We start from the raw sequence: 113112 nt of genomic DNA, 5'->3' as shown, positions 1-113112 counted from the left end.
CCAGCACGGCGGGGTGCGGGTTGGCATAGTAGGTGGGCATGTCCATGGCGGCCACGGCGGCGAAGTCGCGCACGCCGCCGTCGGTGATGATGGCTGCGGCGCCGCGGACCTGGGCGCGGAGGGCCAGGATGTCGCCGATGGTGCCGGTGCCCTTTTCGCCGCGGGCCTCCATCACCAGGATCTCGCCCTCGTTCACCGAATCGATGGCCTTCTTTTGGGCGTTGAAGCCCCCGCCGTGGGTCTTGAAAAGGTCCTCGCGGTTGGGCACGTAGCGCAGCGTCCGGGCCAGGCCCACGATCCGCTTCTCCGGCCGGGTGGAGGTCAGGCCGTCGATGCTGACGTTGTTCAGGCCGCGCTTGCGCAGCTGGGAGGACAGGGTTGCCGTGCAGACGCTTTCCAGTTTGGTCTTCAGTGCCGGGGTCAGGACCGGACCGACGGCGGCCGCCACCGCGGTGAGTCCGGCGGCTTCGCGGGAGCCGTACGCTTCCTCCCGCTGGAGGTCATCGGTCCTGGGCCGGGCGCCGAAGTCCGCGAACGGCGTCGTGCCTTCCGCCACCCGGGTGACCAGCCGACCGGTGGTGACGCCAGCAGCGCTGACTTCGACCTCGACGACGTCGCCCGGCTTGGCGACGGAGGCGCCGGCCGGGGTGCCGGTCAGGATGATGTCGCCCTCTTCGAGCGTGAGCAGCTGGGACAGGTCCGCGATTAGCCGAGCGAACGGGAACAGCAGGTCTTCGGTGGTGTCGTCCTGGACCATCTCGCCGTTGTGCCAGGTGCGGATCCGGAGTTTCGAGGGGTCCACGGCGTCCGCGGCGATGAGTCCCGGGCCCACGGGGGTGAAGCCGTCGCCGCCCTTGGACCGGAGGTTGGAGCCTTTGTCTGCGTAGCGGAGGTCGTAGACGCCGAGGTCGTTGCTGGCGGTGACCCACTCGACGTGGCTCCACGCGTCCTCCACTCCGACGCGCCGGGCGGGCTTGCCGATGATCAGGGCGATCTCGCCCTCGTAGCCGAGGAGTTCGCAACCGGCGGGGCGTTCCACCGTTGAAGGGGCTTCTGCCGAGCCGAACGCCAGGGAGGACGATGGCTTCAGGAAGTACGAGGGCTGTTCCGGGGTGCGGCCGCGCTGGGCTGCCCGGCTGGGGTAGTTGATGTGCACCGCGATGACCTTGCGGGCCGCGGCCAGGATGTGGTCGGTGACCTGTTCCAAGTGTTACTCCTCATCGAGTACGAAATCGTATACGATAACTATTACCTACGAGCTTCCGGACGTCAACCCCTGATTTTTCGGGAGTTTTGAGGGGCGCTTGTAACGCAGGTCATACCTGCGTACAGTTTTGAATCAGCAACCGAATTTCTATTATCGAACGATTAGTTCCGATATCGAACACAAGACGGCCCTAGTCAGCCACACAACGAAGTGAGGAATCCCGTGCATTTCCACCACCACGGCTACGTATCAGGTGACCCGCGAGTCCAGCCGGCCGCCGGCGTCGGCATTGACCGGCCCACCCAGCTTCCCGACGAAATGGACGTGCTCATTGTGGGCACCGGCCCTGCAGGCATGCTCACCGCTGCCCAGCTGTCCCAGTTCCCGGGCATTACCACCCGCATCGTGGAGCGCCGCGACGGCAGGCTTGCCATCGGCCAGGCAGACGGCATTCAGGCCCGCAGCGTCGAAACCTTCCAGGCCTTCGGCTTCGCCGAGCGGATCATCGCCGAGGCCTACCGGATCACCGAAATGGCGTTCTGGAAGCCGGACCCCCGGAACCCTGCGAACATTGTCCGCGCCGCGCGCACCCTCGACGACGCGCACGGGATCAGCGAATTCCCGCACCTTATCGTCAACCAGGCCCGCGTGCTGGACTATTTCGCCGAGGTTATGGCCAACGCCCCCACGCGCATGTCGCCGGACTATGGCTATGAGTTCCGCAGCCTCGAAGTCGGGGAGGGGGAGTACCCGGTTACCGTAACGCTCGTCCACACCAGCGGCCCCGATGAAGGCCGGGAACGTGTTGTCCGGGCGAAGTACGTGGTGGGCGCCGATGGTGCCCGCAGCAAGGTCCGGGAGTCGATCGGCTGCACCATGGCCGGCGACCAGGCCAATCACGCCTGGGGCGTTATGGACGTGCTCGCCAACACCGATTTCCCGGACATCCGCCTCAAGTGCGCCATCCAGTCCCACGACGGCGGCAGCATCCTGCTGATCCCGCGGGAAGGCGGGCACCTCTTCCGCATGTACGTGGACCTCGGTGAAGTGCCCGCGGACGATCACGGCGCGGTCCGCAAAACCACCATCGAGCAGATCATCGCCAAGGCCAACGCGATCGTCCACCCCTACACCGTGGACGTGCGCAATGTGGCCTGGCACAGCGTTTATGAGGTGGGCCACCGCCTTACCGACAGGTTCGACGACGTCCGCCCGGAAGACATGGGCACCCGCACGCCGCGTGTATTCATCACCGGCGACGCCTGCCACACGCACAGCGCCAAGGCCGGCCAAGGCATGAACGTGTCCATGCAGGACGGCTTTAATATCGGCTGGAAACTCGGCCACGTCCTCGAAGGACGCAGCCCGGAGAGCCTCCTGTCCACCTACTCGGCCGAACGCCAGGTCATCGCGAAGAACCTCATCGACTTTGACAAGGAATGGTCAACGCTGATGGCGAAGAAGCCCGAGGAGTTCGCCTCCCCCTCGGAGCTCGAGGACTTCTACGTGAGCACCGCCGAATTCCCGGCCGGCTTCATGACCCAGTACGCCCCGTCGATGCTCGTCGGCAGCCCGGCCCACCAGGGGCTTGCCACCGGCTTCACCATCGGCAAGCGCTTCAAGTCCGCGCCCGTCGTGCGGGTCTGCGACACGAACCCGCTGCACCTCGGCCATCAGGCCAAGGCTGACGGCCGCTGGCGCATCTACGTTTTCGCGGACGCGGCAACCCCCGTCATGGGAAAGGAGGGTACTGCGTCACCGGCCGCCGACCTGGCCGGCTGGCTCGCCGACGCGCCGGACTCGCCGCTCGCCGCCACACCATCGGGGGCTGATGCTGACGCCTGGTTCGACGTGAAGGTCATCTACCAGCAGGACCACACCAGCATCGACATCAACGCAGTGCCGGCCGTGTTCAAGCCGGAGGTGGGACCGTTCAAACTCACCTACCTGGAAAACGTCTACGGCACCGATCCGGCGGCTGACATCTTCGAACTGCGCGGCATCGACCGCGGCGGAGCCGTTGTGGTGGTACGCCCGGACCAGTACGTGGCGAACGTCCTGCCCCTGACGGCGACGGCGGAGCTGGCCGCGTTCTTCGCGCCGATCCTGCGCGGGCGTCAGACGGCTGTCAGCCGCTGACGGCCTGAGCTGTCCGGTACTCCGCGGCTGCATAAACACCCAGGATCCGCACCTCGGCGGTGAAGAAGTCCAGTTCCTCGAGGGCAAGCTTCAGCGGCAGGTCCTCGGGGTGGCCCTCCACATCGGCCATGAACATGGTGGCGGCAAACTCGTCGCCCACCATGTAGCTCTCCAGCCGGGTCATGTTTACGCCATTGGTGGCAAAACCGCCAAGCGCCTTGTACAGCGCGGACGGGACGTTACGGACGCGGAACACGAAACTGGTCACTGCCGGCCCGGGCAACTCGTCCCGGGTCGGCAGTTCCTTTTCCCGCGCCAGGACCACAAAGCGTGTGGTGTTCGACGGATCGTCCTCCACCCGCGACGCCAGTACTTCGAGGCCGTAGATCTGGGCCGCGAGCGGGGGAGCGAGGGAGAGCTTGGCGGGATCGTTCCATTCCCGCACTTCGCGGGCAGACCCCGCTGTGTCTCCGGCGATGACGGGGCGTAACCCTGCTTCACGGATCAGGCGCCGGCACTGGCCCAGCGCGTGGATGTGGCTGTGAACCTCCGTGGCCCCTTCGATGGTGCTGCCGGGGATGCCCAGCAGGTCGAAGTGGATGGGCAGGAAAAACTCGCCCACGATCTGCAGGTGCGACTGGGGGAGCAGGATGTGGATGTCCGCCACCCGTCCGGCAATCGAGTTCTCGATCGGAATCATGGCCAGGTCGGCCTCGCCGCTGGACACCAGTTCAAAGACGTCTTCGAAGCTGGCGCACGGGACGCTTTCCAGCTCGGGGAACATCTGCTGGCACGCGATATTGGAGTTGGCGCCGGGCTCGCCCTGGTACGCAATTTTCTGGGTCACGATCCGTATGGTTTCACGCCTGTCACCCATCCGCCCAAGTGACTCGCATTTAACGTCGCCATCCGGGGGTTTCGCGACGTTAAATGCGAGTCAGTTGGGGTGAGGCGCGAACAGTCCTGGCTCAGCCAAGCGCCAGCCGCATCGACACCTGGTACCGGTCCGAGCGGTACGTCGAGATGGAGTATTCGATGGGCGTGCCGGGATCGGCCTCTCCGGTAAACGACCGGCGCCGGAAGAGCAGTACGGGCGCGCCCGGTTCGATGTCCAGCAGGGCTGCGGTTTCCTCTGGTGCGGCTGCGGCCTCCACGGTCTGTTCCACGTGCTGCACCGGATGCCCTGAGGTGGAGAGGACGCGGTAGAGGGATCCCGTCAGGTCCTCCGAGAGCAGGTCCGGCAGGAGCCGGGGCGGCAGCCAGGATTCGTCCACGCTGACGGGAGCCCCGTTCGCCAGGCGCAGCCTGCGGACCTGGTAGGCGGCCTGCCCCGCGGCGAGCCCCAGGTGCTCGGCCGCCGCGGCGGGCGGCTCCGACGTGGCGGCAGTGATCACCCGGGTGCTGGGCTCAAAGCCGGCCTGCCGCATGTCCTCATTGAAGGAGGCCAGGTGCAGGGTGGAACGCACCAGTCCGTGCGAGACGAAGGTCCCCTTGCCCTTGATCCGCACCAGCGCTCCGTCCTGGACGAGGTCCGAGATCGCCCGGCGCACCGTAATGCGGGAGACCCCGAACTTCTCCTCCAGCTGGCGTTCGCCCAGCAGCGCGTCCCCGGGCCGCAGCGTCGAAGCCACCAGGTCCTGGAGCTGCCTTCGCACCCAGACGTGTTTCAGTTCCCCTGCCGTATCCATAGGTCTATTGTCCGGGCAGGTCGAACAGACGCCCGCCGGCTTCCACCCGCGCTCCACTTTCCGGTGATTCGATGGCGTCCGGTGCGCTGTCCAGGATCACCACGGGGCTGCACATGCTGAGGTTTTTCGAGCGGACCAGTGTGACGTCAACGCTGATCATGGGATCCCCGGCGCGGACCTGGTCGCCTTTCTGCGCCAGCACGCTGAAGCCTTCGCCCTTCAGGCCGACCGTATCGATTCCCACGTGGACCAGCACTGCGGGCCCGGAGGCGTGCTGGACGATGTAGGCGTGCGGCATGACCTTGATGACCTTGCCGTCCAAGGGTGCGACGGCGGTCAGCACACCCGCGTCGTCGTCCGGGATGACGGCGGCGCCACCGCCGACCAGCCCTTTGGCGAACACGGGGTCCGGCACTTCGCTCAACGGGATGAGCCGGCCGGGTAGGGGAGAGGCCACGCTGATGGCTGCCGCGGGTGCTGCAGGTTTCACGTCAGGCGTGCTTACGCCAGGCGCGCTCACATCAGGTCCTGGATGTCTTCGGCCAGGCTCTCGGCTTCGGGGCCCACAACCACCTGGACCACCGTGCCGGCCACCATGACGCCGTGGGCGCCCGCGGCCTTCAGGGCGGCCTCGTCAACGCGCGAGGCATCCAGCACTTCGGTGCGCAGGCGGGTGATGCACCCTTCGATCTCTTCGACGTTATCGGCGCCGCCCAGGGCGGCGAGGATGATTTCTGCTTTGGACATGTCCACTCCTGTTGGTGTTTCGCGGTGAAGGCCTGCCGGCTCTTGAGGTCTTTTTTTCCTGCCTGAGGTTGACAACTGAGCCCGGTGCACTTCACAGTGATGATTGTCACTGGTTATAACCAGTTAGCAAAACAATACTGAATCCCGCATCCCCGCACAAGCACCCCCTTTCGAAACGAGGAACAACATGTCCACGGAAAACCCGTCCGCATCCGCCGGGGCCGGCCCGTTGGCCGCGCCGGCCCCCGGAAAGGCCAAGGGCAGCGGCAAAGCGCTGCAGAACATGCAGCGCTTCGGGCGCAGCCTCATGCTCCCCATCGCCGCCCTTCCCGCAGCAGCGCTTCTCCTGCGGCTCGGCCAGGACGACCTGCTGGGCAGGTTCGAAGGCCTGACCACCGTTGCCCAGGTGATCGGCGCGGCCGGCGGCGCCCTGTTTGAGAACCTCCCGCTGCTGTTCGCCGTCGGTATTTCCTTTGGCTTCGCCAAGAAGGGCGACGGGTCCACGGCGCTGGCCGCCGTCGTCGGGTTCCTGGTCCTGACCAACGTTTTCAAGGTCATGGCACCCCTGGTGCTCGGCGCCGCCCCCGAAGGCGGCAAGGACCCCGTCATCAACTACGGTGTGCTCGCAGGCATCGTGATGGGCCTGACGACGGCGTGGCTGTGGCAGAAATTCCACCGGACCACCCTGCCGGACTGGCTCGGCTTCTTCGCCGGCCGCCGGCTGGTGCCCATCCTGACCTCCTTCGCCGCGATCGTAATCGGCGTGGTCATGGCCCTCATCTACCCCTTCTTCAACACCGGCCTGACCGCGGTGGGCAACGCCGTCGCGGACAACACCGTGGTGGGCAGCGAGGTCTACGGCACCCTCAACCGGTTGCTCATCCCGCTCGGCCTGCACCACATCCTGAACTCCATCGTCTGGTTCATCATCGGCGACTACAACGGCGCCCACGGCGACCTGAACCGGTTCTTCGCCGGCGACCCCTCTGCGGGTGTGTTCATGACCGGGTTCTTCCCCATCATGATGTTCGCCCTGCCCGCGGCCGCCCTGGCCATCTGGCACGAAGCCAAGCCATCCCAGAAGAAGATCGTCGGCGGCGTGATGCTCTCCACCGGCCTCACCGCCTTCCTCACCGGCATCACCGAACCGCTGGAATTCTCGTTCATGTTCGTGGCCTGGCCGCTCTACGTCGTTCACGCCGTCCTGACCGGCACGTCTATGATGCTGGTCAACTTTCTGGGCATCCACCACGGGTTCGGTTTCTCCGCGGGTGCCATCGACTACGTCCTCAACTTCGGCATCGCCCAAAATCCGCTTTGGCTGATCCCCATCGGGCTGGGCTACGCGGCGGTGTACTACGTGGTGTTCCGCTTCGTGATCCGCCGCTGGAACCTGCGGACCATGGGACGTGAAGACGAGACTGACGAGAACGGTTCGATGGTCAAAGCCGATGCGAGCTGACGGGCTGCCGGCCGGAGCCGGCGGCGGGCTGGGGCTGCGGGGGCGCCTCGTCACCGGCCGGACCGGCGACGGAGTGATCGACGACGGCACCGTGGTGATCGCCGGGGGCCGCATCCTTTGGTGCGGCCCGACGGCGGAACTGCCCGCCGGCGTCGACGTCGAAACAACCCGGGTTCCGCTCATCCTGCCCGGGCTGGTGGACGTGCACTGCCACGGCGCCGTTGGGCACACCTTCTCCGCGGATGCGGAGGGCGCCCGCCGGGCCGCGGGCTACCACGCCGCGCAGGGGACGACGTCGGTACTCGCCTCGCTCGTTTCGGCGCCGTCGGATGTGCTGCTGGAGCAGATCGCGGTGCTGCGGGAGCTGGTGCAGGACGGCACGCTGGCCGGCCTGCACCTGGAAGGACCGTTCATCACCAGGAGCATGTGCGGGGCGCAGGACCCGGCGGCCATCATCGATGGCAGCCCGGAATTCCTGAAGGAGTGGCTCGAGGCGGGACAGGGCACGGTCCGGTCCATCACGCTGGCACCGGAAACCGCGCACTTCGCGGAACTCGTTTCCCTGTGCAGGGCCTACCGCGTGGTCCCGTCGCTCGGCCACACCGACGCCACGGCGGCCGGGACACGGGAAGCCCTCGGCGGATCGTCCGGCGGTGCGGCCGGCCTGGGTGCCGACGGCGGCCCGTGGTCGGCCACGCACCTGTTCAACAGGATGCCGGCGCTGGGACACCGCACGCCCGGCCCCATCCCCGTCCTGCTGCAGGCGGCCCGGCAGTCACCGGACCGGATGGTCCTGGAGCTGATTGCCGACGGGGTGCACCTTGACCCGGAGATCGTCCGCATGGTGTTCGACCTGGTGGGCCCGGACTCGATTGCCCTGATCACGGACGCCATGGCCGCGGCAGGGATGTCCGACGGCCACTACACGCTCGGCAGCCTGGACGTGCTGGTCCAGGACCGCGTGGCGCGGCTGGTTCCCGACGGGCATGATGCCCATCCCGGGGCGATCGCCGGGGCAACCAGCCTGCTGCTGGAGAACGTCCGCCGCTGCGTGGATTGGGGGATCCCCCTGGCCGACGCCGTCACCGCGGCCTCGGCCACCCCGGCCCGGCTCATGGGCCTGGACCGGCCGGGTTCCGACCAGCCAGGCTCCGACCAGCCAGGCTCCGACCAAGTCGGTGTGCTGGCCGCGGGGTACCGCGCCGACGTGCTGGTCACCACCGAAGAACTTGAACTGTTGCAGGCCTACCGGGCCGGCACACCACTAACTCAGGAAAGGAATGCGCGTGCAGATTATTCTGTGTGAGTCCGCCGAACACGTAGGGGGCAGGGCCGCCGACGTCATCGATGCCCGGGTCCGGCAGGGACCGGCCGTACTGGGACTGGCCACGGGAGGTTCACCGAAATCCACGTACCAGGAACTCATCCGGCGGCACCGCGAAGAGCAGCTCAGCTTCAGCCAGGTCACGGCCTTCACCCTGGACGAATATGCGGGGCTGCCGCCGGAGCATGAACAGAGCTATTACTCCACCATCCGGCGGGAGTTTGCCGATCACGTGGACCTGCCGCTGGAGCAGCTCATCACCCCGCACGGGGATGCCCCGGACCTCGTGGCCGAGGCCGAACGCTACGACGCAGCCATCACGGCGGCCGGCGGAGTGGACATCCAGATCCTCGGCATCGGCGCCAACGGCCACATCGGGTTCAATGAGCCCACCTCGTCCCTGGTCTCGCGCACCAGGGTGAAGACCCTGGCCGGAGCCACCCGGGCGGACAACGCGCGGTTCTTCCCGGAGGGTGACGTCCCGCGGCTGTGCCTGACCCAGGGATTGGGGACCATCCGTGAAGCCAAGCTGGCGGTACTCGTGGCCATGGGCGAGAACAAAGCTGAGGCCGTCCAGGCCATGGTGGAAGGACCGGTCAGCGCACACTGCCCCGCCTCGGTGCTGCAGATGCACCGCCGGGCCGTGGTCATCCTGGACCCCGCAGCCGCGTCCCGCCTGAGCCTGCTGGACTACTACCGGGACGCCCAGGAGTTCAACGACCAGCTGGGCCAGACGCCCACCCGGCCCTGGCTGCAGCAGCCGCTGGTCCAGCAGGGCTGAGCACGAATCCGAGGCTTGTCCGCGATTCCGAACCTACAAAGTGAGGTTCAGCGGACAAGCCTCGGATTTTGTGCGTGACGGCCGGGACACCGCCGGCCAACTCCACGCGCCCAACCGTAATGCCTAGCCGTTGATCACCTGCGGAACACCGACGGCCTTCAGGCCTTCGACGCCGAATTCCAGGCCGTAGCCGGACTGCTTGGCCCCGCCGAAGGGGACGCGGGGGTCCACGGCGCCGTGCTTGTTGATCCAGACGGTGCCGGCCTCGATCCGGGCAGCGACCTTGCGGGCTGCGGCGAGGTCGGGGGACCAGACGGAGGCGCCGAGTCCGACGTCGAGCGCGTTGGCCATGGCGACCGCCTCATCAACCGTGCTGTAGCGGATGATCGGCAGGGCGGGGCCGAACTGTTCCTCGGCCACCAGCGGGTTGTTGTTGTCGATGTCGGCCACGAGGGTGGCGGGGTAGAAGTACCCGGGCTGGTCCGCGTCCGGGTTGCCGCCGATGAGGATCCGGGCGCCGGAGTCCCGGGCGGCTTCGACGAGCCCGGCCACGATGTCGTACTGCGCCCTGTTCTGCAGCGGGCCCAGGACGTTGTTCTCATCCAGCCCCACGCCCATCGGCATGGCCTTCGCCACGGCAGTGAGTTCCTCACAGACGGCGTCGTAGATGTCGTCGTGGACATAGAGGCGCTTCAGCGCCGCGCAGGTCTGGCCGGTGTTGATGAAGGCGCCCCAGAAGAGGCCTTCGGCGATGGCTTTCGGGTCGGCGTCGGGCAGGACGATGCCGGCGTCGTTGCCGCCGAGTTCCAGGGTGAGGCGTTTGACGGTGTCTGCGGAGGATTTGATGATGGAGCGGCCAGCCGACGTGGAGCCGGTGAACATGATCTTGCCGACGGCGGGGTGTTCGGCCAGGCGGGCGCCGACCTCGCGGTCCCCGGAGACGACGGTCAGGAGGCCTTCGGGGAGTTCCTCGTTGAGGACTTTGGCGAGGGCCAGGACGGACAACGGGGTCATCTTGGAGGGCTTGACCACCACGGCGTTGCCCATCCGGAGGGCGGGAGCGATCTGCCAGATGGTGATCATCATCGGCCAGTTCCACGGGCCGATGGCACCGACGACGCCGATGGGCTTGTAGTGCAGTTCGGCGTAGGTTTCGCCGTCGTCCACCACGACTTCCGGGTCCAGCGGCGTAGTGGCCGCGGCACGGAGCCAGGCGGCGCAGGCGCCGACTTCGAAGCGGGCGTTGGGGCCGTTCAGGGGTTTGCCCTGCTCGCGGGAGAGCAGGCGCGCGAGTTCCTCGGAGGAGCGTTCGACGGCGTCTGCGGCCTTGAGCAGCGCGGCGCTCCGGGCGCCGTGGCCCAGCGCGGCCCACGCAGGCTGGGCGGCCGCGGCGGCGGCGATGGCCGCCTCCAGGTCCGCAACGGTGTGCACGGGAGCTTCGCCTACGGCGGTGCCGGTGGCGGGGTCCAGAATGGTCCGGGTGTCGCCGGTGACCGGGGTGATCGAGGCCAGCAGGGCGTCGTAAGTTTCCATGGGGATACTCCACTTCGAGTAGGTCAGGGACCGCAGGCCGGTGCGGCCTAACAGCGCTGCTTCAAGCGTGCTCCGGCAGGCGTTGCGGGTCTTGTCTTTCCGTGAAGAGCTGTTGTGCGGGAGCGAACGGAACGGGACCATGAGGGTGTGACTGCGCTCAGGAACAACAACTGATCGCTGCAAGACAAGCCGCATCCGGAAGCCGCTGCCATGCTGGATTTCACGAGGCCCCTTGTTCACCGGGCACCTTTGCCCGGCCAAGGCATCCATATCCAAGAACCCCCAGCACATTCCCCAGCACTCATGACCGTTAAGAAGGATCCAATGAGTATTTCGAATCCCGAATCCCGGACCGCGGAACCCGGTTCCCGCCAGGAACACTCCACTGCACTGCGCGCAGGCAGCATCGGCGTCCTGGGCATTCTGTTCTTTGTCCTGTCCGCGCAGGCGCCGCTGACCGGAATCGTCGGAGCAGCACCTTTGGCGGCCGCGCTCGGCAACGGTGCCGGCGCCCCGGGCGCCTACCTCGTCGTCGGCATCGTCATTGTGATCTTTGCGGTCGGCTTTGTGGCGATGAGCCGCAAGGTACAAACCAACGGCGCCTTCTACGCCTATGTCACGGCAGCGTTCGGACGCAAGGTCGGCGCCGGAGCGGCGTGGCTGGCCCTGCTTGCCTACAGCACGGTGCAGGCGGCAATGTACGGGCTGTACGGCGCCGCGTTCTCCGGCCTGCTGGCATCCGCGGGGCTAACGGTTCCGTGGTGGCTGCTGGCACTGGTCACCATGGCCGGTGTCCAGGTCCTGGGATCCATGAACATCGAGCTGGGCGCCCGCGTACTTGCGGTCCTGGTGGGCCTTGAAGTGGCCATTCTCCTGATGTTCGGATTCTCCGTCCTGTTCAAGGGCGGCGGCCCGGAGGGGCTGGACTTGGCCGCCTCGTTCGCGCCGGAAGCCATCGCCAGCGGAGCTCCGGGGGTTGCCATCATGTTCGCGGTGGCCTCCATGTTCGGCTTCGAGTCGACGGCCATCTACTCCGCCGAGGCCAAGGACCCGCACCGGACCGTTGCGCGGGCCACCTATCTCTCCGTGGGCATCATCGCCGTCTTCTTTTCCTTCATCACCTGGATGCTGGTCAGCTTCTACGGTCCGTCCCACGTCGTCGGCGCGGCAGGGGCAGCGCTCGAATCCGGCGACGCGACCTCGTTCGTGATCGGCCCGATCGTTGAGATGTTCGGACCGTGGGCAGGAGTCACCACCGGCGTCCTGCTGGTGACGTCCCTGCTGGCCGGCATCATCGCGTTCCACAACGGCATCAACCGCTACCTTCACTCGCTGGCGCTGCGCGGCTCCATGCCCGCCGTCATCGCCAGGACCAACAAGCACCGTGCCCCGGCGACCGCAGCCTGGATCCAGACGGCGGTCGCCGCCCTGCTCGTGGCCCCGTTCGCGCTCCTGGGCCTGGACCCGGTGCTGACGCTTTTCTCCTGGTTCAGCGGCCTTGCCGTCGCGGCACTGCTGGTGCTGTACATGCTGTCCTCCCTCGCCGTCGTCGGCTATTTCCGCCGGGAACGGGTGCCCGGACAGCGGTGGCAGACCCTCATCGCCCCGATGCTCGCCTCTGTGCTGCTGGCGTGGGTGCTCTACCTGGTGGTCAGCAACTTCACGTCCCTCATCGGCGGAAGCGCCGAAACGGCCGTGGGGCTGCTGGTGGCCGTCCCCGTGATTTTCCTGGCCGGTGTGCTGGTGGAGATCCGGGTGGAGAAGCGGGCCCGGATCCTAGACCCGGACTTCGCCGGGTAACGGACTTTCGACGACGGCGGCGGCGGGGCGGGCGGCGGTTTGGTGCCGCCCGCGCCAGGCGAGTCCGCCGGCAATCAGCAACAGCGCCAGCAGCGACACGGCCGCTCCCGCGGCAATCTCCGGTTCGCCGGGCCACCGGCCGGTCAGTCCCATAAACGCAGGCACCGTGGCAGAGGCCTGGCTGGTGAGGACGAGGGACCAGCCGATCAGCGGCGCCAGGCGCTCAAACCCCAGGGCCAGTTGCAGGAAGAACAGCATCCACAGGTACGTCCAGCAGAGCCACAGGACGGCCAGCAGAGGATCCTCCCCGGACCAGGCAGCAGCGAGCAGAAGGCCGCACAGGCCCACCATCCCGCAGAACCAGCCGAGCCCCCTGGACCCGAGCCCCAGCAGGAAATCCAGGCCGACGTACACGTAGGTCAGTCCAAACAGGAACATCCCGGACGCCCCGAGGAGCAAATGCAGGCCGCCGTCGCCGGTAATCCCCAGGTACGTGACGCCGAGGACCAACTGGGTGCCGCCGATGACCAGGCTGAACACGGCAGCCTCCCGGCGGGGGAGGAGATCCAGCGCCGCAAGGCCGTTGATCAGGAGCGCGGCCCCGGAGAGAAGCAGGCAAATATGGGCCATCAGAAGTCCCCCGCCGGGCCCCGATCCGAGGCCATTGTTTTCGTTTCGTGGAAATTAAATGTCACAATACGGAGGTTAGCGGAAGGCTGATTGGCCATGCGTGGCCCGTGCAGTCACAATTGGATATGTTGAAGTTTCAATAAAAGGGTGCCGGTCCGGCGTATGCCGGAGACTTCCCGCGCCCGGTTCGACGTAAGGAATCATCATGGATGCACGGCTCGAGGCCATCAGGGATACCGTCCTGGCCAGGAATCCGGGAGAAGCCGAGTTCCACCAGGCTGTGACCGAGGTATTCGAAAGCCTCGGCCCGGTCCACGACCGCCACCCTGAGTTCCTCGAAGCCGCCATCCTGGAGCGGCTGTGCGAGCCCGAACGCCAGATCATCTTCCGGGTGCCGTGGACGGACGATTCCGGCCGGGTGCAGATCAACCGCGGCTTCCGGGTGGAGTTCAACTCAGCCCTGGGCCCCTACAAGGGCGGCCTGCGGTTCCACCCGTCCGTGTACCTGGGCATCGTGAAATTCCTCGGCTTCGAGCAGATCTTCAAGAACGCCCTCACCGGCATGCCGATTGGCGGCGGCAAGGGCGGCTCCGACTTCGATCCCCGCGGCCGCAGCGACGCCGAGGTGATGCGCTTCTGCCAGTCGTTCATGACCGAGCTGTACCGCCACATCGGCGAATACACTGACGTGCCGGCGGGCGACATCGGCGTGGGCGGCCGCGAAATCGGCTACCTCTTCGGCCAGTACAAGCGCATCACCAACCGCTACGAATCCGGCGTCCTGACCGGCAAGGGCATCTCCTGGGGCGGCTCGCTGGTGCGTCCCGAAGCCACCGGCTTCGGCACGGTGATCTTCACCGGGGAGATGCTGAAGACCAGGGGCTCGTCCTTCGACGGGCAGCGCGTGGTGGTCTCCGGCTCCGGCAACGTGGCCATCAATGCCATTGCGAAGGCCCAGGCTCTCGGCGCCACCGTAGTGGCCTGCTCCGATTCCTCCGGCTACATCGTGGACGAGGCGGGAATCGACGTCGGCCTGCTTCGCCGGATCAAGGAAGTGGAACGCGGACGCCTCAAGGACTATGAGGTCCGCCGCCCCGGAGTCTCCTATGTCGACGGCGGCTCGGTGTGGGACGTCGACGCCACGGTGGTGCTGCCGTGCGCCACGCAGAACGAGCTCGACGGCGACGCTGCCGCCCGGCTGGTCCGCAACGGACTGCTCGCCGTCGGTGAAGGTGCGAACATGCCGTCCACCCGGGAAGCCGTGGCGGTGTTCCAGGAGGCCGGTGTGCTGTTCGCCCCGGGCAAGGCCGCCAACGCGGGCGGGGTGGCCACATCAGCCCTCGAGATGCAGCAGAACGCGAGCCGCGACTCGTGGTCCTTCGAGCACACCGAACAGCGCCTCACGGACATCATGGTGGGCATCCACGACCTCTGCGCCCAGACCGCCGACGAATACGGCGAGCCCGGCAACTATGTGCTGGGCGCCAACATCGGTGGCTTCGTCAAGGTTGCCGACGCCATGCTCGCGCAGGGCCTGATCTAGGCGCCCTGGCGCAGGGCCTGGTCTAGGCGCCGCGCCGCCAGTCGCTGGGGGATTCGCCGAAAGCGTCCCGGAAGGAGCGGCTGAAATGCGCCGCGTCCAGGAATCCCCAGCGGGCGGCGACGGCACCGACGGACGTACCGGTGTGCAGCGGGTCCCTCAGGTCGCGCCGGATGCGTTCGAGCCGCTGGCTCCGGATCCAGCTGGCCACGGTGGAGCCGGACTCATGGAAGACATTGTGCAGATGCCGTGTGGAGATGAAGTGTGCCGCCGCAATGCTGGCCGGTGACAGCTGCGGATCGGCCAGGTTGGCCTCGATGTATTCGCGGACCGACGTGGCCAGCAGCACCTGGGGCTTCATGCTGTCCGCCGCCATGTCCAGCTCCGAGTGAAGCATCGTTGAGACAAGATCAAGGGCGTTGGCGGCAAGCCGGGACCCGCTGGGGCCGCTGAGCAGCTCGGGGTTGGCCGCGAGCTGGGCAATGAACGGGCCAACGATGCCGGTCACGCCACTGCCGCCGGCCAGGCAGACCGCGGAAAGCTGGCCCACGTAGTCCGGCGGGAGCGTCAGTGCGTCGTGGGGGAACATCACCACCATCATTCGTGCCTGCTCTTCGAAGGCGAGCGTGTACGGCCGGTTCGTGTCGTAGATGGCGAGGTCGCCGGGGCGCAGCACAGCCTCGCGGTTGTCCTGGATGAGGAGGCCGGTGCCTTCCAGCTGGAGATTGAGCTTGAAATAGCGCTGGTCGGACTGCGCCAGCAGGGCCGGTGTGCGGTGGACGCTGTGGGACGTGGCCGAGACCTCCACGATGGCCATGCGGTCCAGCACGCGGGACCGCATCCGGCCGCGGAAGGTGTCCGGGTGGTCCGTCTCCGCCGCCAGCGGCACAAAGGACTCCGCCACGAGGTGCCGCCAGTGGTCAAACGACGTGGCCACGCTGGAGGTGAGGTCCTGGCCCGCGGGGCGGGCGGTAGTTGCAGACATGGATGTTCCTGACGCCGGTCGGCCATCTGTATGTTGTCCCCCAAGGCTGTGTCCTGCGACACAGTCATTTCAGGTTAGCGCCGAACTTCCGCCATGTCATTCTTTTTTCGACACTCGTCGAAAAAAGATCACGCGCCGGCCGCAAGCAGGGTCAGGAAGGCGTCCAGTTGGTCAGCCAGGCCCGGATCCGCCTGGCCTTCGGGGGCGAGGGCGGCGGCAATCTGCGCGCCGAGCAGCATGTTCAGCAGGTGGCCGGCGACGGCGGAGTCGTCGACGGCGGCGCTGACCGTTCCGTGCTCCCTGGCCTCGGCCAGGTACCCCAGGATGGAGGCGTGCCACTGCTCCATGGACTCGCGGTGGATGGCGGCCTTCCCGGGATCGTTGATGGCCTTTTGCCAGAACGGAACAACGATCCGCGCTTCATTGACGCGCTCGGAATCCAGCGGCAGCACTTCAACGCAAAACGCCTTCAGTGCCGGAATCCCGGCCTTGCCCGCGGTCACTTCCCTGATCCGCTCGTTGGTCCGGTTGAAGACGTGCCCGAACGCGAAAGTCAGCAAGGTGTCCTTGGTGGGGAAGTACGGCTTCAGGGCGCCGTTGGCGAAGCCGGCCTCAAGGGCGATCTCCCGCATAGTGGCGCCTTCTATGCCCAGCCTGGCGATGATCCGCCAGGTTGCATCCACCAGTTCCAGGCGACGCTCGTCATGGTCAACAATCTTTGGCACGCTGGCGCTCCCCCGGAACTTTTTTGTGTCGAACCCTTGTGATCCATCTTACGGACGGTTTATTCTCTACAACTATAGAAAATAAAAATCCGACCTGCCAAGGTCCCGGACAAAAGGCCGTCATGACACCCTCCATAACTGACACGCTTACGCCGTACCGCCTTGCAACGGGCGCTGAAATCACCGAGGTCCAGGGCATTCTTCGTGTCGGGGGACTGCTTGGCCCGGAGAAGCGGATCGCCTACCTCGGCCTGCTGGACCCGGCCCGGGGCGCGGCGCCGGATGCGGAGGACAGGCGCTTCCGCGTCTTCATCCACGATGTTTCCGGCGGCCGCCCCCTCGACGTGACGGTCTCTGTGACGCGCGGCGAGGTGACCTCCGCCGTCGAACTCGACACCGCAGTAACGGGCGAACTGCCCGTCCTGGAAGAGGAATTTGAAGTCGTCGAGGAACTCCTGGCGTCCGACGAACGATGGCTCACGGCCCTCGCGGACCGCGGGCTGGACGTCGGCACGGTCCGCGTCGCACCGCTGTCCGCCGGCGTCTTCGAATACCCCGGGGAGAAGGGCCGCCGCATCCTCCGCGGACTGGCCTTTGTGCAGGAGTTTCCCGAGGACAGCGCCTGGGCGCATCCGGTGGACGGCCTCGTGGCGTACATCGACGTCGTCAGCAAGGAAGTCACGCAGGTTCTGGACCTCGGCGCCGTCCCGATTCCCGCAGAGCACGGCAACTACACCGATCCGGAACTCACCGGCCCGCTGCGCACCACCCAGAAGCCCATCAGCATCACCCAGCCCGAAGGACCCAGCTTCACGGTCACCGGCGGCAACCACGTGGAGTGGGAAAAGTGGAGCGTCGACGTCGGCTTCGACGTCCGCGAGGGCGTGGTGCTGCACAACCTCGCCTTCCAGGACGGCGAGCGGAAGCGTCCCATCATCAACCGGGCTTCCATTGCCGAGATGGTGGTTCCCTACGGCGACCCGTCCCCGATCCGGTCCTGGCAGAACTACTTCGACACCGGCGAATACCTGGTGGGCCAGTACGCCAACTCGCTCGAACTGGGCTGCGACTGCCTCGGCGAGATCACCTACCTCAGCCCGGTGATCAGCGACGCGTTCGGCAACCCGCGCGAGATCCGCAACGGCATCTGCATGCACGAGGAGGACTGGGGCATCCTGGCCAAGCACAGCGACCTCTGGTCCGGCATCACCTACACCCGCCGCAACCGCCGGCTGGTGATCTCCTTCTTCACCACCATCGGCAACTACGACTACGGCTTCTACTGGTACCTCTACCTCGACGGCACCATTGAATTCGAGGCCAAAGCCACCGGCGTCGTGTTCACCAGTGCCTTCCCCGAAAGCGGCTCGGCCAACATTTCCCAGCTCGCCCCGGGGCTGGGCGCGCCGTTCCACCAGCACCTCTTCAGCGCCCGGCTGGACATGGCCGTCGACGGCTTCACCAACAGGGTTGAGGAGGAGGATGTGGTCCGGCAGGCCATGGGCGAAGGAAACGAGCGCGGCAACGCGTTCTCCCGGAAGCGGACTGTCCTGGCCCGCGAGTCCGACGGCGTCCGCGAGGCCGATGCCCGCACTGGCCGGACCTGGATCATTTCCAACCCGGACTCCCGCAACCGGCTGGGCGAACCCGTGGGCTACAAACTGCATGCCCAGAACCAGCCCACGCTGCTCGCAGATCCGGAGTCCTCGATTGCCCGCCGGGCGGCGTTCGCCACCAAGGACCTGTGGGTCACCCGGTTCGCCGAGGACGAGCGCTACCCCACAGGGGATTTCGTGAACCAGCATTCCGGCGGGGCCGGACTGCCGGCGTACATCTCCCAGGACCGCGAGATTGACGGCCAGGACATCGTGGTCTGGCACACCTTCGGGCTGACCCACTTTCCCCGGATCGAGGACTGGCCCATCATGCCGGTGGACACTGTCGGCTTCAAGCTCCGCCCGGAAGGCTTCTTCGACCGCAGCCCCGTGCTGGATGTGCCGGCGGGTTCACAGCCTGCCGCCGGCGGACACTGCCACGGCTAGGCCCACGCCATGACAGCCCTGCGGGGATGGGACCGCGCCGGCGGCCCCGTCCCCGGGCCGCCCCTCCGGCCAAAACCGGCCCTCCAACCGCGCCCAGCCTTCCATCCGCGCATGGTTGCCGCGGCCACGGCGGCATCCTGCCTGGTGCACCTCTGGCTCGTGGCGGGCAACCACCACGGGCCCTGGCTGAACGTGCTGATGCTCGCCATGGTGGGAGTCGGCATGCCGTGTGCGGTGCACATCTGGCGCGACGGTCGCGTGGGTTCCCTGCGGCAGGTGATGGCGTGCGGGCTCGCAATGACGGTGCTGCACGCCGCCCTGCTGATGGCCGGCGCCGGTTCCGGTTACGGCGCATCCGTCCACAGCCACGGGGCTGCTGCCCTACCGGCGGCAGCGGCTGCCGGATCCGCGGCAGGTTCTGCCGCTGGCGGGCTGCTGGCCGTCATCGCCCTGGAAATCACGACGGCGCTGCTCGCCGCCACGCTGCTGGCACGGCTCCGCCGCCGGTGATCGGGCTTGTCGGGATCCGGGGTTTCGACAGGCTCAACCACCGATGCTTTAGCGGACGGGGTTGCCCAGCTCGCGCAGCGGTGTCTTGTGGGTTTCGCGGGCCCAGAGTGCACCGGCGACTGCCAGCAGCGACGACGCCGCCACAATCCACGCCGCCGGTCCCCAGTTGGCCTTGGTGGCACCGACCAGGGCGGTTCCCAGCAGCGGAGTGAAGCCGGCGCACAGGATGCCCACCTGCAGCCCGATGGCCATGCCGGAGTAGCGGACCTTGACGTTGAAGAGCTCCGAGAACCAGGCAGGGTAGATCGCGTTGGACATGGCATAGGTGCCGGCGGTGATCAGCGTGCTGGCGACGAAGATCATGGGGATGTTGCCGGTGGAGATGACCGAGAAGTACACAAAGATCATGATGCCCGAGCCCACCACACCGGTGATGAAGACGGGGCGCCGGCCGAACCTATCCGACAGTGCAGCCATGAGGGGCTGCGTGGCGATGGCGATCACGTTACCGAGGATGCTGACCCAGAGCATGGTGGAGGCAGGGACGCCGACGGAGACGGCGTAGGCCAGGCCGAAGGATTGCATAAAGGTGTTGGTGACGGTTTCGAAGGACATCAGGGCCACCTGGAAGAACTGGGCCGGGTGGGTCTTGAACATCTTGGCGAACGGCAGCTTCACCAGCTCGCCGTGATCGTGCTTCTCCTCGAAGACCTCGGGTTCCTCGAGCGAACGCCGGACCATGTACGCCACGAAGAGCACGATGACGGAGAGCCAGAACGGGATGCGCCAGCCCCATGCGAGCCGGTCCGCCTCATTCATGGCGGCCACCGGCAGGAAGGCCAGGGAGGCCAGCACGATGCCGAAGGAAATGCCGCTCATGGCGAAGCTGGCAAAGAAACCGCGCCGGCCGGTGGGGGCTTCCTCCGTGGTCAGGGCCGAGGCTCCCGCGGTTTCAGCGCCCGCCGAGAGGCCCTGCATGAGGCGGAGCAGCACCAGCAGGGCAGGCGCCCAGTAGCCGGCGGTGTTGAAGTCAGGAAGGACACCGATCAGGAACGTGGCAGCACCCATCAGAACGAGGGTGAGGACCAGGGTCGCCTTGCGGCCGATCTTGTCGCCGAGGTGGCCAAAGAAGACTGCGCCAAAGGGGCGGGCCACATAGGCCACGCCGAAAGTCGCGAAGGAGGCGAGGAGAGCGACGGTGGCGTCACCCGAGGGAAAGAAGATCTTCGAAAAGATCAGCGATGCTGCCGTGGCGTAGATGAAGAAGTCGTAGTACTCAAGGGCGCCGCCGAGGAATGCTGCCAGCGCGGCCTTCTTGGCCCTCTTGAGCTTGCGCTGCGCCTCTGCGGTCTCGGCTGTGGTTGCAAGATTGGTCATTCTGATGGTCCTTCCACACTGAAAGACAGTTGCTCCGGTGCACGGATGCGATCTGATTTGTGCGCATTACGAACAGCTGTGCGATATGCGACTATGGATAGCGTACCGCAGAGTGGGGTGCCTCACAACGCCTCCCGGCTGCGTCTCCCAACTGAGAGGTGCCACCATGGAAAACGAAACGCCCGGACACCGGCTGTTCCTCATCGGCTCGGAAGCCTCGAAGGCGATGTCCCCCGGATTGTGGAGCCCTGTGTTCGAACAGCTCGGCAGCAGCTGGACGTATGAGGCGTGGGACGTTCCGGCCGGCCGGGACATGTCCGGTGTCCGCGGCGCCCTGCTGGAGGCCGACGTCGTGGCCGCCAACGTCACCATGCCCCACAAGCAATGGGCCGCCCGGGCTGCGGACACCGTCACCGCACAGGTCCGGCTCAGCGGAGCCTCGAACATGCTGGTCCGGCACGGCCGGAAGCTGAGCGCGCACAATACGGACATCACCGCCGTTGCCGGACTCCTTAGTGGTCGGCGCCAGCGGCACGTCCTGATGCTCGGGGCCGGCGGAGCCGCACGCGCCGCCCTGGTGGCACTGACGGGGCTGGCTGACCGGGTCACCGTAACGGACAAGGACCCGCGTGCGTCGCAACAGCTGCTGGACCTCGCAACCACCCTGGGTATGGAGGCCAAGGCGGTTTCGTGGCCGGAAGCCCGGGGCCAGGCTTGTATGGCATCGCTGATCGTGAACGCCACGCCGATAGGCAAGGGAAGCGACGACGAACCGGCCTGGGGCCCGGCCGAACTTTCCCCCGACGCCTTCGTCTATGACTTCGTCTACGCCGGCCACGTGACGGCCACGATCGCCAGCGCGAGGGCGCAGGGCCTGCAGTGCGCCGACGGCTGGGACCATCTGCGCGCACAGGCGGCTGCCATGATCCCCATCCTTGGACTGGGGCCGGAGACCGGCGCCCTGCTGGACTGCACGCTCACGGGCATCCAGGCGAAGAACTGACCCCCGCCGGTTCCGCTGATTCCGCAGCGGGTTATCCGGATATGATCGGAATAAGCCTGCGGCCAAGCGCCCGCTGGTGCCGGACATGAGCTTCAGGGAGGGCAAGCGATTCCATGGCGGAGCAACCCGCGTACTTCGTGAAGTCGGTGGAGAAGACCTTTGACGTACTGCGGGCCTTCACCCCGGACGAACCCCGCCTGACCGTCACCCGGGTCGCCGCGAAGTCGGACATGACCAGGGCCTCCGCCCGGAGGTTCCTGCTGACACTGACGGACCTGGGCTACCTTCGCGCCGACGGCACCAACTTCGAACTGACGCCCAGGTCGCTGGACATCGGGCAGTCCTTCCTGGCAAACCTGGCGCTCCCCAGGATCGCGGAGCCGCACCTTAAGTCCCTTGCCGCCGACCTCAACGAGACGACGTCGCTGTGCATCCTCGACGGCACCGACGTCGTCTATGTCGCGTGCGTCCCGTCACCACGGCTCCTGAGTGTCTCCATCAGCGTGGGCACCAGGTTCCCGGCCTGGGCCACGTCCATGGGACGGGTGCTGCTGGGTGCGCTGTCCGACGCCGAGCTGAGAACGTACTTCGATTCCGTCCAGCTGCAGCGGTTCACCGAGCGCTCGATCGGAACCCTCGACCAGCTGCAGGCCGAAGTGGAGCAGGCCCGGGACAAGGGATGGTCCATGGTTTCACAGGAACTGGAGGAAGGCCTCCGCGGCGTCGCCGTCCCGGTCTGGCGCGGCCACGACGTCGTCGCCGCCGTCAACGTGTCCCTGCAGACCCACAGGGCCCCCGCGGACGCGATCGAAAAAACAGTCGTTCCGCTCCTGCAGGACGCCGCGCGGCAGATCGGCCACGATTACGGCGGCCGCGCCACCGAACCGCACAACACTTCTACCCGGGGATGAAATGATCACACGCACTGACGTCGATGAAGCCGCTGCCAGGATTGCGGGGCTGGTGCGCCGCACGCCCGTCATCGAGGCGGACCGTGGGAGCTTTCCGGGGGACGTCTGGCTGAAGTGCGAGTTCATGCAGCACACCGGAACATTCAAGGCCCGGGGCGCCTTCAACCGCGTGCTTGCCTGCCGCGAGCGGGGCGAGCTGAAGGAGGACGTGGGGATCGTGGTGGCCTCCGGCGGCAACGCGGGCCTCGCCAACGCCTATGCCGCGGCCCGGGCCGGAGTGCCGGCCGTTGTTTTTGTCCCCGAGACCGCTCCCGCGATGAAGGTGAAGAAGCTCCGGGAATCCGGGGCGTCCGTCATCCAGCGGGGCGCTGAATATGCCGTCGCCTACGACGCCGCCATCGCGTATGCGGCCGAAACCGGCGCCGTGTACTGCCACGCCTACGACCAGCCGGAGATCGCCGCAGGTGCCGGCACCGTCGGTTCGGAACTCCTGGAACAGCTGGGCGGCGTGGACACCGTGCTGGTGGCTGTGGGCGGCGGGGGACTGATGGCCGGGATCGCGGCCGCCGTCGAAGGCCTGGCCAATGTGGTGGGCGTGGAGCCCGCCGCGGCTCCCACGCTCCACGCCGCGCTGAAGGCGGGGGAGCCGGTGGATGTTGCCGTCGCCGGCGTCGCCGCCGACTCACTCGGGGCACGGCGGATCGGACAGATCGGCTTTGACGTCGCGGTCAGGACCGGCGTGAAGAGCGTGCTGGTGTCCGACGACGAGATTGTCGCCGCGCGCTCGCAGCTGTGGGCCGACTACCGGATGGTCGTGGAGCACGGCGCGGCGGCCGCCTTTGCCGCCCTGACCTCGGGGGCCTACGTCCCGGCGGACGGTGAACGCGTTGCCGTGATCCTGTGCGGCGCCAATACGGACCCGTCCACCGTCTGATTTTCCAAGCCAAACCTCAGCGATCAGATCGCTGCGCGGCCTCCGGGCCGGGCCGCGATCCGCTTTGGTTCCTTGCGGTCCCGGCGGGCATAGACGCGGGACCGCTGGCTGGACAGGGCGAGGATGAGCAGGATGTCCAGTGTGAGGCCGGGGAGGTTGGTCTGCAGCGTGATGCCGGGACCTCCGTTGGCCACATCGATGACCTGCAGGCCGATCGCGACGGTGCTCACGGCCATGGTGAGCGTGCGCGCCCAGTTCCGTCCCAGGAAAACGAGCCAGGCCAGCAGCAGTTCGGCGAGCGCAAAGAGCACCACGACGGCCAGGCCGGCGTAGAGCACCAGCTGCGCCTGGTCCGCGGTCAGCCCGGCACCGGAGCCATTGCCGGAGCCTCCAGCGGGCTGAAGGAGCGGTTCCATGTGCTCTTCGGGGAACAGCACGAAGGACATGGCGAGGGCGGCCGCCGCCAGTGCGCGGCCGGCGACGAGGGCGGCGCCGATGATGGTGGGGGCGGGGCGCCTGTTCCGGCTGTCGCTCGGGAGCCGGGGAGCGGCCACGCCGGGCACCGGTGTTCCGCGCAGGTCAACGATGGGAAGGTCGCCATCGGTGGCGATTTCATCGCCGCCGCCGTTGCGCGTGTGGTAGCCGGTGGAGAAGTCCTGGATCACCCGAACGGCAGCCGACGGGTCGGCGTCGGAAATGGACCTGACGATATGGTCGCGCTCATCGTCAGTGTGTTCGTCGATCTTGTGCGTGATCTGGAGCGTGAACAGCGAGAAGCCGACGCTGCGGTCGTACGTGCCGGCGGCCAGCCAGTCCACGGCCACGCCGCCGGGGAGCAGCCAGCCGGGCGGGCAGTGCCAGAAGCGGACGTGGTGCCGCTTGCCGGGGCTTCCGTCCACTTCCTGCTGGTACGCGAAGTCCTGCTGGCGGCCGAACAGGAAGAGGGGGCTGACCGGAGCCTCGAGGTAGCTGCGGCGCAGGACCGTGGACGTGATGATCCGCCAGCTGCTGGCCAGGGTCACGTCATCGGCGACGGTCCAGCCCGCCAAGCGCATGACCCGGTGGAGCTGTCCTTCGGAACCGAGCAGGGCAACGTTGACGGGATCCCCGAGCAGGCCGTCGCTGGTGCGGGCGCGTCCGATGAAGTAATCGGGCACGTACACGCGGGTCAGGATCGAGTGGAGCCGGGGTAGTACGAGGTAGGCGAGCATCGCCCAGAAGATGAACGTGAACCAGATCTGGCCCCAGCCCCACTGGAAGCTGAGCTCAACGAGAAGATAGGTCAACCAGACGGCGGCGACACCACCGACCAGGAAGAAGATCCTGTCCCATACGGTATCCAGTGCGGTGCGCGATACGCCCGCGACAGGGACCTTCACCGCAGGCCTGGTCATGAGCAAAATGATACTGGAGCCGGTAGTTGGTTCCGTGGGCGCAGCGGCCCGGGCTGAGATGCATGGTGATCCCCCCAGAGAATCGTGTGGTTAGTCCAGCGGAAGCGTGACCGTGACGCAGGTGCCCTTGCCGGGGGCTGTGTCGACGGTTACGGTGCCGCCGGCTTCGTGGACCGCGACGGACATCAGGAGCAGTCCGAAGCCCTGCGGCCGGTTGCCGGTGTGGTCGGTGCGGTCAAACCCGGCGCCGTTGTCGGCCACTATCAGCCTGATGCCGTGGTGCACTGCAGCGAGCCGGACGGTCAGTTCGGTGGCGCCCGCGTATTTGAGTGCGTTGCTGAGGGCTTCCTGGGCAACGTGGTAGAGCAGCGCGGCACTGCCGGCCGGTATCTCGATGCCGTGGTGCGGGGTCTCCCACCGGACCGAGGTCCCCTGCTCCCGGAGCGGGGCGGCGAGCCGGTCTATGCAGCCGGCGAGCCCGAGGGCGTGGAAATCCACCGGACTCTGATCGGTGATGACACCGTGGATCGCGGTGACCTCGTTATCAGCTGGAGCCTTTTTCATGGCTAGTCCTGCTTCCTTGCAGCCTGCGATGCTTTCTTCTCACGGGTGCTGGGTTCCCGCCTGGATGTTATGACTCAAGGGTGGAACGAAAGAATCAGGGACTCCGCGAGGTTGACGCAATTTTGGCTCAAGTTCCAGGATCACTGGCCCGAAGGATGAATCTGCTGGCTTTGAGGTTGAGCTCAGGCGGAAATGGCAGCCATTGACACCGGTGCGCCGCGGCGCGTGGATAGGGTGACAGGCATGGAACCACTTCTGAGATCAATGCGGCATTGGGGCGCCCCTGTGGCGGCCGTTCTTTTCTTCGCACTGTGGTGCGTTGGCGAAGCAGGAAGGATGGGGCCGTGGCCCGGACTCAACGTCTGGCCGGGAACAGTGCCGCTGGCGCTGATGACGTTGGCCATCGCCGTGTCGGTGTGGCAACCTCTCGCCTCCCTCGCCCTGACGGCGCTCCTGCTGACCGGCCAGTTCCTCTACGTCATCCCGGCGATGTATCCGAACCACTGGGCCATTTACATCGGATCGTTCATCGCCCTGGCATTCATCCTGTGGACCGCGGGCAAACGGACGGTCATCATTGCCGTTTCGGCCAACGCGGTCTTTATCGTGGCCATGACGTTCCTGATGATCTCCTGGCGGTACAGCTACGGCGTGGGCTGGTTCTACCCCCTGTACGGCGGTGACCGCGTGGCCCTCCAGGTCCACGGCTGGCAGCTCTTCTCCGTCCTGACACTCATCGCCGCGGGGTGCTCCGCCGTCGGACTTGCGTTGGCGCTGTACCAGGAACGCGGCAGCCTGTTCCACGCCCGGAACATTGCCCAGGCGGGCCTGAAGGAAGCGGAAATCGACCTCATCGTGGAGCAGGAACGGACGCGCATTGGCCGGGACCTTCATGATGTCCTGGCCCACTCCCTGGCAGTCATCGCGGCGCAGGCCGACGGCACGCGCTACCTGAGTTCGGACCAGCCCAGGGCCGTGCTCAGCGCCCTCGAAAATATCGCCAGCTCTGCGCGCGGTGCCCTCGTGGACGCCCAACGCGTCATCGAAGGGGTCCGTGACGACGGCATGGTCACGCCGCAGCCGCGGCTCAGTGATGTGGCCCCGCTGGTCGACAGGATGCGGCAGGGTAGCCTGGCGATCCACCGCAGCGAATCGGGCACTCCGGTGGAGCTGACCGCCGGCCAGGAGCTGGCCGTGTTCCGGATCGTCCAGGAGTGCCTCACCAACGCACTGAAGCACGGCGGCCGCGGCACTGCGGTGCGGCTGCACTTTGACTGGACCGGCCCCGGGCTGGCGCTGCACGTGGCGTCCGCCCTGGCCGCCGCCGGGTCGGGAGACGCAGGAGAGACAGGCGGCACCGAACGGGTGGGGCGGGGTATACCCGGTATGCGTGAACGGGCGCACCTGGCCGGAGGCTGGGTCACCGCGGGCCCGGACGGTGAGCAGTTCCGGGTCACCGCATTCGTGCCGTACGGGCTGCACGCCGCTGGCGCCGGCGGCGCGGACGACCGGGAGGCCACAGGACCGGAAGCGGCGGAGCTGGAAGCGGCGCCACTCGGCGACGCCCGGCCGGAAGTGGCCGTCCGTGGCTGATACCGCAGGGCGCATCTCGGTGGCGCTCGTGGACGACCAGCCCCTCTTCCGTGCCGGAATCCGGATGCTCATCGAGAGCCAGACGGACATGGAGCTTTCGGGGGAGGCGGGCGACGGCGAACAGGCAGTGGTGCTCGCGATGGAACGGAACCCTGACGTGATGCTGATGGACCTGCGGATGCCGGTGCTCGACGGGGTCAGCGCCACGCAGCGCATCCTGCAGCAGGCGGGTTCCGAGGGCGCGAACAAGCCAAAGATCATCGCCCTGACCACCTTCAACCGCGACCAGGCGGTGGTGGAGGCCGTCCAGGCCGGGGCTAGCGGATACCTGCTCAAGAGCGCGGAACCTGAATTCCTCCTGGCGGCCATCCGCACTGTCCACTCCGGCTACTCCGTCATCGCGCCAGGCTCCGTCCATGAGCTTTTTCAGCATGCAGCCCGCACGTTGCCTTCCGCGGGGCCGGACCTCTCCGTCCTCGAGGTGCTGTCAGCGCGGGAACGCGATGTGTTCCTGCTGGCGGCCAAGGGGCTGGCCAACGCCGAGATGGCCGACAGCCTGTTCGTCTCCGAGGCCACCATCAAGACGCACCTGCGAAGCGTGCTGGACAAGCTGGGACTTCGCACCAGGCTCCAGCTGGTTGCCTTCGCCTACGAACGGCGGCTGCTGGGGTAGCAATCCGGCTATGGCCCGCCGCCGGGCGAAGTGGGATTCTTAAGCTTGGCGGAGGGAAGCACCGTGACTCCCAAGCAACTGGTACTTGTAGTGGCTGCCACCGTGGGCGTCCTGGCCCTGGTGCTGCTCTCGATCGACTGGCGGCCGGCGGCCCTGCAGGATCCCGCCCGCACGCTGGGGGTCCTCAACGCCCAGGGAGTGATCCGCTGGGGCGAGAACCCGGACCGGGCGCCCTTCTCCGTTTTCGAGCTTTCGCTGTTCATCGCGGTGGGGCTGGCCTTTGTCCTGGCGGGAGTGACGGCGTGGCAGACCCGGCCCAACCGGAACCCGGGACTGCTCCTGGTGGTCGCCGGGCTGCTGTGGCTGGCTGCCGGCGTGCGGCGGTCCAGCGATCCGGTCCTGTTTACGGTGGGCGTGGGGCTGACGCTGATGTACCAGCCGCCGCTGCTGCAGCTGGCCCTGAGCTTCCCGTCGGGAGTCCTGCGCTCGCGGGCGGAACGCGGTGCTGTGATTTTCTTCTTTGCGGCGTGGGCGGTCATCGCGGCCGCCAGCTGGGCGTTCTTTGATCCGCGGCTGCACATCGCCGCCGGGCAGTCGACGTCCCGGAACCTGCTGCTCCTGTGGGACAGCCCGCAGCTCACCAACACCATCGGGGACGCTTCCAGGATTGTCCAGGTGGGCGTCGGCCTGGCCATTGTGGCTGTCCTGGTGTCCCGCTGGCGGTCCGGTTCGCCGGCGTACCGGGCGGCGTTCCTGCCACTGTGGCTGGCCGTGATCATCAAGACGGCATCCACCGTCTGGGTGTCCCTGGCTGTGGTCCAGCTGACCGGCTCACTCTCCAACGAGGCCCTGCTCTGGCAGTACCCGGCGACCGCCATCGTCCCGCTCGCCGTCCTGCTGGGCCTGTGGCGTTACCGGTTCGCCCGCGGTGCCCTGAGCGAGCTCATGGTGGAGATCGGGATGGCGCCGGTCAGCGACCGGCTCATCCGCGCCCTGCGCAGATCGGTCCGGGATCCCACCCTCAGCCTGTGGCGGTGGTCGCCGGCGTTGTCCGGATTCGTGGACGACGACGGCGTGCCCCGCGCGGTCCCGGAGGATGGGTCCGGGCGGGCGGCCATGGTGCTGGAACGCAACGGCACGCCCGTCGGGGCGCTGGTCTTCGACGAAGCCCTGAGGGACCAGCCGCAGCTGCTGGCCGCCGTGCGGAGCGCCACGTCACTGGCCCTGGACAACCAGAACATGGAGCAGCAGCTGCGGGACCAGCTGGTCGAGGTCCGCCGCTCCCGGGAACGGATCGTCACCGCCGGGGACGCCCGGCGCCGTGAGCTGGAACGGGACCTGCACGACGGCGCGCAGCAGCGTTTGGTCGCCGTGTCCATGGACCTGGCCAGGGCGCGGCGTGCCGCGAGCCCCGTGGAGATGAAGGACCTGGTGGACCACGCCAGTGACGAGCTTGCCGTTGCCCTGGCCGAACTGCGTGAACTGGCCAGGGGCGTCTATCCGCCGTCGCTGCGGGAAAGGGGCCTGGCCGGCTCGCTTACGGCGCTCGCGGAGCGCTCCGCGCTGCCCATCCAGCTGGAGGTCGACCTGCCGCAGAGGCCTCCGCCGCAGGTGGAACTCGCGGCGTATTTCATCTGCGCCGAGGCCGTGACCAATGCGGCCAAGCACGCCCGTGCCTCCACCCTGTTCATCGGCGTCGAAGGCACGGAAACCGAAATCGGCCTCCGCGTCACGGACAACGGGATCGGCGGGGCCAGCGCAGGCGCCGACGGTGGCCTGCTGGGACTGGCCGACCGGGCCGCGGCACTGGGCGGCTCCCTCGCTGTCACCAGCCCGGAAGGTCGCGGAACCACCGTGGCTGCAACGCTGCCGTTCTCGGCAGATCCAACGGAGGACATGCCATGAAACTGCGCGTCGCCATTGCGGACGACTCGGCGCTGCTCCGCCGGGGACTTGCAGCCCTGCTCAGTTCCGAAGGGCTGGAGGTGGTCTGTGAGGCCGCGGATGCCCAGGAACTCCTGGAGTGCGTTGCCGCCCTGCGGCCGGATGTCGCCGTCGTCGACATCCGAATGCCTCCAACCTTCACCACTGAAGGCATCCAGGCCGCCACGGCCATCCGGCGCGACCAGCCCGGAACGGGGGTCCTGCTGCTGTCCCAATACGTGGAGACCGAAAATGCCATGTCGCTCTTCGGGAACGGAGCGAAAGGGCTGGGCTACCTCCTGAAGGAGCGCGTCTCCGACATCGACGACTTCATCGATGCCCTGCACCGGGTGGCGGCCGGCGGCGCCGCTGTCGATCCCGAACTGGTGGCCCGCATGGTGGCCCGGCCGCACAACGGCCAGCAGCGGGAGGACGAGCTCAGCGGCCGGGAGCGGGACGTCCTCGAACTGATGGCCGAAGGGCGCACCAACCAGGCAATCGGGAAGACCCTGTTCCTGGGGGAGCGGACGGTGGAAGCCCACATCCGGAGCATCTTCCTGAAGCTCGGGCTGCGGCCGGAACCCGAGGACCACCGCAGGGTCCTTGCCGTGCTCACCTACCTGCGCCAGCAATAGCCAACCGGCGGCAGCCCCTTTCGGGGGCTGCCGCCGGTTGGTTGGCCAGGACCTGGCTAGCTGGACATCCTGCTAGCTGGACACCTTGCTGGTTCGACGGAGCTAGTTGGACATCGAGGTCGTGCCGCTGCCGGTCCAGCCGGTGAACGGCGACCAGACACCGCTGGCACCTTCCTGGTGGCGGACCTTGTGGTAAACCTCCTCGTTGCCGATCTCAGTGTTGGTCAGGGTGCGGACATTGTGGATGGTGTGCCAGCCGTTGGTGGGGCCGAGATAGCGGCTGAAGGACGAGTTGCCGAGATGGTCGTCACCGTTGGGCCAGTCGTCGCTCTCCCAGCGCTGCTGCTCGATGTAGACGGAACGGTTGGCTGCGCAGTAGACGTTGATCCGGTAGTCCACCAGTTTGGTGCCGGACGAGTTGAAGCCGGCAAAGATGGGCTTCAGCGGCACCACGGTGCAGGCATAGTTGGTGGCGGCGGCCTGGGCCGGTGCGGCCAGGGCGACGCCACCCGCGGCAAGTCCCAGCGTCATTGCTGAGACGAGCGCGATCTTCGCGCGGGAAGGACGGGACTTCTTTGTTCCGGCGGTCATGGACATGGCTTCTTGCTCCTATTGGGGTGGGTGGGTTCCGGTTCCGGAGTGCTCTCCTGGTCCGGTGTTTCCATGGTGCGCGCGGGGTCGTGCCCGTGGCTTCCGTGCTAGCACGGTTTGTCCGGGGCAGCAGGATTATCAGCTTGCTTATTATTTCCAGGGTTCCTAGTGTTAAACCCGTAAGGCACCCGGCAAGAGGAGGACATATGTCAGCGCACAATATTGCGGGCAAGAAGGTGGCGTTCCTGCTGACCGACGGCGTGGAGCAGGTGGAGCTGACCAGCCCCTGGAACGCCGTGAAGGAAGCCGGCGGCGAGCCCACCCTGGTGGCGCCCAAGGCCGGTAAGCTGCAGGGCTACGACGGCACCGAAAAGGGCGAGAAGTTCGACGTCGACATCACGGTGGCGGAGGCCAACGCCTCCGATTTCCATGCACTGGTGATCCCCGGTGGTGTGGTCAACGCCGACCACCTGCGCGTGGACAAGGATGCCCAGGCCTTCGCCCGCAGCTTCTTTGAGCAGCACAAGCCGGTGGCCTCGATCTGCCACGGGCCATGGATCCTCATCGACGCCGGTGTGGTCCGCGGCCGTAAGCTGACCTCGTACCACACGCTCCAGACCGACCTGAAGAACGCGGGCGCGGACTGGCGTGACGAGGAAGTGGTGGTGGACCAGGGCTTCGTGACCAGCAGGCACCCCGGCGACCTCAGGGCCTTCAACGACAAGCTGCTCGAAGAGATCGAAGAAGGCGAGCACGCGGGCCAGACGGCCTAAGCCGCGCCGCGTACAACGCGGAGCGCACAAAAGGAGAGGGTCCCGACGGCGGCACTTGCCGCCGTCGGGACCCTCTCCTTTGCTTAAGTTCCTGGGTTCCTGTTCAGTCGCTGGAGCTGGGTTCCGTGGTGAGGCCTCGGTCGTCTCCGGTTTCGCTGTTCTGCTCCTCGGCCGGTCCCGGGGGTTTGGTGCCTCCCGACCCGGCCGGGCCGCTATCGGCGGGGCCGGAGGCGGCGTGGCGGCCGGGGGCCCGGTCCGCCGGTTTGTCCTTCGGCAGCGGGCTTGTGTTGTCCTCGACTCCGTCGCTCACGATGTCTTCGGGCTCGTTGTGTTCCGTGCTCATGGACTGCTCCTGATCTTGCGGTGTCGGATCTGTCCGGCCTGCTCCAAGCGCCGGACCGTACTAGGCGGCCTTACCGCTCCACGCTACAGCCGGGCCGCAGGTGCGTACAGGTGCGGGCCCGCGGCGTGTCCCTACGCCATGGACGCCCATTGCCGCATTTCCCGGGTTTCGCCGTAGGGGACGTCGCGGCTCACGGCCACGGTATAGGTGCTGAAGCCGGTCTGGGTGACCAGTACGCCGTGACGGCGCTCCTGCATGGCGTGCCGGAGGGCGATGTCCACGGCACTGTTGAGGTCGTTTTCGATGGTGGCGGGATCGTGGGCAATGATCTCGAGGAGGATGTCGGAGTGGTGCTTGATCATGGGGTGCTCTCTCTCGCGGTGAAGGGGCAGGGGCGTCTGGGGGTGGTTTTGGTGAGGGCTGTTTCCGGAAGGGAAATCGGGTAGGGCAAAGAAATGCCGGCTAAGGCTGGAAGTGATTCGAGGGTGCCCGGCATTCTGTGATGGGGCGGGGCCAGCGCGATGCGTCCGGCGGAGGGACCGGGAACGTTTGCCGTTCCTGCGGATCCACCCTTAGTGTGGCGGACCGCCTGGCCGCATTGCAATCATTTCGGTGGAATTTGTTTTGTGTGCTGCCTCACACTGCCGAGCCGGTCTGGAGCAAAAAGCAAGGGGCCGACGGCGGTCTTTCCCGCCGTCGGCCCCTTGCCGTGGTGTTGTCCGGTGCGCTTAGCGCTTCGCCAGGTGCTCGCCCACGGCGAAGGCGCGGGTGATGGCCGAGCCCAGGGTGGCGCCGCCGCCGGGGTAGTTGTTACGGAACACGCTGGCCGCGACGTTACCCGCGGCGTACAGCCCGGGAATCGGCCGCCGGTGGCGGTCCAGGACCCGTCCGTCGAAGTCGGTTTCCAGGCCACCTGAGGTGCCAAGGACCCCTGCCGAAACCGGCGCTGCGTAGAACGGCCCGGTGGCGAGGGGAGCCAAGCAGGGGTTTGGGGTGTTGCCCGAATCGCCCAGGAAGCGGTCCTGCGGAGTTGCCCCGCGGTGGAACTCCGTGTCGACGCCGGCCGCGGCATCGGCGTTGAACGTCGCCACGGTGTCCCTGAGCCCGGCCGGGCTGATCCCGAGCTTCCCGGCAAGTTCCTCCACGGTCCCGGCGGAGGTCATCCATTCCGCCGGTGACCCGGGAGTTGAGCCGGCCACGGGGTACTTGGACAGGTAGGCGGCGTCGAACACCAGCCATGCCGGGTTGTTCTGCTGCCGCCCCGTGTGCGGGTCCACCGACGCGAACACGCGGCAGGCGTCGTGGTAATTCAGTGCCTCGTTGACGAACCGCTTGCCGGCGGCGTTCACCAGGATGGAACCCGGCAGTGTCATCTCCACGTTGCCCATCCGGCCGGACTGCCGTCCGTCGTACTGATGCCCGGGCGCGGAGATCACCGGGACGCCCCAGATGGCCGTCATGTCCGCCACCGCCGCCCCGTTCTTGAGGCCCAGTTCCAGGCCGTCGCCCTCGTTTGACGGGGCACTGATGGGCGTCACGGGAAACGCAAGGAAGGCCTTGCGCAAGCGGGGATTCCATTCGAACCCGCCGGAGGCCAGTACGACGGCGCCCGCCTCCACTTTCCTGCCGGCGTGGGTTGGGCGTCTGGTTCCCTCGCCGTCCTGCGCACCTCCCGGCGTCGGCTCGCCTCCCAGAATCACCGTCCAGCCGCTATCGGTGCGGACCAGGTCCTCCGCAGGTGCTTCGGCAGCGATGTGGACGCCCCGGTCCAGGGCGCTCGCGAGCAGCCGGCCCACCAGGGCCCCGCCCATCGTCCGGACGCCGGTGGCCGCCCTGCGGGCGAGCAGTTCAGTATCGGCGGCACGGCCGTTGAGCCCGTCCCGTTCGGTCATGGTCAGGAGCGGAAAGTACGACGACGGCCGGATGGCCTCCGCCAGGCCCAGGTAGTCCGACGGATCGAAGGCGTTGTTGTCCAGGCCGCGTCCGCCGTCGGCTGCTCCGTGCCACTCCAGGTGGTAATCCGGGCGGGCGATCGGGGTCATGGACACCCGGGTTTTGCCGGTCAGGTATTCGACGGCGCGCGGCGCGGTGCGGACGTACCAGTCGATTTCCTCTGCTGACAGGACGTGCCCGGCTGCCTCCGTGAGGTATGCGACGGCGCGGTCGTGGCTGTCGCGGAAACCGGCACCACCGGCCAGATGGTTGTTCGGAGCCCACATCACCCCGCCGCCGGCGGCGGTGGTGCCGCCCAGCTGGGCGGCCTTCTCGGCCACCAGGACGCTCAGCCCGGCGTCCGCCGCGCGGACTGCCGCCACCAGGCCGGCGGCGCCGCTTCCCACCACCACCACGTCATATGCGGCGGCCAGCTGCGCGACCGGCGTGAGGACTCTGTGCGCGTTCAGGCCGTTGCTCATGCCGAGGCTCCGGAAAGCGCTGATCCGACGGCAGATTCGCTGATTGATCCCTGGCGGGCGCGGGCCCGGGCAGCCGGCATTTCGATGAGGATCTTGCCCACCTTCTCCGTGCGGTTGCGCATCAGCCCGTACGCCTGCTGCAGCTCCCCGAAGGCGAAGCGGTGGGTCAGGAGGGCGCGGGCCTGGTCCGGATGGCGGGCCAGGAGTGCCAGCCCGTCCGGGATGAGGTTGAGGCTGTTGCGGCTGCCCATCAGGTCCAGTTCCTTGAACGGAATGTCCTTCATGGACACGGTGGCCGAGCGTGCCGAGATGCCCACCTGGACGATGCGGCCCGCGCTGGCCACGAGCCGGATGGCGTTCTCAAACGAGGACGGTGCGCCGGTGGCCTCGAGCACAAGGCCGGGGCCGTAACCCTCGGTGAGCTGATCCAGCCGCGCTGCCTGTTCAGCATCCGGGAAGCCGGCGGCAGGTTCAACCAGCAGCGTGTCCACTGCGCCGAAAGCCGTTGCCAGTTCGAGCCGGTCAGCTTCGGTGTCTGCGCAGACCACGTTCAGGCCCAGATCGGTCAGGTAGAGCGTTGCGAGCAGTCCGATAGGGCCGCTGCCCAGGACCAGGGCGGTTTCACCTGCCGCAGGGCGGCCCCGGTTGACGGCCTGCATGGCGATCGATGCCGGTTCGGCCATGGCGGCGAGGTCCAGGGCCAGGCCATCGGGAACCAGGCACAGTTTGTCCACCGGGACGCTGAGCAGTTCCACCAGGGCGCCGTCGGAATAGCAGCCAATGCAGCCGATGTTCCGGCAGACGTTGAACCGGCCAGAGCGGCACGGCTGGCACGCCCCGCAATAGGTCATGGGGCTGACGGCAACCCTGTCCCCGGCGCGGACGCCGGACGCGTTGTTGCCGATGGCTTCGACCACGCCGGAGAACTCGTGGCCCTGGACCACCGGGAGTCCGGCCGGGTAGTCGTCCTCCCAGATGTGCAGGTCGGTGCCGCAAAGGGTGACGTTGTGGACGCGGACCAGGGCGCGCCCCGCGTCCAGGCCGGGTTCGGCCACCTCCTCGTAGCGGATGGTTTCCTTGGCGACGGTCCGTGCGGTCAGCATGGTGCGGCCGCCTTAGTTCCGGACGGCGTTGGCCGCGTCCGCGCCGGCTGGTTCCGCGCCAAAGACGATGTTCCATTGCCGGATGTTCCGCACTGCGACGAGGTTGTTGATGAAGAACGGGTCCTGGTTCATCAGGGCCTCGACGTCGGTTTTGGAATCGCCCTTGACGATCAGCAGGGCGCCGGGGGTTTCGCCGGGGCCGAACGGACCGCTCGTGACCAGCCGACCGCCGTCGTAGTGGGACTTCAGGAACTCAACGTGCCGCGGACGGTGCTCGTCGCGGCCGGCGGCGGTGGCGTCGGCGTAAGCGTAGGTGACGGCGAAAGTTGCCATGGGGAACGTTTCCTCTTCATTGAGCGGTGATGCGGCGGCCCTCTTGCAGGCCGGTCACACGTTTGATGTCACTCCCATGGTGGAATTTGAATTGAGACAAGTCCAATACTTACTTGGTCAATGACTATGTGCCAATGGCACATAGTCCGCGGTGGTGCGCCGTCAGCGCGCGGGCGTTGGGAGAACGGTGTCGGCGAGCTCCAGGGCCAGCTTCAAGGCCGGCGAGATGAGGGCGGGGTTCCACGCGATGCCCGAATCCAGCAGCGGTGCCGCACCCGAGAGCGGCAGGAACACCGTGCCGCCCGGCATGATGCCGGCAACTGAGTCGGGCATGAGGCTGACCCCCACGCCGCCGGCCACGAGGGACAGTGCGGTGTAGGGGTCGGAGACTTCCTGGACCACGCGGGGCCGGAAGCCGGCCGCCGTGCAGGCCGAAAAGATGGCCTCCCGCAGGGTGGATCCCTGCGCGGCCGGCATGGTGATGAATCTGTCCACTGCCAGTTCGGCAAGGCTGATGGCGGCCCGGCCTGCGAGCGGGTGGTCTTCCGGCAAGATGGCACCCAGCGGCTCCACTGCGATGCTCCGGGTCGCCAGTGAGGGCGCGTCCACCGGAAGCCCGATGAAGGACAGGTCCAGGGAGCCGTTGCGCAACTGGTCGAGGGCGTCCTGGGTGAGCAGTCCGCCGGTGAGGGTCAGCTCCAGGCGGGGGTAGCGGTTGCGCAATGCCCTGGTCAGCGGCGGAAGGGTCTTGTGGTTCAGGGCCCCGGAGAAACCGATGCTGAGCCGGCCGTAGACCTCCCCGCTGTCCGCCGTGGCAGCCCGCCGTGCCAGGTCGAACTCCTCGAGGATCTTCCGGGCGTGCGGCAGGAAGGCGAATCCGGCGGTGGTCAGCGAGACGGCCCTGGTGTTGCGTTCGAAGAGCGCGGTGCCGAGGCTCTTCTCCAGCTTCTTGATGGTCTGGCTCAGCGGCGACTGAGCCATGCGGAGCCGGTGGGCGGCGCGGCCAAAGTGCAATTCCTCGGCCACTGCCAGGAATGCCTCGATCTGCCGCAGCTCCACGCCGTTCCTCCCGCTGGGGTTCCTGGTTGCCCGCGCCCTTGGTGGCATCCGGACGCCGGTGTTGTCACCCCTAGGCTACTTCCCGATCGCGCGCCGTCCGGCCGGCACCGGGCTATATTGGCAGGAGAATCGGTGCCAACGCAGGCCGCACGAACGCAGACGGCAACCCGGGAGGAACCATGGCGAACTCCGCATCGGGGGAGTCCGTCATCCAGCGCGTCGTGAAGATCCTGGACGCCTTCTCCAAGGGCCATCCAAGGCTGACGCTCCGCGAGTTGGTGCACATTACCGGGATGTCCAGCAGCACGGCCCACCGCCTGGCCAACGATCTCGTGGACAGCGGGCTCCTGAACCGCGGCGAGGCCGGGGATTACGGCGTGGGCGTGAAGATGTGGGAGCTCGCCTCCCGCAGCAACCCCTTGGAGGAGTTCCGGCGCCGGGGCCTTCCCTTCCTGGAAGGCGTCCACGCTGCCGTCCGGGAACAGGTGTCCCTGTCCATCCCGGATGTCGAGTCCCGGAGCGTGCTGTACCTGGAACAGCTGGACCAGCACGGCACGGCAACCAACCTGGCAGCGGTGGCGGGCAGGCTGGACATCCACAACACGACATCCGGCATGGCCATGCTGGCGCACATGCCCCGCCACGTGCAGGAGCGCTTCCTCGCCGGCCCGCTGGAGAAGACCACGCCGAATACGGAAACGGACCCCGCCAAGGTCCGGGCGCATCTGGCGCTGATCAGGGAGCGGGGCTACGTCCGGATGGCCGGGGTCCTGGTACCGGAGAACACTGCCTACGCGGTGCCGGTCTTCGGTGAGGGAAACCGCGTCATCGGTGCCATCGCCGTCGTGCTTCCCACGGCACATGAGAACCCCCATGTCATCCTTCCCGTCCTGGTAGCGGCCGGCCGCGGCCTGTCCCGCACCATGGGCGCCGAACGCCGCCCCTACGGCACCCGGCCGTGGCTGGAGTCGGACCGCCAGGACATCAAAACCCGGGACGCGGCGAACTAGTCGCATCCCGTTGAATGGGATTCCGCGCCGCAGTTCGTGACGCCGCTCATACAGTTTTTCTTCAGAGCCGCGGCTTCGAAACTTCCCACCGGAACGCCATTCCAAGCTGGCGCCGGCCACCACCATTCAACCCCGTGACACTCAATGAGGAGACACTATGGGACACCTAATGCAGCCCCCGACGGCAGCTACCCAGCAAGCCGCCGTCCTGGACGGGACGGAAACCCATCCCGCCAAAATGCCCAAGAAGGCAGCCCTGGCCTCCTTCCTGGGCTCCACCCTGGAGTACTACGACTTCTTCATCTACGGAACAGCCGCGGCCCTGGTCTTCCCCAAGATCTTCTTCCCCGGCGGTGACCCGGTCGTGGCCCTGCTCGGTGCCATGGCCACGTTCGGCGTCGGCTACCTGGCCCGGCCGCTTGGCGGCATCGTGATGAGCCACTTCGGCGACAAGATCGGACGCAAACAGGCCCTGATGATCACCCTGGTGATCATGGGCGTCGCCTCCATTGGCATCGGCTTCCTGCCCACGTACGGCCAGATCGGCTACTGGGCCACGGCGCTGCTGCTCGTTGGCCGCCTGGCGCAGGGCTTCTCCGCCGGCGCCGAGGCCGCCGGCGCGTCCACCCTGACCATGGAGCACTCCCCTGAAGGCCGCCGCGGGTTCTTCACCAGCTTCGTGATGACCGGCTACGCCTCCGGCATGGTGCTCTCCACGGTGGTCTTCATCCCGCTGGCCGCCCTCCCGGAAGACCAGCTCCTCAGCTGGGGCTGGCGCATACCGTTCTGGCTCTCCGTGGTGGTCCTCGGCGTCGCCTACTGGATCCGCACCCGCCTGGAGGAACCGCCGGTCTTCGAAGAGGCCGTGGAATCGAAAACGCCCAAGGGCATCCCGGCGGCCGAGGTACTGAAAACCCAGTGGCGCGACGTGCTGCGCGTCGCCCTCGTCATGCTGTTCTCCGTCATGCAGACCACCTTCACCGTCTACGCCCTGGCCTATGCCACGGGCCCCTCCATCGGGTTGGACCGGACCCTGATGCTCAGCGTCAACGCCATCACCATCGGCCTGTCCATGTTCACCATCCCGCTGGCCGGCATCATCTCGGACAAGCTCGGCCGTAAGAAGGTGCTCCTGGTGGGTGCCCTAGGCTGCGCTGTCACGTCCTTCGGCTACTTCTGGGCCATCAGCGAGCACAACGTCGCCATGATCTTCGTCTTCGGGTTCCTGAACATGAGCGTGTTCTACTCCTGCTGGAACGGCGTCTGGACGGTCTTCTTCCCCGAGATGTTCCCCGCGGCGGTCCGCTACTCAGGGATGGCCATCGGCAGCCAGGTGGGCCTGATCCTCACCGGGTTCGCCCCGGTCATCGCCACGATGCTGGCACAGCCGGGCCCCGGCGGCTGGATCCCCGTGGCCAGTTTCACGGTGGTCTGCCTGGCAGTCTCAGCCATCGCCATCGCGACGGCGCGGGAAACCCACAAGACCCCGCTCGAGGAGCTCGGCCTGCCCCGCAAGCGCGGCATGTCCGCGTAGCGCCTTCCGGCCCCGTACCCGCCGCCCGGCGTCCCGCCCTCCCACCCACTCACGCACCAGAAAGTTGATCCTCCCGTGACTTCATCAGCATTCGCCAGCACCCGCACCTTCCGCGTCGGCATCGTCGGCTGCGGCGCCATCTCCCGCAACCACCTCGAGGCCTTCGGCGCCCTGGACAACGTCCGGATCGTCGGGGTCTGCGACATCGACCTGGACCGGGCCCGTGCCACCGCCGAATCCTGGGATGTTCCGAACGCTGTGAACACCGTGGCCGGGCTGCTGGACCTCGGCGTGGACATCATTTCGGTCTGCACGCCGCACCCAACGCACGAGGAAGTGGTGCTGCAGGCGGCTGCCGCCGGAGTCCACGTGCTGTGCGAAAAGCCGATCGCCACCAAGCTGGACGCGGCGGAACGCATGGTCGCTGCGTGCGAGGAAGCGGGAGTCCGGCTGGGCGTCCTCTTCCAGCGCCGCTTCTGGCCCGCGGCCCAGCGGATCCGTTCCGCCATCGACGACGGAACACTGGGCCAGGCCATCATGGCCCAGTGTTCCGTGATGCTGCACCGCGCACCGGAGTACTATTCCCGCGACGCGTGGCGGGGCACCTGGGACAACGACGGCGGCGGCGTGCTGATGACGCAGGCCATCCACCAGATCGATCTGCTGCAGTGGTACCTCGGCGATGTCGCCGAGGTCTACGGGAAGGTCAACACCTACCGGCACGGGGACTACATAGAGGTGGAAGATTCGGCCACGGCCGTCATCACCTTCACCTCGGGAGCGATGGCAACCCTGGAAGCATCAACGGCAGTCTCACCCAACCTGGGAATCCAGCTTCGGGTCACGGGTGAAACCGGCGCCTCGGCCTCACTGACGGAGTTCCCGGAAGGAAGCGACGGGCGGCTTGACCTGTGGGCAGTCGGCGAAAAGATCGTCGTGGACCCCGTTCATCCTGACGGCGTGGAGCCCAATGTTGATCTCTCAACGATCAACAGGCAGCTGATTCCCCACCACACCAGCCAGGTACGGGATTTTGTGCAGGCCCTGGAAACCGACGGCGAACCGGCCATCACCGGTAGGGACGCCCTCAAGTCGCTTCGGATCCTTCTGGCGGTCTACGAATCCTCACGTACCGGGCTGCCCGTCCGCTTCGCCGAGGCTCAGGTCCCTGCCGGGGTCTCCGCGAAAGTCGCAGGCTAAGGCATGGCTGAGGACAGCATTCAGGAACGCCGCTACGCCGCCCGCCCCCTCACCCTGGGCCGCAACGGCCGCCCCCCGCGGACCCTGCGCAACCGGCTGGCCTCCGCACCGATGGAGCGAAACTACGGCACCACCGACGGGCACATCACCGAGCAGTACATCGACTACCTCGTCACGCGGGCCAGGGCCGGCCTGGGCATGGTGACCACCGAGGCCACCTACGTCCGCGCCGACGGCAAGGGCCGCACCCACCAGCTGGGACTGCACACCGATGCCATGATCCCGGGCCTGCGCAAACTCACCGATTCGCTGCACGCCGAAGGCGCCCTGGCTGCCGTCGAGCTCAACCACGGCGGCCGCACCGCCCAAGCCGCGGTGTCCGGGTTCAAGAATCTGGCGCCGTCGCCGGTGCCGTGTGAAGTGGCCGGCGGCGAGGTGCCGCGCGAACTGACCGCCGCGGAGTGCCAGGACCTTGCGGCGGCGTACGGCCATGCTGCCCGCCGCGCCGTGGACGCCGGCTTCGATGCCATCAACATCCACGGCGCCCACGGCTACCTCATCCATCAGTTCATGTCTCCGCTGTCCAACCACCGCGAGGACGAGTTCGCCGCCCCGGAGCGCTTCATGAACCTGGTGATCGACGAAGTCCGCCGGGCAGCTCCGAATGCCATCATCGGCATGCGTGTTTCCGTGGTGGAAGGCCCGGCGGACGGCATCACGGCGGAGCAGCAGCTGGAGATCATTGCCAAGGCGCACCTGGAACACCTCGACTTCCTGGACATCTCCGCCGGCAGCTACGAGGCCGGTGAATGGATTGTCCAGTCCGGCGAATGGAAGCCGGGCATCCTGGCCGGCTATGCCAAGGCCTACCGCCGGTTCGGGCTCCCGCTGGGTATGGCCGGCCGGCTGAACTCCCCGGCCATCATCGAAGAGGTCCTCGGCGACGGCACTTGTGACTTCGTCAGCCTGGCCCGCGCCATCCACGCCGACCCCGCCTTCATCGGAGGCGTGCTGCACGGCGAGCGCTACCGCCCGTGCATCGCCTGCAACGTCTGCATCGACAACCTGGGGCTCGGCCAGGTCACGTGCACCGTCAACCCGGCCGTCGGCCGCTCCCGGGTTCCCGTGCCGACGCCCGCCGTCCGTGACGGCTCCCGCGTGGTGGTGGTAGGGGCGGGTCCCGCCGGCCTCACCGCCGCCCGCGAACTCGCCGAAGCCGGCGCGAAAGTGACCGTGCTCGACGATGGCGCCCGCCCCGGCGGCCAGTTCGCCCTGGCCGAGCGGATGAAGTCCACCCCGGACTTCCACCGCTTCGCTGAATGGTCGGCGGAGGAGAACGCACGGCTCGGCATTGACGTCCGGCTGGGCACGCACGTGGACACCGGCGACGTCGGTGCGCTGGTCCGTGCAACCGGCGCCGACGCCGTCGTGCTCGCCACCGGAGGTCTCCGCCCCGCCGCCGGCTTCCCGGGCGATGAGTCCCCGAATGTCCTGGACGTGCGTGACTGGCTGGCTGCCCACCCCGGGGTTCTGGACGGCCGGGACATCCCCGGGGCCGTGACCATCTGGGGCGCGGATTCCGTGGCGATGACAGTGGCGGACACACTGGCGGACCGCGGCACCGCCGTGCTGCTGGTGGGCCCGCAGGAAGCCATCGCACCCGAATCCGGGCGCCGCGCCAAGATCCTGGCCGTGCCCCGGCTCCAAGCCAATCCGCGCGTCCGGATCCGCCTCGGCGCCACCATCGAGGAGTACGACGGCGCCCGGGTCCGCGTCAGCTCGGCCGGCGGCCCCGACGGACGGGACGGAGGTGAGTGGCTGGACGCCCCCGGTGAGCTGCTGGTCGCCCGTTCCGTCGCTCCGCTGGACGGCTCCGTGCCGGCCCGGGAACGCGACGCCGGGCTCAGCCTCGCGGCCGGGGTTCCCGTGACCCTCGCCGGAACGGTGGTGGACCAGAGCGCGGCCATAGCCTCCAACGCCGTGAAGAGCGGCTACGACGCCGCCCAGCGCGTGGCCGCCGCCCTGGCTCAACATGCGCCCGCCGACGCGCCCGCCGGCAGCCACTCCAGCCGCATCGCAAACCGCGAACTCACCATGAACGGAGCAGCCTCATGACACCCTCCCCACGCCGCCAGGTGGGCCTGGCCCAGCTTTCCCTCGTGGGGACGGCACCGCCGGACCTCGTGGCCATTGCCGCTGAAGCGGGCTTCGACTTCATCGGCGCCCGTGTCCGGCCGGTCACCGGCACCGAACGCGCCCACAACCTGCAGCCGGGGTCGCCCATGCTGAAGGAAACCCTGGCGCGGATGAGGGACACCGGGGTGACGGTGAAGGACATCGAGTTCCTGCTCCTGGACGGCAGCGAGCAGCGCGAGGCCTGGCTGCGGATGATGGCAGCAGGCCAGGCCCTGGGCGCCGGTTCGCTGACAGTCGCCGGAGCCGACGCGGACGCCTCCCGATTGGCGGACACCCTCGCCCGGATGACGGAAGACGGTCGGGGGTTCGGCATTGTTCCCACGCTGGAACCGATCTCCTACCAACCGGTACAGTCCCTCCGCGCCGCGGCGGAGCTCGCACGCCAGGCAGGCTGCCAGGTGGTGGTGGACGCGCTGCACTTCAACCGCTTCGGCGGCACCCAGGACCAGCTGGCCGACAGCTTGGACCTCGTCCCGCTGGTGCAGCTGTGCGACGGCCCGGCCCTGCGGCCCGTAGGCCGCGACGGCCTCGTGGCCGAGTCCCGCTCAGAGCGCGGCGTCCCCGGCGAGGGCGAGTTCGATCTCGCCGCACTGGTGGCGGCCTTCCCTGCCGGAACCCCCGTGAGCGTGGAGACGCCGTCGGACCGGCGCGTTGCCCAACTCGGCGGCGTGGGCTGGGCCCGGACCCTCAAGGCCGCTTCCGACGCCGTGCTGCAGGCGGCGGACAGCCTTCAGAAAGCAGGAGCCAAATGAGCAAAGTACTGGAAAGCACGACGGCGGAACTCACCGCCGGAGTCCGCGTCCCGCTGATCGGGCTGGGCACCTGGCCGATGGTGGGCGAGGAAGCCGCGGACGCCGTGGAGCGCGCCATCGCCAACGGCTACCGCCACATCGACACCGCCGAAAACTACGGCAACGAAGACGCCGTCGGCGAGGGCATCCGGCGCAGCGGGATTGCCCGGGGGGACCTCTTCATCACCACCAAGTTCAACAAGGACTGGCACAGCCGGGACGGGGTCAGCGCCGCCTTTGAGCGCTCCGCGGGGAGGCTGGGCGTCGACTACCTGGACCTGTTCCTGGTCCACTGGCCCAACCCCGCGCTGGGCCGCTTCGTCGAAGCCTGCGAAGGTCTCCAGCAACTGGCGGATGACGGGTCCATCCGTGCCTGGGGTGTCTCAAACTTCAAGCCTTCCCACCTGCGCCAAGTCCTGGCTGCCGGGCTGACGGTGCCGGTGAACCAGGTGCAGGTGGACCCCGCCCACGGCCAGCCCGAACAGCTGGCGTTCCACCGGGAGCACGGCATCACCACAGGTGCGTACAGCCCGCTGGGCCGCAACGGAGACTTCATGGCGAGCCCGGCCATCACCGGGCCGGCAAGGGAACTGGGCAGGACGCCCGGGCAGATCGTGCTCCGCTGGCATGTGCAGCAGGGCCGCATCGCCACGCCGAAATCCGCCAGCGACGCCCGGCAGCGGCAGAACCTGGACGTCTTCGGCTTCGAGCTGACACCGGCCCAGCTGGCGGCCATCAGTGCACTGGAGACCGGCGCCCCGCCGCGGCTCGATTCAGACAACTACGGACACTAGAGACACCGAAAGAACCCCAATGGAGAACCCCATGAACGCGAACACCGACTACACCACGGCGCCGGCCTCCACACCGGAACAGGACCGCCGGATTCCCGCCCTGGACTGCGATGTCCTGGTGGTCGGATCCGGCGCCGGTGGGCTGTCCGCGGCCGTCACCGCTGCCTACCACGGCCTCCGGGTCATCGTGGTGGAGAAGGCGGATGTCTGCGGCGGCGCCACCTCCTGGTCCGGCGGCTGGGCCTGGACCCCCGGCAACCCGCTGGCCCGGGCGGCCGGTGTGAACGAGGACAAGGAAACCTTCCGCACCTATCTGCGCCACACCCTGGGGGAGCAGTACCAGGCGGACAAGGTGGATGCCTTCCTCGAAGCCGTGCCGCACATGGTCGGCTTCTTCCAGGACAAGACGTCCCTGCAGTTCGTCCCGGGGGCCAGGATCAATGACATCTACGGCAAGGTACCGGGCGCAGGCACCGGCAACCGGTCGGTGGGGCCCAAACCGATCAACGCCCGCCGGATCCGTCCGGAACTCCGGAGCAAGATGCGCCACCAGCTCTACGAGACGTCCTTCCTGGGCATGGGCATCATGGCCGGTCCGGACCTCACCAACTTCCTCTCCGCCTCGCAGGGAAATCCCAAAGGCATCCTTCACGCCGGCTGGCGCCTGGGCCGCCACATCCTGGACCTGCTGACGCACCGGCGGAACATGCAGCTGGTCAACGGCACGGCCCTGACCGGGCGCCTGATGAAGTCCGCCGACGACCTGGGCGTGGACATCCGCGTTTCCACGCCTGCGCGGCGGCTGCTTACCGACGACACCGGCAAGGTGACCGGCGCCGTCGTCGGCTCCCCGGACGGTGAGGTGCAGATCAACGCAGCACACGGCGTCGTGCTCGCCGCTGGCGGCTTCCCCAACGACATCCAGCGCCGGAAGGAGCTCTTCCCCCACACGCCCACGGGACGTGAGCACTGGACGCTGGCCCCCGAGGAAACCAGCGGGGACGGCATCAGCCTGGCCCAGGCCGTGGGTGCACGGTTCAAGACCGATGTTAAGTCCGCTGCTGCGTGGTGCCCCGTATCGCTGGTGCCGTACCGCAGGGGCCGGACCGGGACCTTCCCGCACATCATGGACCGCGCCAAGCCGGGCAGCATCGGCGTCCTGGCGAACGGCAAACGCTTCGTCAACGAGGCCAACGGCTACTACGACTACGTGGCCGCGCTGATGGAAGCCACCCCCGAGGGCGGCACCGCCGAGTCATGGCAGATCGCGGACAGCCGGTTCGTCCGCAGGTTCCCGCTGGGCATGGCCAAGCCGCTGCCGGTCCCGCTGTTCCCGTACCTGCGCTCCGGTTACCTCAAGACGGGCCGAACCATCGAGGAGCTCGCGGCGAAGTGCGGCATCGACCCGGCCGGCCTCAAAGCCACTGTCGAGGAGTTCAACCGCAACGCCCGTGATGGCGTGGACCCTGACTTCGGCCGAGGCGAGACGGCCTTCAACCGCTATGGCGGGGATGCCGGGACCCGGCCCAACTCCGCACTCGGCCCGCTCGAGAAAGGACCGTTCTACGCGGTCCGTGTGGTGCCCGGCAGTTTCGGGACCTTCGCCGGGCTGGAAGCCGACGGCCGCTCACGCGTGCTGAATACCGGCGGCCAGCCGATCGGTGGCCTGTACGTGGCAGGCAACGACCAGGCGAACGTGATGGGCGGAAACTACCCCGCCGGCGGCATCAACCTGGGACCCGCCCTCACGTTCGGGTACATCGCCGGACGGGACCTCGCCGGAGCCACCACCTACGAGGACGACGGGTCGGAGCCGGAGGCGAGGCCTGCTGCGGTGCCGGTGTTCCACGCGCCGTTGACCGCCTAGGGTGCCGAGCGTATGCTGACGCTCACCTTCCGGGGCCGTCGCTCGGCGGGGGCCCGGGTCTCCTTCTAGAGCAAAACCGGCCGCCGGGTGCCGAGGCAGTTGCCGACGGCTGGCAGGGGGCACAACTCCATGTCTGAAATCACCATCAACGGCATCACCATTGATCCGATCAAACAGAACCGTGCCCTGCGTGACGCCGGGCTGGTCGCCGAGGACGCGTCGGAGTCGGACCACATCCTCATCCAGACCGCCGAGCCGCTGACCGCGGAACAGCGTGCTGAACTTGCGGGCATCGACGTCGAGATGCAGGAATACGTCTCGGACAACACCTACCTCGCCGCGTTCCCGCCGGAAGACCTGAACCGCGTGCGGGCTTTGCCGTTCGTGAGCTGGGCGGACGTCTACTCCCGCGTCTTCAAGATCCCGCCGCCCCTGCTGCCGCGCAGCGCGGACACGGGCAGCGTCCGGTCGCTGGCGGACCACGAACCGCATCCGGACCGCCGGCTGGAACGCGTGGACCTGCTGCTGCACCCGGGTCTCGAGGCCACCCCGGACCTGATCGCGCGGGTTGCCGCGGCAGCCCGGGTGGAGCCGGACGCGGTGGCGGTGACACCGGGCAAGCTGCGGATCACCACCTCGGTGGGCCAGCTCCCGGACCTCGCGAGAATCGATGAGATCCGCGAGATCCACCCGGTGCGCGACCGCCAGCTCTTCAACAACGTGGCACGGGAAATCCTGAATGCCGAGGTCCAGCTCAACGGGACAGACTACCGAGGGGGCGGCGAGGTGGTGGCGGTGGCGGACACCGGATTCGATACCGGCGACGCCGCCAATCCGCATCCGGCGTTCACCGGGCGGGTCCAGGTGCTCTACGCGCTGGGCCGGACAGCGCCGGACAAGACGGACGATCCGCACGGCCACGGCACCCACGTCGCAGGCTCCGTACTGGGCCGTGGAAACTCGGCCACCATGGGCGGGGACATTGAGGGAACCGCACCCGAGGCACAGCTGATCCTCCAGAGCGTCCTCGACTCCAACGGCGGCCTCGGCGGCATCCCGGTCAACCTCAACGACCTCTTCCAAAAGACGTACGACGACGGCGCCCGCGTGCACACGAACTCCTGGGGCGTCCCCGGACTCAACCTTCCGTATGACGCCAGCTCGCGGGAGATCGACGAGTTCGTCTGGAACCACCAGGACCAGGTGATCTGCTTTGCGGCCGGGAACGACGGCGTGGACGGCAACAGCGACGGAGTGGTGGACTCGAACTCCATCGGTTCCCAGTCCGCCGCGAAGAACTGCATCACCGTGGGCGCCAGCGAAAGCCTCCGCAAGGAGTTCGCGCCGTCCTACGGCACCTACTGGCCTGGAGACTTCCCCGCGAATCCGGTCAAGCGGGACAAACAGGCGAACAACCCGGACGGGATGGTGGCCTTCTCCAGCCGGGGGCCCACCATGGAGGGCCGCATCAAGCCCGACGTGGTGGCGCCGGGAACCAGCATCCTGTCCGCGCTCTCACGGAACGCCCCGATGGGCAACACCTTCGGCACGTCCACGGACCCGCTGTTCTTTTTCGATTCCGGCACCTCCATGGCAACCCCGCTGGTTGCCGGCTGCGCCGCGGTGCTGCGTGAAACCCTGGTGAAGAACGGACTCGGCGAGCCCAGCGCGGCCCTGGTCAAAGCCCTCCTGATAAACGGCGCCGACGAGCTGCCGGGACAGTACAACCCCAGCGAGGCCGGGGAATCACCGAACGGGAACTCCGGCTGGGGCAGGGTCAACCTGGCCCGGTCCGTGGTCCTTCCCGGGCAGCCCGGTAATGCGGGCCTGGGCGAAGGGGGCCCGCTGGAGCAGGGGGAGGAGGACTCCTTCACCATCGACATCCCCGAGGAGGTCCCCAAGGTAGCCGCCAAAGGGAGACGGAACCGGGGACCGGCCGGGGCCCCGGAACTCACGGCCGCCGGGGTGACGCTGAAGATCACCCTCGTGTGGTCTGATCCGCCCGGACCCCAGTTGCAGAACGACCTGGACCTCATTGTGCTCGCGGCCGACGGCAGTGAACGCCACGGCAACTCCGGCATCACCGCCGGCTTCGACCACCGGAACAACGTGGAACAGGTCCTCTGGACGGGCATGCCGCCGGGGGAGGCCAAGATCGTGGTCCGGGCCTTCCGGATCACCCAGTTCCCGCAGCCCTACGCCTACGTGTGGCGGCTGTCCTAACATTGATATAGAGCCTGAACGGAGGCACCCATGAGCGTTGAATCCACTGCACCCGCACCCGCCGGAAGCATCCGTTCCCGGATCGCGGCGCACCCCGTCGCCGCGTTCCTGTTGCTTGCCATCCCGGCAGCATGGCTCGCGCAGTGCCTCGCCATCCTGTTGCTGCAGGACGTCACTCCCGGGCTCCTGGTGGAACTGCTCGTCCTGCTCGGGGCCGCGGTCCTCGTCACGGCGGCAACGGACAGCCGCCCCGGGGTTCGCCGCCTGTTCAGCGGCGTGGTCCGCTGGCGCGTGGGCGCCGGCTGGTATGTCATGGCGTTGCTGGCCCTGCCGGTCCTGACGTTGCTGACCGCCGTCGTGACCGGTACGCTCCGGGAGCCGGGCAGCGGGTGGGCCGCCACCGCCGGCCTCTACCTGTTGAAGGCCGTGGTCATCGGCGCCGTGCTGGGCAACATCTGGGAGGAACTGGCGTGGGCGGGGGTGGTCCAGCGGCGGCTGATGGAACGGAAGGGCGTCCTCGCAGGCTCGCTCCTGACCGCCATTCCCTTCGCCCTGATCCATTTGCCCCAGGCCTTCGCGGAGCGCGGATTCGCGGCCACGCCGTGGGCGGACGTTGCCCTCTCGTGGGGAGTCCTCTTCGGCTTCGCCCTCGTGGCGCGCTACCTGCTGGGCCTGGCCTATATCTCAACAGGCGGTAGCATCCTGATTTTGGGCCTCCTGCATGGGTCGATGAATGCGTCCCAAAGCATGGACACAGTGGACTGGTGGCAGTTCATCCCGGCGGTGGTGGTGCTGACCGCGGCGGTCGCGGCCTACCTCGCCGTCAGGTCCCCGACCACCGGCCAGGGCAGCAGCGGACATGCCCTGCGCCGGCGGCGTATCCGGCCGGTCAGGCCCGCAAACCCCTAGCTGCCTGATGGCGGGGAGGAAGCGATGGCCATGGAAGATTCCCGGGACAGCAGCAGGCTTCGCCGGCCGGACCTGCGGCTGTCCGCAGCGCTGATCCTCGCCGGTGTGCTGGCTACGCCCTCAGTGTGCGGCACGGGCCCTCGGCCTGGGCCGGCGCTGCCGACGGGGCGAAGGCCCTGCGGTTCGCCGCTGCGGAGGATGTCCGATGGCTGGAGTGGGGGTCCGGAGCTACCAGTGCTTCGTCCTGGGAGCGGCACTCCTGCTGTTCGGCGCCGCCATCGCCGCCACGCTGGGCGGAATTGTGCTGATGCTTGCCTGGGCCGGCTGGCTGCTCGTGGTGGCATGGCGCGGGAAGGCCGGCGCCGGGGCTTCCGCCGGCTAGGCTGCCGCTCGCCGGGCTTCCGCCCACTGGCAGGTGCGGATAATCTGGGGAAGTCAGGATGCTGCCACAGCAGCACCCCAGTTCCTGGCCAAGAGAGGCCCCACATGTCAGAGAAGCTGCATCTCACTCCGGAAGACGACTTCCCGGAGGATCTCACCACGGTCGAGGACACGGAACTTCAGGTCCTCGACAGCCAGATCCAGCGCCAACTCGATTACGAATATGTGGCCGAGGGCGAACCGAACCCGGAGACCGAATTCCGGCACTACGACCTCGACGAGGAATTCAGCGAGCGGGACAAACGGGACTAGCTGCTTACCGGTATTTCCAGCACGTTCGTTTCGGCTGACCACGCACTCCGTGTTCCCAGCCCGGCGCAAAGCCCCTGCATCCGTGTTGCGATCCGTTGCGCGCTTTTTCCGGCCAGCCGCGCCTGGAAACCGGTGATGACGGTCGGATGGAGGTGCAGCCGGACGGGCACGCCGCCGGCGGTTTCCACGCAGAAAATGAAGGACAGGTCGTTGCGCTCCCCGGCATCCACGGCATAGTCGTCAATGAAGTCGCCGGCGCTGTAGATGATGGGCCGGCCGCGGTGGATCTCCACGCCGCGGAAGATATGGGCGGAGTGCCCGAACACCACGTCCGCCCCGGCGTCGACCAGGGATTTGCCCAGGCGCCGGTGCCCGGGCGGCACATCGGCTCCCCAGTTGCCGCCCCAGTGCGCCGAAACCACCAGCAGGTCCGTGCGGGCCTTGGTGCGGCGGACCAGCGCCAGCAGCTCCCGGACCCGGGCGTCGTCCCGGACAGGTTCGTCCACCGGCACGTAGTAGACCCCGGGCCGCCCCGGCCCGGCCTCCCAGTCCGGCTGGTTGTCCGTGAAGGCAATGAACCCGACGGCGGTTTGGCCCACCCGCCTGATCGCGGGCAGGCGGGCGGTGGCCTGGTCTGTCCCGGCCCCGGCGTGGAGGATTCCGCTGCGGTCCAGCGCTGGCAGGGTCTCCCGCAACGCCTCCGCCCCGTAGTCCAGCACGTGGTTGTTGGCGAGGGATACGACGTTGATGCCGGCCGCCGTCAGGACGGCCACGTTCCGGGCGTCCGAGCGGAAATGGAACACTTTTCCTGGCTGCGGCGTCCCGCCGTCGGCCAGGACGCATTCGAGGTTGGCGAACCTGATATCCGCCCGCGCCAGGACGGGAAGCGTGTTGCCCCAGGGGAAGGCAGGCGTGGCTGATGTGAGCCGCTGGTTCACCAGCCGGCCCAGCATCACGTCACCCAGCAATACCAAGCGCATTGCGCCTCCGGTCCTCCGAAAGTACGCCTACTGCTCCGCCGGGCCGGCCACGGCGTGCCGGGACCCCGCTTTGAGGGCGGTCCTGATGCGGACCTTTGAGGTGTAAGAGATCGAGCCGTACTGGAAGAGTCGCACGGCCACACGGAGCATCACTGCGGCCCCGACGTAGAGGATGGCAATCACCACCACTGCCTCAAAGATGCCAAGTGAGCCGAAGGCGTTCCGCAGCAGCGCCGTGACCGGCGCGGAGAACGGAAAGTAGGTGAACACCTGCACGATGGGCGAGTGCGGCTCGGAGACCACCAGGCTGACTGAATAGAAGGGAATGAAGATCAGGGCGATCATGACGCCCATGAAATTACCGGCCTCCTTGGCTGTGGGCATCACGGCGCCGATGGCCACCAGGGTGGTGGTGAACAGGGCAAAGCCGCCCACGAGGATCAGGAAGCCAACGCCCATCCGGGCGGGGTCGAAGACCAGCTGGGACGCCTCGAACTCGGGGATGTTCAGGGCGTCACGGTAGAAGAGCGCGCCGATCAGGACGGGGGACGCGAAAACGGCCACCTGCACAACGCCCACCATGAACAGGGCCAGCACCTTGCCGGTGATGAGGGTGGTGGGCTTCAGCGTGGTCAGGATCATCTCGGTGACCCTGTTCTCCTTTTCCTCCAGCGTGGAATTCAGCATCTGTCCGGCGAGGAGCACCACAAGTCCGTAAAAGACCACCAGGAAGGCAAGTGGCGGAATCACGGAGTTCATGCCCCCGGCCACTTCGGAGCCCTGGTACGTGACGGTTTCCACCTGCACAGTCCCGGCCGCCAGGTTGGACAGCTGCGGTGAGCCGATCCGCATGGCGACGGCGCGGGCGAGCATGGCCTGGGCGACGGCGGCGTACTTGCCGTTCTCGAACACCCCCTTGTCCGCCCCAAACACCTTCACTGCGGTGTTCTCGGGATGTGCCGGAAACTCGTAGAAGGCCTCGACCGCACCGGACCGGACGTCGCGGATCCCGGCTTCGGACGACGCCGCCGCAGTGGCGCCGAACGCGGCGGCGTCGGCGGGAGTGATCAGGCCGGAGGCATCCACGTAGGAGATGCTGAACTGGGCGTTCCGCTGGGCCTCGGCGGCGGTGCTGCTGCTGGTGTTGCTGAGGAAAATCAGCCCGAACACGATGGCCATGATGACGGGTACGGACAGTGTGCCGATCCAGAAGCGCGGCTTGGTGACAGTACGGACGAACTCGAACCTGATCACGGTGCCCAGATTGTGCTGTGCCACGGCTAAGCCCCCGCCCTCATGCCCACGCCGGTGGCGACTGGCGACGACGGGGTGTTCTGCTCGCCGTAGACGCGGATGAAGATGTCCTCCAGCGAGATCTTGGTGGTGGTGAAACTGCGGACCACCACGCCGGCGTCCATGAGTTCCCGCAGGATGGCTGCTTCATCGGTGTTGTCCGAGACGGACAGTTCCGCATAGTTGGTTTCGTCCAGCGTCACCGCATAGTGGGGCGAGGCCGGAATGCGCCCTGAGTGCCGGATTCGGACAACCCTGCCGCCGTACCTGTTCTGGACCTCATCGATGGTGCCGTAGGCCTCGGACGTGCCGTCCTTCAGGAGGACGATGCGGTCACAGAGCCGCTCCACTTCCTCCATCTGGTGCGTCACCATGACCACCGTGGCGCCGTCGGCCTTCTGCTCCGCGATGATGTCCATCAGCAGCCGGCGGTTCACCGGGTCGAAGCCCTTGGTTGGTTCGTCGAGGATGAGGAGCTCGGGACGGTTCATGATGGTTACGCCGAGCTGGACCTTCTGCTGCTCGCCGCTGGAGAGCTTGTCCACCTGGGTGGCGGCCTTGCCGGACAGGTCCACGCGGTCCAGGTACGCCAGGGACCACTGCCGCGCGGCGTGCCGGTCCATTCCCTTGAGCCGGCCGAAGTAGGTCATGACGTCCATGACCTTTTCCTTCTTGTAGAGCCCGCGTTCCTCCGGAAGGTAGCCCAGCCGGCTGCCGTGTTCCGGTTTGAAGGGCCGCCCGTTGACGTGCAGGACCCCTGCCGTGGGCTCGTAGAGGCCCAGGAGCGCGCGGATGGTGGTGGTCTTTCCTGAGCCGTTGCTGCCGAGGAATCCGAAGGTCTCGCCGGCCCGGACGTCGAAGGAGAGGTCGCGGACCACGGTGGTGCCCGCGAAGTCCATCCGGAAGCCGCTGATGTGGACCACTGCCTCGTCCATGGCTGTCGCCGCCTGTGCCGATCATTGCCCGCCGGTGTCTGTTCCCCCGGGGCAGGCTGCCATGTGACCAGACTGGCTGCGGATGCTCCCCAACGGAAGGGGCGAAGGTCCCGGCCGTGTGTCCAGAAGCTGGAACGGAACCCGGAAAGGCAACTCGAGCCGTTCCCTCCGGCGGGGCATAAAAAATGGCCGGGACGCGGAAGTCTCCGCGGCCCGGCCATCAGGTAACGACTACTTGTCGTTGATGGTGTCCTTGACGTCCTCGGCGGCGTGCTTCGCGTCGGCCGTGCCCTGATCAATCTTGCCTTCGGTCTCGAGCTTGCTGTTGTTGGTCAGCTTGCCGAATGCCTCCTTGGCCTCGCCGATTGCTTTCTCGGTCGCGTTCTTGATCTTGTCGCCCAAACCCATGTTTGTATCCTCAATCAGTTGATCAGTCGCAGGCGGGCGGATGCCGACCGTTGCCCCTCCACCCTAGGTGCAACCGGCTTCCAGCAGTGCCATACGCAGTTGTGCGTCCATGGCGTCGCGGTCCGCACCGCGTCATATGTTGAGGCGGCGGCGTAACCGGAACACGATCTCGACGGCGGCGCACCCGCCAAGCGCCGCCAGCAGGGCGGCGTTGCGGAGCTCGTCCGGGGGCCACGAGATGCCGAAGAAGTCTGCGATGACGGGGACGGTGAGCAGCGCGAGGAGGCCAGCATACATTGAGGCGACGATGAGGAGACGCCAGCGGTTCAGTGGCCGGGAAAGCACCACGAGCACCCAGAGTGCCACCAGAGCGAGCACCATGACCGACCCGGTCCGCACGGAGTCCTCCCCGTACACGCCTGCGATCGCCGCATAGGTATTCAGTGTAAGGACGGCCGCAGTGATGATGAGGCCGGCGGGGACGGCAAACGTCAGGGAGCGTTTGAGGAAGCCGGGCCTGTAGAGCCGGGCGTTGGGCATGAGGGCGAGGAAGAAAGCGGGGATGCCGATGGTGAGCCCGTCGGTGGCGGAGAGCTGTCGCGGCAGGAATGGAAAGCCCCACAGCAAACCGCCGAAGACCACCGAAAGGGCAATGGCATACGCTGTCTTGGCCAGGAACAGCATGGAGACGCGCTCGATGTTGGCGATGACCCGCCTTCCCTCAGCCACGACGCCGGGAAGCCTGTCGAATCGGCCGTCCAAGAGCACCAGCCGGGAGACGGCCTTGGTGGCCGCGGCGGCGGTGCCCATGGCAATCCCGACGTCCGCCTCCTTCAGCGCCAGGGCATCATTGACGCCGTCACCGGTCATGGCCACCACGTGGCCCCGGCTGCGCAGTGCAGCGACCATGGCCTTCTTTTGCGCGGGGGTGACCCGGCCGAATACCTTGTGGTCCTGCAGGACGTCCGCCATGAGTTCGGGATCTTCTGGCAGTTCGCGGGCATCGTAGCCGTCAGTGGAGTCCAGGCCTACGTCGCGGGCGACTGCCGCCACGGTCCGCGGATCGTCACCGGAGATAATGCGGAGGTCGACGCCCTGTTTCCGGAAGTAGGCGAGGGTCGTGGCGGCGTCGGGCCGTATCTTTTCGCGGAATGTCAGTAACGCGGCAGGCACCAGCACGGACGGCAGGGCTGCCTCCTCCGCTTCCCGGGCTGCCATGGGCTGCCCGGCATGGGCCAAAACCAGGGTCCGGAGGCCGGACGATGCCAGCCCGGCCGCCGAGGCCAGGGCCTGGACGTGTCCCGGGGTCGTGGACTCCAGGACGAGTTCCGGGGCGCCCAGCACCCAGGTGCCGGGCGCGGACCCGTCGTTGAAGCTGACCGCGCTCCATTTCCGGGACGACGCGAAGGGGACGGAGGATACCGGGCGGGGGACGCCGTCGTCCTTGTAGACGGCGGCGAGGCAGCGGGCGGTGGCGTTTGCATCGGGGTCGGCCCCGAACCAGCCCAGCGCCTCCTTCCACCCTTGCACCGGCGCGGCGCCGGCGTCGTGCATGCCGTCGAAAATGATTCGTCCTTCAGTGAGGGTGCCGGTCTTGTCCAGGCAAAGCATGTCCACCCGGGCCAGCCCTTCCACGGCTGCCAGTTCCTGGATGAGGACCTTGTCGCGCGCGAGCCGCAGCCCGCCCAGGGCGAAAGCGACGCTGGCCATGAGCACCAGGCCCAGCGGGACCATGGCGATGACACTGGCCACGGCGCCCACCGCCGCGGTCTTCCAGGCCCCCGTGGCCAGCGCTTGGCTCCAGCCTCCCTGGGCGTGCATCTCCCCGTTGACAACGACGGCCATGACAGGGAGGAGGCCCCATGTGATCCAGCGCAGGACCCGGTTGAGGCCGGTGCGGATTTCCGAGTTCACCAGGGAAAAACGCTTGGCCGCCGTCGTGAGCTTGCCGGCGAAGGAGTCGTCCCCCACGCGGACAACCTGCGCCCGGCCCTGGCCGCCTACAACACTGGACCCGGCCAGGGCCTCGGACCCCGCTTCTTTGTCCACGGGGTTGGATTCGCCGGTGAGCAGGGACTCGTCGATTTCCAGCCCGTTGGCGTCGAACACGGTGGCGTCCGCGGGCACCTGGTCCCCGGCGAAGAGCAGGATGACGTCGTCAAGGACCACCTCGGCCGTCGGAATGTCCTGGATGGCGCCGTCCCTCAGGACCCGTGCGTGCGGGGAGTTCAGCACCGCAAGCCGGTCCAGCGACTTCTTGGCCCGGTACTCCTGGACCACCCCGATGACGGCGTTGCCGACGGCGGCGAAGCCGAAGAGGGCGTCCTGCCACTGCCCCAAGGCCAGGAGCAGCACGAAGCTCCCAGCCACAATGGCATTGAACAGGGTCAGGACGTTCGCGCGGAAGATGTCCCACAGGCTGCGGCTTGATGCGTTGGAGACCAGATTGGTCAAACCTCCGCGGACACGTTCGGAGACGTCCGCACTGGACAGGCCGTTGCCGCGCCACCTGGCTTTGCCAAACCGGTGGGTGCGTTGCCCCGTCACCATGTGTGTTGCTCCCTTAGGCATGTGCCGCTCGTAGTCCATAGTGTGGCACGTCGGCCGGCCCGTGGCCCGCTTTGGAGGGCCCGGCGGATGTGGCCCGCATCAGGCGCACGGGAACGGTACCATCATGATCATGCCCGGAGTTCTCGACATTGCAGGTCCCATCCTGGAAGTGCTGACCTGGATTTGCCTGCCTGCCGGCCTGATCCTCCTCGTGGTCGTGGGGACGATGAGGCGGTTCGAGGATCAGTGGACCCACTCGGAGGGAGTGGTCTACTCCGACGAGAGCGGCGTCGGTTTCCGCTGGTACGACCACCATTACCAGGTTCACAACGCGCCCATGTCCCCGCATGACATCCGGCATATGGCCCCGGGTGACGCCGTCACCATTCATTACGCGGTGAAGACCCCCACCAGCTGGCGGACCACCGCCCCGGAGGTCCGCGGAGAGGCAGCCGGTGTCCTTGGCTGGATCCTGACCGGCATCGGGGCGGCGGCCATGGTTGCCGGCTTCCTGCTGCCGATGTTCTAGGGCGCGGACAGCCTAGGGCGCGGACAGGGCCGCCCGGGCTGAAGGCCAGGACTTGAGGACCTCCAGTGCGCCGGGATCGCGCTCTTCCAGGATGGCCTGCCGATGGGACTCCTCCAACAGGGCATCGACGGAAACCCTGGTTCCGGTGGAGGCGCTGAGCACGGCGGCCTCCACCATCGCCAGGCTCATGATGTTGCGGTGGACCCGTCCCATCGGGGTGCTCCCGGTGCGGAGCGCCGCCACAAAGTCCCGCAGCGAGCCGGCGATTTCCTGGCCGGGGTCGTGGCTGGTTGCCGGACCTGTGGCTTCGGCGGATTCCACCGTGGGCTCGTTGTCTCCGTCCCACAGCACGGTGCCGTGTTCGCCGCTGATCCGCCATGAAGCATTCCACGACGTCTCCTGTCCGGGGCTGCACCAGCTGCCGGTGAAAACGAAGCGTTCGCCGCCGGTCATCTCGAAGATGGCGCTGGCCCCGGCATCTCCGCGGTACCAGCTCCACGATGGGTTGTATTCCTCGCAGAAAACGGAGACCGGGTCGGCGTCGAGCAGGAACCGGGCCATGTCGAACTGGTGGATGGCCATGTCCAGCAGGAGCGGGTGGTCCATGGCATCGCGGAAGCCGCCGAAGTGCGGGGCCTTGAAGAACTCGGCCGAAACTATCCCGACGCTGCCCAGCGAGGCGGCCAGGCGCTTCGCCTCGAAAAGCTGCCGGTTGTAGCGGCGGGACTGGCTGACCATGAAGAGCTGGCCGGACACTTCGGCGGCGGCGGCAAGGGACAGGCCCTGCGCCACAGTGGAGGCAACCGGCTTTTCGCCCAGGACCGGCAGGCCGGCGGACAGCGCCTCGGTGGTCACCGGGTGGTGCGCGGCCGGGACGGTGACGTTGATGACGGCCCGCGCTCCGACGTCGGCCGCCAGTGCGGCGGTGCCCGTCCCGACCGGAAGGTCCGGGCGTCCGACGGCGGCGGCCGCCGCGCGGGCGGCACCAAGGTCAAGGTCCGCGATGGCGGCCAGTTCCACCAACGGTGACTCTTCCACGGTCCGAAGCCAGGTGCGGCCCATGCCGCCGGCGCCGACGACGACGACGCGCAGGGGAGTTCCGTCCTCGGAAATGGTGGCGAACGGGGTGCTCACGCGGTGGCCCCCTGGTAGCTCTTGCCGTTGAAGAAGTCGTTCGTCTCGTAGCGCAGCAGCTCGGGGTAGGCGCGCTCGGGGCGGTCGGTGACGGCCCACTCGACGGCGTTCGCGATGACGCGGCGGACGTCCTTGTGGTGGTACACCGGGTAGTCCTGGTCGCCCGGGCTGAAGAAGAAGATCTTGCCGTGGCCGCGGCGGAACGTGCAGCCGGAACGGAACACTTCGCCGCCGCTGAAGGAGCTGATGAACACGAGCTCTTCGGGGGTGGGGATGTCGAAGAACTCGCCGTACATTTCCTGCTGGTCGATCACGATGGGGTGCGGCACGCCCTTGGCGATGGGGTGCGTGGGGTCCACGGTCCAGACAAGTTCGCGGTCCTGCTCGGAACGCCAGCGCAGCGTGCAGGACGTGCCCATGAGCTTTGTGAAGATCTTGGACCAGTGCCCGGAGTGCAGCACGATCAGGCCCATGCCGGCCAGTACGTGGCGGTGGACGCGTTCGACGATCTCGTCCTCCACGTCGCCGTGGGACATGTGCCCCCACCAGGTCAGGACGTCAGTGTTGGCCAGGACCTCCTCGGTGAGGCCGTGCTCGGGTTCGTCCAGCGTGGCGGTGCGGACGCTGGCCTTGGCGCCAAGGTTTTCCTCGATGCCGGCCTTGACGGCGCCGTGCATCCCGGCGGGGTAGAGGCGGGCGACCAGCTCGTCGCGCTTTTCGTGCCGGTTCTCGCTCCAGACGGTGACGCGGACGGTGCCGTCCTGCGGGGTTGCTTGCGGGTTCATGGTTTCTCCTTGGAAAGTAGTGAAGGGTTCAGGGACTGCGTTATTTGACGGCGCTTTTATTTGACGGCTCCGCCGGTTGTGCCCGCCGCGATGTACTTCTGGGCCGCGACCAGCAGGATGATGGCCGGAATGGAGGCGAGCACCGCCGTCGCCATGACCGAACTCCAGTCGTTCACGTAGGCGCCGATGTACTGGAAGATGCCCAGCGTCACCGGCCGGACGGCTTCGGTAGTGGTCAGGGTCAGGGCGAACAGGAAGTCGCTCCAGGCGAACAGGAAGGTGAACAGCCCGGCAGTGATCAGCGAGTTCCGGCTCAGCGGCAGCACGATGGACCAGAACGCGCGGATATGGCCGGCGCCGTCCACCCTGGCCGCCTCGATCACCGAGGCCGGCATGCCGTTCATGAACGCCCGGATGATCAGGATGGCGAACGGAATGCCGTGCGCCGAGTCCGCCAGGATCAGGCCGGGGATGGAGTTGAGCAGGCCCAGGTCGTTGTAGGCGGTGTACAGGGCGTTGGCCACCACGATGCCGGGGATCATCTGGCTGATCAGGATCGCGAACAGCACGATGCCGGCGCCGCGGACCTTGAAGTAGGCCAGGGCGTACGCTGCCGGAGCGGCGATGGCCAGGCTCAGCGCCACGCTGCCCAGCGAAATGACCAGGCTGGTGCCCAGGTTGCCGCCCTGCTCGCTGATGGCGGTGGCGTAGCCGGTGAAGTCCGGTTTCAGCGGCAGCCAGGATGTTTCCAGGGTGGTGCCGTTGGGCTGCAGCGAGGCGTTGACCATCCAGTAGACCGGGAACAGCATGATGGCCAGGAAGAAGATAGCCAGCGCCGTGGACCCCCAGTTCTTGCGGTCCGCAGCGGGGCCGGAACTACGGGCGGGGCCCGGGCGGGAGGCGGCTGTCGTCGTCATCGTTTCCTCACTCATCTACGGCTCGCCGGCTGGCGCGGAGGTACAGGACCGCGAACACCAGTGAAATGATCACCAGGATGTTGCCCAGTGCGGCGCCCTCGCCGAACTTGAACTCCTGGAAGGAGAGCCCGTAGGACTGCGTTGCGATGGTCTGTGTGGAGTTGGCGGGGCCGCCGTTGGTCAGGCCCAGGATGATGTCCAGGACCTTGAGCGTGTACACGACGCCGAGCACCAGGACCACGCTTACCACCGGCCGGAGCATGGGCCATGTGATGTGCCGGAATGCCTTCCAGCCCGTGGCGCCGTCCAGCGAGCCAGCCTCATACAGCTCGTCGGGGATTTCCTGCAGGCCGCCGTAGAGGATGGTCAGGTTGAACGGAATGCCGATCCAGATGTTCACGCCGACGACGGCGATCAGCGCCAGCGACGTGCTGGTCAGCCACGGCACCCCGGTGTCCACGATGTTGAGGTCGCCCAGAAACCGGTTCAGCGCACCGCTGTCCTTGTCCAGGATCCAGCGCCACACGGCGCTCGAAACAATCAGCGGCAGCAGCCACGGCAGCAGAAGCAGGCTCCGGAGGATGCCGTTGAGCGGGAACTTCCGCTGGAAGAAGATGGCCAGCGCCAGCCCGATCACGAACTGGCCCAGGATGGACCCCACCGTGAACAATGCCGTGTTGAGCAGGGACGTGGAGAACAACGACGACGACAGGACCGCTACGTAGTTGGCCAGCCCCACCCACGGAGCTTCGCCGGTGAAGAACGTGGCGGTGGTGTAGTCCTGGAAGCTCATGACGACGTTCTTGACCACGGGGTAGCCGAAGAACAGCGCCATGTAGACGACGGCGGGGACCAGGAACAGCCACTGGAAGAGGCGTTCGCGGCGCTGGCGGCTGCGTCGCCGCGGCGCCGGAGCACTTCCGTCCGGCTCGTCCCGGGATCCGGCCCGGCCGGAGCCAGGTCTGCGGGCTCCGGCCTTCCCCACGCCCGGCTTGCCGTTCGGGGGAGTGGCCTGCGACAAATCAGTTGTCAGTGACATGGCCGCCGCCTACTGTCCCTGCGCTTGCTTCAGGGCTTCCGACGGGGACGCCTTGCCGGTGAGCGCGGTCTGGATGGCGGTGTAGATCTTGGTGGCCTGCGCGGGCCATTCCTCGCCGAGCTGGCCGGTGCGGGCGCGGGCCGTCTTCACGAGTTCGGTGAAGGTGGCGAGTTTGGGGTTCTCCTCGGCGAATTTGGCGGCCAGGGTGGTCTTGGAAGGGATGGTGTTCCGGACCTTGGCCATGGCCAGCTGGTTTTCGTCGCTGTTGAGGCAGGAAACCACCTCTGCGGCCTTGGCCTGGCGGGCCTTGTTGCCGGTCTGGGGAACGGTCCAGACTTCGCCGCCGAGCGGGGCGACCACGGTCTGGCCGGCTTCCCGGACCGGGATCTTCACCACGCCGTACTGCAGCGAGGCCTGCTTGTCGAGGGAAGGGATCTGCCAGGGTCCGTTGACCATCATGGCGGCCTTGCCGGCCAGGAACTGGTCCTTGACGTCGGCCTGGGTCCAGTTCAGGGCGGAGGAGGACACGGAACCGTCCTTCACCAGGTCGGTCCAGAGCTGCAGGGCCTGCGCCGTTTCCTCGGTGTCAATGTTCTTCTCGTTGCCGCCGTTGGACCACATGACCGGCAGGAACTGCCAGGTGCCTTCATAGGTGGGGTTGGCGTTGAACGCCAGCCCGTACTGGTCGCCCGACGTCAGCTTCGCGGCAGCCGCCTCCAGCTCGTCCCACGTGGCGGGCGGGGTGACGCCGGCCTTTGCCAGGATGTCCTTGTTGTAGAACAGCGCGATGGTGTTGACGGTGGGGGCCAGTCCGTAGACCTTGTCCTTGTAGGTGCCGGCGCTGAGGACACCGGGCGCGAAGTCGGCGGTGCTCATGTCGAAGTCAGCCAGGGGAGCCAAGGCACCCGTGGCCGCAATCTGCTGCAGGTCCGGGTTGTCCAGCATCAGGACGTCAGGCAGGGTCTTGGATGAGGACTGCTGGAGGACCTTGGAGATCAGGGATTTGCCCGGAACCGTTTCGCGCTTGATGGTGACGCCGGCCTTGGTGCCGCAGGCAGTCAGGGCATCGCCGATGAAGGTTTTGTCCGGCTCGTTGTTGTAGTAGTCCATGACGGAGATCTCCGATACCGGCTCCGTCGAGGAGGACGAAGCGGCGGTGCCGCAGCCTGAGAGCAGGATGGGCAGGCCCACGAGGGCGGTCACGGCCACGGCCAGCGGCCGGCTGTTCCGAAGTGCTGACTTCATTGTCTGTTTCCTTGTGTTGTTGGGTTTGGCGAATTGTCGGAAGAGCAGATCATCGATGCGTATCGACGATGGTCAAATAAAAAGTTTGGGCAGGGAGGGCGTAGCTAGGCGCCGTGGGGTGGACGGAGCGTGCTGGAGCGGTGCGTTATGACCGTGGGTACCAACTCCAGGGATTCGTGTGGTCCCTGGGAGTCGGCTTCGAGAAGTTGACAGATGATTTTCACGGCCCGGCGCGAGACTTCCGCGGGGCGCAGGTCGATGGTGGAGAGCGGGATGGGCTGGAGTTCGGCCAGCGTGGGGGTGGCGCTTCCGATGATGGAGACGTTCACCCCCGGCGTGAGGCCCCTGGAGGCCAGGGCCCGGCGGAGGATGTCCTGGACGGTGCGGTCGGGCGCGATGAACGCCGGCACGCCTTCAGTCGCGGCCAGGGCCCTGTCCACGGAATCGGCAATAGTAGCCTGGTCCGGGCCGCCCGGCAGGTGCTGCACGGTAACGCCCAGGGCCTCGGCGGCGGCGTCCGCGCCGCCCATGAACCGGTCCACATAATTCACATGGCGGTTCACCACGGCAGGTTGCCAGTCGATGATTGAGATGACGGAGTGTCCGGCGGCGGCGAGGTCCCGGACGCAGTGCTCGCCGGCCATTTCGAAGTCCGCATCGATGCAGACGAGTCCGGACGGATCGCGGGGGATTCCGATCAGCAGCACCGGGACGTTGAGCGTCCGGGCCACCGGCAGCCGTTCGTCCTCGTCTTCCACCTGCATGAGGATCAGGCCGTCGCAGATCTGCTGGCCGACCACGCGGCGGAGCCCGGCGGCCCCTTCGTCCTCCGTGACCAGCAGGATGTCGTGGTCGTACTGCCGTGCGGTGGAGGCAATTACGGAAACGAACTCCATGATCGAGGCCATCTCCAGCTCAGGGATGAAAGGGATGACCAGGCCGATGACGCGGGTCTTGCGGCTGGCGAGTGCCCGTGCCCCGGCGTTGGGCTGGTAGGTCAGCTGCTCAATGGCAGCCTCGACCTTTTTGCGGGTCTTCTCCGAGATGGGCCGCTTGCCGCTCAGGACGTAGGAGACGGTGCTTTGGGCGACGCCGGCCGCTTCCGCGACGTCTTTGCTGGTTGGCATGCTTTCCCACCTCCTGTGCGTCCGGGCCTTCTGGATGCCGGGCCATTTTGGTTTCGGGTCTGGATGATCCGGTGTCGATACGCATCGTCGATGCGTATCGAGAAAAAGTATGGCACGCATCACACCCCGGTGCAACGTTTATTTTGGCGTGGGTGGGCGGCGGGCCGGGTCCGGTTACAGCTCGAAGTGCGTCCTGGCCGGCCCGTGGCCCAGGGAGTCGACGATGGCTGCGGCCACGCCGTGCAGCTTGACGTTCCGGGCGCTCGAGGCGGCCTTGAGCAGCTGGAAGGCCTCCTCCTGGCTGCACCGGTTCTGGGCCATGATGATGCCGATGGCAACGTCGATGGCGGTGCGGGACTCCAGTGTTGCCTTCAGGTTTGCCGCCGTCTCGCTGAAGTGGGCGAACCTTACGGCCAGCCGGAGGGCCAGGGACGTCTGGCTGACAAAGTCCTCGGCGAGCTCCAGGACCTTGCCCTCGAACCGGCCGGGCCGGTGCGAGTAGAGGTTCAGCGCCGCCCGGGTGTCGCCGTCGAGCCGGAACGGCACGGCGAGGATGGACCGGACTCCGTGGCCCAGGACCGTGTCCGAGTACTTCGGCCAGCGGTCGTGGTCCGCAAGATCCCTGATGTGGACAGTCTCCTGGTCGCGGGAGGCGGTCATGCACGGGCCGTCACCGTAGGTGTACTGGATTTCGTCCATGGCCTGCGCTTCCGGGCTGCTGCTGGCCACCGTCGCAGCCTTCTTGTGCCGGAGCAGCGTGATTCCGCACAGGACGGCATCCCCTGGTTCGGACAGGCTGCGCGCGGACACGCGTGCGAGTTCGTGGAGGAATTCCTCTACATCTGAGCTGTTCAACACCATTTCGTGCAGGTGCTGGCTGATGGACGTTCCGTTGTTTCCGGTCGACTCGCTGGCCACGATGTTCTTGCTGCCGTTTCGTTCAGGTTAAAACGAACCGGCAGCGCGGCCATCCACCCCGAAATTTGACTAGCGGGGAAGCACGCAGAGAAGCCGGATCGTAGAACTATCCAACGGCTCTCTGCTAAACCGTACCGGGAAAGTATATACATCCCTTGCCGGGCTCCGGTCGCGTGTGACAACGGGCACCGGAGGCCGGGCGGGCGGCTGCAGCGATGCCCTCTGTGTCCTCTGAATCCGGGCCGAAAGGCCCTTCGCTCCCGGCTCCCGCCTGCCGGATAGTGGGAGAAGGGCGGCCGCCGAAGCCCCTCCCCGCATCCCTGCCTACCGATGGATTGCCCGGACGCCGACAGCGGCCAATGTCACACTGCGAACGGCTGGCGATGAGTATTTTCGAGGACAGGGTTGAAGCGGGGCGGCGGCTTGGCCAGCGCCTCGAATACCTTCGCGGCCAGAACATCGTGATCCTCGGACTGCCCCGCGGCGGTGTTCCCGTCGCCTTCGAAGTCGCCGCGGCGCTGGATGCGCCCCTGGACGTCATTGTGGTGCGGAAGCTGGGTGTGCCGTTCCAGCCTGAGCTGGCGATGGGAGCCATCGGTGAAGGCGGCGCACGCGTGCTGGACAAGCACATCATCTCGCGCGTCAGGGTGTCGGAAGCCGAACTCGGAGCGGTTGAGGAACGGGAGCGCGCGGTGCTCGAGACGCGGGTGGAACGGTTCAGGAAGGGACGGACCCGCATTGACCTGAGGGGCCGCACCGCCGTGATTGTCGACGACGGCATCGCCACCGGTTCCACGGCCCGCGTGGCGTGCCTGATTGCCCGGCAGCTGGGCGCTGCCAAGGTGCTGCTCGCAGTTCCGGTGGCCCCGGCAGACACGCTCTCGGATCTCCGCGAAGCTGACGAAATCGTATGCCTCGCAACGCCCCGCCACTTCACCGCCGTCGGCTATCACTACCGCGACTTTTCCCCCACGGGCGACGACGAAGTGGTGCTGCTGCTCGACGCGGCAGCCAAACGGCTGCACAGCGCCCAGTCCGCCGCCAACGGGATCGGCGTCGATGAGGACGTACAGATTGAGGTGGGCGCAGTTCAGCTCCAGGGGCACCTCTACCTCCCGGCGACGGGGGCGGCCGTGGTGGTGTTCGCGCACGGAAGCGGCAGCGGCAGGCACAGCCCCCGCAACCGTTTTGTGGCCTCGATCCTTCAGCGGGCGGGGCTGGGGACACTGCTCCTTGACCTGCTCACCCCCGCCGAGGAACTCAACCGTGCCAATGTGTTCGACATTGAACTGCTGGCGGGCCGGCTGGCAGGGGCAACGGGATGGCTCGCCGGCCGGCCCGACACTGCCGGAAGCCGCGTGGGGTACTTCGGTGCAAGCACGGGCGCCGGCGCCGCGTTGTGGGCGGCGGCGGAACCCGGAGCGCGGGTGGGGGCCGTGGTTTCGCGCGGTGGCCGTCCGGACCTCGCCGGCAAGAGGCTCGCCGCCGTCCACGCGCCCACCCTCCTGATAGTGGGCGGCGCCGACCGCGAGGTGCTGGAGCTCAACCATTGGGCCCAGGCCCTGATGCGGTGTCCCAACCAGCTGTCGGTGGTTCCGGGAGCCACCCACCTGTTCGAGGAGCCCGGGACGCTGTCCGAGGCTGCGGCACTGGCCAGGGACTGGTTCGTCCGCTACCTCGTGCCGGGCGGAACTGAAGGGCCGCGATGACGGGCGCGGGCGCGCCCGGAGCCTAGCCGCCGTGCTGCGGCAGCCTGCCCTGCAACACTTCGCGGTACAGCGAGACATGGTCAGCCACCATGCGCCCGATGCTGAAACGCGTCTCGGCCGACTGCCGGCAAGCTCGCCGGTCCAGGGCCGACGCCAGGACGAGTGCTTCGGCCAGTTCCCGGATGGTGCCGCGGAGGTAGCCGGTGACGCCGTCGTCCACGATTTCAGGGGCCGCACCGGAACCCGTACCCACCACGGGAGTGCCGGTTGCCAGTGCTTCGATCATCACCAGGCCGAAGGGTTCCGGCCACTGGATCGGGTTGAGGAATGCCGCTGCGCCGCCCATCAGCTGGTATTTTTCCGCTGCGGTCAGTTCACCAAGGAACTCCACGTCGGGCCCCAGCAGCGGGGCAACCTGGCTGTCGAAGTAGTCAGCTTCCTCCTCGCCTTGGACGCGGGCGGACATCAGCAGCCTGAATCCCGCCTCCCGGGCGGCGAGGATGGCTTCCCTGGGGCCCTTGTCCGGACTCATTCGGCCGAGGAACGCCGCGTAGCCGCCGCTTCCGTCACCCACCGGAACGGCGTCCACGTCGATGCCGTGGTGGATCACGCGGGCGACGCTGATGCCTTTGGCATCGGCGGCCTGCCGATGCGAGATCGCCACCATGGACACATCGGGCCCCATTAGCCGGTAGAGATCCCCAAGGTGCGAGCTGAACGGCCCGTGGCTGGTGGTGACCACGGGCAGGGCTGCCGGGCGGTAGCGGAAAAACGGTCCCGCCACGGTGTGGTCGTGCACCAGATCCATATCCGTCATGGCGGCATAGGCGCGGCCCACATGGTACAGCTCCGCACCGGCGAACCATGTGGCAGATGTGCCGATGCTCGGCTTCGGCATGTCCGGCACGAGGGGAACGGGGCAGGTGCTTCCCGCCGGGGCGGCGAGCAGTACCTCGTGACCGGCGGCAACCAACCCGCGGGCCAGCCCGTCCACCACCACTTCGGTGCCGCCATAACGCGGGGGAGGCACCGGCAACCAGGGCGGGGCGATCAGTCCGATGCGCATGCCTGATCACCTCCTCACATCCGGGGAGCCGCGATTTGCCGCTAATTTAGATTCCCACCGGCGCTTACGGCTTCCCAGTGCCTTTAGTCCCGGTCGGTTTTTCCTTGAGAGGCCCTCTCCGTCTTGGTAGGGTGTTGTCATCAGTCTGGGGTTGATCTAAGAACTCGGTGAAGCAGTCCGCCGTGTGAGTCTCGCTGCCTTGGGGAGTCGCATGAGCCCGGACCTTCCGGTTTTCAAACCGTACACATCAACCTGCGTTCGATGGCGCCATGTGGCGTGAACCCATCCGCAGGCGCACCGAGGATCTGTTGCGCGACTTCGTCGCCCGGGCGGACGAACTTGTGCGCGCCCAGGACCAGATGCAGGGCCTGCTTGGCGCCGTAGTCTCGCTCACAGAGGACCTCAGCCTCGAAGCCGTCCTTGACCGTGTGGTGCAGTCCGCCTGCGAACTGGTGGGAGCGCGCTATGGCGCGCTCGGCGTGCTCGACGACGGCCACCAACTGGGACACTTCATCACGGTAGGAATCGACGACGACGGCATCCGGCTGATCGGCGAGCTCCCCACGGGCCGCGGCGTACTCGGGCACCTGATCAACCAGCCCGAAGCCCTGCGGCTGGACGACCTGGGAGCCCACCGGATGGCCAGCGGGTTCCCTCCGAACCATCCGGATATGAAGACCTTCCTCGGCGTGCCGGTCCGTGTTCGGGGCGCGGTATTCGGGAACCTTTACCTCACAGAGAAGCTCGACGGCGGGCCGTTCACCGAGGAGGACCAGGAACTGGCCTCGGCGCTGGCATCGGCCGCGGGAGTCGCCATCGAGAATGCGCGGCTGTACGAGGACACGCGGCGGCGCCAACGGTGGCTTGAAGCCGGGCTCGAGGTCAGCGACCAGCTGAGTTCCGCGCTGTTCCCCGGCGAAACGGACAACCTGGACCTCGTGGCAGAGCGGGCACTGACCGTTTCGGACTCGATCCTCGCCGTGGTTGCCTATCCCGATGCCGACGGCACCCAGCGGTGCCGGACCATGGTGGGCGTACAGTCCCTCCCCGCCGGCCAGGAGCTGCCGGCTTCGAAGATCGTCGCCGAGGTCCTTGACACCGGCATGTCGGCGCTGGTCCGGGATCCCAGCGACGTGTTCGGATCCGGCACGGACGCGAAACTGGGTCCGCTGCTGGTGGCGGCCCTGGGGCGCAAGAGTAGCGAATGCGGCCTGCTGATCCTCGCCCGGCCCGCAGGAGCGGCGCTGTACCTCCAAGCCGACATCCAGTCCAGTGCCGTCTTCGGTTCCCGGGTGGGGCTGGCCCTGGGGCTGGTCCGGGCGAGGGAGCGCAGGGAAGAGCAGCTCTTGTCCACCGACCGGGACAGGATCGCCCGGGACCTGCACGACCTCGTGATCCAGCGGCTGTTCGGGGCGGGGCTGAGCATGCAGAGCCTACGGCGGTACATCCCGGACCCCGTGGCCCAGGACCGCATCTCGGCGGTGACTGCGGAGCTGGACAGCACCATCCACGAACTCAGGGACACCATCTACTCGATGCGGACCGGCCATGGCCAGAAGGAGCCGCTCACCGGCCTCATCATGCGGACCATCCACGAGGGGATTCGGAACTCTGAATTTTCACCCAAGGTCCAGCTGACGGGACCGGTGGACGAAGCGGTACCCGACGCCGTCGTCGAACAACTGCTGCCGGTGCTGTCCGAGGGCCTGAGCAACGCGGTAAGGCACTCGGGTGCCGACGAAATCGACATCAGCCTGACTGCCGGGACAGACGGCGTGGAGCTCAGGATTGCGGACAACGGCTGCGGGTTCGAAAACCCCCTGCGTATCAGCGGAATCGCCAACATGAAGCACCGTGCCGTGGCTTTGGGCGGTGAATGCTCCATCAAGAGCAGCCCGGGGCGCGGCACCCGCCTGACCTGGTCCGCCCCGTCCAGGTGACCCGGGCAAGGTGACCGGGGTAGGCAAGCGGGGGCCGGTGCGGGCGGCGATTGAAACCTAGCTGGGCAGCTCGAAGCCCAGTTTCACGAGGATTCCTGCCACCTGCATCTTCACTGCCGCCCGGGCAAACCTGGTTTCCTCGCTGATCTCGCGGTTGGTCAGGCCCTGCCCCATCAGGGCAAGGACCTCCAGCTCGTGCGAACTCAGGCCGCTGCGATCCGCCTGGGCCTTGTACAGGCCCTCCATTACCCTGCGTTTCGCCCCTGGCGCCAGCAACGATTCGCCGGTGGCGACCCTGCGGATGCCCTCGATGAGGGCGGTTCCGGGCAGCTGCCGGAGCACGTAGCCGGCCGCGCCGGCCAATACCGCACTGCCCAGGGCATGGTCGTCGTCGTAGCTGCTGAGCAGCAGGCACCGGAGCGACGCGTTGTCGGAGAGGATCTCCCGGCACACCTCGATGCCGGTACCCTCCGGCAGATGCGCCCCGATCACCACCAGATCCGGGTTCAGCCCGGGGATCCTTTGGCTCGCCTCGGCGGCCGAACCGCTCTCGCCCACCACCACGAAGTGCGCCTCTTCCAGCAGCTCCCGGAGCCCCAGCCGGACGAGGGCATGGCTGTCGAGGATGTATACCCGCGTCCCCCCAACAACGTTGTCCCCGTGTGCTGGGTCAGTGGCCACGGTGAGCATCACCCGGTCCTGGTTCATCGGAGCGGTAACCGACCTGCCCGTGTGCCGGTTGCCGGCGGCTGTGGAAGGCGTAATACAACAAGTACACGCCAGCCACCAGCGGGACCAGGGCCGTGATGTACTCCATGGCGCCGAAGTTCACCGTGGACTGAACGGCGAACGACAGCCCCAGGGCGGCAAGCACCGCAGCCGGGATCAAGGGCCATTTCATCCGCTCCGGAATGAAGGCCAGAGCGCCAAAGGTGGCGGCGAGGCCCAGGAACAGCACAGCCGCCACGGATGTTCCGTCCAGCCCGTCCGGCAAGGCCACCACCAGGGCCAGCGTGAGCATCACGCCGCAGGGAATCAGCGCCCACCAGTTGGCCTGCTCACGGAAGTACACAGCCGCGAAGCCGGCGGCGATAAAGAGGAAGAACAACGAGCCCGGCCAGTCGCCCACTTGTCCGGGCCACAGCCCGGTGGTGGCGATGACTGCGGCCAGCCCCAAGAGGACAAACCCCGGAATGGCCGCCCACCAGTTGGCGCGGCTCCTGGAAAATACCGCCAGGAAGGCGGCGCCGGCCGTGCCAAAGGCAAACGGCCACACCAGCGCTCCGGAGTCGAGCACTCCCAGCGAGTCCAGCAGCAGCAGGGCGCCCGCCAGCAGCAGGACTGCGCCTGCAATGATGCTCGCCGTTGCTGCTTTCATGACGATGCCCCCGGGACGTGTCGCGCGGTGCTCACCGCGCTCATGAATTCAGGTTAGGGCTTGGACACCAACCGGGATTAGGGCACAAAGTCACTGAACACACGGTAGCCCTGAAGCCACCGGCTTTCGTCCATGTCTTTTGGCTCTATTGACATAACGCCAGACTGGACCATCCTTAATATCAATCCAGTTCGGAGGTAACGATGCCGCTTTCTGAACATGAAAGGGACATCCTCAGGCAGATCGAACAGTCGCTTCTCGAGGATGATCCGCGATTCGCCGCGCGTATGGAAGGCCGGCGCCGTTTACTGATGCGCCGGGTAGTGCTCGGGGCGTTGTGCGTGGTCTTCGGATTCCTCATGGTGATCGCAGGTGCCGTCCTGCAGCTGCTGTATTTAGGCGTCTCCGGCTTCGCGGTGATGGTGGCCGGTGGCTACTACGCCTCCCTGGGCATTGGTCCGAGCAGGCTTCCGTTCGGACGCCCGAGCCTCGGCCTGCCAGGCCAGTCACAGCATATCTAAGGACCCCATACGCCTGCTCCGTCCGAGCCGGGTGCTCCGACGGGCAGGGCCCGCTTCTTCCTAGGACTCAGAGGGCCAGCCAAAAGGGCTGCGCGCGTGCCGCAGCGCCCCTAGGGTGGAATGACGACGGCGGTGCCGGAAGACCACAGGTGCACTGCTGCCGCCAACAACCCAGAGGAGTTCCTGATGAGAGTTGCTGTTACCGGAGGAAGCGGGAAGCTGGGCAGAAGCGTGGTCCGCAGGCTCGCCGCGGACGGGCACAACGTCCTGAACCTGGACCGCTCGGGCGCGAGGGGCCGAGGCTTCACCCAAGTGGACCTGCGCGACTACGGCCAGGTGCTGGACGTCCTCCTTGGCCTCGATGACCGCCACCAGGGCTTCGACGCGGTGGTGCACCTGGGTGCCATTCCGGCGCCCGGCCTGGCGCCGGACGCAGCCACCTTCGAGAACAATATGCTGGCCACCTACAACGTCTTCCAGGCCGCGCGCCGGGCCGGGATCAAACGGATTGTCTACGCCTCCAGCGAGACGGTGCTGGGACTGCCGTTCGACGTCGAGCCGCCCTACATCCCGGTGGATGAGGAATATCCGGCCCGGCCGGAGAGCACGTACTCGCTGGTCAAGCACCTGGAGGAGCAGATGGCCATCCAGCTGACCCGCTGGGACCCGGAACTGAGCATTGTGGGACTGCGGTTCTCCAATGTCATGGACCCTGAGGACTACGAAGACTTTCCGGCCTTTGACTCCGACGCCACGCTGCGGAAGTGGAACCTGTGGGGCTACATCGACGGCCGCGACGGCGCCCAGGCCGTGGCCCGGGCGCTGGAGAACGGCAAACCCGGGTTCGAGGCGTTCATCATTGCCAACGAGGACACGGTCATGAGCAGGTCCAGTGCCAGCCTGGCCGCGGAAGTCTTTCCCGGCGTCAAGGTAACCAGGGAACTCGGCGAACACGAGACCATGCTGTCCATCGACAAGGCCAAGCGTCTCCTGGGCTACGCCCCCGAGCACAGCTGGCGCAGCTACCACCCGAACCGCACCACCCCCACCGAGGACTGAGGAGCACTATGGAATACCGCACACTAGGCAACAGCGGCGCCGTCGTTTCCAACTACGCGCTGGGCACCATGACATTCGGTGCTGAAGCCACCGAGGACACCTCGTTCGCCATCCTTGATGACTACTTTGCAGCCGGCGGCAACTTCATCGATACCGCGGACGTCTACAGCCAGGGGGTCTCGGAGCAGATCATCGGCCGCTGGCTGGCGGCCCGTCCCGACGTCCGGGACCACGCTGTTGTGGCCACCAAGGGCCGCTTCCCCATGGGCAAGGCTCCAAACGATCTCGGAACCTCGCGCCGGCACCTGACGCGTGCCCTCGACGATTCGCTGCGACGCCTCGGCGTCGAACAGATCGACCTGTACCAGATGCACGCGTGGGATCCCATCACGCCGCTGGAGGAGACGCTGCGCTTCCTGCACGACTCCGTCAGCAGCGGCAAGATTGCCTACTACGGCTTCTCGAACTTCCTGGGCTGGCAGCTGACCAAGGCGGTGCACCTCGCCAGGGCCAACGGCTGGAGCGCACCGGTCACCCTGCAGCCGCAATACAGCCTGCTGGTCCGCGAAATTGAATCGGAGATTGTTCCCGCCTCCCTGGACGCCGGCATCGGCCTGCTGCCGTGGTCGCCCCTTGGCGGCGGCTGGCTCTCCGGCAAGTACAAGCGTGACGAGGCACCGGCCGGTGCCACCCGGCTCGGCGAGAATCCGAAACGCGGCATGGAAGCCTGGCAGGCCCGCAATGACAATCCGCGGACCTGGGAGGTTATCGGAACCGTGGAGAAGATCGCGGCGGACCACGGCGTGAGTGCCTCGCAGGTTGCCCTGGCCTGGCTGGCGGGCCGCCCGGCGGTGACGTCCGTGATCCTCGGGGCCCGCACCACGGAGCAGTTGGCGGACAACCTTGCCGCGGCGGACCTGCAGCTGTCGGAGGACGAAACCCGGCGCCTGACCGAGGTCAGCCAGCCGCAGCTGGGCGTGTACCCGTACGGTCCGATGGCACAGGAGCAGCGCACCCGGAAGATCGAGGGCGGCCGCTAAGCAGCGCCGGAAACACAACGGACTGAACCACCGAAAAGGGAGGCCGACGGCGGCATGTGACTGCCGCCGTCGGCCTCCCTTTTGTTGTCAGGGCCGCTGATCCTGCTTTTGTTCCTGCCTAGCGGCCCATCCGGCGAATTTCGTAGCCGTCGGCCTTGGCCACCAGCTGGCGGCCGTGGTTGCCGTCAAACTTCAGCCACAGCACGGATGAGTCAGCGGTGGCGTCTTCCACCTCGCCGGTGCGGACTATCCGGCCCTCGTGGCGCAACTCCACCCAGCTGCCAATCAGCAGCTGCCAGTCATCCGGTGCTTCATCGGTCTGCTCCATTGGCGGGGGCATGCGGGCTGTCCTTCTCTGACTGGGCAGGGCGTCCGGTGCGTGGACCGGGTCAGGGGTTGCGGACGGCGCTTGCCTGCTCGGTGCCGGCGGGCACAGCCACCGGGCGGTCCTGGGCGGGTTCCTTGGTTTCGGCACCGGCAGGAGGTGTCGTCCTGAGCTTGAACCGCTTTCCGATGGCCGAACCGCCGCCGCTGCTGCGGTTCTTGTTGAAGATGTCGAAGCCGACGGCAAGGAGGAGCACCAGGCCCTTGATGAGCTGCTGGTAGTCGGTGCCGAGGCCGAGGATCGACATGCCGTTGTTGAGCACACCCATGATCAGGCCGCCCACCATGGCTCCGGCCACGGTGCCGATACCGCCTTGTACTGCGGCACCGCCGATGAAAGCGGCAGCGATGGAGTCCAGCTCGAAGCCTGTGCCGCCGGCCGGCTGGGCGGAGTTCAGGCGGGCCGTGAACACGAGGCCTGCCAGCGCGGCCAGCACACCCATGTTTACGAACAGCCGGAACGTCACTGCTTTGGTCTTGATGCCTGAAAGTTCGGCGGCGTGGAGGTTGCCACCGATTGCATAGGTATGGCGGCCGAAGATGCTGTTGTTCATGAGCGCCGAGTAGACGATGACCAGGACAGCCAGCACGATCAGCACGATGGGTGTTCCCCGGTAGCTGGCGAGCAGGAAGGTGATGGTGAGCATCAGCAGGGCGATGAACCCGGTCTTGATGGCGAACCACGCCATGGGTTCGTTTTCGAGGTTGAACTTGCGGCGGACGCGGCGTTCCTTGATGGCCTGGAAGAGGATGGCCGCCGTGCCTCCAACGCCCAGGATGACGGTCAGCCATTCGAGCACGGAGGTGCCGCCGGAGATATCGGGGAGGAAGCCGCCGCCGAGGGCTCGCAGTTCGGCAGGGAACGGGGTGATCTGCTGGTTCTTGAGCGTGATCAGGGTCAGTCCGCGGAAAATGAGCATGCCGGCGAGGGTCACGATGAACGCGGGGATTCCAACGTAAGCGATCCAGTAGCCCTGCCAGGCGCCGACCAGGGCGCCGACGAGCAGGCATGCCGGGATGGCAATCCACCACGCCCAGCCCCAGTGGACGATCATCACACCTGATACGGCGCCGATGAAGCCGGCGATGGACCCCACGGAGAGGTCGATGTGGCCGGCAATGATGACCATGACCATGCCGATGGCCAGGATCAGGATGTAGCTGTTCTGGACCACCAGGTTGGTGACATTCTGCGGTTGCAGCAGGATGCCGTCGGTCAGGACCTGGAAGAGCAGGACGATCAGGATCAGGGCGACGAAGATGCCAACCTGGCGGAGGCGGCTTGTGAGGAAGCCAAGGGATTCTCGTAGGGCGGACATGTTCGCTATTCCTTTTCTTGGGTCATGAAGTGCATGAGGGATTCCTGGGTGGCCTCGGCGATAGGGACCTCGCCAGTGACGTGACCTGCGGACAGGGTGTAGATCCTGTCGCAGATACCCAGGAGCTCCGGAAGTTCGGAGGAGATCACGATCACGGCCTTTCCCTCGGCTGCGAGCTCGGCGATGACCGTGTAGATCTCGAACTTCGCCCCGACATCGATGCCGCGGGTGGGTTCATCGAGGATCAGCACGTCGGGGTCTGAGAACATCCACTTGCTCAGCACGACTTTTTGCTGGTTCCCGCCGGAGAGCTTTCCCGTGATGGCTGCCACGGAGGGCGCCTTGATGTTCATGCTCTTCCGGTAGCGGTTGGCCACCGTGGTTTCCTCGTTCTTGTCCACCCAGCCGCGCTTGGCGAGCTTGTGCAGGGCTGCCATCGAGATATTGCGCTTGATATCTTCGATCAGGTTCAGGCCGTAGTGCTTGCGGTCCTCAGTGGCATAGGCGATCCCGTGCTGAATGGCATCGGAAACGGTGGCGGTGTTGATTTCCCTGCCGTACTTGTACACCTTGCCGGAAACGGCGCGTCCATAGGTCCGGCCGAAGACGCTCATGGCCAGTTCGGTCCGGCCTGCGCCCATGAGGCCGGCCAGCCCGACGACTTCGCCTTTCCGCACGTTCAGGCTGGCGTTGTGGACCACCGTGCGGCTGGCATCCTGGGGATGCTGCACGGTCCAGTCTTCAATGCGGAGGACTTCCTCCCCGATGCTGGGCTTGCGGTCCGGGTACAGGCTTTCCAGGTCGCGGCCCACCATGCCGCGGATAATGCGTTCCTGGGTGATCTGCCCCTGGTCGAGCCGCAGGGTCTCAATCGATTTGCCGTCGCGGATGATGGTCACGGCATCGGCGACCTTGCGGATTTCATTGAGCTTGTGGCTGATGATGATGCTCGTGACGCCCTGGCCCTTCAAATGCAGGATGAGGTCCAGCAGGTGGTCGGAGTCCTCGTCGTTGAGCGCCGCGGTCGGCTCATCCAAAATGAGCAGCTTTACTTCCTTCGACAGCGCCTTGGCGATTTCGACCAGCTGCTGCTTACCGACGCTGATGTGCTGAATCGGGGTCACGGGGTTTTCGCTCAGCCCGACGCGTGCCAGCAGTTTGGCGGCTTCGAGGTTCGTCCTGCGCCAGTCCACCCAGCCGTTCCTGGCCAGCTCGTTGCCGAGGTAGATGTTTTCGGCAATGGACAGATAAGGGCTCAGTGCCAGTTCCTGATGGATGATCACGATGCCGCGCTTTTCGCTGTCGCTGATGCTGGAAAAGTCACACGGTTCGTTTTCGAAGAGGATGGTGCCTTCAAAGGTGTTGTGCGCATACACACCGGAGAGGACTTTCATAAGGGTGGATTTACCTGCGCCGTTTTCACCGCAGATGGCATGCACCTCGCCGCGGTTCACGTCCAGGGTGACGTCCTGGAGGGCTTTCACCCCGGGAAAGGTTTTGGTGATTCCCCGCATTTGAAGAATAGGTACGTTCATGGTGATTTCCCGATGACTTGTCAGAGCCGGACTCCTGCGGATGCAGTGTCCCCCGTTGGGTGCGGCCGGGACCCGGCCCGGCCGCACCCGGTACGGCTGCTACTTGATGTCTGCCTCCGTGTAGTAGCCGGAATCAACCAGTTCCGGCTTGTAGTTGTCCTTGGTGATGATCACGGACTCGAGCAGGAAGGCCGGGACCACCTTGACCTTGTTGTTGTAGGTCTCGGTGTCGTTGGTTTCAGGCTGCTGGCCCTTCAGCACGGCGTCAACCATTTTCACTGCCTGCTCACCGAGCTTGCGGGTGTCCTTGAAGATGGTGGAGTACTGCTCGCCGGCGATGATGGACTTCACGGAGCCCTTCTCTGCGTCCTGGCCGGTAACGATCGGAAGGTTGCCCTTGGCGTAGCCTCCGGTGCTGGTCAGTGCGGAGATGATGCCGATGGACAGGCCGTCATAGGGGGAGAGGACGCCGTCAAGCTTGGTGCCGGAGCTGTAGGCCGCGGTCAGGATGTCCTCCATGCGCTTCTGGGCAACGGGGGCCTGCCAGCGCAGGATGGCTGCCTGTTCGAACTTGGTCTGTCCGCTGGGGACCTTCAGGGTTCCGGCGTCCAGGTACGGCTTGAGCGTGTCCATGGCGCCGGTCCAGAAGAAGTTGGCATTGTTGTCATCCGGGCTGCCGGCGAAGAGCTCCACATTGAACGGGCCCTTGCCCTCCACCTTCTTGCCGCTGGCATCAACCAGGCCAAGCCCGGTGAGCAGCGACGTGGCCTGCTGGACACCCACGGTGTAGTTGTCGAACGTGGTGTAGTAGTCCACGTTCGGTGTGCCGTTGATCAGGCGGTCGTAGGCGATCACCTTCACGTTCTGCTCCTTCGCCTTGGCGAGGACGTCGGTGAGCGTGGTGCCGTCAATGGCCGCAATGATGAGGGCCTTGGCGCCCTTGGTCAGCATGTTTTCGATCTGCGAGACCTGCGTGGGAATGTCGTCATTGGCGAACTGCAGGTCCGCCTTGTAGCCCAGTTTCGTGACCGAATCGGAGACGTTCTTGCCGTCCGCGATCCAGCGTTCGGAGGTCTGGGTGGGCATTGAAATGCCCACGAGCGAGCCCGCTGCATCGGCGCTGCCGGAAGGAGTGGCCGCTCCGCCCCGGCTTCCGCACCCTGTGGCCCCCACTGTGACTGCGAGGACGACGGCGAGTGCGCCCAGGAGTTTCTTGATTCTCACGTTTATCTCCTTCCGCGGACAACACAGTCCGCGAATTGGTACTGAGCCGGGAGGCATCTGCGCTTCCCGGCCGGGGGCCGGCCGGAAGGATCCGGTCGATTGGTGCCTGACCCGGAGATCCGTCACCAGAAGTACTTCGTTGCCTGGACCCGCCGCGTGGGCGGATTCCAGGATTTGATTCCACAAGGATGATTGATATGTTAGCGCTAACAACGAATTGAGCATAACGGCCGTAATCTTGTGAGTCAAATCACATTTTATACCTCCGGTGGTAAATCGCCGGGGTCCGCCGGTAGCGGAGGCTGCCGGGTCAGGTCTCCACGAGGAACTGGGTGTGCGCGTATCTGACGCCGTTGATCTGGAGTTCCAGGCCATGGCTGCCGGCGTGGTGCACCCGCGTGGTCATCTGCCGGAAGGCGTGGCGCTTGGACACCGTCCTGGTTTCGCCGGGGTGCAGGGTCAGGGCCGCCAGCTTGAAGACCTTTTCCGACTGCGAGCCGTTCGCCTTCATGTAATGCACGATGTAGTCCACAGCGAGCCTGGCAGGGTCGGACCCAGTGTTTGAGATCTCGAATTCGAAGGCGAGGTCCGCCGGCAGTTCCACGACGCTCCGGTCCAGCCTCGGCGGAGTTACTTTGAGCGACGCCGGAGCGAACCCCTGCAGGGCCAGGGCGCCCGGGTGGGCTTTCTTGACCAGGGTGCGCAGTCCGTGGCGGATCACCCATTGCGTGTTGCCGTCCGGTTCCGCGGCCCAGGCGGCAGCCGCTGCCAGCACTGCTTCGGGGGAGTGGCGGGCCAGGTCATTGAGGTGGTTTGCCACCGAACGCCGGACATACTCCTGCGGGTCCCGGTACAGGGCATCAAGGATGGGAATGGTGGCCCCGGGCCGCTCGATCAGGCCGGGGATCCGGACAGCCCAGGGAAGGTAGGGCCTGGTGCCTTCGCTGGCGAGGCGGCGGACGTGCTCGTCGGGATGGGCCGTCCAGGTCAGCACGACGGCGAGTGCCCGGTCCAGGTCGGCGGCAAGCAGCCGCCGGATGGCGAACTCCCCGGTCAGCCGTGGAGTCAGCTCGGCAAGAAGCCGGAGGCAGTCGTCAAAATCGCCGGACTCCGTCGAATCGAGGGCGAGAGTCACGGCCGTTTCCGTGACGGGCCAGAGGGTCCAACCCGTGAAGTCGGCGTCCTTGAGGGCGCGGCGGAAGATGCGCGCCGCCGTCGGATACTTCCCCCGGGGGCCGGCCGCCCCGGCGATGTCCGCCAGGAGTCCCTGGCTGACGTGGTCCGTGCGGCCGCGGAGGCTGAGATGGTCCAGCGCGCCGCCGGCAGCCGTCACATTCGTCCAGGACGTGCCGGGCGACGCGTCCGTCAGGACGCGGACCAGCAGGCCGACGGCGGCCCGGTCGATCAGTTCGTTCATGGCACCCATCCAGTCAGGCTACCGCGGCGGCCGGCCTGATCGGCCACCGGCGGTCAGGGCCCAGGCTGTCAGCGGTCCGCCGCGAGCCAAAACGGCGGAACCGGGATAATCTCAGCGGAGAACATCGTTCAGGACTGCTGAGGCGGGGCGTTAAATGGCTGAAGATCAATCGCGGAAATCGCCCCATTGGTGGCGGGTCTTCCACGACAAATTCGTGGTCGAAGAGCGGTACATGAGTGCAGCGTCCCGGAAAAACCTGTACCGGATCGCCCTGACCCTGATGGTCCTGGGTGCCGGCTTATTCGTGCTGACTCTCGCGGATGTCCTCGGAAGGGACGGATTGACGGGCATGGACGAACCCGCCCGGGCATGGCTGTTGGGCCAGCGCTCGGAACCGCTCACCGCCGTGATGATCTTCCTGGCGATCGTTTTCGGACCCGTCGCGCTCCCCATCATCATCCTGGTGGTCACGGTGGCCTGGGGCCTCGCCGCCAAGCACGCCTGGCGCCCCCTGCTGCTGGCCGGAGCCATGCTCACGGGCGTGGCGCTGGCCCAGATCATCGGTCGGTCGGTGGGCCGCCAGCGGCCGCCCCTGGACCTTATGCTGTTCGGTCCGGACGTCACGTTCTCCTTCCCCTCCGGGCATGTGCTCGGTGCCTGCGATTTCCTCCTGGTCACCGCGTTCCTCATTTTCTCGCGACGCCAAAGCACCTGGCCGGCCGTGGCTGGCTTCGCCGCTGCCGCCGTCGGGATCGTCCTGGCCTCGGTGAGCCGGCTCTACCTCGGGTACCACTGGGTCAGTGACGCCCTGGCCTCACTCTTCATTTCCTTCGTGGTGCTGGGAGCCGTCATCGCCGTGGATACCTGGCGCACGGCCCGCGTCCCGGGCGAACAGATCACCGGTGAACTGTCCAAGGCCGATACGGTGGAAAGCTAGCGAAGAATGGCCGGCGAAGAGGACGTCCGGCGCATCTGCCTCGCTCAGCCTGGCGTCACCGAGCGGCCCAGCTGGAACCAGCCTGCATGGTTTGCCCGCACGCTCATGGCCAGGATCTGGGAAGACGGTGTCCTGACCGTCAAGACGGGGGAACGGGAAGCGCTCGCCGGAACGGATCCCGGCACGTACTTCTGGACTCCGCACCACGAGCGCTCGCCGCAGCTTGTCCTGGTCCGGCTTGACCGAATCGATGTGGAGGAGCTGGCGGAACTTCTCGAGGAGTCCTACCTGCTTGCCGGCGGCCGGAAGTAACCCCGGCTCAGCCCCGGGGCCCGCCGAGGCCTGCGGCGTGCCAAGGAATTTTCTCTTCGGCTCAGACGCGACCGTGCACTAATATCAATCCACCACCCGGTAACTACATAAGGGTCAAGCCGATGAACTTTTCCGCCAAGGACATGGCCGCCAAGATCCCGCCGTCCTTCACCCTGGGCGTTGCAACCGCCGCCTTCCAAATCGAGGGTGCCCTCGACGAAGACGGCCGCGGACCGTCAGGGTGGGATGTGTTCGCGAAGAAGCCCGGCGCGATCGTCGACGACCACAGCCCCGTGATTGCCTGCGACCACTACCACCGCATGCCCGAAGACATCGCGCTGATGAAGGAACTGGGGATCGATTCCTACCGGTTCTCACTGTCCTGGTCACGGATCCAGCCGGGCGGCAGCGGCCCGGTCAACAGGCCGGGGCTCGATTTCTACGACAGGCTGCTGGACCTGTTGCTCGCCAGCGGTATTTCGCCGATGGTGACCCTCTACCACTGGGACACGCCGCTTCCCTTGGACGAGGCCGGCGGCTGGATGAACCGGGACACGGCCTACCGGCTGGGTGAGTTTGCCGCGATTGCGGCCGCGGCCTATGGAGACAGGGTGGCCCGCTGGGTGACGGTTAACGAACCGGCCACAGTGACCACTAACGGCTACGCGCTGGGCCTTCATGCGCCGGGCGAATCGCAGCTCCTGCAGGCCCTGCCCACCGTCCATCACCAGCTGCTTGCCCACGGCCTGGCCATGCAGGCGCTGCGAGCAGCGAAAGTCCCGGGCGAAATCGGCATGACTAATGTGTACTCGCCCATGGTTCCCGCCTCGAGCAATCCCTTGGACAAGCTGAGCTCGGGGCTCATGGACGTCTTCCAGAACAGGCTGTTCGCCGACCCCGTCCTGCTCGGCAAGTACCCGGACGTCATCCGGGCCGCCACGTTCTTCACCCCGTTCAGCCCCTCCGACGAAGACATGCAACTTATCTCCCAGCCCATGGATTTCTATGGCCTGAACTACTACATGCCCACGAGTGTTGCCGCCGGGCCCGGCGAGGGAGCAGTTCCGCCAGGGATGGCGGAGGCCATGGGGGACGACCTCAGCGGAAGCGCACCCGGGGCCCCGTTCCACATCGCCCCCTTCCCCGACGCCGAAACAACCGCCTACGGCTGGCCCATCAAGCCCGAATACATGGCGGTGGCGCTCAGTGAAATGGCGGAACGCTACCCGGACCTGCCGCCGGTCTTCATTACCGAGGGCGGGGGAAGCTTTGAGGACATTGTGGTCCGGGACAGGGCCGCGGACCGGATCATCATTCCCGACGAGCGGCGGCTGCGCTACCTTGCCCAGCACATCGCCACAGCGCTGGAGGCCACAGCCCCGGGCGGCGAGGCGGAGTCCATTGACCTTCGTGGCTATTACGTGTGGTCGCTGCTGGACAACTTTGAATGGTCCGCCGGCTATAAACAGCCGTTCGGTCTCCTGCACGTTGACTTCGAAACGCTGGCCAGGACGCCCAAGGCTTCCTACTACTGGCTCCAGGAGGTGCTCGCCGTGCGCAAGGACGCGGCCGCCACTGCAGTCGACGCCGGTGCTGCCGGAGAGTCGGAGCCTGTCCCCTGACGGGATGTGCGTGCCGGCTGGGGTCCAGCCCGCAGGTCAGACCAGTTTCAGGTCGGCCAGGCCCCTGGTGATGCCTGCGCCGTCGGGGGAGTAGATCCACGGGACGGCGGAGGCACTGTGGTCCCCGTTTTCAGAGTGGCCGCCGGCCAGGACTGATTCGCCAACGGAGAGCTGGCGGATGGCAATGGCGGCAACACGGTCGCCGTGATCCCGGGCGAACCTGGAGTAGATCTGTTCGTCGTGCTGGCCGTTGTCGCCGATCAGCAGCCACCGCACATCCGGGAATTCCTGGGCGAGCCGGTCCAGGTTGCCGTTCTTGTGCTCCTGGCCGCTGCGGAACCAGCGGTCCTGGGTCAGTCCCCAGTCCGTCAGGAGCAGGGGGCCTGCCGGGTACATGTTGCGGCTGAGGAACCGCGCCAGCGTCGGGGCCGCATTCCATGGTCCGGTGGAAAGGTAGATCACCGGGGCGTCAGGGTGTTCCACCACCAGCCTGTCCATGAGCACCGGCATGCCGGGCGTAGCCATCCGCGCCCGCTCACTCAGCACAAAGGTGTTCCACAGGGCCAGGAAAGGCCGGGGGAGCGCCGTGACCATCACGGTGTCGTCGATGTCGGACACGATTCCAAATTTGGTGTCCGGGCCTATGACCAGGATGCCGGCCTTCACGGCCTCGGTCCCTTCGGCGCGCAGTGTTGCGGTGTGCCAGCCCGGGGACAGTTCAACCTTCACCACGGTGTCCACCAGCCCGCCACGGTCCGCCTTGACGCGGGTGGTCACACCCTCGATTTCGATGTCCACATTCGTGAACTGCAGGGGCACGCTGGTGAACGCCCTCCAGCCGCGGACATTCTGGTTGCCGTTCTTGGCGGCGTGCTCAGCGCGGCTGCCTGGTTTCGGCTTGCTGGTGAGGACTACCCGCCCAAGGACCCGCACCCACGACGTGGAGCCGTACCCCTGGTAGGCGAGGGTCTGCGGAATAAAATTCCAGCGCCGGGCCAGCTGGATACGGACACCGTTGACCGTATCCGAGACCTTGTGTGCCACCCGGAGCGCGTGGTTTCCGGGCAACGGTGATTCCTGCGACGCCAATTCCATGCCTCCACTCTGCCACAAGGGGGCCCTCCGGCAACCGCCGCCGGCCACTAAGGCGCTGCACCGTAACAACCCGCGGAGGTCCAGCGGGAGCTTCCCGCCAATGGGCTATTGCAAGGTGAGTCAGCCCTCTCCGAGCAGCCACCGCAACGTGTCGGCGTTCCGCACGGCGTTGCCACCGCCGTCGTTATTGAAATAGACGAACACGTCCTTGCCCGAGCCCTGCCACTCCCGGACGCGGTCTGCCCACCATCGAAGGTCATCCTCCGAATAGGAGCCCCCGTAGAGGTGCTGGTGGTCCGGGCCGTGCAGGCGGACGTACACGAACGGCGCCGTAGCCCGCAGGATGCAGGGGAGGTTTGCGCCGCTCATGATGCAATAGGCAGCCTCGTGGTGCTCCAGCAGGGCGTACACGTCAGGATGGTCCCAGCTGGGGTGCCGGAACTCCACCGCAACGCGGATCCACCACGGCAATGCCGCCAGGAAGTAGCGAAGACGGGCATCGTCGCGGCCGAAATCAGGCGGGAGCTGGACTAACAGCACCGCGCGTTTGTCACCCAGCTCATGCCAGCACCTGATGATCCGCTCCCCCCAGACCTCGGGGCCGTACAGCTTCTTGCCGTGAGTCAGGCCGCGGGGGGCCTTGACCGACATGGCAAACCCCGCGGGGAGGCGGCGGCGCCAGCTCGCGAACGAGGACTCCCTGGGCCAGCGGTAGAAACTCGCGTTGAGCTCCACAGTATTGAAGCGCGCCACATAGTGCGCCAGCCGGTCGCGCGCCGGCAGCCCCGGCGGGTAGAGCACGTTCTCCCAGTGGTCGTAGCTCCAGCCGGACGTGCCGATGTGGATCCCCAAGTTGCCCCTCGCCGTCAGTCAGCCGCGCGTACAACGCCTACGGCCGGAATCGAATCTCCGACATTCCGTTGCAGCATGCCATGGATAGTAGTCGGCCGGGGCGGCGTGTGGCACTGTGAATCCCATGGCACGCATAGAGGACTACGCGGTAGTGGGCGACCTGCACACGGCGGCACTCATCAGCACGGAGGGTTCCATCGACTGGCTGTGCCTCCCGCGGTTCGATTCGCCGGCCTGCTTCAACGCGCTGCTGGACACACCCAAGTCGGGACGGTGGCTGCTGGCACCTGCCGGCGGCGGAAACTGCACCCGGCGCCGTTACCGCAAGGGGACGCTCATTCTGGAGACCGAATGGGAAACCGAAAGCGGAAAAGTGAAGGTCATCGACTTCATGCCGCCCCGTGACTCCGTGGCGGACATTGTGCGGATCGTGGTCGGCGTCCGCGGAAACGTCAGGATGCGGGGCGAACTGGCCCTGCGGTTCGACTACGGCCACATCGTCCCTTGGGTCCGGCACGACAAGCACGGAATCCACGCCGTCGCCGGCCCCGATGCGGCCTACCTGGTCAGTGACGCACCTCTGCGCGGCGAGCGCATGAAGACCGTCAGCGACTTCACCGTCAAGGCGGGGGAGAGAGTGCCTTTCGTGCTCACCTGGACGCCCAGCCACCTTTACCGCCCGCGGTCCATCGATCCGGAGGCCGTCCTGGCGTCCACGGAGGCTTTCTGGCTGGATTGGTCCGCGAAATGCACCATCACCGGCCCCTACCGTGAGGCCGTCCAGCGCTCGCTGATCACGCTCAAGGCACTGACCTACGATCCAACGGGCGGCATCGTGGCTGCTGTGACCACGTCCCTGCCGGAGCAGCTGGGTGGCTCCCGCAACTGGGACTACCGCTATTGCTGGCTCCGGGACGCCACGCTCACGCTGCAGGCACTGCTTGCCGCCGGCTATACCGAAGAGGCAGCCTCCTGGCGCGACTGGCTGCTGCGGGCAGTGGCCGGCGACCCGGCTGACCTGCAGATCATGTACGGCATCCACGGCGAGCGCAGGCTGCCGGAAATGGAGCTCCCGTGGCTGCAGGGCTACGAAAAGTCCGCTCCGGTGCGGATCGGCAACGGTGCCGCCGGCCAGCTCCAGCTGGACGTGTGGGGTGAGGTCCTGGACTGCCTGTCCCTGACCAGGCACTCCCTGCTGAAGCACAGCGACGAGGCCTGGGACGTCCAGGTTGCCCTTATGGAACACCTTGAGGGTGCCTGGCGGCGGCCCGACAACGGCCTGTGGGAGATGCGCGGCCCCCGCCGCCACTTCACCCACTCAAAGGTGATGGCGTGGGTTGCGGCCGACCGGATGGTCAAGGGCGTACGGGATTTCGGTCTGGTGGGTCCGGCTGACCGCTGGGAGGAGCTCCGGGACACCATCCACGCCGATGTCATGGCCCACGGATTCGACGCGAAGCGGAACACCTTTGTGCAGTCCTATGGGCGGCCGGAGCTGGACGCCAGCCTGCTGCTCCTGCCCCGCGTCGGCTTCCTCCCGCCGGACGACCCCAGGGTGGTGGGTACCATTGAAGCCGTGCAGCGCGAACTCACGCACGACGGTTTCCTGCTGCGCTACCGGACGGCGGAAGCCGACGACGGCCTTCCCGGGGACGAAGGCGTTTTCCTCGCCTGCTCCTTCTGGCTGGTGGAAGCCCTCATCGGGGTGGGGCGGCGCCGCGAAGCCAAGGAATTGTTCGAGCGGCTCCTGGCACTGCGTAACGACGTGGGTCTCCTGAGCGAGGAATGGGGCGTCGAAACCGGCCGCCAGCTGGGGAACACCCCGCAGGCCTTCAGCCACTTCGCGTTGATCATGAGTGCACTGGAACTGCATGAGGACAGCGTGCACCGCAGCGACACCCCGGTACACGGGAGCTGACGGCCCGGAGGCTCCGGCGGCGGCCTGCCCGGCGGTCACATTTCGTTCAGCTGGGGGCAGGGGGCAGCTGCGTGGTTCCATGGTCACGGAACCTATTCGGAGCAGGCACGAAGGAGTGTTGACCGGTGAAATTTGCGCGTCTCGGAGATCCAGGCAGGGAGCAGCCGGCCGTTCAGCCCGGCGGGGCGGACTCGAACGGGAAATGGTATTCCCTCGCTGGCCTCACAGCGGACATCGACGGAACGTTCCTGGAAGCCGGTGGCGTTGACCGGGTCCGGGACGCGCTCGCGGCCGGGAACCTGGCCGAGATCACTGACGCTGGCGCGCTTCGCACGGGTGCCCCGCTGGCCCGCCCCGGCGCGCTGGTGGGCATCGGCCTGAACTACGCCGGCCATGCGGCCGAGTCAGGAGCCGCCGTGCCGGAAGTGCCGGTGGTGTTCCTCAAGCCAACCAACACGGTGGCAGGCCCGTTCGACGACGCCCCCATCCCGCCGCTGTCCGGCAAGTATGACTGGGAAGTTGAGCTCGCCGTCGTGATTGGGCGGCGCACCTCCTATCTGGCGTCGGTGGGCGACGCCGCGGACTGCATCGCCGGTTACGTGCTGGCCAACGACCTTTCAGAGCGTGACTACCAGTTGCCCGGCGCGGCCGGCCAATGGGTCAAAGGAAAGTCGCTGCCGGCGTCCACGCCCCTTGGCCCGTGGTTCGTCCCGGCCGCCGACCTGGACGCAACGGACCTTCGGCTGCGGACCTGGGTAAATGGCGAGCCTCGCCAGGACTCGTCCACGGCGGACCTCATCTTCGACGTTCCCGCCATCGTGCACCACCTGAGCCAGTTCATGGTCCTGGAAGCCGGCGACGTCATCCTGACCGGTACCCCGGAGGGCGTGGCCCTCTCCGGGCGCTTTCCCTACCTCCGGGACGGCGATGTGCTGGAGCTGGAAGTCGAAGGACTGGGCCGTCAGCGCCAGGTTCTTCGGCAAACCGCTGCACTGTAGCCCGGAAGCCGTCGCCTGGACATGTTTCGGGACTTCCTTATCCAGTAGAGGTAAGTATACTTACTAATACCTCAGGTTGGGGTATGGACGGAGGAGTTGCAATGGCTGGATACTTCGAGCTGGTTGATGCCCCCGACGGCGGCTACCGCGTCAAGCTCGTCGACGGAACCGGAACCCTGATGGCCATCTCAGTGACCTTTCCCACCAAGCGAGCGGCCGCGGCAGGCGTGGCCAAGGCCAGGGAGATTGCGGGGACCGGCCTGATCCGCGACCTAAGCGAAACCCAGGACTCCGAGCCGCTCAAGCAGCCGCCCGTGCGGCAGCATGTCAAGGCACCCAAGAACATAGGCGTTCTGGGGTCCGGGCGGGCATCGGGAACCACAGGTCAAAAGCGAGCCCGCACGCATCACTGATCACTAAGGTGGCCATGCCCAACATCGGACCCGGCTCAGGCCGGAAGCGCGGCGTTCTTTTCGACGTGGACGGGACCCTGGTGGATTCCAGCTATCTGCATACCCTCGCGTGGTGGCAGGCGTTCAGGCAGGCCGGCCTGGATGTTCCGATGGCGTCCATCCACCGCTCTGTCGGCATGGGAGGGGACAAACTGGTTGACCGGCTTCTCCCGGCCGGACGCGACAAGACCCGTGACGCAGCCATCATGGCCGCCCACGGTGCTGTGTTCGCCACCTACTGGCCGGCGCTGCGGGCCTTCGACGGAGCGCGGGACCTCCTGGCCCAGTGCTATGAAAGCGGCTTCGCCGTCGCGCTTGCGTCATCGGCCCGAGCGCAGGACCTCGAGGTGCTGCGCTCCACGCTTCGCGCCGATTCCTTCATCCACGCGGCCACCAGCGCCAACGATGCCAAGGAAAGCAAGCCGGACCCGGACATCCTGGAGGCGGCGCTGGAAGCGATCGGCCTGCCGGCCGGGGACGCGGTTTACGTCGGCGACGCCGTGTGGGACGTGTACGCCGCCGGCAAGTTGGGTATTCCCACGATCGGCCTCACCTGCGGCGGTACCGGCGCGGCCGAGCTGCTGGAGGCTGGTGCCGTGGAAACTTATGAGAATCCACGGGACCTGCTGGCGAACCTGCGTGACAGCGCCGTAGGCAGGCTCGCCGCAAGGTCCTAGGCGTCGGCGATGTCGCCCTTGTTCCATGAAACCGCGACACTGACGGAGCCGTCATCGTCCCGTTCAACCTCGGTGATGACATCGGCGGGTCCCGCCCCCATTTTCATGAGCTTGGCCCGGTAGGACGTGACCAGCTCTTCAAGGCTGGATTCCGTCCACTCGCCGGGACGCATCCGTGTGGAAATCTCCACCGGCTCTGGCTGGTACAGCGTCATGTCGTTGCCTTTCCTCGATGCTCGGGATGATCCAACGCTATGATCCGCTGCCTCCCCAGGCAAGGGATTTGCTCAGTTTGCTTAGTTTTTCTACTTAGCTGCGGGGAAACTTCTTCCAGGCCTTCCTGAATTTAGCCTCGGCGCGGTCCGCACGTGCTTCTTCCCGAGCGTGGAGCCGTCCGTAGGTGAAGCCGCTCTCCCCGCCGCGGGAGGCGCGGGCGCCAAGGTCCGCGAGGAGGTGCCGTGCCACCACGCTGTCCTGGTGAAGGCCCAGGATTTGCTGCAGTTCGTGGGCACGTTTGGCCATTCTTGCGACCTTCTTTCCCGCAACCGGTTCGGCGGCCTCGGCAGCGTAGCGGAGCCGCTTGGCCGCCTTGCGCACTTCATGAAGCCCAGCGTCGCGGGCCGTCCTGTCCGGAGTGGAGCCGGAGCTCGCTGCTGGACTGCTGCCGCCGTGCTGTTCCTGCAGCGCCCGCACTCCGCGCCGGACCCTTTTGGTTTCCCTGGACACCAGCTTCCGCACGGCCTTGCGGGCGTCTCCTGCAGCCTTCGCAGTCAGGGGCGGGGCCGCCACCAGCTCCTCAAGGCCGGAGGCCAGGGTGGCGTAACGGTCGCCGTCGAGGGCCTCCAGGACGGCGAGGCGGCCCGCGGCGGACGTGGAGTCAAGCTCGTTGTCGATTCGCTGGGCCGCTGGTCCGAAGACCAGCGCGTCGGGTTCGCCAGCCAGGAGCTCCCGGAGCCGGTCGTGGATCACTTCCGGATCCCGCGCCGAACCGAGCACCTCGGAGAGCCACCTCAGCTCTGCCCTCACATCAGTCACGGCGCCGGCGTCGAAGAGCTTCTTCCCTGTTGCGAGCACTGACCGCAGCCGGCGGGCGCACATTCGCATCTGATGGACTGAGTCCGGTTCTTCCTGCCGCACCAAGGGCTCCTGATGCCTGAGCTCGGCGAGCTGCTGGGCCAAGTAGTTTGTCAGGACCTCGCCGGCTGTGGTGGGCATGCCTCACTCTACGTCGGCGGGGGTGCCGCCAGAAGGGCCGTTTGTCATGCCGTGTCGGTGGTTTCTGCGTGCTTTAGCAGCTGGCGTTGAGTGCTTCCTCAACGACGTCCACCAGGTCCTCGGCCATGCCGTTGCCCTTTAAGCTGAAGGGCCGCGGCGGGGTAGCAAGGGAGACCGATGCCTGCCGGGTTCCATCAGCGCTGGACATCGAAATAGTGCCGTAGCCGGCCGCGTCCCCGGCGCGGCCGTAGTAGAAGTTGTTGGTGCAGGTATCGTTCCAGCGCTGGATCCCCATCCCGTACCGGGCGTACGGCGGGGTCTGCATGTCCGTGACCATGGCCCGTGGGATCAGGCGGCCCTCGAGCAGCGCGGCGTAAAACGTGTTCAGGTCGCCGACGCTGGACACCAGGCCCCCGGCAGGATCGCCGGCGCGGAATGGGGGGGTAGCTGACGTCCAGGCGCTCGCCAGAACTGGTGACGTAGCCGTGGACCAGCGAGGGAGGGGCGGGACCGCGTTCGGTCATCCACGTGGTCGTGAGGCCGAGCGGCTCTGTAATGTCGGACCGCAATACGTCGCCGATCGGCAACCCGCGCAGCCGTTCCACGATCATGCCCAGCGCGATGTAGTTCGAACCCGAGTACTCATGACCCTGCGCCAGCCTCGGCTCCCACCGCTGGGTCGCGGCCAAGGCGAGGAGTTCCCGGTGGCTGCGGCCGGTGGCCAGCACCTCGCCCAGGCTGCCCTGTTGAAGGAGCGGGATGAGGTAGTCCGGCATCCCGGACTCATGCTGCAGCAGCCGCCGGATCGTGACGGGCCCGGGCGGGTGCATGATGCTCTCGAAGTCCGGCAAATGTTGGCTGACAGGGTCCTCAAGGCCAAGTCTGCCTTCAACCGCGAGTTTGAGCACAGACACGGCCACGAAGGATTCGGTCACCCTTCCGATGGGCATGGGATTGTCAATCTCCAGCGGTTCCCGGCCCTCCAGGCTTCTGACACCGGAAGCGCGGGACCATTCTTCGCCCCGCACTTTGGCCTGTATCAGGACGGCGGGGGCGCCGTCGTCGAGCATTTCGTTGCCAAACTCTTCCAGCGCTGCCGCCAGCCGTGCCAGGGACGAGGGCTGCTCCGGCGGCTCCGGGGCCGCAGTGCAGCCGCCCAGTGCTGCGACCAGCACGGCGACGGTTGCCGCGGCCGCGGTCCGGAACGGCAGTGCGCGAATCCGTGCCACGAAACTCATGTTCCTCAGGGCGTTCGGACGCGTCAAGGGCCCGCTAACCCCCAACTGACTCGCAGTTAACGTTGCGAAACCGCGTTTTGGCGACGTTAACTGCCAGTCAGTTGGGGTGGGGAAGGTCAGACCTAGGTCAGCCGGACCTGGCGGTTCATGTCCTTGTACAGCAGGTAACGGAACTGGCCGGGACCACCGGCGTAGCAAGCCTGCGGGCAGAAGGCGCGCAGCCACATGAAGTCGCCGGCCTCCACCTCCACCCAGTCGTTGTTGAGCAGGTACATGGCCTTGCCCTCCAGCACGTACAGGCCGTGCTCCATGACATGGGTCTCCGGGAACGGGATGACGCCGCCCGGCTGGAACGTCACAATGTTCACCTGCATGTCGTGGGCCAGGTCGCTTGAATCCGTGAAGCGGGTGGTCTTCCAGGCGCCGTCGGTATCCGGCATCGCGGTCGGTTCGACTTCCGCGTCACTGGTGACGAAGGACTTGGCCTCGTAACCCTCGAGCCGCTCATAGGCCTTGCGGATCCATTGGAAGGAGACGATGTCGTCCGAGACGTTTTCCAGGCCCCAGGTGGAACCGGCAGCCAGGTAGGCGTAGCCGCCTTCCTCCAATGGGTGCAGTTCGCCGTCGAGGGTCAGGTTGACCTTGCCCTTGGTGACGAAGACGACGCCTTCGACGCCTGCTTCAAACTCGGCCTTGGGGGCACCGCCGCCGGGGCCGATCTCAACGATCAGCTGGGAGAAGGTGGTGGAGAAACCGGAGATCGGGCGGGCGATGATCCAGGACCGTGTGTTGGTGAAACCCGGCAGGGTGCTGGTCACGATGTCGGTCATGACGCCCTTGGGGATGACCGTGTAGGCCTCCGTGACGATGGCCCGTTCAGTGGTGAGGTGGGTCTGCGGCGGCAGGCCGCCCTGGGGGTAGTAGTACTTGCCCATCATTGGGTCCTTACTTCGAAGTGGAGTGGGCCAGCCGTGGGTGGGCCAGACCGGTGAGTTGGGGGATTCCGACGCCGGCAAGCGCCTGGACGTCTTCGGCGCCCACGGCGCCGCACTGGACGCCGCGCAGCACGAATGCGGCCAGCGCCCGGGCGGTGGCGGGCTCGTCCATGACCCCGCCTTCGGTGTGATCCACGTAGTTGCGCAGCCGGGCCGCCGCGGCGGGCAGCCCCTGGCGGTAGAACGCGTAGGTCGCCGCGAACCGGCTGGGCAGCTGGGCCGCGTGCAGGTCCCAGCCCTGGTAGTAGCCGCGTTCCAGGGAGCGCCGCACCAGCCGCCCGTGCAGGCGCCACGCATTCTCCACGTTGTCGCCTACCGGGATGATGTTGGTGGAACCGTCCGACAGCCGGATGCCAGTTCCGGCCACTGCCAGCTGCATGACCTCCTTGGCGTAGTCCGCCACCGGATGTTCCATGGACTGGTATTCGGCGGAGATCTGCAGGGAGGCGGAGTAGTCATAGGTGCCGTAGTGCAGGCCGCTGATCCTGCCCGGAACGGCGTGCGGAAGCTGCGCCACCGGTGAGGTGCCGTCCGGGCCGAGGATGAGCTGCGGGGTCTCCACCTGCACCTCGAACCGCAGCCGGCCTGCGGGCAGCGCATGGGCTTCCTCCAGCCGGGAGACGGCGAAGTCCATGGCCTTGACCTGCGCCACGGTGGTGACCTTCGGCAGGGTGAGGATCAGGCCCTGCGGGAGTTCGCCCGCTGCGGCCAGGCCGGAGACAAACAGGTCCAGCGTACGCAGGCCGCGGGCCCGGGTGGCAGCCTCGAAGCACTTGAAGCGGATGCCGATGAACGGGGGCGCTGTGCCGGCCGCAACTGCGGCGGCCACGGCGGAAGCCGCCGCTGCAGCTGCAGCGTCCTCGGCGTCGTCGCCCCTGTCCCCGAACCCGTCCTCGAAGTCCAGGCGCAGGTCCTCGATCGGTTCGCTTTCCAGCTTCGCCTGGACGCGGGACGCCACTGCCTCGGCAAGGTCGGCGTCCTGGCCCAGCAGGTTTCCGAGACGGCCGAGGCCGCCGTGGGCGTCCGCCGTCGCCAGCGCCTGGGCGCCCCACTCAGCGGCGAACGACGGCGTGAAACGGTCAGCCGGTACATACACGGTATGTACGGGCTGGCGGGTGCCGTCGTCGCCCGGGTAGTTGCGCTCCAGCAGCTGGTCGGTGGCGGCCAGCTGGGCGTCGATCTGCGCGAGATCGTTGGGGCTGAGGGAACCTGAGGGTACTGCCATGCCTCAGCCCACCAGTTCGTAGGCCGGAGTGGTGAGGAAGTCCGTGTAGTCCTCGGAAAGGCAGATGTCCGCGATCAGCTCGCTGGCGGGGAGGTAGTACTTCGCGAAGGCTTCCTCTCCCACTTCGCCGCGGAGCTTTGCGGTTTCCTCGGCGAGGATGGTGCTGACGAGTTCACGGGTGACAGTGTTCCCGGTGTCGGCCAGGACCACGCCGTTGCGGATCTGCTGCCAGACCTGCGAGCGGGAGATCTCGGCCGTGGCGGCATCCTCCATCAGGTTGTGGATGGCCACCGCGCCGTTGCCCGAAATCCACACAGCCGTATACGCGACCGCGACGTAGAGGTTCAGGCGCAGCCCAGCCTCCGTGACCGTGCCGTCAGCCGAGGCGATGTCCAGCAGCTGGTCCGCGGTGACGCTGACCTCGGGGCGCTGCTTGTCCAGCTGGTTGGGGCGCTCCCCGAGGACGGAATCGAACACTTCCTGGCACACCGGCACCAGGTCCGGGTGCGCAACCCAGGAGCCGTCAAAGCCGTCGTTGGCCTCCCGCGTCTTGTCCGCACGGACCTTCTCGAACGCCTGGGCGGTGACCTCGGGTTCGCGGCGGTTGGGGATGACGGCAGCCATGCCGCCCATGGCAAAGGCGCCGCGGTGGTGGCACGTCTTGACCAGCAGCTCGGTGTAGGCGCGCATGAAGGGTGCCGTCATGGCCACCGTGGCGCGGTCCGGCAGCACAAAGTCCGCTCCGGCATCGCGGAAGTACTTGATGATGCTGAACAGATAGTCCCACCGTCCGGCGTTCAGGCCGGCGGCGTGGTCGCGGAGCTCGTACAGGATTTCGTCCATCTCGAACGCTGCGGGGATGGTCTCGATCAGCACGGTGGCCTTGATGGTGCCCTGTGGGAGGCCAAGGAATTCCTGCGCGAAGACGAACACTTCGTTCCAGAGCCTCGCCTCAAGGTGGCTTTCCATCTTGGGCAGGTAGTAGTACGGACCGTGGCCGTTGAGGACCAGCTGCTTGGCCACGTGGAAGAAGTGCAGGCCGAAGTCCACCAGCGCGCCCACGGTGTGTTCGCCGTTAAGCAGGAGGTGGCGTTCGTCCATGTGCCAGCCTCGGGGACGGGCCACAACCACGGCGAGCGGAGCATCGGTGCGGAGCCGGTATTCCTTGCCCTCGGGGGAGGTGTAGCTCAGGGATCCGGTGGCGGCATCGCGCAGGTTAAGGATGGCGTCGATGACGTTGGCCCAGGTGGGCGTGCTGGCGTCCTCGAGGTCGGCCAGCCACACCTTGGCGCCGGAGTTGAGGGCGTTGATGGCCATCTTGGCCGGTGAGGCGGGGCCGGTCATTTCCACTCGGCGGTCCTGCAGTGCGGCAGGCGCCGGCGCAACCTTCCAGTCGCCCTCGCGGACATCCTTGGTTTCCGGCAGGAAATCAAGCTTTCCGGTCCGGGCTACCTGCTCGCGCTTGGCCACGCGGGCTTTGAGGAGTTCGGCGCGGGTGCCCGCAAACCGCTTGTGGAGCTCCTCCACAAAGGCCAGTGCCTTCGGGGTGAGGATTTCCTCTGCTCGTGCAATCGGCTGCGGGTCTGTGACTGAGAGAGCCATTGTCCGGGTCCTTTCTAGGCTTGCGAATCAGGCGTTGGCGGGTTCTAGGGCTGCGTGCGCGGCGGCTTTGGCTGCGTTGGCTGCATTTGCCACGGCAGCTGCGACGTCGGCGGCAACGTGGGGGTCGAAGACGCTGGGGATGATGTAGCTGGCGTTGAGTTCATCGTCCGCCACGCGGTTGGCGATCGCCTCCGCTGCGGCCACCAGCATGTCCGGCGTGATGTCCGAGGCCCCGGCATCAAGCAGCCCGCGGAAGAACCCCGGGAATGCCAGTACGTTGTTGATCTGGTTGGGGAAGTCGCTGCGCCCCGTAGCCACCACTGCCGCATGCTTCGACGCTACCACCGGGTCGATTTCCGGTGTGGGGTTGGCCATGGCGAATACGATGGCGTTCTCAGCCATCGCGGCCACCTGCTCCTCGCCGATCACGTGAGGGGCGCTGACGCCGATGAAGACATCCGCCCCTACGATGGCCTCGTGCAGGGTCCCGGAGAAGCCTTCTTCGTTGGTGTTGGCTGCGATCCAGCTGCGGTGTTCGTCGCTGTATTCCTGGCCGGAGTGGATGGCGCCGGAGCGGCCGGCGGCGACGATGTGCTTCGCCCCCTGGGCCTTGAGGAGCTGGATGATGGCCGAGCCTGCGGCGCCGACGCCGGAGACAACGATCTTGACCTCGGAGAGCTTCTTGTCCACTACGCGCAGGGCGTTGACCAGTGCGGCCAGGGTGACGATTGCCGTGCCGTGCTGGTCGTCGTGGAAGACCGGGATGTCCAGTTCTTCGCGGAGGCGGTTTTCGATCTCGAAGCAGCGCGGCGCCGCGATGTCCTCGAGGTTGATGCCGCCGTAGACGGGGGCCATGGCCTTGGCGATCATGATGATTTCCTCGGTGTCCTGGGTGTCCAGGCAGACCGGCCAGGCGTCAACGTTGGCGAACTGCTTGAAAAGGGCGGCTTTGCCTTCCATGACGGGCAGGGCCGCGGCCGGGCCAATGTTGCCCAGGCCAAGGACGGCTGAACCGTCGGTAAGGACGGCGATCGTGTTGCGCTTGACCGTCAGGTTGCGGGCCGCTGACGGGTCCTCCGCGATGGCCAGGCAGACGCGGGCGACGCCGGGGGTGTAGGCGCGGGAAAGGTCGTCGCGGTTGCGGAGGGCCACCTTCGGGACGACCTCGAGCTTGCCGCCGAGGTGCATCAGGAAGGTGCGGTCGGAGACATGCTGGACCGTGACGCCGTCGAGCGCGTTCAGGGCGTCCTTGACGCGGGCGGCGTGTTCGTCGTCGGTGGTGTTGCAGGTGACGTCCACAACCAGGGTCTCGTGGTGGGACTCGGTGACGTCCAGGGCGGTGATGGCTGCGCCGGCGGCTCCGACGGCGGCGGCCAGCTCGCTCGTGGCGGTGAAGCTGGACGGTGCTTCCACGCGCAGGGTGATCGAATTTCCGGGGCTCGGGTTCGCCATTGAATGTTCCTCCTGGTCGGGCCCCGATGCGGTGCACATCAGGGCTTAGTGCTCAATCAAATGTTTTCGTATTATGGATATTATTATCTACTTTGTGGAAACACAAGCCCCGAGGGCGCATCGACGATGGCCGGAGCGTGCTGTATCTTGGGACTTCTAAGCAATTTTTTTCACGATGTGGATAAGAGTTGTCGGAACCGATACCGCAGGAGACCACGGTTATGGCTGAAAAAGCCCCGGGAGGCGTGCAGTCCGTTGAGCGCGTCTTCGAACTTTTGGAACTGATTACTGACGCCGGCGGAGACGTCACGCTCAGCGAGCTTTCTTCCTCCACCGATCTGCCGCTCCCCACCATCCACCGCCTGCTGCGCACCTTGGTCACCTTGGGCTACATCCGCCAGCTGCCGAACCGGCGGTATGCCCTGGGCCCGCGGCTCATCCGGCTCGGCGAAGGCGCCAACAAGCAGCTCGGAGCACTGGCCCGGCCGCAGCTCAAATCCCTCGTGGACCGGCTGGGGGAAACGGCCAACATGGGTGTCCTGGACTCCGACATGGTCATTTATGTGGCCCAGGTGCCGTCCCTGCACTCCATGCGCATGTTCACCGAGGTGGGCAAGCGCGGCTACATGCACGCCACGGGCATGGGCAAGGCGATCCTGGCCCAGCTGGACGATGACACGGTCCGCGGGATTGTGGGACGTCAGGGTATGCCGACGCCCACCCCGAAGAGCATCGGCGACATCGACTCACTGCTCCTGGAACTGAAGCTGATCCGTGAACGCGGCTACTCCATTGACGAGGAGGAGCAGGAGATCGGCGTCCGCTGCTTCGCAATGGCGGTCCCGAACGCGCCGACCCCTACGGCCATCTCGGTGTCCGGGCCGGTGTCCCGCGTGGACCAGTCCTTCGCCGAACGCGCCGTGCCGCTGCTGCGCGAGGCAGCCCAGACGATCTCGGACGAGCTCAACCAAAGCTAGGTCCCGCCGTCGTAAGTCCAGCGCGAACTGGCAGGTAATGCCCCCAAAACTCGGTTTTGGGGGCATTACCTGCCAGTTCGGCGTCAGTACGACGACGGCGGGAGCAGCAGCGCGAACGGACAGTTGAGGTCCTCAATCCGTTGGGAAAGAGGGCCGCAACTGTCCGTTCGCGTATGTGTGCCGGTGGCCGGGAACTGGCGGGGGAGCCTTAGTGCTCAGACTTCGACGCCGACTCCACCGGGACTTCCTTGCCGTCGCAGTCGATCAGCTTGCCGCCTTCGTAACGGTCGCCGTCGGCCAGGCACTTGAGGTCCTCTTCGCGGACCACGCGCCCCGTGCCGGCCACAAACACGGACTGGTTCTCCGAGTTGCCGGCCTTGAGGTGGTTGAACAGCAGGTTCAGCAGGATGGCCATGATGGCGGCCGAGCTGATGCCTGAGTGGAAGATGGTGCCGAACCAGGACGGGAACTGATCGTAGAACGCCGGAGCCGCAATCGGAATCATGCCGAAACCGATGGATGCCGCCACGATGATCAGGTTCATGTTGTTCTTGTACTCCACTTTGGCAAGTGTCCGGATGCCGCTGGCGGCAACCGTTCCGAAGAGTACGACGCCGGCGCCGCCCAGGACGGGAGTCGGTACCGCAGCGACCACCCGGCCAAGAATCGGCAGGAGGCCCAGGATCACCAGGATCAGGCCGCCGGCGCTGACCACGAAGCGGCTCTTGACGCCCGTGATGGCAACCAGACCCACGTTCTGGGCGAAGGCGCTCTGGGTGAAGGAGTTGAACAGGGGCGAGATGGCGCTGGAGAGCATGTCCGCCCGCAGGCCGTCGCCGATGCGCTTGGAGTCGACCTTGGTGCCCACGATCTCGCCGACCGCAATGATGTCCGCGGAGGTCTCGGTGAGCGTCACCAGGATGACGATCAGCATGGAGATGATCGCAGCGATTTCGAAGGTGGGCGGACCGAACGCGAACGGGGTGGGGAACGCGACGATGTCGCCCTGGCCCACCTTGGAGAAGTCAGCCATGCCGAAGACGAAGGCAATCACCGTGCCGAGCACCATGGCCAGCAGGATGGAAAGCCTGGAGATCGCGGCGCTGCCCACCTTGCTGAGCAACAGGACGATTGCCATGGTTGCCGCAGCCAGGCCGATGTTGGCCACGCTGCCGTAGTTCGGCGCCTTGCTGTTGCCGCCCATGGCCCAGTTGGCCGCGACCGGCATCAGCGTCAGGCCGATGGTGGTGATTACCGTGCCCGTGACCACCGGCGGGAAGAAACGGATGATCTTGGAAAACAGCGGCGTGATGAGCAGCCCGATCAGCGAAGCGGCGATGACGGAGCCGAAAACGGCCTGGATGCCCCCGCCGCCGTGGACGATCGCCACCATCGTGGAGACGCCGGCAAAGGAGACGCCCTGAACCAGGGGCAGCTGGGATCCGAAGAACCGGATGCCGACAGTCTGGAGGATCGTGGCCAGGCCGCCGACGAAGAGGCAGGCGGCAATCAGCAGGCCGATGTCCTGCGAAGACATCCCGGCCGCTGCGCCGATGATCAGCGGAGGGGCGATGATGCCGCCGTACATGGTGAGGACGTGCTGGAAGCCGTAGGCGAAGGTGCTTCCGAGGGGAAGCCGCTGGTCCTCCGGGCGGTCGGACTGCTTGCGGCCGGTGCCGGCTGCTGCAGCCGATTTCTTCTTAATGTTCATGGCAGACTTTCTTGGTGTTCATGGCAGACGTCTTTGTCTGGCTAACGGTGTCTGGCTAACAGTTTTGAATCAGTGGAGGGATTTTGGGCCCGGCCCAAACACCGGATGCCGGCGGTCGAGCCTGTCGGGACCTAAGGCCCGGTGGTTGAGCCGGATGATTCGACGGGCTCAACCACCGGGAGGGGTTTAGCAGAAGCCGGCGATGCCGTTCCAGGCGACGTCCGCCGAAGCGGCGTCTTCGCGCTGGACCGTAGCCTCGATCAGGCCGTACGGGCGGTCGGCGGCAAAGAAGACCTCGTTCGGGTTGTCGAGGCCGAACGGCGAGAGGTCCACCAGGAAGTGGTGCTTGTTGGGCATCGAGAATTTGATCTCGTCAATCTCGCTGTGTGCTTCCAGGACCTTGGCGCCCATGTCGAACAGGGTCTGCTGCAGGGCGTGTGAGTACTTTTCGGTGAAGCCTTCCAAGAGGAGGCTCTTGACGTCTTCGTAGCTCTTGTTGAAATCAAGGGCGTTGAAATCGGTGTTGGCATTGAAGCGCCAGCGTGCGGAAACGTCCGTGGCCAGGATGCGGTCCGTGGTCTCGGGCAGGGTGGTGTATTTGTCCTTCGGGTATCCCGCGAAGCCGGATTGGGTGGACTTGAGTACCGTGAGGTCCTTGAGTCCCGAGATGAGGTGCGTTGCCGCTCCGTCGCGGACCAGCACGGCGGTGCGGACTTCCTGGCCGTTGCGCACGAAGGAGTGGTCATGCTCCGCACCGTGGGCCTGGATCCGGTTCCAGCTGTAGGACTCGGCTTCCCAGCGGCCGCCGGTGACCCAGTCGAAGCTGGAGGTGAAGTGCTCGCCCAGCCGCAGGAGGAATGCCTCCGGCGAGCCGATGCCGTCGCGGGCAAAGGCGTAGATGGTGTTCTTCTGCGTGTCCGTGGCTACGACGTGGCTGTTGTCGCCTTCGAGGTGGGCCGCGGTAAAGTCCCCGCGGAGCTGCGAGGTGACGTTCAGGTCTTCGATCTCGTGGCGGTCGGTGTCCCTGGTGATCTTGACGACCCGGACTTCGGCCTTGCCGTACTGGTTCTGGCCGAGGATGATTTTGCTGCTCATGGTCTGTTCCCAACTTCCGTGATGTGGAACCTAGGTTCCATCATTGAAATTAAGCGCGTGTTTCCCACGCGTTTCTGATGGAGCCGACCCAACAAAAAAGAGCCGGCATCCAATGACGCCAGCTCATTACGACCCTGCCTGCTGCTCCCAGGTTACGTGACCTACGCCACGAGTTGACTTAAAGCGTAGCCGAGCTTTGCCGTGGTGTACATCACTAATCGAAAAATCGGATTGTGACCGGCGCGGCCCGTTACGTGGGTAGGAGCACTATCCGGGGGTCTTGACCCGCTTCGGTCCGGCTACTAGAATTTCCACATAACAATAAATCTTTTCCGAATGACGGAAATGAAACCACGCAAGAACGAGGAGGAACAGATGGACTCGCAGGATAAGAACAACGTCGCTGACTTTCCGGCACCAGGCCAGGAGCTGTACCTGCCGTTCGGCGCCACGGATCCCGATTTCTACATCCCGGCCGATTGCGACCGCACCGACCGCGGATTCTCCCGCTGGCTGCGGGCGCTCCCGGTTTTCGGCCGGCAGCGCCCGTAGCTCGCGACGCGCAATCCGCTAAGCGACGCGCAAAAGGCCTGGCGACACCCGAATTCGGGTGTCGCCAGGCCTTTTGCGCGTCATGAGGAACTTTGCGCGTCGCCGGTGTCAGGACCCCGGGCGCCCGGGCCACTCCTTGCCAGCCCATGGGTCGTAATCGGCGATGAGCTCCTCCTGCACCGGGCGCTCCGCTTCGGGGACGTGCTGCAGGTTCACCCGCACCCTGTACCAGAGCGAGCTGGACCCGCGCATTCCGTCGACGAGCACATCGGCCGGATGCAGGGCCGGGACGAGGTCCGCATGCCGGGTCTTCCACTCATCGAGCGCCGCGAGCGCCTCGGGCTTGGTCTTGGTGCGGGCCACTTCGACGAGTGGCATCACCGACTGTCGGCGGCCGGAGCCGTCGCCGCCCGGCGGCGGCTTCTCGGCGGGACCGAGCTCGGTAGCCAGGGCGAGGAGACGGTCTAGCGAACCGATCGCGTCGTCAATGCCGGCGTGGGAGTCGCCCACCTCTGCGAAGCGCTCGAGTACTGTGCGCACCGTGAACTGTTCCGGCCGGGTGGAGCGGACCTCGTCCCAGGTGAGCGGCGTCGACACCCGGGCATCCGGCAGTGCCCGGATTGAGTACGCGGATGCCACGGTGCGGTCCTTGGCGTTCTGGTTGAAGTCGACGAACACGCTCTCGCCGCGCTCCTCCTTCCACCAGCGCGCGGTGGCGAGGCCGGGAGCGCGGTTCTCCACCTCGCGGGCGAGGGTCTCGGCGGCGAGCCGCACGTCGCGGAAGGACCACTGCGGCGCGATGCGCACCAAGATGTGGAGTCCGCGCGACCCGCTCGTCTTCGGCCAACCCACGAGTCCCATGTCGCCGAGCACCTCCCGCGCCACATACGCGACGTCGACGATCTGGGACCAGCCGACTCCCGGCATCGGATCGAGGTCGACCCGGAGCTCGTCGGGGTGCTCAAGGTCCTCGGCGCGCACGGGATGCGGGTTCAGGTCCAGGCAGCCAAGATTCGCCACCCATGCCAGGCCCGCAGCATCACGGATAACGGCCTCCTCGGCCGACGTCCCGGACGCGTAGTGAAGGGTCGCCGTGTCGATGAAGTCGGGGTGGTTTTCCGGAACGCGCTTCTGGAAGAACGGCTCGGCGTCGATGCCCTTCGGGAAGCGCTTGAGGACCATTGGCCGGCCACCAGCGCCCCGCAGCGCACCATCCGCGACGGCGAGGTAGTAGCGCACCAGGTCGAGCTTCGTCAGTCCGGGCTCGGGGAACACCACCTTGTCCGGACTCGAGATGCGCACCTCGGTGCCGTCAATGTTGAGGATCTCGGCCGGGGCCTTCGACGGGTTCATTCCGTCACGCTAGCAACGATCGGATGTCCCAGCTAGAGCAGCTGCGCGGCATGCGGAAGCGGCCCGGAATGACCTAGCCGTCCACCAGCTTCCGGGCCGCGGCCGAGTGCGCCGCGATGAGCCCGGCAACATCAAGTCCGGGAATCTGCCCGTCCACCACGCGCCACTGCCCGCCCACCATCACGCGGTCGGCCCGGTCCGCCCCGCAGAGCAGGAGTGCGGCGAGGGGGTCGTGGCTGCCGGAGAAGCGCAGGCCGTCCAGCCGGAACAGCGCCAGGTCCGCCTGCATCCCCGGAGCCAGCTGCCCTAGGTCGGGACGGCCCAGCACCGCCGCCGACCCGCGTGTCGCCCAGCCCAGCGCCCGTTCCACCGGGACCTGCGCCCCGTAGCGCAGCCGCTGCAGGTACAGCGCCTGCCGCGCCTCGAGGATCATGTTCGAGGCATCGTTCGACGCCGAGCCGTCCACTCCCAGCCCCACGGGCACTCCCGCGTCCTCCAGTTCAAGCACGCGGGCCGTGCCCGAGGCCAGCCGCATGTTCGAGGTTGGGCAGTGCGCGACGGCGGTGCCTGCGGCCCCCAGCGCGGCGATCTCGGCGTCGCTGAAGTGGATGCCGTGGCCCAGCCAGGTCCGGCTGCCCAGCCAGCCCACGCTCTCCAGGTACTCCACGGTGCGCAGGCCGAACATCTCCCGGCAGAAGTCTTCCTCATCCAGGGTTTCGGCCAGGTGCGTGTGCAGGCGGACGTCGTGCCGTTCCGCCAGGGCGGCGCTTTCGGCCATGATCTCCTTCGTCACGGAAAACGGTGAGCACGGTGCCAGGGCAATCTGGATGACCGCGCCGTCGCCCCGCTCGTGGTACTCGCGGATGAGCCGTTCGCTGTCCGCCAGGATCACGTCCGGCGCCTGGACAGTCGACTGTGGCGGCAGCCCGCCGTCGTCCTCCCCGAGTGTCATGGAACCGCGGGTGAGGGTTGCCCGCAAGCCCAGCTCGCGCACTGCCCGGACCTCAATGTCGATGGCGTCTTCCATGCCGTCGGGGAAGAGGTAGTGGTGGTCCGCGGCAGTGGTGCAGCCGGAGAGCAGCAGTTCCGCGAGCGCAACGGTGGTGGCCAGCTCCAGGTCCCGCGGCTTGAGCCGCGCCCAGACGGGATACAGGTTCTGCAGCCACGGGAACAGCGGTGCGTTGGCCACCGGACCCCAGGCGCGCGTGAGCGTTTGGTAGAAGTGGTGGTGCGTGTTGATCAGGCCCGGCAGCAGGACATGGCTGCCGGCGTCGAACGTTTCCTGGCAGGGCGCGGACGGCAGCTGGCCGGCGGCCAGAACCTCCGTGATCACTCCGCCACTGACCACGATGCCGCCGGAGGCGTCCAGGGCGTTGGCGGTGAAGGCTGCGAGCGGATTCCGGATCCAGAGCCGGGATTCCGTGGCGTGTGGGGGGTGCGTGGACATGAGGGCGCTCCTGTCTGAGTGTGCGGATGAAATGCCAGCTCAGTGAAGGCCTGTCTGCTGATCCAGGCTCCCGGCGCAGGCTAAGGCGAGCGCCGGTTGGGCATCAGCGTAGGACGGCGGGGAGGGGCGCGTCAACGCTCCGGGCGGAGCAAACCCGATGTGACAACTTGGACATCCAAATTTCACATCACGAAATTAACTTTCCAAAACCTATGGCGCAGCTCACGTTCCGGTGCTAATCTCGATTTTGCCAAAGGCGGGCCCCCGGGACTACGGGGAAGCTATCTACCAGGCGCAACTTAACCTTCAAAAGCACATGCTGAAGCCTGGTAACCGTCGCATCTGGCCCTTTCGTTCCACCTCGGCGCACCGGCTTCCCAGCAAAGGGAGTCGCATCATGAGTACCACCGTCACGGCCCAGGAATTCCTGGCCAAATCCATTGAGTTGGCCACGGCCAACGTCCTGAACAGCGGCGGTCCGTTTGGCGCCGTCATTGTAACGGCAGACGGAAAAACGTTCGACGGCGTCAACCGTGTCACCGCCACGAACGACCCCACAGCCCACGCCGAAGTCACGGCCATCCGCCGGGCGTGCAGTGAACTTGGCACGTTCGACCTCACCGGAGCCACCCTCTACACCAGCTGCGAGCCGTGCCCCATGTGCCTGGCCTCGGCGCTGTGGGCCCGGGTGGAGCGCGTGGTGTTCGCGGCGGACCGGCACGACGCAGCCTCCGTCGGCTTCGACGACGCCGTGTTCTACGAGTACTTCGAAAACGACCAGCGCGATGCGCTGATGCCGGTGGCCAAGCTGGAACTCGAGGACCCCCAGGCGCCTCCGGTCCTTCAACCGTTCAACACCTGGAACACGCTCGACTCCAGGATTGACTACTAGGGCCGGTGGCTGACATGACAATCCTGGACACCACCTCCGAAGTGCGGCAGCAGCCTGCCGCCCCCAAACGCCCGCGGCCGTCGAACGCATTCCTGGACCGTTTCTTCGAGATCACCAAGCGCGGCTCCACCGTGGCCCGCGAGGTCCGCGGCGGACTGGTCACCTTCTTCACCATGGCCTACATCGTCATCCTGAACCCGCTGATCCTTGGCGGCTTCAGCGCGGACAATGCCCCCACCGACGTTGCCGGGGGCTGGTTGTCCGCAGCGCAGGTTGGCGCCGTCACCGGCCTGACCGCCGGCGTGATGACCATCCTGTTCGGACTGATCGCCAACCTCCCCTTCGGACTCGCGGCAGGCCTGGGCATCAACTCCTTCCTGGCAGTGGCAGTGATCCAGGAAGTCACCTGGGCCGAGGCCATGGGCCTGGTGGTCATCAACGGCATCCTGATTGTGCTCTTCGGCGTCACCGGCGCCCGGACAGCCATCTTCCGGGCCGTGCCCAAGGAGCTGAAGGCCGCCATCACGGTGGGCATCGGCCTGTTCATCGCCTTCATCGGGTTCGTGGATTCGGGCTTTGTCCGGGCCACGACGGCGGGCCCTCCGGTTCAGCTGGGTGACAACGGCTCCATCACCTCGGTTCCCACCCTGGTGTTCATCGTGGGGCTGCTGGTCATGGGCGTCCTCGTGGCCCGCAAGGTGCAGGGCGGCCTGCTGATCGGCATCGTGGCCACCACCGTGCTGGCCGCGGTCGTCGAAGCATTCATGAAGATCGGCCCCGGCAGCGAAAGCAACCCCGGCGGCTGGCACCTGAACACCCCTGTTCTCTCCGGCCAGCTCGTGTCCGCCCCGGACCTTGGCCTGGTGGGCCAGTTCGACCTGTTCGGTGCCTTCGGCCGGATCGGCGGACTCGCCGCCACCATGCTGGTGTTCACGCTGGTGTTCACCAACTTCTTTGACGCCATGGGCACCATGACCGGCCTGGCCAAGAGCGCCGGCGTGGCACACAAGGACGGCACGTTCCCGCGGCTGAAATCGGCCTTCATCGTCGAAGGCCTGGGGGCCGTCGCGGGCGGTGCCACCTCCGGTTCATCCAACACGGTGTACATCGATTCCGCCGCGGGCATCGGGGAAGGCGCCCGCACCGGACTGGCCTCCGTGGTCACGGGCGTGCTGTTCCTGGGCTCGATGTTCCTGACCCCGCTCACGTCAGTGGTGCCGCTGGAAGTGGCCGCCGCCGCCCTGGTGGTGGTTGGCGCCATGATGATGGCCCAAATCCGCGAGATCAAGTTCAGCAAGTTCTCCGTGGCGCTCCCGGCGTTCCTGACCATCGTCACCATGCCGCTGAGCTACTCCATCGCCAACGGCATCGGCGTGGGCTTCATCTCCTGGGCGGTCATCAGTGCCTGCTCCGGCAAGATCCGGAAGGTGCACCCGCTGATGTGGGTGGTCACGGCCGGCTTCCTGGTGTACTTCGCCCGCGGTCCCATCAACGCCCTGCTGGGCGCATAGGGACCCCCTTGGACCGGACCGGGGCAGGCAGATGGGGCCGGCCCCGGTCCACCAAACTGCAGTATCGCTGGCTGCAAGGAAATTACGGCAGGCGCCACTACTGCCGGTGCTTCCCCCGGCGCAGGATAGGAACGAGAATATGGACACCATCGCGGCACAGGAAAAGGGAGTGCAGCAATGTTGGATCTGATGCCTTCACTGAAGGAATGGCAGCCCGCCGCTACCGGCCAGCGCTGCGCCGTGGCCACCGTAGTGGGCGCCGGCGGATCCGTGCCGCGGCCGCTGGGCACGTCCATGCTCGTGTCCGAGGCGGGAGAAGTCCTCGGCAGCCTGTCCGGCGGCTGCGTTGAGGGCGCCGTCGTGGAGGCGGCGCTGGAGGCAATGCACGACGGCGGCACCCGCCGCGAATTCTTCGGCTACAGCGCCGAGGACGCGTTCGCCGTCGGGCTCACCTGCGGCGGGGAGCTGGAGATCCACATCGAGCCGCTCGGCTCGGCCCCGGGGGGCCTCAGGCTGGAGAGCCTGCAGGCGTTCGCCGGCCACGGCCCCGCGAGTGCCCTGGCGCTGGTCAGGAGGGTGGACGCCCATGGGGGCGGCGCCGTCGTGATCCCGGATCCGGCAACGTACCGGGTGGAGTCTTCGGCCGAACTCGCGGCGCTGCTGGGACTGGCCTCTCTTGGGGCACGGGCTGCCGGGCGGCTGATGCTGGCGGCCGCTGCCCAGCTGGAACCCCTGTTGCGCGGCGGCCGGACCGGCCTGGTCCGGCTTGCCCCGCCGGAGGGCTGCCTTCCGGCTGGCATGGCCGCTGCCATGGCCGGGGAAGTTCCCGGCGCGGGTTCCGGCACACTCGTGCCACAGGGCCAGGCCACAAACTCAGCCACAAACCCAGCCACCGGTCCGGAGCCCATCACCCTGCTCGTGGAGAGCCGGCTTCCGCCGGCCCGCCTGCTGATCTTCGGCGCCAACGACTTCGGCGCGGCCCTGCTGCCCGCTGCCCAGCTGCTGGGCTACCACGTGACGCTGTGCGATGCCCGGCCTGCCTTTGCGGGCCAGTCACGGTTCGCCGGCGCGGACCAGGTGGTTACGGCCTGGCCGCACCGCTACCTCGCGGAGGAAGCCGCGGCGGGGCGGATCGACGCCCGGACCGTGGCCTGCGTCCTGACCCACGACCCGAAGTTCGACATCCCGCTGCTGGAAACGGTGCTGAGCCTGGATCTTGCCTATGTGGGCGCCATGGGATCACGGCGAAGCCACCGGCAGCGTGTCGATTCGCTGCTTGCCGCCGGGGTTCCGGCCGAGGCCCTGTCCCGGCTGCATTCGCCCATCGGCCTGGACCTGGGCGCCGTGACCCCGGCCGAGGTGGCCGTGTCCATCACCGCCGAGCTGGTGGCCAGCCGCAGCCGCTCCGCCGGGGCATCCGTGCTGGCATCGTCGCTGAAGGACGGCACGGGCCCCATCCACACGGGCCACATTCACAACGTCAACACCACGCAACACCAGGAGACCCCATGGACATGAACACCATCGAGGCCGTGGTCCGCACCGAGGACCCGGCCGAATGGCGCGACGGGGATGCCTGGCTCGCAGGCGGAACGGTCCTCTTCTCCTACGGGAGCCTCGCCTTCGGCAAGGAGCCGCTCCGCCGGCTGCTGGACCTCGGCGCCGCCGGCTGGCCCGCCGTCACAGTCACTGAAACGGGCATCGAGCTCGCGGCAACGTGCACTGTGGCGGAGCTCTATGCCCTGCCTTCCTCCGACGTTTTGGGGAAGCGGGCAGCTGCCTGGCCCGCCCTGAACCTCGTCCGCCCCTGCTGCGACTCCTTCGTGGCCTCCTTCAAGGTGTGGAACATGTCCACCGTGGGCGGCAACCTCTGCACCTCGCTGCCCGCCGGTCCCATGATTTCGCTGTGCGCCGCGCTCGACGGCGGGGCCACCGTGCTCGGACCGGGCGGTGCCCGCCGCACCGTGCCGGTGGCCGACTTCGTCACGGGGGACGGCAAGAACTGCCTGGCGCCCGGCGAACTCCTGCGCAGCATCCACCTCCCGGCGTCGGCCCTTGCCGCCAGGGTGGCGTTCCGCCGGCTGTCGCTGAGCAACCTGGGACGGTCCGGGGCGCTGCTGGTTGGAAGGCTCGACGCCGACGGCACCCTGGTCTTCACCGTCACCGCCGCCACCAAACGCCCCGTCCAGCTGCGCTTCGGTGCGCCGCACGGTGCCGCGACGTCGGCGGCTGCCCTCATCGAAGCACTCGATGCCGCCATTCCGGCGGAGCTGTACCACAACGACATCCACGGCCTGCCGGCCTGGCGGAAAGACATGACATACCGCCTTGCGGAGGAGATCCGGGCCGAGCTGGAGGCCCCGGCCGGGATTCCGCCCGTCCATATCTCCGGGGATTTCTGGCCGCCGCCGCAGACCCCGCCGCCGCATACATCGCCGCAGCACCACACCCGGCGTACGGCTTCATCGCAGGCTTCGTCTCAGCAGGAAGGGGCCTGAGCATGGCCAACGACACCACCCGCACCATCGAAATTAACGGCGTTCCGGCCGCGGCTGAACCGCGTCCCGGCCAGTGCCTCCGCACGTTCCTGCGGGAGCAGGGCAACTTCGGCGTCAAGAAGGGCTGCGACGGCGGCGACTGCGGGGCCTGCACGGTTCATGTGGACGGCACCCCCGTGCACAGCTGCATCTACCCGGCCGTGCGGGCCGAAGGGCACGCCGTCACCACCGTCGAGGGGCTGGCCCGCACCTGCGGACCGTCCGACGGGATTTCGTCCGACGCCGGATCCCTCCACCCGATGCAGCAGCAGTTCCTGGACCGTCAAGGCTTCCAGTGCGGATTCTGCACGGCCGGCATGGTGATGACGGCCGCCACGTTCGACGACGAGCAGAAGGAAAACCTGCCCCGCAACCTCAAAGGCAACCTCTGCCGCTGCACAGGTTACCGGGCCATCGAGGATGCCGTCTGCGGCCATGAGGGACACCCGGACCCTAAAGGCCCGGGTTCGGGAATCGCCGGCGACGGCCAGCCGGAACCCAAGCCGGGCCAGCTCGGCGACGACGTGCCCGCGCCCGCGAGCCTCGCCATCGTGACAGGAAAGGCCCGCTACACCCTGGATGTGCCCGCGGAGGACCTGCCGGGGCTGCTGCACCTGAAGCTCCTGCGGTCACCGCACGCCCACGCCCGGGTGCTCTCCATCGACTCAACGGCGGCCCTGCAAATCCCCGGCGTGGTGGCCGTCTTCACCCACGAGGACGCCCCGGCACAGCTGTTCTCCACGGCCCAGCACGAGCTGTACACCGACGATCCGGACGATACCCGCGTCCTGGACGACGTGGTCCGGTTCATCGGGCAGAAGGTTGCCGCCGTCGTCGCCGATTCCGTGGCGGCGGCGGAAGCCGGCGTGCGTGCCCTCATGGTCGACTACCAGGTGCTGGACGCCGTCTTCACGCCCGAGGAGGCAATGCGGCCGGGTGCACCGGCCGTCCACGGTGAAAAGGACGCGGGCACCGCACGGATCAGCCGGCCCGAACAGAACGTCGTAGCGGAGCTGCATTCGGAACTCGGCAGTGTGGCCGCCGGGTTTGCCGAGGCCGATTTCATCCACGAACAGACGTACCGGACCCAGCGCGTGCAGCACACTGCGCTGGAAACGCACGCCTCGATCGCCTCCGTGGACCCCGATGGCAGGCTGCAGATCCGGACCTCCAGCCAGGTACCGTTCCTGGTCCGCCGCACCCTGTCCCGGGTCTTCGACATGCCGGAAGAGCAGATCCGGGTGGTGGCCGGCCGGGTGGGCGGCGGCTTCGGCGGCAAGCAGGAGGTACTCACCGAGGACATCGTCGCCCTGGCGGCGCTGAAGCTGAAGCGGCCCGTGCAGCTCGAATTCACCCGGACGGAGCAGTTCACGGCCTCCACCACCCGGCACCCGTTCACCATCCACCTCAAGGCCGGTGCCAGCAGGGACGGCCGGCTCACGGCGCTGCAGCTGGACGTCCTCACCAACACCGGCGCCTACGGGAACCATGCCCCGGGCGTGATGTTCCACGGCTGCGGCGAATCCCTGGGCGTGTACAAGTGCGCCAACAAGAAGGTGGACGCCCACGCCGTCTACACCAACACGGTTCCCTCCGGGGCGTTCCGCGGCTACGGCCTGAGCCAGATGATCTTCGCCATCGAGTCCGGCATCGACGAGCTCGCCACCGGGATCGGGATGGACCCGCTGGAGTTCCGCCGCCGCAACATGGTCCTTGAGGGCGACGACATGCTGTCCACCCATTCCGAACCCGAAGAGGACGTCCACTACGGCAGCTACGGGCTGGACCAGTGCACCCGGCTGGTGCAGGATGCACTGGCCCGCGGGCTCGAACGGTACCGGGCTGCCGGGCTGGATGACCTGGGCCCGGACTGGGTCACGGGGGAGGGGACGGCGCTGTCCATGATCGACACCGTCCCGCCGCGCGGCCACTTTGCCCACTCCAAGGTCCGGCTCCTTCCGGACGGAACGTACGCGGCCGACGTCGGGACCGCCGAATTCGGCAACGGCACCACCACTGTCCACGCCCAGCTCGCGGCCACCGCCCTGTCCACGACGGCCGGGCGCGTCACCGTACGGCAGTCGGACACGGACCTGGTGCAGCACGATACGGGCGCCTTCGGCTCGGCCGGAACGGTGGTGGCCGGCAAGGCCACGCTGGCCGCGGCCGAGGAGCTTGCGGTCCGTATCCGCGCATTCGCCGCCGGCATCCGGCAGATCCAGTCCTCCGGCTGCGTGCTGGAGGAGGACGCCGTGGTCTGCGAGGGAACCCGGGTGCCGCTGACGGAGATCTTCGACGCGGCGGAAGCGGCCGGCGTCGAGCTTGCCACCGAAGGGCAGTGGGGCGGGACGCCGCGATCGGTCGCGTTCAACGTCCAGGGCTTCCGGGTGGCCGTCAACACCGGGACCGGGGAGCTGAAGATCCTGCAGAGCGTCCAGGCCGCCGACGCCGGCGTGGTGGTCAATCCGCGGCAGTGCCGCGGCCAGATCGAAGGCGGTATCGCCCAGGCGCTCGGCGCCGCGCTGTACGAGGAAGTCAGGATGGACGACGGCGGGAAGGTCACCACGGACATCCTGCGGCAGTACCACATCCCCACCTTCGCGGACGTGCCCCGTAGCGAGGTGTACTTTGCCGAAACCAGCGACAAGCTGGGCCCGCTCGGGGCCAAGTCCATGAGTGAGAGCCCGTTCAATCCGGTGGCGCCGGCGCTGGCAAATGCCATCCGGAAGGCTACGGGCGTTCGGTTCGCCGAGCTGCCCATCGCGAGGGACAAAATCTACCTGGGACTGAAGGAAGCCGGGCTTGCTTCTCAACTTGAGAGCGCTGCCGGCCTATAGTCGGATGATGGAAAAGCGAATCTTGGGCAAGACCGGACGGAACGTCTCCATTGTTGGCCTGGGGACCTGGCAGCTTGGCGCGGACTGGGGCAATGTGGACCCCGCGCAGGCGCGGGACATTCTCGTAGCGTCCGTGGAAGCGGGTGTCACGTTCTTCGACACCGCGGACGTCTACGGCGACGGCCGCAGCGAGCAGGCCATCGGCGCGTTCCTTGCGGACAACCCCGGCCTGGACATCACGGTGGCCACCAAGATGGGCCGCCGGATGGAGCAGCAGCCGGAGAACTACAACCTGGCCAACTTCCGCGAGTGGACGGACCGGTCCCGGCGCAACCTGGGTACGGAGCAGCTGGACCTGGTCCAGCTGCACTGCCCTCCCACCGCCGTCTACAGCAACGCCGAAGTCTACGACGCACTGGACACCCTCGTGGCTGAGGGCGCCATCCGGAACTACGGCGTCAGCGTGGAGCGGACCGACGAGGCCCTCGAAGCCATCCGGCACGAAGGCACCGCCACCGTGCAGATCATCCTCAACGCCTTCCGGCTCAAGCCGCTGGACGAGGTGCTGCCGGCGGCCGAGGCCGCCGGGGTGGGCATCATCGCCCGGGTCCCGCTCGCCTCGGGGCTGCTGTCCGGAAAATACACGGCGGACACCTCCTTCGCCGAGAACGACCACCGGAACTACAACCGGGACGGCTCATCGTTCGACGTCGGGGAGACCTTCTCCGGTGTGGATTTCGGGCAGGGCCTCAAAGCGGTGGCCGAGTTCGAGGAACTGGTGCCTGACGGGGTCAGCACCGCCCAGGCGGCCATCGCCTGGATCGCGGCGCAGGACGGCGTCAGCACCGTCATCCCGGGCGCGCGGAACGTGGACCAGGCCCGCGCCAACGCCGCCGCGGCGGATGTCACCGGCATTGACGCGACGTTCGACGTCGGAGTCCGGGAAATCTACGACCGCTACTTCCGCGAAGCGATCCACCCCCGCTGGTAGCCGCGCTCACCTACGCGCGAACTGGCAGATAATGACCCCAAACCGGGCGTTTGAGGTCGTTATCTGCCAGTTCGCGCTTCGAAGGGGACTTGCTTGAGCACATCATCCATCAGCGCCTTTGTTGACCGGCTCGCGTCCGTGGCAACGGGGCCCGGGTGCACCAACTTCTTCGATCACGCAGTGCCGGCCAATGCGCAGCGCCGCCGAAACCTGGCGATCTACCTGCAGGAGATGCTGGACCGCTCCCCGAAGGTGCTGCTGGTGGGGGAGGCACCCGGTTTCAGGGGCATGCGGATCACCGGCGTTCCTTTCACCAACCGCACCATGTTCGAAGGACCCGCGAACAGCTTCGGGCTGTTCGGGCCGGGAAAGGGCTACGTGCTGCCCGTGGAGGCAGATGCGGTGGCGGCGGAGCCGACCGCAACGGTGATGTGGCAGGTGCTGGCCGAGCTGGACTTCCTTCCCTTGCTGTGGAGCGCCTGCCCCTGGCACACGCATGTGCCCGGGCGGCCGCTGTCCAACCGCACGCCGACGGCCGCCGAGGCAGCCCTCGGAACTCCGTTCTGGCAGGCGCTGACGGAGCTGTTTCGCGTCGAAACCGTGGTGGCCGTGGGTAACGTGGCCCACCGCAGCCTGCAGCGGAGCGGGCTGGACGTGCCCAAAATCAGGCATCCCGCCCGCGGCGGCCGGTCCGGTTTCAAGCGGGGCCTGGAGGAGCTGCTCTCAACTGGGACGCGGCAGTAGGGCGTTCTCCCGGCGTGGGGCCCGGGCTGTGGCCTAGTCGAGCAGCCGCAGTTGGTCCGGCGTATCCAGGTCTTCGCCGCCGGACTGGTCACTGCAGTCCACCAGGTCGATGAGTTCCGGGCGGTCCTGCAGGAAGAGCCGGGCACCGGCATCGCCCGTTGCTGATTCTGCCGCTTCGGCACGCAGGGCGACGTCCAGCAGCAGCGGATGGCCGCGCCGGAGGGTGCCTCCCGGCCCGCGGTACGCGGCGGCGGTCACCCGGCCGGGCCGGTGCGCTGCCAGCACGCGGGCCACGGTTTCCGGGGTCAGGCCGGGCTGGTCCACCAGGGCCATCAGCACATGGTCCTCAGCTGCGGCCGCAGCAATTCCCCGCCGGAACGAACCGCCCATTCCCGACTGCCAGTCCGGGTTTTCGATGACGGTGTACTTGGCCAGGTCCGTGGTATCGCGGACCTTCGCCGCGTCTGCGCCGAGGACGACGACCACCTCGCGGCAGCCGCCGTCGAGCAGGACGTCGGCCAGCACTTCCACCAGGGTCCGGCCGCGGAACGGCAGCAGCGCCTTGGGCCCCCGCCCAAGCCGGGTGCCCGCCCCGGCGGCGAGCAGCACCGCCGTCGCGCGCGGTTCAGTCGAGTCAGCCATCGCCCCAGCCTATCCACCCGAAGGACGGCTGACGGCGGTGCCCCCAAGGGGACACCGCCGTCAGCTGTCGCATCAATTGGCCTCTCAGGCGTCGCCGCCTGCTCCGCCGGTGGTGCCGGCGTTGACGTCCAGGAGCTTGTAGCGGTCCATGGCGTACGACGGCGCGCCCTCCTCCACGTCGCCCCTCGCCGCGAGCAGCTGCAGCGTCTTCACCACGATGGAGTGGGTGTCGTTCTTGAAGAAGCGTCGTGCTGCGGCCCGGGTGTCGGAGAAGCCGAAGCCGTCCGCGCCCAGTGAGGCGAACTGGTGGGGGAGGAACTGGCGGATCTGGTCCGGGACGGCCTTCATGTAGTCCGAGACCGCCACGACAGGACCTTGCGCATCGGCCATCTGCTGGGCCACAAACGGGATCCGGGCCGGTTCGCCGGGGTTCAGGAATGCTTCCTCCTCGGCGGCGAGGCCGTCGCGGCGCAGTTCATTCCAGGACGTGACGGACCAGACGTCCGCGGAGACGCCCCAGTCCTCGGCCAGGAGCCGCTGGGCCTCCAGCGCCCACGGCACCGAAACGCCCGAGGCCAGGATCTGGCTCTTGGGACCTTCTGCGCCCGACGCCGACACCCGGTAGATGCCTCTCAACACACCGTTGACATCGAGGTTCTCGGGCTCGTTCGGCTGGGTGATGGGTTCGTTGTAGACGGTGATGTAGTACATCAGGTTTTTATCGGATGCAGCTCCGGTTCCTTCGCCGCTTGCGGCGGCCTCCGGGCCGTACATGCGCTCGATGCCGTCGCGCATGATGTGGCCCATTTCGTAGCCGTAGGCGGGGTC

At 66.9% G+C, this 113112-nt stretch carries 103 protein-coding genes and 1 pseudogene (1 of these 104 only partly in view); 49 read left to right on the top strand and 55 right to left on the bottom strand.

Annotated features, from left to right (window positions below; all coding sequences use genetic code 11):
* Positions 1–1207: the 5' portion of a fumarylacetoacetate hydrolase family protein gene (locus CXQ91_RS16955; protein ID WP_104175063.1), read on the bottom strand. It extends 275 nt beyond the left edge of the window; only the first 1207 of its 1482 coding nucleotides appear in the window; its start codon is at positions 1205–1207; its stop codon lies off the left edge, out of view.
* Between the two features lie 222 nt (positions 1208–1429).
* Here CXQ91_RS16955 and CXQ91_RS16950 point away from each other — a divergent pair, with 222 nt between their 5' ends.
* Positions 1430–3346 carry an FAD-binding monooxygenase gene (locus tag CXQ91_RS16950; protein WP_104175062.1) on the top strand — a complete coding sequence of 639 codons (1917 nt, stop codon included), beginning with the start codon at positions 1430–1432 and terminating at the stop codon, positions 3344–3346.
* On the opposite strand, the gene CXQ91_RS16945 is transcribed toward CXQ91_RS16950, so the two are convergent.
* The 4 genes from CXQ91_RS16945 to CXQ91_RS16930 form a co-directional block, all read right to left on the bottom strand.
* On the bottom strand, positions 3336–4193 hold the full coding sequence (locus CXQ91_RS16945; protein ID WP_104175103.1) for a prephenate dehydratase: 858 nt from the start codon (positions 4191–4193) through the stop codon (positions 3336–3338). The two genes, CXQ91_RS16950 and CXQ91_RS16945, sit on opposite strands and share 11 nt — an antisense overlap.
* 121 nt (positions 4194–4314) lie before the next feature.
* Complete coding sequence (locus CXQ91_RS16940) at positions 4315–5034, bottom strand: GntR family transcriptional regulator (protein ID WP_104175061.1); 720 nt, start codon at positions 5032–5034, stop codon at positions 4315–4317.
* A 4-nt stretch (positions 5035–5038) separates the two neighbouring features.
* The gene (locus CXQ91_RS16935; RefSeq protein ID WP_104175102.1) at positions 5039–5524 is read right to left on the bottom strand and encodes a PTS glucose transporter subunit IIA; all 486 of its coding nucleotides are present in this window, start codon (positions 5522–5524) and stop codon (positions 5039–5041) included.
* 26 nt (positions 5525–5550) lie between these two features.
* Positions 5551–5871: a PTS glucose/sucrose transporter subunit IIB gene (locus CXQ91_RS16930; protein WP_258074060.1), complete on the bottom strand. Its 321-nt coding sequence runs from the start codon at positions 5869–5871 to the stop codon at positions 5551–5553.
* A gap of 97 nt (positions 5872–5968) precedes the next feature.
* Between CXQ91_RS16930 and CXQ91_RS16925 the strand changes: the two genes are divergently transcribed.
* Genes CXQ91_RS16925 through nagB form a run of 3 tightly spaced genes read left to right on the top strand, consistent with a single transcriptional unit; the run spans position 5969 to position 9348 of the window.
* Positions 5969–7243 (top strand): PTS transporter subunit EIIC, encoded by a 1275-nt coding sequence (locus CXQ91_RS16925; RefSeq protein WP_219816540.1) that lies wholly within the window; start codon positions 5969–5971, stop codon positions 7241–7243.
* On the top strand, positions 7233–8549 hold the full coding sequence (locus CXQ91_RS16920; protein ID WP_104175059.1) for an N-acetylglucosamine-6-phosphate deacetylase: 1317 nt from the start codon (positions 7233–7235) through the stop codon (positions 8547–8549). The genes CXQ91_RS16925 and CXQ91_RS16920 overlap by 11 nt, the downstream gene beginning before the upstream one ends.
* A complete protein-coding gene (gene nagB / locus CXQ91_RS16915) occupies positions 8530–9348 on the top strand; it encodes a glucosamine-6-phosphate deaminase (RefSeq protein ID WP_104175100.1) in 819 nt (272 codons plus the stop codon). Before CXQ91_RS16920 ends, nagB begins: the two co-directional genes overlap by 20 nt.
* Positions 9349–9471: 123 nt before the next feature.
* On the opposite strand, the gene CXQ91_RS16910 is transcribed toward nagB, so the two are convergent.
* The gene (locus CXQ91_RS16910; RefSeq protein ID WP_104175099.1) at positions 9472–10881 is read right to left on the bottom strand and encodes an aldehyde dehydrogenase family protein; all 1410 of its coding nucleotides are present in this window, start codon (positions 10879–10881) and stop codon (positions 9472–9474) included.
* Positions 10882–11205: 324 nt separating this feature from the next.
* Between CXQ91_RS16910 and CXQ91_RS16905 the strand changes: the two genes are divergently transcribed.
* A complete protein-coding gene (locus CXQ91_RS16905) occupies positions 11206–12681 on the top strand; it encodes an APC family permease (RefSeq protein WP_104175058.1) in 1476 nt (491 codons plus the stop codon).
* Here CXQ91_RS16905 and CXQ91_RS16900 read toward each other — a convergent pair.
* A complete protein-coding gene (locus CXQ91_RS16900; RefSeq protein WP_104175057.1) occupies positions 12658–13311 on the bottom strand; it encodes an AmiS/UreI family transporter in 654 nt (217 codons plus the stop codon). The two genes, CXQ91_RS16905 and CXQ91_RS16900, sit on opposite strands and share 24 nt — an antisense overlap.
* 205 nt (positions 13312–13516) lie before the next feature.
* Here CXQ91_RS16900 and gdhA point away from each other — a divergent pair, with 205 nt between their 5' ends.
* The gene (gene gdhA / locus CXQ91_RS16895) at positions 13517–14854 is read left to right on the top strand and encodes an NADP-specific glutamate dehydrogenase (RefSeq protein WP_104175056.1); all 1338 of its coding nucleotides are present in this window, start codon (positions 13517–13519) and stop codon (positions 14852–14854) included.
* Between the two features lie 22 nt (positions 14855–14876).
* Here the strand turns inward: gdhA and CXQ91_RS16890 are convergent, their stop codons facing one another.
* Together CXQ91_RS16890 and CXQ91_RS16885 are read right to left on the bottom strand one after the other, a co-directional pair.
* Positions 14877–15836 (bottom strand): helix-turn-helix domain-containing protein, encoded by a 960-nt coding sequence (locus CXQ91_RS16890; RefSeq protein ID WP_104175055.1) that lies wholly within the window; start codon positions 15834–15836, stop codon positions 14877–14879.
* Positions 15837–15964: 128 nt separating this feature from the next.
* Positions 15965–16561, bottom strand: coding sequence for a TetR/AcrR family transcriptional regulator (locus tag CXQ91_RS16885; RefSeq protein ID WP_104175054.1), 597 nt, complete (start codon positions 16559–16561; stop codon positions 15965–15967).
* A gap of 122 nt (positions 16562–16683) precedes the next feature.
* Between CXQ91_RS16885 and CXQ91_RS16880 the strand changes: the two genes are divergently transcribed.
* Both CXQ91_RS16880 and CXQ91_RS16875 read left to right on the top strand, forming a co-directional pair.
* A complete protein-coding gene (locus tag CXQ91_RS16880) occupies positions 16684–18603 on the top strand; it encodes a primary-amine oxidase (protein ID WP_104175053.1) in 1920 nt (639 codons plus the stop codon).
* A gap of 111 nt (positions 18604–18714) precedes the next feature.
* Positions 18715–19113, top strand: a complete 399-nt coding sequence (locus CXQ91_RS16875) for a hypothetical protein (protein WP_308471413.1) — start codon at positions 18715–18717, stop codon at positions 19111–19113.
* Positions 19114–19161: 48 nt separating this feature from the next.
* On the opposite strand, the gene CXQ91_RS16870 is transcribed toward CXQ91_RS16875, so the two are convergent.
* Positions 19162–20490 carry an MFS transporter gene (locus CXQ91_RS16870; protein ID WP_104175051.1) on the bottom strand — a complete coding sequence of 443 codons (1329 nt, stop codon included), beginning with the start codon at positions 20488–20490 and terminating at the stop codon, positions 19162–19164.
* A gap of 166 nt (positions 20491–20656) precedes the next feature.
* Between CXQ91_RS16870 and CXQ91_RS16865 the strand changes: the two genes are divergently transcribed.
* The 3 genes from CXQ91_RS16865 to CXQ91_RS16855 all read left to right on the top strand — a co-directional run bounded on the left by CXQ91_RS16865 (position 20657) and on the right by CXQ91_RS16855 (position 23338).
* Positions 20657–21493, top strand: coding sequence for a shikimate dehydrogenase (locus CXQ91_RS16865; protein ID WP_104175050.1), 837 nt, complete (start codon positions 20657–20659; stop codon positions 21491–21493).
* A 113-nt stretch (positions 21494–21606) separates the two neighbouring features.
* Positions 21607–22404 (top strand): IclR family transcriptional regulator C-terminal domain-containing protein, encoded by a 798-nt coding sequence (locus tag CXQ91_RS16860; protein WP_104175049.1) that lies wholly within the window; start codon positions 21607–21609, stop codon positions 22402–22404.
* Position 22405: 1 nt separating this feature from the next.
* The gene (locus CXQ91_RS16855) at positions 22406–23338 is read left to right on the top strand and encodes a threonine/serine dehydratase (RefSeq protein WP_104175048.1); all 933 of its coding nucleotides are present in this window, start codon (positions 22406–22408) and stop codon (positions 23336–23338) included.
* 23 nt (positions 23339–23361) lie between these two features.
* Here CXQ91_RS16855 and CXQ91_RS16850 read toward each other — a convergent pair whose 3' ends face one another.
* Both CXQ91_RS16850 and CXQ91_RS16845 read right to left on the bottom strand, forming a co-directional pair.
* Positions 23362–24732 (bottom strand): LssY C-terminal domain-containing protein, encoded by a 1371-nt coding sequence (locus CXQ91_RS16850; protein ID WP_104175047.1) that lies wholly within the window; start codon positions 24730–24732, stop codon positions 23362–23364.
* A 90-nt stretch (positions 24733–24822) separates the two neighbouring features.
* On the bottom strand, positions 24823–25296 hold the full coding sequence (locus CXQ91_RS16845) for a sensor histidine kinase (protein WP_104175046.1): 474 nt from the start codon (positions 25294–25296) through the stop codon (positions 24823–24825).
* A gap of 336 nt (positions 25297–25632) precedes the next feature.
* On the opposite strand from CXQ91_RS16845, the gene CXQ91_RS16840 reads away from it, so the two are divergent.
* The 4 genes from CXQ91_RS16840 (at position 25633) to CXQ91_RS16825 (ending at position 30120) form a co-directional block, all read left to right on the top strand.
* Complete coding sequence (locus CXQ91_RS16840) at positions 25633–26889, top strand: sensor histidine kinase (protein WP_258074059.1); 1257 nt, start codon at positions 25633–25635, stop codon at positions 26887–26889.
* Positions 26882–27562 carry a response regulator transcription factor gene (locus CXQ91_RS16835; protein WP_258074058.1) on the top strand — a complete coding sequence of 227 codons (681 nt, stop codon included), beginning with the start codon at positions 26882–26884 and terminating at the stop codon, positions 27560–27562. Before CXQ91_RS16840 ends, CXQ91_RS16835 begins: the two co-directional genes overlap by 8 nt.
* Positions 27563–27625: 63 nt before the next feature.
* Complete coding sequence (locus CXQ91_RS16830) at positions 27626–29467, top strand: sensor histidine kinase (protein ID WP_258074057.1); 1842 nt, start codon at positions 27626–27628, stop codon at positions 29465–29467.
* Positions 29464–30120 (top strand): response regulator transcription factor, encoded by a 657-nt coding sequence (locus CXQ91_RS16825; RefSeq protein ID WP_104175043.1) that lies wholly within the window; start codon positions 29464–29466, stop codon positions 30118–30120. Before CXQ91_RS16830 ends, CXQ91_RS16825 begins: the two co-directional genes overlap by 4 nt.
* Positions 30121–30222: 102 nt before the next feature.
* Here CXQ91_RS16825 and CXQ91_RS16820 read toward each other — a convergent pair whose 3' ends face one another.
* Positions 30223–30711: a hypothetical protein gene (locus CXQ91_RS16820; protein ID WP_258074056.1), complete on the bottom strand. Its 489-nt coding sequence runs from the start codon at positions 30709–30711 to the stop codon at positions 30223–30225.
* A 206-nt stretch (positions 30712–30917) separates the two neighbouring features.
* Between CXQ91_RS16820 and CXQ91_RS16815 the strand changes: the two genes are divergently transcribed.
* The gene (locus tag CXQ91_RS16815; RefSeq protein ID WP_104175041.1) at positions 30918–31484 is read left to right on the top strand and encodes a type 1 glutamine amidotransferase domain-containing protein; all 567 of its coding nucleotides are present in this window, start codon (positions 30918–30920) and stop codon (positions 31482–31484) included.
* Positions 31485–31587: 103 nt separating this feature from the next.
* Here CXQ91_RS16815 and CXQ91_RS16810 read toward each other — a convergent pair whose 3' ends face one another.
* The 6 genes from CXQ91_RS16810 to CXQ91_RS16785 all read right to left on the bottom strand — a co-directional run bounded on the left by CXQ91_RS16810 (position 31588) and on the right by CXQ91_RS16785 (position 36736).
* Entirely contained in the window at positions 31588–31827 is a 240-nt protein-coding gene (locus tag CXQ91_RS16810) for a hypothetical protein (protein ID WP_104175040.1), read from the bottom strand.
* A 131-nt stretch (positions 31828–31958) separates the two neighbouring features.
* On the bottom strand, positions 31959–32189 hold the full coding sequence (locus CXQ91_RS16805; protein WP_104175039.1) for a hypothetical protein: 231 nt from the start codon (positions 32187–32189) through the stop codon (positions 31959–31961).
* A gap of 366 nt (positions 32190–32555) precedes the next feature.
* Positions 32556–34241 carry an FAD-dependent oxidoreductase gene (locus CXQ91_RS16800; RefSeq protein ID WP_104175038.1) on the bottom strand — a complete coding sequence of 562 codons (1686 nt, stop codon included), beginning with the start codon at positions 34239–34241 and terminating at the stop codon, positions 32556–32558.
* Positions 34238–35344, bottom strand: coding sequence for an alcohol dehydrogenase catalytic domain-containing protein (locus CXQ91_RS16795; protein WP_104175037.1), 1107 nt, complete (start codon positions 35342–35344; stop codon positions 34238–34240). The genes CXQ91_RS16800 and CXQ91_RS16795 overlap by 4 nt, the downstream gene beginning before the upstream one ends.
* Positions 35345–35356: 12 nt before the next feature.
* Positions 35357–35677, bottom strand: coding sequence for a YciI family protein (locus CXQ91_RS16790; protein ID WP_104175036.1), 321 nt, complete (start codon positions 35675–35677; stop codon positions 35357–35359).
* Positions 35678–35839: 162 nt separating this feature from the next.
* A complete protein-coding gene (locus CXQ91_RS16785; protein WP_104175035.1) occupies positions 35840–36736 on the bottom strand; it encodes a LysR family transcriptional regulator in 897 nt (298 codons plus the stop codon).
* A 179-nt stretch (positions 36737–36915) separates the two neighbouring features.
* Here CXQ91_RS16785 and CXQ91_RS16780 point away from each other — a divergent pair, with 179 nt between their 5' ends.
* From CXQ91_RS16780 to CXQ91_RS16735, 11 genes are all read left to right on the top strand, one after another.
* On the top strand, positions 36916–37746 hold the full coding sequence (locus tag CXQ91_RS16780) for an IclR family transcriptional regulator (RefSeq protein WP_104175034.1): 831 nt from the start codon (positions 36916–36918) through the stop codon (positions 37744–37746).
* A 157-nt stretch (positions 37747–37903) separates the two neighbouring features.
* Positions 37904–39280, top strand: a complete 1377-nt coding sequence (locus CXQ91_RS16775; RefSeq protein WP_104175033.1) for an MFS transporter — start codon at positions 37904–37906, stop codon at positions 39278–39280.
* 75 nt (positions 39281–39355) lie between these two features.
* Complete coding sequence (locus tag CXQ91_RS16770) at positions 39356–40480, top strand: Gfo/Idh/MocA family protein (protein ID WP_104175032.1); 1125 nt, start codon at positions 39356–39358, stop codon at positions 40478–40480.
* 3 nt (positions 40481–40483) lie between these two features.
* A complete protein-coding gene (locus CXQ91_RS16765) occupies positions 40484–42595 on the top strand; it encodes an FAD-dependent oxidoreductase (protein ID WP_104175031.1) in 2112 nt (703 codons plus the stop codon).
* A complete protein-coding gene (locus CXQ91_RS16760; RefSeq protein WP_104175030.1) occupies positions 42592–43428 on the top strand; it encodes a sugar phosphate isomerase/epimerase in 837 nt (278 codons plus the stop codon). Before CXQ91_RS16765 ends, CXQ91_RS16760 begins: the two co-directional genes overlap by 4 nt.
* Positions 43425–44261, top strand: a complete 837-nt coding sequence (locus CXQ91_RS16755; protein ID WP_104175029.1) for an aldo/keto reductase — start codon at positions 43425–43427, stop codon at positions 44259–44261. Before CXQ91_RS16760 ends, CXQ91_RS16755 begins: the two co-directional genes overlap by 4 nt.
* Before the next feature lie 31 nt (positions 44262–44292).
* Complete coding sequence (locus CXQ91_RS16750) at positions 44293–46128, top strand: FAD-dependent oxidoreductase (RefSeq protein WP_104175028.1); 1836 nt, start codon at positions 44293–44295, stop codon at positions 46126–46128.
* A gap of 129 nt (positions 46129–46257) precedes the next feature.
* On the top strand, positions 46258–48351 hold the full coding sequence (locus tag CXQ91_RS16745; protein ID WP_104175027.1) for a S8 family serine peptidase: 2094 nt from the start codon (positions 46258–46260) through the stop codon (positions 48349–48351).
* A 30-nt stretch (positions 48352–48381) separates the two neighbouring features.
* On the top strand, positions 48382–49260 hold the full coding sequence (locus CXQ91_RS16740) for a CPBP family intramembrane glutamic endopeptidase (protein WP_104175026.1): 879 nt from the start codon (positions 48382–48384) through the stop codon (positions 49258–49260).
* 205 nt (positions 49261–49465) lie between these two features.
* Positions 49466–49642: a hypothetical protein gene (locus tag CXQ91_RS24780; protein WP_181038926.1), complete on the top strand. Its 177-nt coding sequence runs from the start codon at positions 49466–49468 to the stop codon at positions 49640–49642.
* 104 nt (positions 49643–49746) lie between these two features.
* Complete coding sequence (locus CXQ91_RS16735; RefSeq protein ID WP_104175025.1) at positions 49747–49953, top strand: hypothetical protein; 207 nt, start codon at positions 49747–49749, stop codon at positions 49951–49953.
* Here the strand turns inward: CXQ91_RS16735 and CXQ91_RS16730 are convergent.
* The 5 genes from CXQ91_RS16730 to CXQ91_RS16710 form a co-directional block, all read right to left on the bottom strand.
* Complete coding sequence (locus tag CXQ91_RS16730) at positions 49950–50933, bottom strand: CapA family protein (RefSeq protein WP_104175024.1); 984 nt, start codon at positions 50931–50933, stop codon at positions 49950–49952. The two genes, CXQ91_RS16735 and CXQ91_RS16730, sit on opposite strands and share 4 nt — an antisense overlap.
* Before the next feature lie 27 nt (positions 50934–50960).
* Positions 50961–52211 (bottom strand): ABC transporter permease, encoded by a 1251-nt coding sequence (locus tag CXQ91_RS16725; RefSeq protein ID WP_104175023.1) that lies wholly within the window; start codon positions 52209–52211, stop codon positions 50961–50963.
* A gap of 2 nt (positions 52212–52213) precedes the next feature.
* Positions 52214–53161 (bottom strand): ABC transporter ATP-binding protein, encoded by a 948-nt coding sequence (locus tag CXQ91_RS16720; RefSeq protein WP_104175022.1) that lies wholly within the window; start codon positions 53159–53161, stop codon positions 52214–52216.
* Positions 53162–53392: 231 nt separating this feature from the next.
* Positions 53393–53569: a CsbD family protein gene (locus CXQ91_RS16715; protein WP_104175021.1), complete on the bottom strand. Its 177-nt coding sequence runs from the start codon at positions 53567–53569 to the stop codon at positions 53393–53395.
* 132 nt (positions 53570–53701) lie between these two features.
* Positions 53702–56140: an HAD-IC family P-type ATPase gene (locus tag CXQ91_RS16710; protein ID WP_374953669.1), complete on the bottom strand. Its 2439-nt coding sequence runs from the start codon at positions 56138–56140 to the stop codon at positions 53702–53704.
* 109 nt (positions 56141–56249) lie between these two features.
* On the opposite strand from CXQ91_RS16710, the gene CXQ91_RS16705 reads away from it, so the two are divergent.
* Positions 56250–56648 carry a hypothetical protein gene (locus CXQ91_RS16705; protein ID WP_104175097.1) on the top strand — a complete coding sequence of 133 codons (399 nt, stop codon included), beginning with the start codon at positions 56250–56252 and terminating at the stop codon, positions 56646–56648.
* A gap of 12 nt (positions 56649–56660) precedes the next feature.
* Here the strand turns inward: CXQ91_RS16705 and CXQ91_RS16700 are convergent, their stop codons facing one another.
* From CXQ91_RS16700 to CXQ91_RS16670, 7 genes are all read right to left on the bottom strand, one after another.
* Positions 56661–57782 carry a Gfo/Idh/MocA family protein gene (locus tag CXQ91_RS16700; protein WP_104175019.1) on the bottom strand — a complete coding sequence of 374 codons (1122 nt, stop codon included), beginning with the start codon at positions 57780–57782 and terminating at the stop codon, positions 56661–56663.
* Positions 57779–58567: a ThuA domain-containing protein gene (locus CXQ91_RS16695; RefSeq protein ID WP_104175018.1), complete on the bottom strand. Its 789-nt coding sequence runs from the start codon at positions 58565–58567 to the stop codon at positions 57779–57781. The genes CXQ91_RS16700 and CXQ91_RS16695 overlap by 4 nt, the downstream gene beginning before the upstream one ends.
* Before the next feature lie 56 nt (positions 58568–58623).
* Positions 58624–59484, bottom strand: coding sequence for a carbohydrate ABC transporter permease (locus CXQ91_RS16690; RefSeq protein ID WP_104175017.1), 861 nt, complete (start codon positions 59482–59484; stop codon positions 58624–58626).
* A gap of 7 nt (positions 59485–59491) precedes the next feature.
* Positions 59492–60523: a carbohydrate ABC transporter permease gene (locus tag CXQ91_RS16685; protein ID WP_104175016.1), complete on the bottom strand. Its 1032-nt coding sequence runs from the start codon at positions 60521–60523 to the stop codon at positions 59492–59494.
* Positions 60524–60532: 9 nt separating this feature from the next.
* The gene (locus tag CXQ91_RS16680) at positions 60533–61768 is read right to left on the bottom strand and encodes an ABC transporter substrate-binding protein (RefSeq protein WP_104175015.1); all 1236 of its coding nucleotides are present in this window, start codon (positions 61766–61768) and stop codon (positions 60533–60535) included.
* A gap of 104 nt (positions 61769–61872) precedes the next feature.
* Positions 61873–62895 (bottom strand): LacI family DNA-binding transcriptional regulator, encoded by a 1023-nt coding sequence (locus CXQ91_RS16675; RefSeq protein WP_104175014.1) that lies wholly within the window; start codon positions 62893–62895, stop codon positions 61873–61875.
* A 174-nt stretch (positions 62896–63069) separates the two neighbouring features.
* Positions 63070–63813, bottom strand: coding sequence for a GAF and ANTAR domain-containing protein (locus CXQ91_RS16670; RefSeq protein WP_104175013.1), 744 nt, complete (start codon positions 63811–63813; stop codon positions 63070–63072).
* A 383-nt stretch (positions 63814–64196) separates the two neighbouring features.
* Here CXQ91_RS16670 and CXQ91_RS16665 point away from each other — a divergent pair, with 383 nt between their 5' ends.
* A complete protein-coding gene (locus tag CXQ91_RS16665) occupies positions 64197–65522 on the top strand; it encodes a phosphoribosyltransferase (RefSeq protein WP_104175096.1) in 1326 nt (441 codons plus the stop codon).
* A 22-nt stretch (positions 65523–65544) separates the two neighbouring features.
* Here the strand turns inward: CXQ91_RS16665 and CXQ91_RS16660 are convergent, their stop codons facing one another.
* The gene (locus tag CXQ91_RS16660; protein WP_104175012.1) at positions 65545–66588 is read right to left on the bottom strand and encodes a glycosyltransferase family 4 protein; all 1044 of its coding nucleotides are present in this window, start codon (positions 66586–66588) and stop codon (positions 65545–65547) included.
* 269 nt (positions 66589–66857) lie between these two features.
* On the opposite strand from CXQ91_RS16660, the gene CXQ91_RS16655 reads away from it, so the two are divergent.
* Positions 66858–68528 carry a GAF domain-containing sensor histidine kinase gene (locus CXQ91_RS16655; protein ID WP_104175011.1) on the top strand — a complete coding sequence of 557 codons (1671 nt, stop codon included), beginning with the start codon at positions 66858–66860 and terminating at the stop codon, positions 68526–68528.
* A 57-nt stretch (positions 68529–68585) separates the two neighbouring features.
* Here CXQ91_RS16655 and CXQ91_RS16650 read toward each other — a convergent pair whose 3' ends face one another.
* Both CXQ91_RS16650 and CXQ91_RS16645 read right to left on the bottom strand, forming a co-directional pair.
* Positions 68586–69218, bottom strand: coding sequence for a response regulator transcription factor (locus tag CXQ91_RS16650; protein ID WP_104175010.1), 633 nt, complete (start codon positions 69216–69218; stop codon positions 68586–68588).
* Positions 69199–69906: a hypothetical protein gene (locus CXQ91_RS16645; protein ID WP_258074052.1), complete on the bottom strand. Its 708-nt coding sequence runs from the start codon at positions 69904–69906 to the stop codon at positions 69199–69201. The genes CXQ91_RS16650 and CXQ91_RS16645 overlap by 20 nt, the downstream gene beginning before the upstream one ends.
* Before the next feature lie 203 nt (positions 69907–70109).
* On the opposite strand from CXQ91_RS16645, the gene CXQ91_RS16640 reads away from it, so the two are divergent.
* The 3 genes from CXQ91_RS16640 (at position 70110) to CXQ91_RS16630 (ending at position 72526) form a co-directional block, all read left to right on the top strand.
* On the top strand, positions 70110–70427 hold the full coding sequence (locus tag CXQ91_RS16640) for a DUF3040 domain-containing protein (protein WP_104175009.1): 318 nt from the start codon (positions 70110–70112) through the stop codon (positions 70425–70427).
* Positions 70428–70613: 186 nt separating this feature from the next.
* Positions 70614–71486, top strand: a complete 873-nt coding sequence (locus tag CXQ91_RS16635) for an NAD(P)-dependent oxidoreductase (protein ID WP_104175095.1) — start codon at positions 70614–70616, stop codon at positions 71484–71486.
* Positions 71487–71494: 8 nt separating this feature from the next.
* Complete coding sequence (locus CXQ91_RS16630; RefSeq protein WP_104175008.1) at positions 71495–72526, top strand: aldo/keto reductase; 1032 nt, start codon at positions 71495–71497, stop codon at positions 72524–72526.
* A gap of 118 nt (positions 72527–72644) precedes the next feature.
* On the opposite strand, the gene CXQ91_RS16625 is transcribed toward CXQ91_RS16630, so the two are convergent.
* The 5 genes from CXQ91_RS16625 to CXQ91_RS16605 all read right to left on the bottom strand — a co-directional run bounded on the left by CXQ91_RS16625 (position 72645) and on the right by CXQ91_RS16605 (position 78414).
* On the bottom strand, positions 72645–72866 hold the full coding sequence (locus CXQ91_RS16625; RefSeq protein WP_146072368.1) for a hypothetical protein: 222 nt from the start codon (positions 72864–72866) through the stop codon (positions 72645–72647).
* 49 nt (positions 72867–72915) lie between these two features.
* Complete coding sequence (gene mmsB, locus CXQ91_RS16620; RefSeq protein ID WP_104175006.1) at positions 72916–74229, bottom strand: multiple monosaccharide ABC transporter permease; 1314 nt, start codon at positions 74227–74229, stop codon at positions 72916–72918.
* Between the two features lie 5 nt (positions 74230–74234).
* A complete protein-coding gene (gene mmsA / locus CXQ91_RS16615) occupies positions 74235–75764 on the bottom strand; it encodes a multiple monosaccharide ABC transporter ATP-binding protein (RefSeq protein WP_104175005.1) in 1530 nt (509 codons plus the stop codon).
* A gap of 99 nt (positions 75765–75863) precedes the next feature.
* The gene (chvE, locus tag CXQ91_RS16610; RefSeq protein WP_181038925.1) at positions 75864–76988 is read right to left on the bottom strand and encodes a multiple monosaccharide ABC transporter substrate-binding protein; all 1125 of its coding nucleotides are present in this window, start codon (positions 76986–76988) and stop codon (positions 75864–75866) included.
* A gap of 310 nt (positions 76989–77298) precedes the next feature.
* Positions 77299–78414, bottom strand: coding sequence for a DNA alkylation repair protein (locus CXQ91_RS16605; protein ID WP_104175003.1), 1116 nt, complete (start codon positions 78412–78414; stop codon positions 77299–77301).
* Positions 78415–78559: 145 nt separating this feature from the next.
* Between CXQ91_RS16605 and CXQ91_RS16600 the strand changes: the two genes are divergently transcribed.
* From CXQ91_RS16600 to CXQ91_RS16590, 3 genes are all read left to right on the top strand, one after another.
* A complete protein-coding gene (locus CXQ91_RS16600) occupies positions 78560–79342 on the top strand; it encodes a phosphatase PAP2 family protein (RefSeq protein WP_104175002.1) in 783 nt (260 codons plus the stop codon).
* A gap of 6 nt (positions 79343–79348) precedes the next feature.
* Positions 79349–79654, top strand: a complete 306-nt coding sequence (locus CXQ91_RS16595) for an MmcQ/YjbR family DNA-binding protein (RefSeq protein WP_104175001.1) — start codon at positions 79349–79351, stop codon at positions 79652–79654.
* Between the two features lie 122 nt (positions 79655–79776).
* The gene (locus tag CXQ91_RS16590; RefSeq protein WP_104175000.1) at positions 79777–81276 is read left to right on the top strand and encodes a glycoside hydrolase family 1 protein; all 1500 of its coding nucleotides are present in this window, start codon (positions 79777–79779) and stop codon (positions 81274–81276) included.
* 36 nt (positions 81277–81312) lie between these two features.
* Here CXQ91_RS16590 and CXQ91_RS16585 read toward each other — a convergent pair whose 3' ends face one another.
* Both CXQ91_RS16585 and CXQ91_RS16580 read right to left on the bottom strand, forming a co-directional pair.
* Positions 81313–82371, bottom strand: coding sequence for an App1 family protein (locus CXQ91_RS16585; RefSeq protein WP_104174999.1), 1059 nt, complete (start codon positions 82369–82371; stop codon positions 81313–81315).
* A gap of 120 nt (positions 82372–82491) precedes the next feature.
* On the bottom strand, positions 82492–83223 hold the full coding sequence (locus CXQ91_RS16580) for a DUF72 domain-containing protein (protein ID WP_104174998.1): 732 nt from the start codon (positions 83221–83223) through the stop codon (positions 82492–82494).
* Between the two features lie 124 nt (positions 83224–83347).
* On the opposite strand from CXQ91_RS16580, the gene CXQ91_RS16575 reads away from it, so the two are divergent.
* The 4 genes from CXQ91_RS16575 to CXQ91_RS16560 all read left to right on the top strand — a co-directional run bounded on the left by CXQ91_RS16575 (position 83348) and on the right by CXQ91_RS16560 (position 87268).
* On the top strand, positions 83348–85141 hold the full coding sequence (locus tag CXQ91_RS16575) for a glycoside hydrolase family 15 protein (protein ID WP_104175094.1): 1794 nt from the start codon (positions 83348–83350) through the stop codon (positions 85139–85141).
* A 125-nt stretch (positions 85142–85266) separates the two neighbouring features.
* Positions 85267–86139, top strand: a complete 873-nt coding sequence (locus CXQ91_RS16570) for a fumarylacetoacetate hydrolase family protein (protein ID WP_104174997.1) — start codon at positions 85267–85269, stop codon at positions 86137–86139.
* Between the two features lie 101 nt (positions 86140–86240).
* Positions 86241–86552 (top strand): hypothetical protein, encoded by a 312-nt coding sequence (locus CXQ91_RS16565; RefSeq protein ID WP_104174996.1) that lies wholly within the window; start codon positions 86241–86243, stop codon positions 86550–86552.
* A 14-nt stretch (positions 86553–86566) separates the two neighbouring features.
* Positions 86567–87268, top strand: a complete 702-nt coding sequence (locus CXQ91_RS16560; protein WP_104175093.1) for an HAD family hydrolase — start codon at positions 86567–86569, stop codon at positions 87266–87268.
* On the opposite strand, the gene CXQ91_RS16555 is transcribed toward CXQ91_RS16560, so the two are convergent.
* The 8 genes from CXQ91_RS16555 to CXQ91_RS16525 all read right to left on the bottom strand — a co-directional run bounded on the left by CXQ91_RS16555 (position 87265) and on the right by CXQ91_RS16525 (position 94995).
* Positions 87265–87483, bottom strand: coding sequence for a hypothetical protein (locus tag CXQ91_RS16555; RefSeq protein WP_104174995.1), 219 nt, complete (start codon positions 87481–87483; stop codon positions 87265–87267). The two genes, CXQ91_RS16560 and CXQ91_RS16555, sit on opposite strands and share 4 nt — an antisense overlap.
* A gap of 94 nt (positions 87484–87577) precedes the next feature.
* Positions 87578–88483: a CHAD domain-containing protein gene (locus CXQ91_RS16550; RefSeq protein WP_104174994.1), complete on the bottom strand. Its 906-nt coding sequence runs from the start codon at positions 88481–88483 to the stop codon at positions 87578–87580.
* A 73-nt stretch (positions 88484–88556) separates the two neighbouring features.
* Entirely contained in the window at positions 88557–88691 is a 135-nt protein-coding gene (locus CXQ91_RS25330) for a hypothetical protein (protein WP_258074049.1), read from the bottom strand.
* The gene (locus tag CXQ91_RS16545; RefSeq protein WP_258074048.1) at positions 88678–89712 is read right to left on the bottom strand and encodes a serine hydrolase; all 1035 of its coding nucleotides are present in this window, start codon (positions 89710–89712) and stop codon (positions 88678–88680) included. Before CXQ91_RS16545 ends, CXQ91_RS25330 begins: the two co-directional genes overlap by 14 nt.
* A 131-nt stretch (positions 89713–89843) precedes the next feature.
* Positions 89844–90656, bottom strand: coding sequence for a bifunctional allantoicase/(S)-ureidoglycine aminohydrolase (locus tag CXQ91_RS16540; protein WP_104175092.1), 813 nt, complete (start codon positions 90654–90656; stop codon positions 89844–89846).
* A gap of 10 nt (positions 90657–90666) precedes the next feature.
* Positions 90667–91941 carry a DUF6986 family protein gene (locus CXQ91_RS16535; RefSeq protein WP_104174993.1) on the bottom strand — a complete coding sequence of 425 codons (1275 nt, stop codon included), beginning with the start codon at positions 91939–91941 and terminating at the stop codon, positions 90667–90669.
* 3 nt (positions 91942–91944) lie between these two features.
* Complete coding sequence (gene aceB, locus CXQ91_RS16530) at positions 91945–93543, bottom strand: malate synthase A (protein WP_104174992.1); 1599 nt, start codon at positions 93541–93543, stop codon at positions 91945–91947.
* A gap of 27 nt (positions 93544–93570) precedes the next feature.
* Positions 93571–94995 carry an NAD-dependent malic enzyme gene (locus CXQ91_RS16525; RefSeq protein ID WP_104174991.1) on the bottom strand — a complete coding sequence of 475 codons (1425 nt, stop codon included), beginning with the start codon at positions 94993–94995 and terminating at the stop codon, positions 93571–93573.
* Positions 94996–95216: 221 nt separating this feature from the next.
* On the opposite strand from CXQ91_RS16525, the gene CXQ91_RS16520 reads away from it, so the two are divergent.
* The gene (locus CXQ91_RS16520; protein ID WP_104174990.1) at positions 95217–95972 is read left to right on the top strand and encodes an IclR family transcriptional regulator; all 756 of its coding nucleotides are present in this window, start codon (positions 95217–95219) and stop codon (positions 95970–95972) included.
* Between the two features lie 208 nt (positions 95973–96180).
* On the opposite strand, the gene CXQ91_RS16515 is transcribed toward CXQ91_RS16520, so the two are convergent.
* Together CXQ91_RS16515 and pucL are read right to left on the bottom strand one after the other, a co-directional pair.
* On the bottom strand, positions 96181–97683 hold the full coding sequence (locus CXQ91_RS16515) for a nucleobase:cation symporter-2 family protein (RefSeq protein WP_104174989.1): 1503 nt from the start codon (positions 97681–97683) through the stop codon (positions 96181–96183).
* Between the two features lie 186 nt (positions 97684–97869).
* A complete protein-coding gene (gene pucL, locus CXQ91_RS16510; RefSeq protein WP_104174988.1) occupies positions 97870–98778 on the bottom strand; it encodes a factor-independent urate hydroxylase in 909 nt (302 codons plus the stop codon).
* 375 nt (positions 98779–99153) lie between these two features.
* On the opposite strand from pucL, the gene CXQ91_RS24775 reads away from it, so the two are divergent.
* Complete coding sequence (locus CXQ91_RS24775; RefSeq protein WP_181038924.1) at positions 99154–99330, top strand: hypothetical protein; 177 nt, start codon at positions 99154–99156, stop codon at positions 99328–99330.
* A 108-nt stretch (positions 99331–99438) separates the two neighbouring features.
* Here the strand turns inward: CXQ91_RS24775 and ligD are convergent, their stop codons facing one another.
* Both ligD and CXQ91_RS16495 read right to left on the bottom strand, forming a co-directional pair.
* Positions 99439–100683, bottom strand: a complete 1245-nt coding sequence (gene ligD, locus CXQ91_RS16500; protein ID WP_104174986.1) for a non-homologous end-joining DNA ligase — start codon at positions 100681–100683, stop codon at positions 99439–99441.
* 73 nt (positions 100684–100756) lie between these two features.
* The gene (locus tag CXQ91_RS16495; protein WP_104174985.1) at positions 100757–102130 is read right to left on the bottom strand and encodes an 8-oxoguanine deaminase; all 1374 of its coding nucleotides are present in this window, start codon (positions 102128–102130) and stop codon (positions 100757–100759) included.
* A gap of 397 nt (positions 102131–102527) precedes the next feature.
* Here CXQ91_RS16495 and CXQ91_RS16490 point away from each other — a divergent pair, with 397 nt between their 5' ends.
* From CXQ91_RS16490 to CXQ91_RS16460, 7 genes are all read left to right on the top strand, one after another.
* A complete protein-coding gene (locus CXQ91_RS16490) occupies positions 102528–103022 on the top strand; it encodes a nucleoside deaminase (RefSeq protein WP_104174984.1) in 495 nt (164 codons plus the stop codon).
* 14 nt (positions 103023–103036) lie between these two features.
* Complete coding sequence (locus CXQ91_RS16485; protein ID WP_104174983.1) at positions 103037–104533, top strand: NCS2 family permease; 1497 nt, start codon at positions 103037–103039, stop codon at positions 104531–104533.
* 177 nt (positions 104534–104710) lie between these two features.
* On the top strand, positions 104711–106051 hold the full coding sequence (locus tag CXQ91_RS16480) for an XdhC family protein (protein ID WP_104174982.1): 1341 nt from the start codon (positions 104711–104713) through the stop codon (positions 106049–106051).
* Positions 106042–107031: a xanthine dehydrogenase family protein subunit M gene (locus CXQ91_RS16475; RefSeq protein WP_104174981.1), complete on the top strand. Its 990-nt coding sequence runs from the start codon at positions 106042–106044 to the stop codon at positions 107029–107031. Before CXQ91_RS16480 ends, CXQ91_RS16475 begins: the two co-directional genes overlap by 10 nt.
* A gap of 2 nt (positions 107032–107033) precedes the next feature.
* The gene (locus CXQ91_RS16470; RefSeq protein WP_104174980.1) at positions 107034–109907 is read left to right on the top strand and encodes a molybdopterin-dependent oxidoreductase; all 2874 of its coding nucleotides are present in this window, start codon (positions 107034–107036) and stop codon (positions 109905–109907) included.
* A gap of 7 nt (positions 109908–109914) precedes the next feature.
* A complete protein-coding gene (locus CXQ91_RS16465; RefSeq protein ID WP_104175091.1) occupies positions 109915–110898 on the top strand; it encodes an aldo/keto reductase in 984 nt (327 codons plus the stop codon).
* Positions 110899–110991: 93 nt separating this feature from the next.
* Positions 110992–111642, top strand: coding sequence for a uracil-DNA glycosylase (locus CXQ91_RS16460; protein WP_104174979.1), 651 nt, complete (start codon positions 110992–110994; stop codon positions 111640–111642).
* A gap of 33 nt (positions 111643–111675) precedes the next feature.
* Here the strand turns inward: CXQ91_RS16460 and nboR are convergent, their stop codons facing one another.
* Both nboR and CXQ91_RS16450 read right to left on the bottom strand, forming a co-directional pair.
* Positions 111676–112284, bottom strand: a complete 609-nt coding sequence (gene nboR / locus CXQ91_RS16455) for a nicotine blue oxidoreductase (protein ID WP_104174978.1) — start codon at positions 112282–112284, stop codon at positions 111676–111678.
* Positions 112285–112368: 84 nt separating this feature from the next.
* A pseudogene (locus tag CXQ91_RS16450) lies at positions 112369–113112 on the bottom strand (pyruvate dehydrogenase (acetyl-transferring), homodimeric type); the annotation flags it as partial.

This window comes from Arthrobacter sp. Y81 (assembly GCF_002929335.1).
In the GTDB taxonomy this organism is placed as follows: Bacteria; Actinomycetota; Actinomycetes; order Actinomycetales; family Micrococcaceae; genus Arthrobacter.
The sequence above is the reverse complement of the archived record's forward strand: the minus strand, read 5'-3'. Positions and strand labels throughout refer to the sequence as shown.

Coding starts and splice junctions, on each gene's coding strand:
- CXQ91_RS16940 (WP_104175061.1), bottom strand. CDS start 5,034: ATGGATACGGCAGGGGAACTGAAACACGTCTGGGTGCGAAGGCAGCTC.
- CXQ91_RS16925 (WP_219816540.1), top strand. CDS start 5,969: ATGTCCACGGAAAACCCGTCCGCATCCGCCGGGGCCGGCCCGTTGGCC.
- CXQ91_RS16920 (WP_104175059.1), top strand. CDS start 7,233: ATGCGAGCTGACGGGCTGCCGGCCGGAGCCGGCGGCGGGCTGGGGCTG.
- CXQ91_RS16910 (WP_104175099.1), bottom strand. CDS start 10,881: ATGGAAACTTACGACGCCCTGCTGGCCTCGATCACCCCGGTCACCGGC.
- CXQ91_RS16905 (WP_104175058.1), top strand. CDS start 11,206: ATGAGTATTTCGAATCCCGAATCCCGGACCGCGGAACCCGGTTCCCGC.
- CXQ91_RS16900 (WP_104175057.1), bottom strand. CDS start 13,311: ATGGCCCATATTTGCCTGCTTCTCTCCGGGGCCGCGCTCCTGATCAAC.
- gdhA (WP_104175056.1), top strand. CDS start 13,517: ATGGATGCACGGCTCGAGGCCATCAGGGATACCGTCCTGGCCAGGAAT.
- CXQ91_RS16890 (WP_104175055.1), bottom strand. CDS start 15,836: ATGTCTGCAACTACCGCCCGCCCCGCGGGCCAGGACCTCACCTCCAGC.
- CXQ91_RS16880 (WP_104175053.1), top strand. CDS start 16,684: ATGACACCCTCCATAACTGACACGCTTACGCCGTACCGCCTTGCAACG.
- CXQ91_RS16875 (WP_308471413.1), top strand. CDS start 18,715: ATGGTTGCCGCGGCCACGGCGGCATCCTGCCTGGTGCACCTCTGGCTC.
- CXQ91_RS16870 (WP_104175051.1), bottom strand. CDS start 20,490: ATGACCAATCTTGCAACCACAGCCGAGACCGCAGAGGCGCAGCGCAAG.
- CXQ91_RS16865 (WP_104175050.1), top strand. CDS start 20,657: ATGGAAAACGAAACGCCCGGACACCGGCTGTTCCTCATCGGCTCGGAA.
- CXQ91_RS16860 (WP_104175049.1), top strand. CDS start 21,607: ATGGCGGAGCAACCCGCGTACTTCGTGAAGTCGGTGGAGAAGACCTTT.
- CXQ91_RS16855 (WP_104175048.1), top strand. CDS start 22,406: ATGATCACACGCACTGACGTCGATGAAGCCGCTGCCAGGATTGCGGGG.
- CXQ91_RS16850 (WP_104175047.1), bottom strand. CDS start 24,732: ATGACCAGGCCTGCGGTGAAGGTCCCTGTCGCGGGCGTATCGCGCACC.
- CXQ91_RS16845 (WP_104175046.1), bottom strand. CDS start 25,296: ATGAAAAAGGCTCCAGCTGATAACGAGGTCACCGCGATCCACGGTGTC.
- CXQ91_RS16840 (WP_258074059.1), top strand. CDS start 25,633: ATGGGGCCGTGGCCCGGACTCAACGTCTGGCCGGGAACAGTGCCGCTG.
- CXQ91_RS16825 (WP_104175043.1), top strand. CDS start 29,464: ATGAAACTGCGCGTCGCCATTGCGGACGACTCGGCGCTGCTCCGCCGG.
- CXQ91_RS16820 (WP_258074056.1), bottom strand. CDS start 30,711: ATGACCGCCGGAACAAAGAAGTCCCGTCCTTCCCGCGCGAAGATCGCG.
- CXQ91_RS16815 (WP_104175041.1), top strand. CDS start 30,918: ATGTCAGCGCACAATATTGCGGGCAAGAAGGTGGCGTTCCTGCTGACC.
- CXQ91_RS16810 (WP_104175040.1), bottom strand. CDS start 31,827: ATGAGCACGGAACACAACGAGCCCGAAGACATCGTGAGCGACGGAGTC.
- CXQ91_RS16805 (WP_104175039.1), bottom strand. CDS start 32,189: ATGATCAAGCACCACTCCGACATCCTCCTCGAGATCATTGCCCACGAT.
- CXQ91_RS16800 (WP_104175038.1), bottom strand. CDS start 34,241: ATGAGCAACGGCCTGAACGCGCACAGAGTCCTCACGCCGGTCGCGCAG.
- CXQ91_RS16795 (WP_104175037.1), bottom strand. CDS start 35,344: ATGCTGACCGCACGGACCGTCGCCAAGGAAACCATCCGCTACGAGGAG.
- CXQ91_RS16790 (WP_104175036.1), bottom strand. CDS start 35,677: ATGGCAACTTTCGCCGTCACCTACGCTTACGCCGACGCCACCGCCGCC.
- CXQ91_RS16780 (WP_104175034.1), top strand. CDS start 36,916: ATGGCGAACTCCGCATCGGGGGAGTCCGTCATCCAGCGCGTCGTGAAG.
- CXQ91_RS16775 (WP_104175033.1), top strand. CDS start 37,904: ATGGGACACCTAATGCAGCCCCCGACGGCAGCTACCCAGCAAGCCGCC.
- CXQ91_RS16765 (WP_104175031.1), top strand. CDS start 40,484: ATGGCTGAGGACAGCATTCAGGAACGCCGCTACGCCGCCCGCCCCCTC.
- CXQ91_RS16760 (WP_104175030.1), top strand. CDS start 42,592: ATGACACCCTCCCCACGCCGCCAGGTGGGCCTGGCCCAGCTTTCCCTC.
- CXQ91_RS16755 (WP_104175029.1), top strand. CDS start 43,425: ATGAGCAAAGTACTGGAAAGCACGACGGCGGAACTCACCGCCGGAGTC.
- CXQ91_RS16750 (WP_104175028.1), top strand. CDS start 44,293: ATGAACGCGAACACCGACTACACCACGGCGCCGGCCTCCACACCGGAA.
- CXQ91_RS16745 (WP_104175027.1), top strand. CDS start 46,258: ATGTCTGAAATCACCATCAACGGCATCACCATTGATCCGATCAAACAG.
- CXQ91_RS16740 (WP_104175026.1), top strand. CDS start 48,382: ATGAGCGTTGAATCCACTGCACCCGCACCCGCCGGAAGCATCCGTTCC.
- CXQ91_RS24780 (WP_181038926.1), top strand. CDS start 49,466: ATGGCTGGAGTGGGGGTCCGGAGCTACCAGTGCTTCGTCCTGGGAGCG.
- CXQ91_RS16735 (WP_104175025.1), top strand. CDS start 49,747: ATGTCAGAGAAGCTGCATCTCACTCCGGAAGACGACTTCCCGGAGGAT.
- CXQ91_RS16730 (WP_104175024.1), bottom strand. CDS start 50,933: ATGCGCTTGGTATTGCTGGGTGACGTGATGCTGGGCCGGCTGGTGAAC.
- CXQ91_RS16720 (WP_104175022.1), bottom strand. CDS start 53,161: ATGGACGAGGCAGTGGTCCACATCAGCGGCTTCCGGATGGACTTCGCG.
- CXQ91_RS16715 (WP_104175021.1), bottom strand. CDS start 53,569: ATGGGTTTGGGCGACAAGATCAAGAACGCGACCGAGAAAGCAATCGGC.
- CXQ91_RS16710 (WP_374953669.1), bottom strand. CDS start 56,140: ATGCCTAAGGGAGCAACACACATGGTGACGGGGCAACGCACCCACCGG.
- CXQ91_RS16705 (WP_104175097.1), top strand. CDS start 56,250: ATGCCCGGAGTTCTCGACATTGCAGGTCCCATCCTGGAAGTGCTGACC.
- CXQ91_RS16695 (WP_104175018.1), bottom strand. CDS start 58,567: ATGAACCCGCAAGCAACCCCGCAGGACGGCACCGTCCGCGTCACCGTC.
- CXQ91_RS16690 (WP_104175017.1), bottom strand. CDS start 59,484: ATGACGACGACAGCCGCCTCCCGCCCGGGCCCCGCCCGTAGTTCCGGC.
- CXQ91_RS16685 (WP_104175016.1), bottom strand. CDS start 60,523: ATGTCACTGACAACTGATTTGTCGCAGGCCACTCCCCCGAACGGCAAG.
- CXQ91_RS16680 (WP_104175015.1), bottom strand. CDS start 61,768: ATGAAGTCAGCACTTCGGAACAGCCGGCCGCTGGCCGTGGCCGTGACC.
- CXQ91_RS16675 (WP_104175014.1), bottom strand. CDS start 62,895: ATGCCAACCAGCAAAGACGTCGCGGAAGCGGCCGGCGTCGCCCAAAGC.
- CXQ91_RS16665 (WP_104175096.1), top strand. CDS start 64,197: ATGAGTATTTTCGAGGACAGGGTTGAAGCGGGGCGGCGGCTTGGCCAG.
- CXQ91_RS16660 (WP_104175012.1), bottom strand. CDS start 66,588: ATGCGCATCGGACTGATCGCCCCGCCCTGGTTGCCGGTGCCTCCCCCG.
- CXQ91_RS16655 (WP_104175011.1), top strand. CDS start 66,858: ATGTGGCGTGAACCCATCCGCAGGCGCACCGAGGATCTGTTGCGCGAC.
- CXQ91_RS16650 (WP_104175010.1), bottom strand. CDS start 69,218: ATGCTCACCGTGGCCACTGACCCAGCACACGGGGACAACGTTGTTGGG.
- CXQ91_RS16645 (WP_258074052.1), bottom strand. CDS start 69,906: ATGAAAGCAGCAACGGCGAGCATCATTGCAGGCGCAGTCCTGCTGCTG.
- CXQ91_RS16640 (WP_104175009.1), top strand. CDS start 70,110: ATGCCGCTTTCTGAACATGAAAGGGACATCCTCAGGCAGATCGAACAG.
- CXQ91_RS16635 (WP_104175095.1), top strand. CDS start 70,614: ATGAGAGTTGCTGTTACCGGAGGAAGCGGGAAGCTGGGCAGAAGCGTG.
- CXQ91_RS16630 (WP_104175008.1), top strand. CDS start 71,495: ATGGAATACCGCACACTAGGCAACAGCGGCGCCGTCGTTTCCAACTAC.
- CXQ91_RS16625 (WP_146072368.1), bottom strand. CDS start 72,866: ATGCCCCCGCCAATGGAGCAGACCGATGAAGCACCGGATGACTGGCAG.
- mmsB (WP_104175006.1), bottom strand. CDS start 74,229: ATGTCCGCCCTACGAGAATCCCTTGGCTTCCTCACAAGCCGCCTCCGC.
- mmsA (WP_104175005.1), bottom strand. CDS start 75,764: ATGAACGTACCTATTCTTCAAATGCGGGGAATCACCAAAACCTTTCCC.
- CXQ91_RS16605 (WP_104175003.1), bottom strand. CDS start 78,414: ATGGGTGCCATGAACGAACTGATCGACCGGGCCGCCGTCGGCCTGCTG.
- CXQ91_RS16600 (WP_104175002.1), top strand. CDS start 78,560: ATGGCTGAAGATCAATCGCGGAAATCGCCCCATTGGTGGCGGGTCTTC.
- CXQ91_RS16595 (WP_104175001.1), top strand. CDS start 79,349: ATGGCCGGCGAAGAGGACGTCCGGCGCATCTGCCTCGCTCAGCCTGGC.
- CXQ91_RS16590 (WP_104175000.1), top strand. CDS start 79,777: ATGAACTTTTCCGCCAAGGACATGGCCGCCAAGATCCCGCCGTCCTTC.
- CXQ91_RS16585 (WP_104174999.1), bottom strand. CDS start 82,371: ATGGAATTGGCGTCGCAGGAATCACCGTTGCCCGGAAACCACGCGCTC.
- CXQ91_RS16575 (WP_104175094.1), top strand. CDS start 83,348: ATGGCACGCATAGAGGACTACGCGGTAGTGGGCGACCTGCACACGGCG.
- CXQ91_RS16565 (WP_104174996.1), top strand. CDS start 86,241: ATGGCTGGATACTTCGAGCTGGTTGATGCCCCCGACGGCGGCTACCGC.
- CXQ91_RS16560 (WP_104175093.1), top strand. CDS start 86,567: ATGCCCAACATCGGACCCGGCTCAGGCCGGAAGCGCGGCGTTCTTTTC.
- CXQ91_RS16555 (WP_104174995.1), bottom strand. CDS start 87,483: ATGACGCTGTACCAGCCAGAGCCGGTGGAGATTTCCACACGGATGCGT.
- CXQ91_RS16550 (WP_104174994.1), bottom strand. CDS start 88,483: ATGCCCACCACAGCCGGCGAGGTCCTGACAAACTACTTGGCCCAGCAG.
- CXQ91_RS25330 (WP_258074049.1), bottom strand. CDS start 88,691: ATGTCCAGCGCTGATGGAACCCGGCAGGCATCGGTCTCCCTTGCTACC.
- CXQ91_RS16540 (WP_104175092.1), bottom strand. CDS start 90,656: ATGGGCAAGTACTACTACCCCCAGGGCGGCCTGCCGCCGCAGACCCAC.
- CXQ91_RS16535 (WP_104174993.1), bottom strand. CDS start 91,941: ATGGCAGTACCCTCAGGTTCCCTCAGCCCCAACGATCTCGCGCAGATC.
- aceB (WP_104174992.1), bottom strand. CDS start 93,543: ATGGCTCTCTCAGTCACAGACCCGCAGCCGATTGCACGAGCAGAGGAA.
- CXQ91_RS16525 (WP_104174991.1), bottom strand. CDS start 94,995: ATGGCGAACCCGAGCCCCGGAAATTCGATCACCCTGCGCGTGGAAGCA.
- CXQ91_RS16520 (WP_104174990.1), top strand. CDS start 95,217: ATGGCTGAAAAAGCCCCGGGAGGCGTGCAGTCCGTTGAGCGCGTCTTC.
- CXQ91_RS16515 (WP_104174989.1), bottom strand. CDS start 97,683: ATGAACATTAAGAAGAAATCGGCTGCAGCAGCCGGCACCGGCCGCAAG.
- pucL (WP_104174988.1), bottom strand. CDS start 98,778: ATGAGCAGCAAAATCATCCTCGGCCAGAACCAGTACGGCAAGGCCGAA.
- CXQ91_RS24775 (WP_181038924.1), top strand. CDS start 99,154: ATGGACTCGCAGGATAAGAACAACGTCGCTGACTTTCCGGCACCAGGC.
- ligD (WP_104174986.1), bottom strand. CDS start 100,683: ATGAACCCGTCGAAGGCCCCGGCCGAGATCCTCAACATTGACGGCACC.
- CXQ91_RS16495 (WP_104174985.1), bottom strand. CDS start 102,130: ATGTCCACGCACCCCCCACACGCCACGGAATCCCGGCTCTGGATCCGG.
- CXQ91_RS16490 (WP_104174984.1), top strand. CDS start 102,528: ATGAGTACCACCGTCACGGCCCAGGAATTCCTGGCCAAATCCATTGAG.
- CXQ91_RS16485 (WP_104174983.1), top strand. CDS start 103,037: ATGACAATCCTGGACACCACCTCCGAAGTGCGGCAGCAGCCTGCCGCC.
- CXQ91_RS16480 (WP_104174982.1), top strand. CDS start 104,711: ATGTTGGATCTGATGCCTTCACTGAAGGAATGGCAGCCCGCCGCTACC.
- CXQ91_RS16475 (WP_104174981.1), top strand. CDS start 106,042: ATGGACATGAACACCATCGAGGCCGTGGTCCGCACCGAGGACCCGGCC.
- CXQ91_RS16470 (WP_104174980.1), top strand. CDS start 107,034: ATGGCCAACGACACCACCCGCACCATCGAAATTAACGGCGTTCCGGCC.
- CXQ91_RS16465 (WP_104175091.1), top strand. CDS start 109,915: ATGGAAAAGCGAATCTTGGGCAAGACCGGACGGAACGTCTCCATTGTT.
- nboR (WP_104174978.1), bottom strand. CDS start 112,284: ATGGCTGACTCGACTGAACCGCGCGCGACGGCGGTGCTGCTCGCCGCC.